Genomic DNA, 115,343 nt, shown 5'->3' with positions numbered 1-115,343 from the left:
CCCTGGCTTTCGGATTGTTCAGTTCGGCGGTGTTCGCCGCCGACGCGCCGTTGAAAATCGGCACCACGGCGGCCTTTGCGATTCCCCTCGAAGCCGCCGTCGCCGAAGCCGGCAAGCAAGGCCTGAAAGTCGAACTGGTGGAATTCACCGACTGGATCGCGCCCAACGTCAGCCTCGCGGCCGGCGATATCGACGTGAACTACTTCCAGCACATCCCGTTCCTGGAAAACGCCAAGGCCGCCGCCGGTTTTGACCTGGTGCCGTACGCACCGGGGATCATTAACAACGTCGGCCTGTATTCGAAGAAGTACAAGAGCATCAACGACCTGCCCCAAGGCGCCAGCGTGGCGATTGCCAACGACCCGATCAACAGCGGTCGCGGCCTGCAACTGCTGGCCAAGGCCGGGCTGATCACTCTCAAACCGGGCGTGGGCTACAAGGCCACCGAAGAGGACATCGTTTCCAATCCGAAGAAGATCAAGATCCTGCAGGTCGAGGCCGTGCAACTGGTACGCGCCTACGACGACGCAGACCTGGTGCAGGGCTACCCGGCGTATATCCGCCTGTCCAAGACCTTCGATGCCGAATCGGCACTGCTGTTCGATGGCCTCGACCACCCGGAATACGTGATCCAGTTCGTGATCCAGCCGAAAAGCAAAACCGACCCTCGAGTGATCAAGTTCGTCGACATCTACCAACATTCGCCGGTCGTGCGCGCCGCGTTGGATAAATCCCTCGGCAAGCTCTACCAGGTCGGCTGGGAAGATAAAAAATGACCGCCGCCAACGCCCAACTGCGCGACCTGGGCCTGCCGCCCAGGGACGCCGAGCAGACCGAGCTGCATCCTGACCTGAACCACGCCCACGTGCGTTTTATCAACCTGGGCAAGACCTACGACGGCACCGTGCATGCCTTGCAAGGCATCGACCTAGCGATCCAGCGCGGTGAAGTGTTCGGCATCATCGGCCGCAGCGGCGCCGGCAAGTCGTCGCTGATCCGCACCATCAACCGCCTGGAGCAACCCAGCAGCGGGCGCGTGCTGATCGATCAGGTCGACATCGGCGACTTCGATGAAGACCGTCTGGTGGAGCTGCGTCGGCGCATCGGCATGATCTTCCAGCACTTCAACCTGATGTCGGCCAAGACGGTGTGGCAGAACGTCGAGTTGCCGTTGAAAGTGGCGGGTGTGCCGAAGCTGCAACGCGAGCAGAAGGTGCGCGAGCTGCTGGAGCTGGTAGGTTTGCAGGACAAGCACAAGTCTTACCCGGCGCAGCTGTCCGGCGGGCAGAAACAGCGGGTGGGCATCGCCCGTTCGCTGGTGCATGACCCGCAGATCCTGCTGTGCGACGAGGCCACGTCGGCCCTGGATCCGGAAACCACCCAGTCGATCCTCGGCCTGCTGCGTGAGATCAACAAGCGCCTGGGTTTGACCATCGTATTGATCACCCACGAGATGGCGGTGATCCGCGAAATCTGCGACCGCGTGGTGGTGCTGGAACACGGGCGCATCGTTGAGCAAGGTCCGGTGTGGCAAGTGTTCGGCAACCCGCAGCATGACGTCAGCAAAACCCTGCTGGCACCGCTGCAACACGGGCTGCCGGACGAGTTGCAGAGCCGTTTGCAAGCCACACCGGCATCCGCCGACGGCGCCGTGGTGCTGCGCTTACAGTTCACCGGCAGCGACACCGATGAGCCGGACCTGGCCGCGCTGTTCAGCGCACTCGGCGGGCGCGTGCGTTTGCTGCAGGGCGGCGTGGAACGCATCCAGGGGCATGCCCTGGGGCAACTGCTGCTGGCCGTGAGTGGATCGACCCACGACGCTAGCGAGCTGCGCAACCGCGCCGGCAACTGGGCACAACAGGCAGAGGTGCTGGGCTATGTGGTTTGATCGTTTATTGCAGGGCGCCATCGACACCTTGTTAATGGTCGGCGTGTCGTCATTGATCGCGCTGCTGGTGGGCATTCCGCTGGCGGTGTTCCTGGTGACCAGCGACAAAGGCGGTATCTATCAAGCCCCGGCGCTTAACCGCGTGCTGGGGGCGTTCGTCAATCTGTTCCGCTCGATTCCATTCCTGATCCTGATGGTGGCGTTGATCCCGTTCACCCGGCTGATCGTCGGCACCACCTATGGCGTATGGGCCGCCGTCGTGCCGCTGACCATTGCCGCCACGCCGTTTTTTGCACGGATCGCCGAAGTGAGCCTGCGCGAAGTCGATCACGGTCTGATCGAGGCTGCGCAAGCCATGGGCTGCCGTCGCTGGCACATCATCTGGCATGTGCTGCTGCCGGAAGCGCTGCCGGGGATTGTCGGCGGGTTCACCATCACGCTCGTCACCATGATCAACTCGTCGGCCATGGCCGGCGCGATTGGCGCGGGCGGCTTGGGCGACATTGCCTACCGTTATGGTTATCAGCGCTTTGATACGCAGATCATGCTGACGGTGATCGTGTTGCTGGTGATGCTGGTGGCGGTGATTCAGTTGGGCGGTGATCGCCTGGCGCGGGTCCTGAACAAGCGTTGAGGTTATGGGCACTCATCCAGTTGGGCGACGCTGGAGTGGGGGACGAAAGTCACGGTTTTTTCCTTGGCCTGCCAAGGGCGCACGATGTAACTGCCGTCCGAGTCCGCCAGGACGCGCAGCTTGATGCTGCCCTCAGGTTTTTTGGCGTCCACCAGCGTGCCGGGAACCTTGGCGCCTTCTGACCAGGTCATGACGGTACACATCCGCCCTCCCGATGCGGAGGCTTGCAGCGGCAGGCCTCCCAATTTAGCGCCTGTCACCGGGAAAAGCCCCAGTGCGATCAGAAGTCCAAGGGCAGCCAAAGACGCCAATGCGACCGGATTCTTATGATCGTTCATATACGCCACAAGACACGCCCCCAGCCCTTGAATCAGAAAGAGCACCACTATTTCGGCAAACATGACCGGGGTAAACAGCACGACGCTGTCGGAGTATTCCCCGAACGCACGCGAGACCGGCACAGTGACCATGAGAACAACCAGCATCTGAATGACGCCGGCACTGGCACTTGCGATCCAGAACTCCACGGAAAGCTCGCGCCGCGGGATGTTTGCCGGCCGGGCGCGAATGATGATGCAGGTATACGCCAATACCGTCACCGCGATCGACACTACCCAGCACACAGTCTGGAACGGCCCGCTTTCGGCGTTCGCGGACAGGTACACCGCTGACAACCAGAACACCGCCAGCACCACGAGACTGGCCGCCCAATGCATCAATAACCGACGATGCTGAGCCGTCCTCTCAGGCGATTGCCGACTGAGATTGAGCTGATCGCTGAGCCGCGTGCCCTTAGCGTTCAGGCGCAGGAACAAGATGAACGTCGGCATCAGGATCGACGCCCCCATCATGCCGATGACAAATACCAACATGGCGAACATCGCCGGCAATGCGGTGAACGCGGCTGCCGACAAAATACTCAGCGGCACCTTTTCCACTTGGATGTATTGGTACAGGTACAGGCCGGCTACCGACAAAATGCCCACGGTCAAAGGCCATGCGCGTTCATTGAGCCATAACAGGCCGTTACTCAAGACATTGGCGTATCGGTCCATTTTGTTTTGCTGAGTGACTTCATCAGCCGGTGGTTGGGGAGTCTGATCCATGGGTATATGACGCCTCTTTCAATGAGAAGCGCATGGTACCCAGAATCCTGCGGTCAGGATGTCGGATGCTTACGCTGCGTACGCACTGAATTGCCCTACACAGCGCACACGTCTTTCAACTGAATCAGACGGTGCCCTGAGGTATAGTCCAACGATCTCAGCCTCAGTGCGCCCTGCTATGAAACTTGCTCCCGACGACCTCGACCAGATCACCTCAACCACCCTCAGCCACTACAACAAGGTGGCCGAGGACTTCCGTGAAGGCACGCGTGATCACGATGTGAGCCAGAACATCGATGCTTTGTTGAGGCAGATACAGGGCACGCCGCCCTTTACCGTGCTGGATTTCGGCTGCGGCCCAGGGCGGGATCTGCAGACCTTTACGCGCATGGGGCATATCGCCGTGGGGCTGGATGGCTCGCAGCGGTTTGCGCAGATGGCGCGGGAGGACAGTGGTTGCGAGGTGTTGCAGCAGGATTTCCTGAAACTGGACCTGCCCGCCGAACGTTTCGACGGGATCTTCGCCAATGCGGTGCTGTTTCATATTCCCAAGCAGGAATTGCCGCGTGTGCTGAAGCAATTGCAGGGAGCGTTGAAGCCTGGGGGCGTGTTGTTCAGCTCCAATCCTCGGGGAGAGAACCAGGAAGGCTGGAACGGGCCGCGGTATGGGTCTTATCACGACTTGGCGGCGTGGCAGGCGTTGTTGGCCGAAGCGGGTTTTGTGGAGTTGGAGCATTACTACCGGCCGCCAGGGTTGCCGAGGGATCAACAGCCTTGGTTGGCCAGTGTCTGGCGCAAACCCTGACTGCTTTTTGTGGCGAGGGAGCTTGCTCCCGCTGGGGCGCGAAGCGGCCCCAAGCTTTGGGGCTGCTACGCAGCCCAACGGGAGCAAGCTCCCTCGCCACAGGTTATTTCACCTGATACACCTGGTTTTTTTCACCCGCCAGTAGCGCCGTCACACTCCGAGCGGCATACCCTGCTTTTTCCTCATTGGAAAAATTCGCTACCAACCGCGTGCCATCGGCAAACGTGGTCTCCTGTACCAGCCGATCCGCTGTCAGCCAACGAAAACCGGTCATCGTCTGGGTCGCCAAGCGCTGATGCAGCGGTCGGAAAAACCGATCCTGGCGCTGGATCACCGGCAACCGCTGCTTAACCGTCGCAGCACTCAAGTGATACAGCGGCGGCACGTTGTAGAGCAGTTGGGTCAGCTCGTTTTCCACCCGCACATTGCTCAGCTTCAAGCTGTCGAACAACCAGTGATGAGTCGTGATCACCGAGCCATGGAACACCGCCTGATACAGCGGCAGGCGCATCGTCGGTTCGACATACACCGTGCGAAACGGCTCCTTCAATGGCACCGACTTGAAGAACACCGCCGGCTGCTCCGGCGGGAACCAGTTGCCGACGTAATAGGGCGATTGCTTGTCCTTGGTCATCGCGGGATCACCCCAGCCGATCACCGGCGTCTGCATGCCATGGGCAAACAGAATGCCCTGGGCCGTGATGGCGTTGCCGTCCTCGGAACCGGTGGGCAACTTGCGCGCGGTATTGATCCAGCGGGAGGCGTCGATATTGCCCTCCGCGTTTTGCGCCTGGGTCATCGGTGCGCTGTCGCGGTAGCTGTCGAACACCATGCTGGTGGCGTAGGCATCCAGGAACCAGGCGTTGAAGCCTGCCTGGGCTTGCACGGCCTGCACCCGCGCTTCCAGCAACGGCCGCACACAGCGCGGGTCGGTGTAGTGCCCGGACTGTTGAAAACCGGTCTTGAGCTTGCCGCCCTTCAACACAATCGCGCAGTTGCGATAGGCATTACTGCCAAGGTGGGCGGTGGTCCAATCGGGGTTTTCCGTGGCGGATAACGCGGTTTCATAGGAGTCGTAGGGCGCCATCAGGAAGCCCGCATCGACACCGGCGCGAATCGCCTCGGGGTGCCAGAGCCCGCCTTCCCAGCCTTCGCCCAGGGTCAGCAACACACGGGGCAGGCCGGCGTTGCTCAGCGATTGAATCACCGGGTTGCCCCAGGCTGCCGGGTTTTCACTAAGGGCGCCGGCAAAGTCCACGGCCAACTCGCCACGCAATTCACCGTAGCGCGCAGCGAGCCGTGTCATATCAGGCTCTGCTACCTGCCAACTCTGCCGGGCCTTCTTGTTGATCGCCGCGTTCAGCCCTCGCAGCAGCACCGTCTGCTCATAACGATTCAACGCCGTGGTCTGCGCCAGTACCTTGGCAGACTCCTTGTCCAGCAAGCCTTTGAGTTCATGCCTACGCAAGCGCTGGAGCAACAGCGGCCAATCCCGCACATCCTCCAGCGCCAACAGGTCATTGCCCCACAGGTAGACATGACTGGCGCCCAGCAACTTCTGCGCCTCGGGCGTCTGTCGCAGTTTGTCCGCCAAAGGCTCGTACCGCCCCTGCTCGACCAACCACTGGCGATAACGCTTGGCGCCGGCCAAGGGATCGCCATCGCCCAGGTGCAACCGCAACGTCATCGGAGCATCAGGGTCGAGCGAGGTGAATTCATGGGCCAAGGACAGGGCCTGGTCCGGTTGCCAACGCAGGCGATTGTTATAGGGGTTGGTGAGCAACCAGTTGAGCGTAAACGCGCCGTGGTCGACACCCCACAGCGGCAGGCTGAGATCCTGGGTGGTGTTGAAGTCGCCTTGCTCCAGCAGGAACGTCTTCCAGATGGCGTTATCGGCGGGTACGTAATGCCCTTCAGCCAAAGGCCACATCAGGCCTTTGCCCAAGGCACTGGCCGGTTGTTGAAGAATGGGAATTTCACCCGGCGCACGCGCACGGATGGACAACGCCAGGTCGCGCTGCTCAAGGGTAGCGCTCACACGGAAGGCGCCATCATCCCATTGCCAATCGGCCTGTTGATCGCTGTGGGCAAGCTGGCTGACGGCACGCGCCGCTACGCCGTTGGAAGCTTGTATCGTCGGTTGCCCGCTGGGGGTCACGCGGATCGCAAGGGTGGCCGGGTCGAGTTCGACCCGCCACAACGCGTTTTCCAGAACGGTGCCGGCAAAAACCATGGGTGACAGCAACACCGTGCAGATCAACCAACTGTGGCGCAGGAACTGGGGCATGTTCAGCTCTGTTCGTGTTTGGGCTCGCGGATCTTGTACCAAGCCACATACAGCGCAGGCAAAAACAAAAGTGTTAGCAAAGTCGCGATGATGATCCCGCCGATCATCGCGTAGGCCATTGGCCCCCAGAACACCTCACGCGCGATGGGGATCATGCCCAGGCTCGCCGCCGCTGCCGTCAGCAGGATCGGCCGGCGCCGATGCTCGGTGGCTTCCACCACCGCATCCCACGGCGTATAGCCCGCCACTTCGTACTCATGAATCTGCGTCACCAGAATCACCGAGTTGCGGATGATAATGCCGATCAGCGCCAGGATCCCCAGGATCGCCACAAAGCCCATCGGCGTGCCCGTGGGGATCAGCGCCAGCACCACGCCAATCAAACCGAGCGGCGCGACACTCGCCACCAGGAACATCTTCTGCACACTGTGCAGTTGGATCATCAGGAAGGTCGCCATGAGGAACAGCATCAACGGCACCACGCTGGCAATCGGGCCCTGGGCCTTGCCGCTTTCCTCCACGGTGCCGCCGGTGGCGACCTTGTAGCCCACCGGCAAGCCGGCGCTGAACTTATCGATCTCCGGCTTGAGCTGTTTCACCAGGTCCGTCGGCTGCATCTCATCACGCACCGACGCCTTGATGGTGATCGTCGGTTTACGGTCGCGGCGCCACACCAGCGGCTGCTCCAGCTCGTAGCGCACCGTGGCGAACGCCAGCAGCGGAATCGAGGTGCCGTTGGGTGTGACGATCTGCAGGTTCTGCAAGGTTTCCGGCGTGCCGCGCTCGGCATCTTCGGCACGGCCGACCACGTTGATCAGATAGATATCGTCATGCACCTGGGTCACCGAGGCACCGCTGACCACGCTGTTCATCAACTGCGCCACGTCTTCCGACGACAGTCCCAGCTGGCGCGCCTTGTCCTGGGCGATGTCGATGCGCAGCACTTTGCCCGGCTCGTTCCAGTCGTAGATGATCTCGCCCAGGTGAGTGTTCTTGTCGAGCAAGGTCGCCAGTTCGATGGCGTGTTTGCGTACTTGATCGGTGTCTTTTCCCGACACGCGATACTGAATCGGCCTACCTACCGGCGGGCCCATTTCCAGCGGCTGCACAAAACTGCCAATGCCGACGAAGTCATCGCGCAGGCGCTTTTGCAGGCGTGCGATCAACTCGCCGCGCTCTTCCAGGCCCTTGCTCACGATGACCAACTGCGCGTAGTAGGGGTTTTCCAGTTGCTGGTCCAGCGGCAGGTAGAAACGGATCGCGCCCTGGCCGATATAGGTGCTCCAACGCGCGATGTCCGGGTCGTCCTTGATGATCGCTTCCAGGCGGTCGACGGCCTTGCGGGTCTCGTTGATCGAGGCGTTTTGCGGCAGGTTCAGGTCAACCAGGATTTCCGGGCGGTCCGATGACGGGAAAAACTGGTTCTGCACAAACTGCATGGAGAACACCGACGCCACAAACAGCGCCACGGTGATGCCAATCGCCCACCAACGGTTACGCATTGCCCAGAGCATGCCGCCATTGAACGCCCGGCCAATTCGCCCCGGCTCGGCATCGTGGGGTTTCACCTTGGCGCTAAGGATATGCACGCCGATTACCGGCGCAAACAGCACCGCCACCACCCACGACACCAGCATCGCCACGGCAATCACCGCGAACAGGGTGAAGGTGTACTCGCCCGCCGAACTGGCGTTGAGGCCAATAGGGACAAACCCGGCGACTGTGACCAGGGTGCCGGTCAGCATCGGGAACGCCGTGGAGGTGTAAGCGTAGGTCGCCGCCTGCTCCTTGGTTTCGCCTTTTTCCAGGCGCGTGATCATCATTTCAACGGTGATCATCGCGTCGTCCACCAGCAGGCCAAGGGCGATAATCAGCGCGCCCAGGGACACCCGCTGCATGGTGATGCCGCTGTATTCCATGAACACGAACACCAACGCCAGCACCAACGGAATCGAGCATGCCACCACCAAGCCGGCGCGCATGCCCAAGCTGATGAAGCTCACCACCAACACGATAATCACCGCTTCGAACAACGCACTGGTAAAGCCGCCGACAGCCTCTTCCACCACTTCCGCCTGGTCGGACACCTTGTGCACGCCGACGCCCACCGGCAGGTCGGCGGTCAGTTCGTCCATGCGCCCGTGCAGGGCCTTGCCGAACGACTGGATATTGCCGCCCTTCTGCATGGCAATCGCCAAGCCGATGGCCGGCTTGCCGTTGAAGCGGAACATCGGTCGCGCCGGGTCCACATAGCCACGACTGATATCGGCAATGTCCGCCAGGCGATAAAAGCGGTCATTGAGGCGCAGATTCACATTGGCCAGGTCTTTCTCCGAAGCGAACTGCCCAGAAGTCCGCACCGAAATCCGCTCCGGCCCGGCCTCGATCACCCCGGCCGGCGTCACCGCATTCTGCGATTGCAGGCTCTGCACCACCTGGCGCTGGTCAATCCCCAGGGCGGCCAGTTTGCGCGTGGAGAAATTCAGGTAAATCACTTCGTCCTGCTGGCCGATCATCTCGACCTTGCCCAGCCCCGGCACCGAACGGATCTCGGCGCGCACCTGCTCCACGTAGTCACGCAGCTGGCGCATCGACAGGCCGTCGCCGGTAAAGGCATACACCGAGCCGAACACGTCACCGAACTCATCGTTGAACGACGGCCCCTGCAAACCCTGGGGGAAGGTGCCGCGGATGTCGTCGATCTTCTTGCGGACCTGGTACCAGATCTCCGGGATGGCCTTGGCGCTGGTGGTGTCCTTGAGGAACACGAACACCGTGGACTCGCCCGGCCGCGTGTAGCTTTTCACGTAGTCGAGGGAGTCGAGTTCTTCGAGTTTTTTCTCGATGCGGTCGGTGACCTGCTTGAGGGTTTCTTCCTGGGTCGCGCCTGGCCAGCGGGTCTGGATCACCATGGTCTTGATGGTGAACGAAGGGTCTTCCTCGCGGCCCAGGTTCATGTAGGAGAACACGCCCATCAGCAGCGCGACGAACATCAGGTACCAGACGAAGGACTGATGCTTGAGGGCCCAGTCGGATAAGTTGAAACTCCCTTTCATCGCGGGCTGTCCTCGTCGATTTTGACTTTTTGCCCAGGCTTCAGGCTGTTCACGCCAGCGGTGACGATACGCTCGCCGGGTTTGACGCCGCCATTGAGCAAGGCGCTGTTGGCGTCACGGCTGATCAGGCTGATGTCGCGCGGTTGCACGGTCTGGCTTTGCGTGTCGAGCAGCCAGATGCGGGTCTTGCCGTCGACCTCCTGCAAGGCACTCAGGGGCACTTCGATGCGTGGCGCAATGGCGGTGCTCAAGGTTACGCTGATCGCTGTGCCGAGGCGGAACGCAGGCGGTGTTTCCGCCAGGGTCAGCCGCGCGCGCCGGGTGCGCGTGGCGCTTTGGGCCTGGGGTTCGATCTCACGCACGATGGCGGTGGTGTTGACGCTCGGGTCCAATTGCCCGGCGACCAGGAACACCACGTCATGGGGCAGGCGCTCGGCCAGGCCGGCGGGCAGGTCGATCACCGCTTCCTTGATATCCGGGCGGGCCAGGGTCACCACCTGCTGACCGGCACTGACCACCTGGCCGGCTTCGGCATTCCACGCGGTGACAATGCCAGCGTGGTCGGTACGCAGTTCGGCGTAGTTGAGTTGGTCCTTGGCTTGGTTGACGGAGGCTTGTGCCTGGTCAAGAGAGGCCTGGGTGGTTTTAAGGTCGGTCTGGGCGATATCCAGCTGGGCCTGAGCGCCGACGCCACGGTTGAACAATTCCTGCTGACGGCGAGCATTGGCCTGGGCGTTGATGAATTGCGCCTGCACGCGAGCCAGATCGCCCTGGGCGGCGCGCAATTGATTCTGTTGGTCAGTGGGGTCGAGGACGGCAAGCAAGGCGCCCTTCTCCACCTCGGCGCCCACGTCCACGGCGCGGCGGGCAATGCGGCCGGGCACGCGGAAGCCCAGGTTGCTTTCATAACGGGCCTGGATGGTGCCGGCGAAACGGCCAAGGTTTTCCTGGTCCTCGGCTTTCACTTCCATGGACAGCACGGGGCGCACCGGTTCGGGTGGCGGCTCTTCCTTCGAACAGGCCACCAGCAACAGGCTGGCGGCGAGCAACACCGTCAGGCGCTTCATGGCTGGGCTCCTGGCTGGGCAATCTCGACAAGCATGCCGGGGTGCAGCAATTGTCCGCCGGCCACCACGACTTTTTCGCCGCCCTTGAGACCATCGCCAATGATGACTTTGCCGGTGAGGTAACGTGCCACAGTGACTTTGTGCAGTTGCGCCTTGCCGTCGCCGTCAATCAGCCACACGGCGGGTTCGCTGAGGTCCTTGGTCAACGCGGCCCAAGGCAATTCGATGCTGGCCTTGGCCGGGCCATTGGCGGTGGCGCTGACCACCGAGCCCAATTCCATGCCTTTGGGCAACGCTTGCAGGGCGATTTTCACCTGCACGGTGCCGGTGTTAGCGGCCACGGCAGGCGTGACTTCACGCACCTTGCCCACCGCCTTGATGCTCGGGTTATCCAAGAGGCTGACAGTAATCGGCGCCTCTGGCGGCGGCTCCACCAACAGCGACTCATAGACGTTGAACACCGCATCGCGCTCACCATCGCGGGCCAGGCTGAAAATCGGCACGGTGGCCTGCACCACCTGGCCGACTTCGGCCTGTCGCGCAGTGATCACGCCGGGGGCTTCGGCGATCAGCGAGGTGTAGCCGAGCTGTTCGCGGGCGTTGGCCAACTGGGCCTGAGCGGCGGCCAAGGCGCTTTGGCTGCTGCGCAACGCGGCCTGGGCGGAATCGTATTCGCTGCGGCTGGTGTAGCCCTTGGGCAGGAGCTTTTCCTGGCGCACGAAGGCGGCAGCGGTCTGTTTAACCCGCGCCTGCTCGGCCACGACCTGGGCCTGGGCGGAATCGACGTTGGTCTGCAAGTCCTTGGGATCGAGCTTGGCCAGCACTTGCTTGGCACTGACACGATCACCGACGTCCACCATGCGCTGGATGATCTTGCCGCCCACGCGGAAGGACAGGTCGGTTTGCACACGGGCCTGGATATCGCCCGTCAACGTGACCGCTGCGGCAAAGTCCGCCGGCTGCACAGTCTGCACAAATACCCGAGAATGCTGCTTGGGCTCAGCCTTTTCCTCGCCACAGCCGCTTAACAGCGCCAGTAGGCCAAGTCCGAAAATAAAGGTGCAAATGCGACCGCCCATGCAGGCTCCTTGTGCGTGATGCCGACGTGCCAGTGTGTATGCGACTGTGAGCTTAGTTCAGGGTTCCTTATCTGCATGGAGGCTCCCATACTCCAATGGTTCCCAAGCCGACTGAATGCCCATGCTCAAGACCCTCGCGGTAGCCAATTACCGCTCGATCAACAAATTAGTAGTGCCCCTGGACCGACTGAACCTGGTGACAGGGCCCAACGGCAGCGGCAAGTCCAACTTGTACCGCGCCCTGCGCCTGCTGGCGGAGACTGCCCAGGGTGGGGTGATCAATGCGCTGGCCCGTGAGGGTGGGCTGGATTCGACCTTCTGGGCGGGGCCCGAGACTATCAGCCGACGCATGCACAACGGCGAGGTGCCGATTGAGTCCACCGTGCGCCAAGGAGTGAAACGCCTGCGTCTGGGGTTTGCCGGGGAGGATTTCAGCTACGCCATTTCCTTGGGGCTGCCTGAACCGAGCGAGTCGTTTTTCTCCCTCGACCCCGAGGTCAAGAAGGAATGCATCTGGGCCGGGCCCATCTACCGCCCGGCCAGCCTGCTGGTGCAGCGTTCCGGGCCGATGGTGCGGGCACGTGAGGGCCGCGCCTGGGATGTGCTGGCCCAGCACACGCCGAACTACCACAGCCTGTTCGATCAGGTTGGCAGCCTGCGCGGTTCACCGGAGGTGTTGCTGCTGCGCGAAAGCATCCGTGGCTGGCGCTTTTACGATCACTTTCGCAGCGATGTGGACGCGCCGGTGCGTCAGCCTCAGCTGGGTACGCGCACGCCGGTGTTGCACCACGATGGGCGCGATCTGGCAGCGGCATTGCAGACGATTCGAGAAATTGGCGATCCCGAGGCATTGCAGCGCGCAGTCAGCGATGCGTTTCCCGGCGCGCGCCTGAATATCCAGCCATTGCAGGGCGGGCGCTTTGCGATTGAGTTTTATCAGGAAGGGTTGCTGCGACCGTTATCGGCGGCGGAGCTGTCCGACGGCACCTTGCGTTACCTGCTGCTGATCGCGGCGCTGCTCACACCTCGACCGCCGACCATGATGGTGCTGAACGAGCCGGAAACCAGCCTGCATCCGGACCTGCTGCCGGCGTTGGCGCGCTTGATCATCCAGGCGTCCCGGCAGTGCCAGGTGTGGGTGGTGTCGCATGCCAGCCGCTTGATTGCGGCGTTGCAGCAGGATGAGGGGTGCAATTTGATTGTGTTGGAGAAGGTGTTGGGGGAGACGCGGATCGTCGGGCAGGGAATATTGGATGCACCCGCTTGGCATTGGCCGGAATAGGCGTCGCCTGTACTGTCCTCTTCGCGAGCAAGCCCGCTCCCACATTTGTCCGTATTCCAAAGGTGGAACTCGGTCGAATGTGGGAGCGGGCTTGCTCGCGAAAGCGGTAGAACAGTCAGCGCTGAATCAGCCCTGCCACTTCCCGCCTTCAACAATCACACTCTCAGGCTTGGTGTCATCGCTCAGCTCTTTACGCACATATTGGTCGTACAGTTTGAGCAGGAATTTCTCCTCGCCCAACTTGGCCAACTCGGCATTCACCCAGTCACGCAGTTCGATATTGCCCTTCTTCACGGCCGGTGCGATCGGCGCTTCATCACCCAGTTTTTCTTCCAGCACACGGTAGCCCGGGTTCTGCTTGGCCCAGCTGAACAGCACCAGGTTGTCCTGGGCATAGGCATCACCACGGCCGGCGGACAACGCCTGCAGCGACTCGGAGTTTTTCTCGAACTTGAGCAGTTTCCAGTCCGGGTGGTTCTTGGTCAGCCAGATATCGGCGGTGGTGCCGGTGGTGACGATGGTGGTGCGGGTAGCCAGGTCATCCAGGCTTTTTACGGCGCTGTCGTTCGGCACCAGGGCCTGCACCGCGACTTTCAGGTTGGGGTTGGTGAAGTCCACCGCTTCCTTGCGTTCCGGGGTCACGGTCATGTTGGCGAGGATCAGGTCGACCTTGTCGCTTTGCAGGAACGGAATGCGGCTGGCGGGCTCGACAGCAACGAACTCGACCTTGTTTTCATCGCCCAACAGGTCCTTGGCGAATTGGCGGCCGATGTCGGTATCGAAGCCGACGTAACGGCCAGCTTCGTTGACGAAACCAAACGGCGGTTTGTCGGTGAATACGCCGACGATCAGCTTGTCGCGAGCCTTGATCTTGTCGATGTAACTGACAGCGGCAGGTTTTACAGGCTCTTCGGCCTTTTTATCGCAGCCGACCAGTAAAGCGACGGCAAACAGTGGCAGCAGTAACTTTTTCATATCAGCGCAAGTTCCTTAGGTTTTTTGGGCAGTGTTGAAACAAAGGAGAACTTCTCCAGGAACTGCTGCGCGCGTGCGGTTTGCGGGTTCGTAAAGAATGCCTCGGGGGTGTTGTGTTCGAGGATGCGACCGGCTTCCATAAACACCACGCGGTCGGCGACGGCGCGGGCGAAGGCCATTTCGTGGGTAACAATCAGCAGGGTCATGCCATCGCGGGCCAGGCCCTGGATCACTTCCAGCACTTCCTTGACCATTTCCGGGTCGAGGGCGGCGGTGACCTCATCAAAGAGCATGACCTGGGGGTTCATGCACAGTGAACGGACGATAGCGATGCGTTGCTGCTGGCCGCCGGAGAGCTGGCGCGGGAAGGCGTCGCGCTTGTCGGCCAGGCCCACGCGTTCCAGCAGCTTCTCGGCCTGTTCGCGGGCTTCGCGCGGGTCGCGCTTTTGCACTTTCAACGGGCCGAGCAGGATGTTGTCGAGCACGCTCATGTGCGGGAACAGGTGGTAGCTCTGGAACACCATGCCGATGTCCTGGCGCACTTGGCGCCAATCGGTTTGCTTGCCCAGCAGCTCGTTGCCGGCAAACCGCAGGCTGCCGCTGTGGGCCACTTCCAGGCCGTTGAGGCAACGCAGCAAGGTGCTTTTGCCGCAACCGCTGGGGCCGAGGATCACCACCACTTCGCCGCTTTGCACGCTCAAGTCGATGCCCTTGAGCACCTGCGCCTCGCCGAAAAACTTGTTGAAACCCTGGAACTCGATCAATGCGCTCATGCTTGGGCCCAGCGCCGTTCCAGCACCTTGGAGGCGGCCGACAACGGGTAGCAGATAAAGAAGAAAAACAGGAACAGCACGCCGTAGATCAATACCGACTCATAGGTGCGTTCGATGATTTGCTGGCCAACCTTGATCACGTCGATCACGCCGATCAGCACCGCCAGGGAACTGGTCTTGATGATGCGCGTGTAGACGTTGATGGTCGGCGGCGTCATGCGTTTCAGGGCCTGGGGCAGCAACACATAGCCGTAGAGTTGCGGGTCCGAGAGGCCAATCGACAACCCCGCTTCACGTTGCCCGCGTGGCAGCGAATGCAAGGCGCCACGCACCACTTCGCCGACTTCACTGGCGCCCCACAGCGACAGCACCAGCACAGCGCACCAGAAGCTTGGAATGCTCAGGCCGAAGAAAATCGGCAGGCCGAAAAACAGCAGGTACAGCCACACCAGCACCGGGATCGCGCGGAACAGCTCCAGATATACCCGCAGCACTGCGTTGAGCAGCCGGTTGTTCAAGGTGCGCAGCACGCCGTACAACACGCCGCCGACAGTGCTGAAGGCGATGCTCAAGAATGAAATCGACAAGGTTTGCGCAGCGCCCTTGCCCAATTGCGGCAACGACACCCACAACAACTCAAGACCCGAACTGGCCATGCTGGAGCCTCCTTTCCAGGCGGCTGAGCAACAGCGACAGCGGCAAGAACAGCAACACGCAGATCAGCGTCAGCACGGCGAGCATTTCGTAGGTTTTGTAGTAGAGGGCGATGTAGCTCTTGGTGGTGTAGAGAATCTCCGGCACCGCCACGGCAGAGACCACGGTGGTCTCCTTGAGCAGGAAGATGAAATTGGCAAACAACGCCGGCAGGCTGAGGATACCGGCCTGGGGCAGGATCACATGGCGCAACAGCTGCCAGTCGGACAGGCCGATGGACTTGCCCGACTCGATCTGCGCCAGCGGCACCGCTTCCACACCGGCACGCAGCACTTCGGTGAGGTAGGCACCGCCGAGGAAGGTCATGGTGATGATCGCCGCCCAGAACCCGGAAATATTGAAGCCCAGGGCCGGCAGCGCGAAGTACACGAAGAACAGCTGGATCAGCAGTGGCGTGTTACGTGCCAGCTCCACATACAACGCCACCAGGCGCGACAGGTACGGCGTGCGGAACACCAGCAGCGCCGCGTTGATCAGCGCCACCAGCAACGAGGTGGCAATGGCGATCAGGCCCACTTGAAGCGTCACGCCCACGGCTTTCAGAAACGCCGGGAGCGTGCTGAGGATAAAAGCGAAATCGAAGGTCATTTCCAGTCCATGACGCCGCAAGGGTAATGCAGCGAGCGCAATCCGATCCGGTGTGGGTAACGCCGGGTAGCGCGAACTTTAAAGGTATAAAAAAGAAAATTTAAATACCCAAATAGCATATTGATATCACCCAAAAAGATAACCACCGGGTTCGCGGGTTTGGCGGGTGGCAGCTATGGTTGGTGGGTCTGAGATTCGAGGGATTGAACCATGCAGGAAGTGAAACCGATGGATCCGCAAGAACTGGTGAAGTGGTTGATGGCGTTGCGCAGGGCGATCAGTAGTCAGGCGCTGTAAAAAACAATAGCCTCACCGTGGTGAGGCTTTTTCTCATAGGCTCAACCTTGGATGGATGGCCGCCGGTCAGCACCTCCCGCCATGGCTTTGGTGGCGCTGTTTTGCTGTTCTTCAGTCTCAAAGTTGACGTAGTTGTCCGGGAACTTGAAGTGGGAATCCACCAGGCCCCAGTACTCTTTATTCTGTGGCTTTGCCATGTCCCAGATACGTTCAGCGGAGGAGGCGGCGTCGTTGCGAGCCCGCTCCGGTCGCCCTTTGGCTTCTTGTATCACCCTGTCAACATGCCCACGTAGTGCATTGGGCCCGGTGGTTTCGATCGTGCTTTTATTCGGACGGCTGAAGTAACGATCGCCGGCGTATTCATTGCCGTTCATCGAACGGTATTTGTCCCCGATGTCATCAATCAGGCTCTTCAGCATCGCGCTCTGGGAGTGGCTGGAGAACAGTGCGTTGGCAAAATAGGGGGTGGCGTTGCCACTTGCCTCACTCTTGCCTGCAGCCATGCCGACCAGCATCAGGTCTGGGTGGGCATTTAAGGCGCCATCAAGCGGGCGCACACTTTCCAGGTCAATGTCCGTGTAGGTGCCGCCATAGTGATTGACGATTTCATATCGGGCGACGTCGGAAGCTGCGGCGTAACCGCCGTTGCGGCCCATGATTTCATGCTGATACACGTCCTTGTTTTGCAGGCGTATGTCGGCAGGATTGCTCAAGTCACGTATCTGCACGTTCTTCAGATCGTTGAAACGCTCCTGTAAAGCCGCCAGGGTCGTCGTGTCACGGGGAGGGTTACTGGCGTAGCGGTCCCAGGACTTTGTCGTCTGGTCAAGAATGGTGGCTTCTGCTTGATGAAACTTGTCATCGGTACGTGAAGCGTGACGCTCAAAAGCACTGAGCACTTGAGAGGCGTTCTGGGGCGTAACTTTTCCACCCTCTGGCAGCAATGCTTCCTTCAATGCTTTGTTACCTGAAGACAAAAGTTCTTTATTAAGTTCTGCAATAACTTGCTTCTGCTCGATTTGATTGCGAGGCCATTGCAGCGGGTTATTGATTGCTGTCTTAAGCTGACTGAACAACCCTCGAACGGGTCTTTCTGACTGGTAGTTTGGGTAAACACTTTCGGCTTTTGCCTGAGCCGATTTATTAGTTGCGTAAGCATCAAACTGAGTAGAGTCAACCCATAACATAATTTTATGGTTCGGGTTCATGGTGGCCCACTGGCGTAAATAAGTATCCTGGTTCAAACCCGGTTTGGAGCCCACCCAGACCATGTGGATATTATTGGGGACTGGCTTGAACTGATCTTCGGGGTATTTTGCTTTAAATCCTGCAGCAGATGGCGAATGAGTAGCTTCATTCACATGGCCAGCCATAGGGGTTCGTACATCGTAAGGAGAAATGGATTTCATCATAATGACACTGGCTTCCAAAAGTTGGTAGAACTCACGGGCGCCTCCATGCGATGACTCTTACAACACGCGCAAGCTTGGCCCTACTAAACCAACTAAGCAAAACGTAAAGTGTAAGACAATTTAAAGATACACTCAGACACAATCCATCAGGCCAGCCGATGAACTCAACGGTGACCCCCGACCAATAACTTATTTAACGCCTTTAATCTAAAATCTCTTCTTTATCAAAAAACCGGAATAAAAAAAACGCCGACGCAATGCAAGCCGTCGGCGTTCAAACCTTGAAGGGGGTTTTGAGTTACATCAGAACGCAGGCACGACCGCGCCGTTGTACTTCTTCTCGATGAAGGCTTTGACTTCCGGGCTGGTCAGGGCCTTGGACAGTTTCTGGATCGCGTCGCTGTCCTTGTTGTCCGGGCGAGCCACCAGGAAGTTCACGTACGGCGACTTGGCGTCTTCGATGATCAGCGCGTCTTTGGCTGGGTTCAGGCCCGCTTCCAGCGCGTAGTTGGTGTTGATGACGTCAAGGTCAACCTGGTCCAGCACGCGTGGCAGCAGCGCCGATTCCAGCTCCTTGAACTTCAGGTTTTTCGGGTTGCTGGCAATGTCTTTCGGCGTGGACAGGGCATTGGTCGGGTCTTTCAGCGTGATCAGGCCGTTCTTTTGCAGCAGCAACAGGGCACGGCCGCTGTTGGAGCCTTCGTTCGGGATGGCCACAGTGGCGCCATCCTTGAGTTCAGAGATGTTCTTGATCTTTTTCGAGTAGCCGCCGATGGGTTCAACGTGCACACCGACCACGGTCACCAGGTTGGTGCCCTTGCCCTTGTTGAAGTTTTCCAGATACGGCAGGGTCTGGAAGTAGTTGGCGTCCAGGCGCTTTTCGGCCACCTGCGTGTTGGGTTGAACGTAGTCGGTGAAGACTTTGATCTGCAGGTCCACGCCTTCTTTGGCCAGGGTCGGCTTGATCAGCTCGAGGATCTCGGCGTGGGGGATCGGGGTCGCGGCAACCACCAGTTTTTCGTTGGCTTGAGCGAAGCTTGCAGTCAGGGCAGCCGCCAGTGCGGTAAACAACAGAACCTTTTTCATGCAGTGTCCTTATCGGAATTCCGGGGCGTCTCTGACGACCGTTTTTTATGTGGTGTGCCAGCGAAGTGCTATCGCGGCGTGGAAGGGACAATACCTAGATTTTTTATTCCCGAACAATATCTTTTATTCACGTTGATATTCCATTTTGCTCATGTAGGAATTTAAGCAGGGTTTCCTGCTCGGCGGGGCTGGCGGTGTTGAAAATCCGCCGCACCTGCTCCAACGGTGAACCTGCGACCGGCAGGTTCAAATGCTCGGGCAAAATCTCATCGCCGCTGCTCACCAGCAACGCAAAGTGAATGACGTTTTCCAGCTCACGCGTATTACCCGGCCAGCTGTGGAGTTCCAGCACCCGCTGGGCGGCATCGCTGATCAGCGGCACCGGCAGGTCCAGGCGCTGGCTGTAGATACCCAGGAAATACTCGGCCAGGGACAGGATGTCACCCACGCGCTCGCGCAATGCGGGCAAGTCCAGCCGCCCTTCGCTCAAGTAATGGAACAAGCGCTCATGGAACTTGCCGGCCGCCACAGCCTGGGCCAAGTCGATGCTGGTGGCGGCGACCAAGCGCACATCCACCGGGCTGGGCTGATGGGCGCCGACGCGGGTGACTTCGTGGTTTTCCAGGGCGGCCAGCAGTTTTACCTGGATTGGCAACGGCAAATCGCCGATCTCATCCAGGTACAACGTGCCGCCATTCGCCGAACCGAACCAACCGGCCCGGCTGCTGGCGGCACCACTGTGGCTGCCAGCGGCGTAGCCGAACAATTCGGCATCGGCGTAGGTCGGGCTGATGGCACCGCAATTGACCGAGACAAACAAACCGGTACGGTCGCTGCCACGGTGAATGTGGCGCGCCAGCAGCTCTTTACCACTGCCGGTTTCGCCGCGAATCAACACGGGCAAGGCGCGTGGTGCGAGGCTTTCGAGGTCTTCGCGCAATTGGCGCGAACGGGGGTCGACAAACACCAGCGCCTTGGCGCGAATGCTCAACGGGCTTTTTTCGGCATCGGGGAAGGTCAGCAACGGCTGGCCGTAGGTTTCATGCAAACTCATGGCAGGCTCCCGCCCCCAATCCGCTTAAGGGACGGGGCGTTGAAAAGTGTTCAGGCAGTGCGCCGGGCGTGATGCTCAAGGCGGCTTTGCAGGCGGTACAGGTAAGCAAACCCCTGCTCCCAGCGTTGGTGACCGGACTTCACATTGATATGCCCGGCGCCAGAAAGAATCCCGGCTTCGGCGCCCCAGTGACGGGCCAGCTCAAGGGCCCGAGGCGCGCTGACGGCACTGTCGTTGTCGGAGCTGACCACCTGGCTCGGAAACGGCAGCAGGTCGGTGGGGATGGGCGCAAAATTACGCAAGGCGGGAGCACAGGCAGGACGCTCGACATCGGCCGGTGCCACCAGCAAGGCGCCGCGTACCTGGCGCAGGAACTGCACCGGCGCGGTGGCCGCCCAATGCGCCACGGTGATGCAGCCCAGGCTGTGGGCGATCAGGATCACCGGCGTGCTGTCGGCGGCGATGGCCTCGGCCAGCGCGGCGACCCAGTCTTCGCGACGTGGCGTCAGCCAGTCATCTTGCTCCACGCGGGCGCTGTTGGGCAGGCTGTTCTGCCAGTGACTTTGCCAATGATCTTCTGGCGATCCTTGCCAGCCCGGCACGATCAGATAACGAATCGACTCGCTGTGCATGGGTGTGCCCTCCTGCAGCGTTTAACGTTGCTGAACAGTATAGGGACGGGGGTTATATTCGTTAAGGAATAAGAAGATATTTATTAATAACCAAAATCACAAAAGGATTTTACGCAAAAAAAAGGCCGCACCCTGCCAAGGAGACGGCCAAAAAATTGTCGAGGCTTTTGCAATTAACGTGCGGTAATCACCGACAGCTTGGTAATCCCCGCGCGCTCGATAGACGCCATGGCTCGCGCCACTTCGCCGTAGTTCACGCCATCGTCAGCCTGCAGTTGCACCCGTACATCGGGGTCCTTGGCCTTGGCCGCCTGCAGGTTGAACTCCAGCAGGTCCGGCTGGATTTCGTCCTTGTTGATAAACAGTTTGCCGGCGCCATCGATACTCACCACAAGCGGGTCTTTCTGCTCCACCGGCGCGACCGCCTCGGTCTTGGGCAGGTTGATCGGGATCGCGTTGGTCAAGAGCGGCGCGGTGACGATAAACACCACCAGCAGCACCAGCATCACGTCCACCAACGGCGTCACGTTGATCTCGCTCAGCACCTCATCGCTGTCTTGCGTGGAAAAGGCCATCTCAGGACGCCTCCTTCACTTTCTGCGGGTTGCCGGCAGCGGTTTTGTTCAGGGCCGGGTGCAGCAACACGCGGAAGGAGTTCTTCTGGGCCAGGCTGTAGAAGTCGTGGGCAAAGTCGTCCAGGTCGGCAGCGGTCAGCTTCAGACGACGCAGGAAATAGTTGTAGACCAGCACCGCCGGCACCGCGACGGCGATACCCACACCGGTCGCGACCAGTGCCGCACCGATCGGGCCGGCCACGGTTTCGAGACTGGCGGAGCCCGCAGCGCTGATGCCCTTGAGCGCTTCCATGATGCCCCACACGGTGCCGAACAGGCCGATGAACGGCGAGGTGCTGCCGATACTGGCGACCACGGCCAGGCCGGTTTCCAGGGAGCGGCGTTCACGCACGATCTGTTGGCGCAGGGCCCGCTCGAGGCGGTCCTGGTGGTTGATCGCCTGGCTCAGGTCGGCCGCGTGCGGGGTTTCGCCCACCTGGATCGCGGCGTAACCAGCCTGGGCCACCCGAGCAGCGGCGCCCGGCTGGGTCTCCGCCAACTCGGCGGCCGAGTCGAGACTCGACGCCGCCCAGAACTGTTTGTGGAACTTGCGATCCTGCGCCTTGAGGCGACCGAACTGCACGCCTTTGAGCAGGGCCAGGCCCCAGGTGGCGACCGAAAAAACCACCAGCAGCCAGATCACCGCGCTTTCGATGGATTCAAGTGGAGATGCTAATGCCATGATGTTTTCCCTCTGTGCAGGTCGCGGCGTGTGCAACACACCGCAGCCGAATAGTTAGTGAATCTTGAAATCGATCGGTACGCTGACCCAGCCGTTCTGGGCCACATCGCCCTGCTTGGCCGGTACAAAGCTCCAGCGCTTCACCGCTGCCAGCGCGGCGTCGTCGAGTTGCTGGCGACCGCTGCTTTTCTGGATCTGGATCTCACCCGGCTTGCCACTGGCCAGTACCTGCACCCTGAGCAACACCGTGCCTTCCCAACCGCGCCGCTGAGCCAGTGACGGGTACTCCGGCGCCGGGTTCTTCAGGTACGCGGCGTTGGCCGAAGCGGGTGTAACCGGGGCCGGCGCCGGTGGTGCTGGCGGCGCAGGTGGTGCCGGTGTCGGTGGCGCGGGCGGCTGCTCGACAGGTTTCGGCGCGGGCTTGGGCTCAGGCTTTGGAACCGGCTTGGGCTTGGGTTTTGGAATCGGTTTTGGTGGCGCCGGCTTGGCGGCCAATTCATCCACGACCGGCGGCGGTGGCTCGACCACAGGCGGTGGTGGTGGCGGCGGCACGGGCGGTGGCGGTTCCACCACGGGAGGTGCGGGTTGGGAAAACTCGATCGTCATCGGCGGAATTTCCGGCGGCACGATCGGCAGCACCGGCGTCGGCTTCTGGCTTACCCAGTAGATCACCGCACCGTGCAGGGCCAGTACCAGCAAACCCAGCAGGATCCCTTCGCGACGGCTGGAGAAACGCTTCGGCGTTTTCTGCGTGCGCAACTGCCCCAACGGCGCGCGGTGCGGCCGGCCAAGGTCGACCAACTCACCACCCGGTGCCTGGCGCCATTGCGCCTCGTGTGCACTGGCGGCGGACTGGACATTGCCCATTGATTCACTCCCTACGGTTTTGAAACAAAAAAACCGACAGGCCTGCGTGGAAGGCCGTCGAGGGTTGAATCATCGGGGCCAGACGCTTATCTCTTAAAGTAATCTTTAAAGTTATACATAGATCTAAATTGAATAAATGAAATACTTGGAAACGGCAAAGCCCCGGCCTGCGGGGGCTGGCGCAAAGGCGTTGTTTTTGAATGCCTTTCAGGCATAAGAAATATTCAGTAAAGGCATTGATCAGGCAGGGCTGTTTGCACACAAATCAAGCAGTTGACGTTGTAGGCTTTGCCCAGCCGCACCCAAGCCACTGCGGCCATACAACGCCAGACGCACGCCTTGCACCCTGGGCAAGCCGCTGTCCGGGCCCAGCACGCTATGCCCTGCCTGTACGACGCGACGGGGCAACAAACTGATACCCAACCCCGCCGCCACCGCCGAACACACGCTCGCCAGGCTCGCGCTGGAGTACCCGATGCGCCAGCGCCAGCCGCCCACTTCCAGGTGTTGCAGCATTTCATTGCGGTACAGGCCGCCTACGGGAAATGCCACCAACGGCAAAGGGTCACGCCCCAGGGACGGCGTGCTGCGGCTGTCCACCCAGCACAAGGGCTCCGGCCATGAGGCCAGGCAGTCGTCGCTGTCGCCCATCTGCTTGACCAACAACACGTCGAACTCTCCGCTGCGGTACTGGCGCTGCAACTCGGGGCCCAGGCCGCTGGTGACTTCCAGGCGCACCCTTGGAAACGCCAGTACAAAGGCCGAGAGCAGCGGCATGAGGCGTTCGGAGGCAAAGTCCTCCGGCACACCCAGGCGCAACACGCCGTCGCTTTGCTGGCTGATCAACACGTCGGCGGCTTCTTCATGCAGCGCCAGGATGCGCCGCGCATAGGCCAGCAAGCGCTCGCCTTCCGCCGTAGCGACCACGCGGCGCTGATCGCGGTCGAGCAACTGACACGCCACCGCCTCTTCCAGGCGGCGGATCTGCTGGCTGACCGTGGATTGGGTCAGGTGCAGACGCTCGGCGGCGCGGGTGAAATTGCCGCAATCCACTACGGCGACAAAACTGCGCAACAACACAGGATCGAACATGGCAGTCACCATTGCGTTTGCCACTGGTTGGCATGGTTATATTTAATTTCAGAATACCCTGATGGCTGCCCATACTTCACCCTCCATCCTGCCCAGAGGGATCTCCATGAGCGACGTTCAACACCTGCAGCGCGCCATCCAACTCGCCCGGACCAACGTTGCCAACGGCGGCCGGCCGTTCGGCGCGGTATTGACGCAAAACGGCAACGTGCTGATTGAGGCGGTCAACGAGATCCACCTGAGCCAAGACCCCACCGCCCACGCCGAATTGTTAGCGATCCGCGCTGCCAGCCAGCAACTCGGTACACGCTTGGATGGCTGCGTGATCTACGCCAGCGGCCAACCCTGCCCGATGTGCCTGAGCGCCATGTATCTGTGCGGTGTGGAACGGGTGGTGTTTGCCGCCAGCAACGAAATGGCCGAGCCCTTTGGCCTGTCGACAGCGGCGATCGGGCAGCAGGTGGGCCTGCCAGTGAGCGAGCAGCGCCTGCCGATCCAGCATCTGCCGGATGCGGCCATGACCACGCTGTACCAGCACTGGAAAAACCTGCATGCCCCTGAATAAATCCCTCGCTGGCTGGGGCCTGCTGGTGGTCCTGGGCCTCAACCTGCGGCCGATCCTCAGCTCCATCAGCCCGTTGCTCGGTGAGATTCGCCTGGCTACCGGCTTGAGCTTCCAGAGCAGCGCCCTGCTCACCAGCCTGCCCGTGGTGTGCATGGGCCTGGTGGCGCTGGTGGGCGTGCGGGTTGAAGCGCAACTGGGTGAACGCCGTGGCATTGCCCTGGGCTTGATGATGATCCTGCTGGCGTGCCTGGCCCGCTGGCTGATGGGCCAGGGTTCGACGCTGCTGGTGACCGCGTTGTTCGGTGGCGCCGGTGTCGCATTGATCCAGGCGTTGGTGCCAGCGATGATCAAGCGCGAATTTCACCACCGCGTGCCGGTGGCGATGGGGGTTTACTCTGCCTCGCTAATGGCCGGTGGTGGGCTGGCGGCGCTGATCAGCCCAGTGGTGGCCACGCATTTTCAGCGGTGGGAAGCCGGGCTCGGTGTGTGGTTGCTGCCGGCCTTGGCCGCGCTGTTGTTGTGGGCCTGGTTGCCACTGGGCGCGGCAAAAAGCGCGAACGTCATCCCCGCCTTCAAGGGTCTGCGCAATCGCCGTGCGTGGCTGCTGGCGCTGTATTTCGGCCTGGTGAATTGCGGCTACATGAGCATGGTCGCGTGGCTGCCGGCCTACTACCAGCAACTGGGTTGGGGTGTGCTGCCCAGTGGCTCGCTGCTGGCCTTCATGACCATCTTCCAGGTGATCGCAGCACTGTTGATGCCGGTACTGGCGCAACGCGGGATCGACCGGCGGCCGTTGCTGTGGATCAGCCTGCTGGCCCAAACCATTGGCTATCTCGGCCTGTTGATGGCGCCGTTACAGTTTCCCCATCTGTGGGTGGCGCTGTGTGGCTTCGGCCTGGGCGCGTGTTTTGCCCTGAGCCTGCTGCTGACCCTCGACCACCACCGCGACCCGCGCCAAGCCGGGCAACTGGCGGCGTTCGTGCAGGGCGTGGGCTTTTTGATCAATGCGATTTCGCCGTGGCTGACCGGTTGGCTGCGTGAACTCACCGGCAGTTTTGTCAGTGCCTGGGTGGTGCTGACGGTGACAGCGGTGGCGATGCTGGTGGTGACCCGGGTATTCAGCCCCGCCACTTACCGCACGGCGCCCGCTCTATAGATATGCATTTAAGATCTAGATAAAACAATAATGCTTCATTGACGGAATAAGCCGTCACCTTAAAATCCCGGTTCCCCTAAAGGATGCCGGGCATACCATGGACCTTCGCCAACTGCGCTACTTCATCGCGCTCAACGAGCACCGCAGTTTCGTGCGCGCGGCGGATGCCATGGGCATCACGCAGCCGGCGTTCAGCCGCAGCATCCAGGGCCTGGAACAGGAGTTCGGCTGCGTGTTGGTGGACCGCGCGAATAAAGACCTGCGTCCCACCCCCGAAGGCCAGGTGGTGTTGCAACACGCATTGAGCCTGGTGCAAGGCGCGGCGTTGCTGAGCCATGAAGTCACGCGCATGACCAAACTCGATGCGGGCGAAGTGCGCTTGGGCAGCGACGCCGTGGCTGCCGTGAACCTGGTGCCCCAGGCGATGGCGCGCTTTGTCTCCACCTACCCCAAGGTGCGCACTGCCTTGCAGGTGGATAACTGGGAGAAACTCGGGCGCAGCCTGAACCGTGAAGAGATCGAGTTCTTTATCGCCGACGTGCGTCACTTCGAGGCTGACCCGAACTTCCAGACCCAGGCCCTGACGCCTCGGCGCAGCGTGTTTTTCTGCCGCGCCGGACACCCGCTGCTGGCCAAGGACAGCCTCTCCACCAACGACTTGTTCGGCTACCCGCTGGCCACGCCGCTGATTGCGCCCGGCATTCGCAAATTGCTGGCCAACCTCAGCGGACGTATCGACTTTGCACCCGCCATCGAGCTTGAACAGTTCGCGGCGCTGGCCACCATCGTGCGGCAATCCGACGCCATCGGCCTGGGTGCCGAGGAGGCTTTCGTCGAGGCATTCGCCAGTGGCCAATTGCAGGTCCTGCACTGGCGCAATCTGCCGCACGCGTTGGACAGCCTCAGCAACCGTTGCGGGGTGATCAGCCGCGCTGGGGTGCGTTTGTCGCCTGCGGCGAAGGCGCTGATCGAAACCCTGCTGGCGGTGGAAAACCCAGCCGGTTGGCCCGCGCAAACGTCCCGAAATCATTGAAGCGCACGCCCATCTCCGCCATCACCTTGTGCGCCACCTTGGCCGTCATCTGGCGGATGTAGAACGGTTCCTTCACCACAAAATGGTGGATGCCGTGGGTACTGCCGAAGTTAAAGCAGAACGCCTGCAGCGGCCACATCCACCAGGGGTTCAATACCTGGGTCTGCTGGATCACGTTGCCCAGTTCCACATCGCCGTAGTAGTGCATGTTGGAGCTGACAAAGTGCAGGCAAAAGGTGCGCAATACGTTAGGGCCGATGATCACCACGGCGGCGATATCGATCACTTGCATCATCTGCAAGGTGCCGGCAGACCACACGATGGGCGCACCGAACAGACTGGCGACGCCATTGGCAGCATGAAAACCGAGGAACACATACCACGCCCCCCAATGCAGCAGCGCCAGCGGCGCGTACACCAGCAGCGAGCGCTTGAGGATCGCCAGTTTATGCTTCCAGGTCTTGGCCCGCAGGATGCGGATGAAGGCCGACATCACGTTATCCCCAACCATCAACAACCGCGCAAAGCCCCAGGGCTCACCGTTGGTGATGGCGCGCTCTTCCATATCGGTCTCGGTGCCGGAGACCTTGTGATGGTTGAGGTGCAGGTGGCGGCGCACCCACGGGTTGATCGTACTCGGCCGCGCCAGCCACACCAGGCCCATCATCAGGTTGTGGGGCAGACGCTGCTTGCGAAAATACATGCTGTGGATCAGGTCGTGTTCCAACTCATGGGTCAGTGAAGCCAGGAACGCGTTCAGCAACAAGCACACCCACCAGGCCATATGGCCCGTGATATAGAGCGCCGCCGAGCCCAGCATGCCGAGCAGCGCAAACGCCAGGATGCCCGCGCCCAACGCATCCTGATGCAGCAACCAAGGGTGTTGCTGGCGCAGGCGCACGCCTTCGGCCAGCACCACTTCACGGATATGCGCCGAGCGCTGTTGTGCGTTCATCTGTTGGGGACTTGCAGAAGTACCGTCCAAGCTCCCATCCTCTTGTGTATTGATGCGCCCATCCTGCCCCAAGCGATCTGGCAGGACGCTAGCCCCGGACGCCAACCTGTTGACCGCAAGCGCCAATCGTCATGACCGAACCCACTTCCCTCGCCAGCTGGACCCGCGCCCTGCGCAAGCAGCTCGATGCCTTGGGCCTCGACAGCGCCGCGTTGTGCCAGCAAGCCGGGCTCGACCCGCAGCAGATGGACGATCCCAACGCCCGCTACCCGCTGTCGGCCACCACGCGTCTGTGGGAATTGGCGGTGCAGGCCAGTGGTGATCCGGCGATTGGGCTGCGGGTGTCGCGATTTGTCAGCCCCACCACCTTTCATGCGCTGGGGTATGCGCTGGTGGCCAGTGGCAGCTTGCGGGAAGTGTTCGAGCGCATCGTGCGTTATCACCAGGTGGTCAGTGATGCCCTGACGCTGGAGCTGAGTCGCGAGGAGGAGCGTTATCGCTTTCGCCTGCTGCAACCGCCGGACAGCCCGGCACCGGCGTTCGAGGCCATCGATGCGTTTGCGGCGATCTATGTGCGCACCTGCCGCAATCGCCTGGGCCGCGACTATGCGCCACTGGCCGTGTACTTGCGGCGCCCGGAGCCGCTCGATCCAAAGCCCTGGCACACGGTGTTTCGCGCGCCGGTGTTTTTTGGCGCTGAAGAGGACCGCCTGGAGTTCACCGCCCAGGATTTCGACAGCCACCTGGACGATGCCAACCCCGAACTGGCTGAACATAACGAAACCGTGCTCAAGCGCACCCTCGCCCAACTGCAACCGCTGACCTGGGAGCGCAAGGTACGCCGCGTGATCGAAGCGCAATTGCCCGACGGTGAGCCGAGCGCAGAGCGCGTTGCCCAGGCGCTGCACCTGAGCCTGCGCAGCTTGCAGCGGCACCTGGCGGATGAGGGGTGCAGGTTTGATGCGCTGCTCAATGAGTGCCGGGAGAACCTGGCGCTGTTGCACCTGCGTGACCCGCAGTGTTCATTGGCCGAGATCAGTCACTTGCTCGGCTTTGCCGACACCAGCAGTTTCAACCGCGCGTTCAAACGCTGGACGGGGATGACGCCGGGGCAGTTCAGGGATGGGTTACGGTAGCGAAGACACACAACCGAGTGTATCTTTTCCCGATCACGTAACAGTGCCCTCAACTCACAGTGAAGTTGATGATCTCCGTATTGTCTGAGCGTTCTCGATTATATTCTTGAAAACCCCGCGCACGGTAAGAGCCTGGGTCCAGATCAGCAAAAAATTCCCAAGATCCGAGGTCGTCAACGAGGGCATCGCCGAAGTCCGAGCCGTCGATTGGGATTCTAATGAAATGGACCCGCCAACCTGGAATGCCAGTACCTGAAAATTTAACTGGGCTTTGGTAGGTAACATCTGAAACCGGAGCAGTGACCCGAGGAGCAGGCTGCGCGTTTATTGATGACATGACGTTCACTCCATGAGTGTCAAAATTGACGGTTCAAGTGTGCAACGCCAATAACGCCCTATCTACTGTCAAACTTGACAGGTATCACCCCGTCAGCGCCCACGGTCACGCCGCAACAACTTCTTTACCCGCGCCACCAAGGTTTTGGCTTCAAACGGCTTGAGCAAGTAATCATCCTCGTGCAATTCCAACCCGCGCAGACGATCCTCGATCCCTTCCGGGGTCGTCAAGAACAACACCGGCGTCTCACCCTTCTTGCGAATCGCCTGCTGCAACTTCCAGGCATTCAGCCCCGGCAACATCACATCGAGGATCACCAAGTCATAGTCAGTGCTTTCCACAAACCGCTGGGCTGCCATGCCATTGGCTGCGACTTCCACCGCGAAGCCGGCCTCACTCAAGCCCTGGGCCATGAGTTGCGCTAATTTCGGCTGGTCTTCCACTAACAACACCTGCATGCCTACCTCTTGGTTCATTACAAACCTGTAATCGAATTGTTCGGCTTTTGACCGAGAGCGCTGGCTAAGGTAGCGGCCTGCTTTCTGGAGCCGTTCCCATGTACCGCAATGCCCTATTCTTGAGCTTCGCCATCAGCGCCAGCGTCCTGGCGGCACCCACCCTACCGCGCCACGCCGACCTCGATTTGCACACCGCACGCCAATTGGCAGACGCCGGCCTCGCGCAGTGCACGGCGGCACTTACCGTACTCGACCGGGGCGGCAATCTATTGCTGAGCCAGCGGGCCGACGGCGTAGGCCCGCACAACAGCATCGCCAGCCAACGCAAAGCGTACACGGCGTTGTCGACAAAAACCCCCACCCGGCTGTTTGCCGAACGCGCCCGCAACAACCCCGAGGCCGCCAACCTTAACAGCTTGCCCGAGTTGCTGTTGCTCGGCGGCGGCGTGCCGCTGTTCGCCGACACTGAACTGGTGGGCGCGCTGGGCATTGCCGGTGCCGGCGGTGCCGAGCAGGACGAAGCGTGCGCGGTAAAGGCGGCCAATCAACTTGGCCTGACAATCACCCCTTGAGGAAACTTCGATGAAAACCCTGACTATGACCCTTGCCGCCCTCGGCCTCAGCGGCCTGAGCAGCCTGGCCCTGTCGGCCGGAAACCCCTTGAGCGTGCACGTCTTGAACCTGGAAAACGGCCTGCCGTCTGCCGGCGTCAGCGTCACCCTGGAGCAACACGTAGGCGATCACTGGCAGTCGCTGGCCGAAGGTGTCACCAACCAGCAGGGGCGCATCGCCGAACTGTTTCCGGCCAACCAAGCCATGACACCGGGTGAATACCGTGTGGTATTCAAGACCGGTGACTACTACAAAAAGGCTAATCGCGAGACATTTTTCCCGGAAGTCCCGGTGATATTCGAGGTCAAGCAGGCCGACCAGCATTACCACATTCCACTGCTACTCAGCCCTTACGGGTTCTCCACGTATCGCGGCTCCTAGTTCAACCGTCGACGCCTGCGGCTTGCCGCAGGCGTTGCAGGTCGAGCACTTCAATCGCACCGTAACTCAAGCCGAGGATGCCCTGCTGCTCCAGCGCCTTGAGCAGACTGTTGATGGTCTGGCGCGAGAGGCCCAACATCGCCGCCAGGTCTTCCTGCGGCAAGTGCAGGACGCGGCGCGTCTGGGCTATTTCACCGTAGCCTTCGGCGATCATCAGCAACCGATGGGCCAGGCGCACCGACGTGGGCATCAGGCTTATCTGTTCGATATTGATCAACGACAGGCGCAATTTGTGGCTCATCAGCAGCGCCACATCCCGCCAGTACACAGGGTGTTTGTCGAGGATTTCGAGCATCAGCGCCTGCGGTATCTGCAACAGTGTGCACGGACCCATTGCCAGCGCATCGTGCGTGCGCGGCAAGCTGTCAAACAGGCATATCTCACCGAACCAGTAAGGTGATTCAACCAGGCTCAGTACCGCTTCCTTGCCTTGGGCATTGACCGCGCTGATCCGCACGGCACCTTCCAGCACCGCATACAAGCCGCAGGGCGGATCGCCGCGCTTGAACAGATACTCTCCCGCCGCGAGCTGTCTCACGCGGGAATTAGCCAGCAAGCTATGCTGAAAAGACGCGGGCAGGTGGCTGAACCAATGACCGGTGGCCAACCGCGAGCGCCATTGTTCCGCGTCCATGTGAACTCCTAAGATTGTCGCCCAACTGACAGTTCGCCACCGGCTGACAGGGCATGATCAAGCATCCTACAGGAGGAACAACAATGAAAAGCCTCGTCGATCACCTCAGTCAATACGCCGCCTACCACCGCGACCCGCGCAACATCGCCAGCCACTTTATCGGCATCCCGCTGATTGTTGTTGCGGTGGCCGTGCTGCTGTCCCGCCCGGAATGGGCTGTCGGTGGGCTGTGGATCTCACCGGCCGTTCTTCTCGCGCTGTTTTCGGCGTGGTTCTACTTGCGCCTGGAGTTGGTACTGGGCGTGCTGATGACGGTATTGATGGGCCTGTCGGTATGGGCCGGGCATGTGCTGGCGGCACAGAGCACACTGGTGTGGCTCAGCAGCGGCATTGGGATGTTTGTGGTGGGTTGGGTGATTCAGTTCGTCGGGCATTACTACGAAGGCAAGAAGCCGGCGTTTGTGGATGACGTGTCGGGGCTGATCGTGGGGCCGTTGTTTGTGGTGGCGGAGTTGGCGTTTCTGCTGGGGCTGCGGCATGCGCTCAAGCAGCAGATTGAAGACCGGTCAGGGCCCATGGCACGCCGCGATCTAAAGCTTAGTAAGGTCTGAATGTGGGAGCGAGCAAGCCCGCTCCCACAGTTTGATCCCATTCCACATTTAGCGTGGTGGCGGGTTCTTAGGCTTTTTGCCAAACCTTGGGCTTGAAGAACAGCGTCTCGCCGCGTGCAAGATTGGTCAGGCTGTCGTGGTCTTTCACCACTTCAGCCTCGATCAGCTCGCTCTGGCCTTCGACCTTCAAGGTCACACGCGTGGTCGCGCCCAGCGGGCGAATATCACGCACTTCAGCCGCGTGATGGTCTTCCAGCTCATGCCGTGACAGCGACACTTCGTGGGGACGGAACAGCACGTGTTTGTCTTCGCCCAGGTGCAGGCGGTTCGAGTCACCCAGGAAGTGATAGACGAAATCGCTGGCCGGGTTCTCGTACACGTCACCCGGTGAACCGATCTGCTCGATCACGCCCTTGTTCATCACCACGATGCGGTCGGCGACTTCCATGGCCTCTTCCTGGTCGTGGGTCACGAACACCGAAGTCAGGTTGATGTCTTCGTGCAGGCGCGCCAGCCAGCGGCGCAGTTCTTTACGCACCTTGGCGTCGAGGGCGCCGAAGGGTTCGTCCAGCAGCAGCACTTTGGGTTCCACCGCCAGGGCGCGGGCCAGGGCGATACGTTGGCGCTGGCCACCGGACAGTTGTTCCGGGTAGCGATCCGACAGCCAATCCAGCTGCACCATATTCAGCAGCTCATGCACCTTGACCGCGATCTGGCTTTCGCTCGGGCGCTGGTTCTTCGGTTTCATGCGCAGGCCGAACGCCACGTTGTCGAACACGGTCATGTGGCGGAACAACGCATAGTGCTGGAACACGAAGCCGACGTTGCGATCACGTACGTCGTGGCCGGACACGTCTTCACCGTGGAACACGATGCTGCCGTCATCCGGGGTTTCCAGGCCGGCGATGATGCGCAGCAAGGTGGTCTTGCCGCAGCCGGACGGGCCCAGCAACGCCACCAGCTCGCCACTCTGGATGTCCAGGTTGATGCTGTTCAGGGCCTTGAAGGCGTTGAAGTTCTTGCTGACATTACGGACTTCGATCGACATGACTTATTCCTCAGCCGCACCGGCGCGCAGGCGGTTTATACGGTTCTCGCTCCACTGCTTGAGCAGCAGGATGAAGAGCGCCAGGATCAGCAACAGACTCGCTACCGCAAACGCGGCAACGTGGTTGTATTCGTTGTAGAGAATCTCGACGTGCAGCGGCAAGGTGTTGGTCACGCCGCGAATGTGGCCGGACACCACCGACACCGCGCCGAACTCACCCATGGCCCGCGCGGTACACAGCACCACGCCGTAGATCAGGCCCCATTTGATGTTCGGCACGGTCACATGCCAGAACATCTGCCAGCCATTCGCACCGAGCAGGCGCGCGGCTTCTTCTTCCTGGGTGCCCTGCTCCTGCATCAGCGGGATCAGTTCACGGGCCACGAAGGGCACGGTGACGAAGATAGTTGCCAGCACAATGCCGGGCAAGGCGAATACGATCTGGATGTCATGGTCCTGCAGCCACGGGCCAAAGAAGCCCTGGGCGCCGAACATCAGCACATAGACCAGACCGGCGATCACCGGCGACACCGAGAAGGGCAAATCGATGAGCGTCACCAGGATGCTTTTGCCACGGAACGAGTATTTGCTCACGCACCAGGCGGCGCTGACGCCGAATACCAGGTTGAGCGGCACCGAAATTGCCACGGCGATCACCGTGAGCTTCAGCGCCGACAACGCGTCGGGCTCAAGGATCGCGGTAAAAAACGCGCCGAGGCCATTCTTCAAACCTTGTGTCACCACGATCAGCAGTGGCAACAGCAAAAACAGCGCAAACACCAGCCAGCCAAGGCCGATCAGGATACGTCGCGATGCAGCACTGCCACGACGGGCGGCGTTGGCCGAGGACGCGGCGGAAATAGACGATTGGGACATGTTCCGCGCCTCCTTATGGACGTTCGATGCGCCGCTGCAGCAAGTTGATCAGCAGCAGCAGGACAAAGGAAACCACCAGCATCAACACGCCGATGGACGTGGCGCCGCGGTAGTCGTATTGGTCGAGCTTGACCATGATCAGCAGCGGCAGGATCTCGGTTTTCATCGGCATGTTGCCAGCGATGAAGATCACCGAACCGTACTCACCGACGCCACGGGCGAACGCCAGGGCGAAACCGGTCAACCAGGCGGGCAGCAACGCGGGCACCAGGATATGACGGAACACCTGCAACGGCTTGGCGCCCAGGCAGGCGGCGGCTTCTTCGACTTCCCGGGGGATATCGGCCAATACCGGCTGCACCGTGCGCACCACAAACGGCAGCGTGACGAAGGTCAGCGCCAGGGTGATACCCAACGGGGTGTAGGCGATCTTGAAGCCCAGGTCGGCGGCGAACTGGCCAACCAGGCCGTTAGGCGTGTACAGCGCGGTCAGCGCGATACCGGCGACAGCGGTGGGCAAGGCGAAAGGCAGGTCGATCATCGCATCGATGACCTTGCGGCCGGGGAAGGTGTAGCGCACCAGCACCCAGGCCAGCAGCGTACCGATCACGCCGTTGATCAACGCGGCGTACAGCGCGGTGCTGAAGCTCAGTTGCAACGCCGCCAGCACGCGTGGTGCGGAGATGATGTTCCAGAACTGATCCCAGGTGAGTTGAGCGGCGTGTACAAACATCGCCGCGAGGGGGATGAGTACGATCAGGCTGAGGTACACCACGGTGTAGCCCAGCGTCAGCCCGAAGCCGGGTATGACGGGGGAGATACGACGCGACATAAGAGTCCTTGGTTAAGGGAACTGACACACAAAACCCGCAGGTGAATGCGGGCTCCGTGGGCGGGTTGTTGCTCGGCTTACTGCGCGGTGTAAATCTGGTCGAACACGCCACCGTCGTTAAAGAATTTCGGTTGGGCAGTTTTCCAGCCGCCGAAGTCTTTGTCGATAGTCACCAGGTCCAGTTTCGGGAACTGCTGGGCGTATTTGGCGGCCACTTTCGCATCGCGTGGGCGGTAGAAGTTCTTCGCCGCAATCTCCTGGCCAGCCGGGCTGTACAGGTGTTTCAAGTATTCAGTGGCGATTTCGGTGTTGCCCTTTTTCTCGGCGTTCTTGTCGACCACGGCCACTGGCGGCTCCGCGAGAATCGACAGGGAAGGCACGACGATATCGAACTTGTCGGCGCCGCCGTCTTCCTTCAACGCCAGGAACGCTTCGTTTTCCCAGGCCAGCAACACGTCACCCTGACCGTTGTTGACGAAAGTGATGGTTGAACCGCGAGCACCGGTGTCCAGCACAGGTACGTGCTTGAACAGTTCTTTCACGTATTCCTGGGCCTTGGCTTCGCTGCCACCGGTTTTCAGGCCGTAGGCCCAGGCGGCGAGGAAGTTCCAGCGCGCGCCGCCGGACGTTTTCGGGTTCGGGGTGATCACGGACACGTCTTTCTTGATCAGGTCGCCCCAATCCTTGATGCCTTTAGGGTTGCCCTTGCGCACCAGGAACACGATGGTCGAGGTGTACGGGGTGCTGGCGTCCGGCAGGCGGGTCTGCCAGTTTTCCGGCAGGGTCTTGCCCAGCTTGGCGATTTCGTCGATGTCACCGGCCAGGGCCAGGGTGACCACGTCGGCGCGCAGGCCGTCGATCACCGCGCGGCCTTGCTTGCCCGACCCCCCGTGGGATTGCTGGATCTTGACGTTGTCGCCGGGGTGGGACTGTTTCCAGAAGTTGGTGAACTCAGCGTTGTAGTCCTGGTACAGCTCACGGGTCGGGTCGTACGAGACGTTGAGCAACTCGTAGTCCTTGGCAACGGCGGAACCTGCAAACACGGCGCTGGCCAGGGCGGCCAGGGCATAACGGCGAATCGACGACATAGAAGCTCCTGAAATTCTGGGGTGTTGGCTTTTTCTTATTAAGTGCGGGTCTATCGCCGTTACTGCTTAGCTCGGTTTGTTACCCGGGTTCTGCAAACGGAATTTTTCTTTGCGTTCGATCTGTACCACTTGCGCGTTGTGCACAGTGATTTCCACCGCGCCAAACCGCAGATCGCGCAGGGCGCTCTGGATCTCACGCAAAATGGCTGCTTCGTCCTGGCCGTCGACGCTACGTAGAGATGCGCTCATGGTCTCGCTCCTGAAATGAATAGTGCCTCGCAGTGGCGGCACTGCTTGCGGCGTGAGAGCGATAGTAGATAAGCGCGGATATTCTTAAAAATACTATTTAAGAATGTTTATATAACCAGAAAGAATTTTCTGGTGGGGCGTGGGGTTGCGTGCAGATTTTTTGAGATGCCGCTGAAATTAAGCCTTGAAAAGATCCAAATGTGGGAGCGGGCTTGCTCGCGAATGCGGTGGGTCAGCCAGCACAGGTGGCGACTGGTACACCGCATTCGCGAGCAAGCCCGCTCCCACATTCTGGCCACATTTCAATTCTGGATTGGAGGGGCTCGGTTCCAGTCGATTTCACTCGCCGGCATCGGCCGGCCAAACCAATACCCCTGCCCCATATCGCAATCCTGCTCCAACAGAAACTGCGCCTGTTCAACCTGCTCGATCCCCTCGGCATGCACCTGCATGCCCATGCTTTTAGCGAGGGCGATCACCACGCGCACGATGGCCGCGTCATCTTCGTCCCAGGGCAGTCCGGCAACAAAGCCCTGGTCGATCTTGAGCTTCTGCACCGGCAGCCGCTTGAGGCGCAGCAGTGACGAATAACCCGTACCAAAATCATCGATCGCCAGGCGCAGCCCCAACTCCCGCAGACGGTGCATCTGCTCCAGCGCGACCTCCGGGTCTTCCATCACCGCGCTCTCGGTGACCTCCAACTCCAGGAAGGCCGGATCCAGGCCCGTGTCATGCAGCACCTGGGCGACCTGTTCATACAGCTCACGCCGCGCAAACAGACGGCTGGACACATTGATGGCGATAAAACTCAGCGGGGCGCCATCAGCCAGCCATTGGCACATCTGCCGACACGCCTGGTCCATCACCCAGGCATCGATTTCGGCAATCAACCCGGTGCGCTCGGCGATCGGGATAAATTCGCCCGGCGGCACAAGGCCGCGTTCCGGGTGCTGCCAGCGCACCAGCGCTTCGACGCCGATCAGACAGCTACTGTGCAGGTCGTGCACGGGTTGGTAATAGACGCAGAGCTCCTGCTGTTCGAGGGCGCGGCGCAGCTCGCTGGCGACTTCCACGCGATTCTGCGCGTGGGCGGTCAGCTCCTCGGTGTACAAGGCGTAGCCTTCGCGCCCGGCGCTCTTGGCCTTGAACAGCGCAGAATCGGCGTTACGCAGCAACTGCTCGGCGCTCAGCGCGTCGTTGGGGAACAGGCTGATGCCAATGCTCGCGCTGATAAACAGCTGGTGGCCATCAAAGATAAAGGGCTGTTTCATCGCGTCCAGCATGCGCTGCGCCAGGCCCGCCGCCTGGGCCACCTGTGGACAACTTTCCGCCAGCACCGCGAACTCATCTCCCCCCAGTCGGGCCAGGGTCACGCCAGGGCCAAACAGCGCCTTGAGGCGTTCGCCCACCAGCTTGAGCAACTGGTCACCGACGTTATGGCCCAGGCTGTCGTTGATGATCTTGAAGTGGTCCAGGTCCAGCAACAGCAGGGCGCAACCGCGCTTGTGGATCTGCGCCGAGGCCAGCGCCTGCTCGGCGCGGTCGGTGAACAGCAAGCGGTTGGGCAGGTCGGTCAGCGGATCGTGGTGCGCGAGGTGGGCCAGTTCGTGCTCGGAGTCCTTGATGGCGCTGATGTCGGAAAACACCGCGACGTAATGGCTGACCTGCCCTTGGTCATCGTGAATGACCCGAATCGTCTGCCACTGTGGATAAATCTCACCGCTTTTACGGCGGTTCCAGATTTCACCGCTCCATTCGCCGGTGCGCTCCAGGCTCTGGAACATCTGTTGATAGAAATTCGACGAATGGCGACCGGACTTGAACAGGCTGGGCTGATGCCCCATGACATCTTCGCGGCTGTAGCCGGTGATCTCCATGAACGCCCGGTTGACGTGCACGATCAGCCCCTGTGCGTCGGTGACCAACACGCCTTCGCGGGTGCAATCGAACACGGCGGCGGCCTGGCGCAGGCGTTCACGGTTTTCTTTCAGGGGCTGTTGCAGCTGGTTGGCCCGGGCAAACCGGGCGCAGATCAGGTAAATCGCCAAGGCGCTGAGGGCCACCCACACGTAGCCGCGCACCTGCAGCCAGTGGTTCAACTCACTCGGGTTATCGAGAAACTCGATCAATACGCGCTGAGTGACGCCGATCCACAGAACGGAAACCAGCAGGTATACCAGCCCCGCACGCAGGGCACCTCGGTATGAAAACAGCATATGGTCAGTAATCCTTACCAAAAAAACAGAATCGCCCTACAAAGGCTGCGGATTATAGAATAAGAAACATCCAGTCACTCCTATCTGAAAGGGCGGCTGGTTTTCTCTGTAGGCTTAGTGATAATGCGTGAGCTGTTCTTTTCTTTATCTGAGGGCCATACAGCCTATGTGGTACAACGGTTTTCTTGACCTGTCAGCCTGGCAACTGGTGGCGGTCACTCTGTTGATGACCCACGTGACCATCGTTGCGGTCACAGTCTATCTGCATCGCTATTCCGCCCATCGCTCCCTGGAGCTCAATGCCGGGCTGAAACACTTCTTCCGCTTCTGGCTGTGGCTGACCACGGCGCAGAACACCCGCGAGTGGACTGCCATCCACCGCAAGCACCACGCCAAGTGCGAAACCGTCGACGACCCGCACAGCCCGGTCATCAAGGGCCTGTCCACCGTGATGCGCAAAGGCGCCGAGCTGTACCGCGCCGAGGCCGAAAACCCCGAGACTTTGCGCATCTACGGCAAGAACTGCCCGGAAGACTGGATCGAACGTAAAATCTACACGCCCTACCCGCTGCTGGGCGTGGCGATCATGGGCGTGATCGACCTGCTGCTGTTCGGCACCATCGGCATTACCATCTGGGCGATCCAGATGATGTGGATTCCGTTCTGGGCCGCCGGCGTGATCAACGGGCTGGGCCATGCCGTGGGTTATCGCAATTTCGAATGCCGTGACGCGGCGACCAACCTGGTGCCGTGGGGCATCATCGTCGGCGGCGAAGAGCTGCATAACAACCATCACACCTACCCCAACTCCGCCAAGCTGTCGGTGAAGAAGTGGGAATTCGACATGGGCTGGGCATGGATCAAAGTCTTCAGCTTCCTGCGCCTGGCCAAGGTGCAACGCGTCGCGCCCATCGCCCACCGCGTGGAAGGCAAGGGCCACCTGGACATGGACACCGCCATGGCGATTCTCAACAACCGCTTCCAGATCATGGCCCAGTACCGCAAGTTGGTGATCGGCCCACTGGTCAAGCAGGAGCTGGAAAAGGTCGATCACTCCGTTCGCCACCAATTCCACCGCGCCAAGCGCCTCCTGTCGCGAGAAACCAGTTTGCTGGATGACCGCCACCATGTGCGTATCCAGAGCATGCTGGAACACAGCCAGGCGCTGAAAGTGATTTACGAAAAGCGCTTGGCGCTGCAGCAGATCTGGCTCAAGACCAGTTCCAATGGCCACGATATGCTGGCGGCCATCAAGGAATGGGTACATGAGGCCGAGGCCAGCGGCATCCAGTCCCTGCGGGATTTTGCTCACCAATTGAAGACTTATTCGCTGCGTCCTGCGGCGGTCTGATGGTGCGGTGGGAGAGCTTGCTCTCCCACCTATCAGCTTTTTGGCGTCATTTACCGGGCACCGGCAATCGGTCCTGTTGACGGAACTTCACTGCAATTACCCTCTCTCAATGAACACTTCGCCATCATGGTGGCCCCTTGTAGCGACCGCTGTTCCAGCCTGCGGCGCGCCCAGAGAGAGTTGTGCCGATGGTTCACGAAAATCCCTACTTGCCCGATCCGCCCACCGCTGAACATCCGCGCCCGGCTGCCGCTGCAACCCTGTTGGCACTGGTGCATGCCCAGGGTGAAGTCGAACGGTTGAGCGAACGTGAGCAACTGCTGAGTTCGATGCTGGTAAGCGTGAACGCCGTGCTGTGGGCCATCGACTGGGAAACCCGCCGCGTGCTGTACGTGAGTCCGGCCTATGAACGCGTTTTTGGCCGTTCCGCCGGCCTGCTGCTGGCTGATCATCGGGAGTGGCGCAACAGCATTCACCCCGAAGACCTCGACTACGCCGAACACAGCCTGGCCCGCGTGCTGGAACAAGGCGCCGTGGAGGATCGCGAGTACCGCATCATCACCGCCGACGGGCAGATCCGCTGGTTGAGCGACAAGTGCTACATCAACCAGCAGGTCGAACCCGGCGAACCGTTGATCGTGGTGGGCATGGCCGAGGACATTACCGAAAAGAAACAGATGGAGCTGGAGCTTCATCGCCTGGCCACCACCGATGTGCTGACCCAGAGCAGCAATCGCCGGCATTTCTTCGAATGCGCCAACCAGGCCTTTGACACGGCCTGTGCCCAAGGGGCGCCGCTGGCCTTCCTGCTGCTGGACATCGATGACTTCAAGGACGTCAACGACACCTACGGCCACCTGGAAGGCGACCAAGTATTGCGCCGTATCGCCGAGAGCGGTCGCGGGGTATTGCGCCGTGGCGACCTGTTCGGGCGCATTGGCGGCGAAGAATTCGCCGCCGTACTGCCCGGCTGCGCACCGGAGATGGCCTTGCAAGTGGCTGAGCGGCTGGGCAAAGAGATCCAGGCGCTGGGTTTCAGCTATGAGGGCCAGGCGTTCAATGTGACCATCAGCCAGGGTCTGGCCAGCCTCACGGAACAAGACTCGACCCTGGACAGCCTGTTCGCCCGCGCCGATGCGGCGATGTACGAGGCCAAGCGCCTGGGCAAAAATCGCGTCGTTGCGGGCTGACGCTACGCCTTGCGGATCCGCGTCAGCTCCGACAAGCCGACCTTGAGCAATCGCGCAGTCTTGCCCCTGGCCAGCTCTTCCAAGCCTTCATGTTCCGTCAAACGCGCCATCTGCGCCGCCAGGTTCACCACCAATGCATCCCTGGCATACACACCGCCCTCCAACGAATAAATCGCCGCGATCAATTGGCGCAGTTCCAGCGGCAAACGCCAACGCGTGCGCAGTGCCGAACCGTAGGCGGCACCAAAGGTGTAGAGCGATTCACCAATTGCTTCGTCATACAATGCACCACCGCCCTGGCGCCAGTCTTCCAGGCAGCGCAACAACGCCAGGTCACCGAGCCGATGGAGGATACCGGCGCTGTAACAGCGTTCGTGGTCCAACTCCAACATGCGTGCCAGACGCCGGGCGTAGTCGGCGGTGTCCTGGGACAATCGCCAATGGCGCTCGGCATAGGCCAACAGGGCCGGGTCACCCAGCACCACGTTGTGCTTGAGCGCCAGACCAAGAATCAAGTTCATGCTTTGCCCCGGCACCAGCTTTTGCAAGGCAGCAGGCAGGGTTTGCACGGGGTTGCCGTGATGGCCGGCGCTGTTGGCGGCGGCGATCAGCACAGCGGTGATTTGCGGGTCCATGCGCACCTGGTCTTCCAGGCGCTTTAGGTCCAGGCCATCGGGCCCGAGGCTGTGTTGCACGGCGGCTTTCACATCGACGCTCAAGGGTGCGCCATCGGACGCTTCGCGGCGGCGCTCAAGGAACACCGGCAAGGTTATGCCCGGTGACAGCGGCGCAATCTCGCAGTACACCGTTTCGCCTTCATTGAGCAGCAGGTCTTGCAGGCGCTGGGTCAGGCCTTCCATATTCAAGGGTTTGGTCAAGTACGCCGTGGGTGCCAGGGGCAAGGCTTCGCGCACGCTGGCGCTGTCGTTGCGACTGCTCAGCAGAATGAACGGCAACGCGGGCGAGCGGCGCTTCTGGCGCACGCTGCGCAGCAGACTCAAGCCATCGATGCCCGGCAGCTCCCAATCGGCCAGGATCAGGTCGTAGGCTTTCTCTCGCAGCAACGTCGCCGCCTGTTGACCATCGGCACACACATCCAGCCGCGCGTCGCAGCGCACATTCAACAACACTTGCTTGAGCAGGTCCCGTGACCAGGGGTCCGCCTCGGCAATCAACACGCGGGGTACAGCGGGTAAATCAACAGCAGTCATCCAGCACGCTCCATCGGCAATGCTGCAACCTTAGACAATGCAGACGCCTGCGTACAATGAACAGGGCCTGAATGTGCGGCAATGGGCATAAAAAAACCCGCCGAAGCGGGTTTTCCTGTCGATCAGGTCAGCCTCCGCTTACAGCTCGGAGAAGCACTCTTCGATGATCGCCAGGCCTTTGTCCAACTGCTCGTCCGGCGAGGTCAGCGGGACCAGCACGCGCAACACGTTGCCGTAGGTGCCGCAGCTCAACAGGATCAGGCCCTTGTCACGCGCCTTGGCCACCACGGCGGCAACGGCAGCGGCGTTTGGCTTGTGGCTGTCGCCACCTTCGAACAGCTCGACCGCGATCATTGCGCCCAAAGCGCGCACTTCGCCGATCACCGGGTACTTGGCCTGGATAGCCTTCAGACCAGTCACCAGACGCTCGCCGACAGCCTTGCAGCGGTCCAGCAGGTGCTCTTCTTCGAACACTTCCATCACGGCCAGGGCCGCGGCGCAAGCGATCGGGCTACCGGCGTAGGTGCCGCCCAGGCCGCCTGGCGCGATGGCGTCCATGTACTCGGCCTTGCCGCACACACCGGCCAGCGGGAAGCCGCCAGCGATAGACTTGGCGAAGGTGGTCAGGTCGGCGGCAACGCCCATCTGCTCCATCGCGAAGAAGGTGCCCGTACGACCGGCACCAGTTTGCACTTCGTCAGCAATCAGTAGGATGCCGTGCTTGTCGCACAGTTCACGCAGGCGCTTCATGAAGGATTTAGGCGCGACGTAGAAACCGCCTTCGCCCTGCACCGGCTCGATGATGATGGCCGCGATATCACGCGGCTCGGCATCGTTCTTGAAGATGCGTTCGATGCTGGCGATGGAATCGTCGTCGCTCACGCCATGCAGTTCGTTCGGGAACAGCGCGCGGAACACGCCGCCTGGCATCAGGCCCATGCCAGCGGAATAAGGCACGACTTTACCGGTCAGGCCCAGGGTCATCATGGTGCGGCCGTGGTAGGCGCCGGTGAACGCGATCACGCCAGCACGGCCGGTGGCGGCGCGGGCGATTTTCACGGCGTTTTCGACAGCTTCGGAACCGGTGGTGACCAGCAGGGTTTTCTTGGCGAAATCACCTGGGACCTTGGCGTTGATTTTTTCGCACAGTTCCACGTAAGGCTCGTAGGCCAGTACCTGGAAGCAGGTGTGCGTCAGCTTGTTCAGTTGCTCGGTCACGGCCGCGATGATTTTCGGGTGCACGTGACCGGTGTTCAGCACGGCGATACCGCCGGCGAAGTCGATGAACTCGCGACCTTCAACGTCGGTCACGGTGGCGTTCTTCGCGGATTCGGCGAAGATCGGGTGAATCTGGCCAACACCGCGCGGGACAGCGGCTTCGCGGCGTTTCATCAGGGATGCGTTGGTCTTGCTCATAAAGTCCTCATTCGCCACTCATCGGGTGGCGTGGTCCAAGGAATACGTGGCGGGGAGGCAACTGCGGCAGCATGCGATGATCGACTGCCACAGCGTTCCCGGCCACTACGAATAACGGGGTGAAACACGCAAAGGGTCAGCGCTCTCGTGCCCTCTGCGTTTACTGCAATGCCTTGCCGGACGGATTAGATGCCCAGGCAGAGGTATTTGATTTCCAGGTAATCCTCGATCCCGTACTTGGAGCCTTCACGACCCAGGCCCGAGGCCTTGATGCCGCCGAACGGCGCCACTTCGTTGGAGATCAACCCGGTGTTGACGCCGACCATGCCGTATTCCAGGGCTTCAGCCACACGGAACACACGGCCCAGGTCACGGGCATAGAAGTAGGAGGCCAGGCCGAACTCGGTGTCGTTGGACATCGCGATCACTTCGGCTTCGTCCTTGAAACGGAACAGCGGCGCCAGCGGGCCGAAGGTTTCTTCCTTGGCGACGGCAGCGTCCTTCGGCACGTCGACCAGGATAGTCGGCTCGAAGAAGTTGCCTTCCATCACCTTGCCACCGGCCAACAGCTTGGCGCCTTTGCTCAGGGCATCAGCAATGTGTTCCTGTACCTTGGCCACAGCTTTTTCGTCGATCAGAGGGCCAGTGGTCGTGCCGTCTTCCAGACCGTTACCGATCTTCAACTTGGCCACGGCCACTTTGAGTTTTCCGGCAAAAGCGTCGTACACAGAATCCTGAATGTACAGGCGGTTGGCACAGACGCAGGTCTGACCGTTGTTGCGGTACTTGGAAATGATCGCGCCTTCGACGGCCTTATCCAGGTCCGCGTCGTCGAACACGATGAACGGCGCGTTGCCACCCAGCTCCAGGGAGACTTTCTTGATGTCCTTGGCGCATTCGGCCATCAGTTGGCGACCGATTTCGGTCGAGCCGGTGAAGGACAATTTACGCACGATCGGGTTGCTGGTCAGCTCGCCGCCAATGTCGCCGGCGCTGCCGGTCACCACGCTCAGCACGCCTTTTGGGATACCGGCACGGTGCGCCAGCTCAACCAGGGCCAGGGCCGAGAACGGAGTTTGCGAAGCCGGCTTGATCACCATGGTGCAACCGGCGGCCAGGGCCGGGCCGGCTTTGCGGGTGATCATCGCGGCCGGGAAGTTCCACGGGGTGATCGCAGCGGTCACGCCAATCGGCTGCTTGATCACGATCAGGCGCTTGTCGGGCTGGTGACCAGGGATTACGTCGCCATAGATGCGCTTGGCCTCTTCGGCGAACCACTCGATAAAGGAAGCGGCGTAGACGATTTCGCCCTTGGCTTCGGCCAGCGGCTTGCCTTGCTCGAGGGTCATCAGGCGACCAAGGTCGTCCTGGTTTTCGATCAGCAGTTCGAACCAGCGGCGCAGCTTGTTGGCGCGCTCCTTGGCGGTCAGTGCACGCCAGGCCGGCAGCGCCTTGTCGGCGGCTTCGATGGCGCGGCGGGTTTCAGCGGCGCCCATCTTTGGCACGGTGCCGAGAATCTCGCCCGTGGCAGGGTTGTTGACCTTGATCGTTTGACCGTTGTCCGCATCGACCCAAGCGCCATCGATAAAGGCTTGCTGGCGGAACAACTGGGCATCTTTAAGCTGCATGTCGGCTTTCCTTAACAGCACCGCGCGCACGCGGAGCGAATTAGAGTTGTTGAAAGGCGCCTTGTGGGCTGCCGTCAGGGAAATCAGCCCCAGCGCGCAAAAGGAGTGAAAGCGCACGCGGGAGACAGAGCGTTTGAAATCTCAAACGAATCCTAGGATCAATGGGGGTACAGGGCAATAGTCTGTTCGAAAAAAAGAACGAAAACGACGCTTCTATCGGATTTATCTGATCAGCGTAGATGGCTCGGGTTCCCGCGCCCTGATCGGTGGTGCCCGGCTTAGGGCCTCTGTACGGCAAATTCCTACACGTGAACGCCCAAAGACCAGCATGGACGCCCAAGGTCGACATGGGTATGATGTCGCCCGCACAAGCATCCGTAGCTCAGCTGGATAGAGTACTGCCCTCCGAAGGCAGGGGTCGTGGGTTCGAATCCCGCCGGGTGCACCAGATATGATGAGAAAGCCCCAGGTCGAAAGGCCTGGGGCTTTTTTGTGAGCGACGACTCAGTGTTTCTGCAACGCCTCCAAGCGCGCTGGCAAGTCCACTTCAGGAAAGCGCTGATGCAAGGCCAACAATTTCTCATCTGCCGCTCTGGTCTCCCCAACGTCACGCAGGTTGATGATTTCCTGCAACCCCTCCTCCAACGAAGGTAACGCCACCGGCGCGCGCTTACTCAGCTTGGCGCTCGACTCATCCGCCATCGAGCCCATGACTTGCGCACGTTCGGCATTGTGCGCGATGGCCAGTCGGGCCACGGGTGCCGGCGCGGACATTGGCGGCGCAGCGGCAGGCGCGGCTTGCTCATGCAGCGCCGAGAAGGTCGCCGTGGAGATTTCGGGTTGCGGCACGGGCGAGCGCATCACCACGCCGATCATCAGGGCCAAGCCTGCAACCGTGGCGAATGCCATTTGCCAGCGTGGCCGTTGGCAGGCTTGCAACCAGCGTTGCCACAGGTTCGGTTGCGGTGCCGGGGCTTCGCGGCGGGCGGTGTTGAGGATGAAGGCGTCGAGGGACGCGGGCGGCTCGCCGGTGCTGTGTTGACGCATGTGCTGGAGCAGCATGTCGTCGGGGTCCGGGGTGTGTCGGGAGTCGGTCATGCGGGTATCTCCTCGGCCAGCAGGCGGCGCAGTTTCTGCTGGGCGTAACGCAGGCGGCTTTTGACGGTTTCCAGCGGGGTGCCGGTGAGGGCGGCGATTTGCGGGACTTCGAGGTCGCCGTGCAGGCGCAGCAGGAAGACTTCACGCTGGTCTTCGGGCAGGTCTTGCAGCGCAGCGTCGAGCCGCGCCTGGTCGCGACTCAGGCTCAGCTGCTGCTCGGGGCCGGCGCTGTCGTCGGCCTGGGCGTGCAGTTGCTCGTCGTAACTGTCGTGCAGCGGGTTGTGGATGCCGTGCTTGCGCCAGTAATCGATCAGGCGGTTGCGGGCGATCTGGAACAACCATGTACGAAAACTCGCCCGGCCTTGTGGCTGGGTGGCGCTGCGGATCAGGCTGAGCCAGGTCTCCTGGTAGATTTCCTCGGCCAGTTCGGTCTTGTTGCTCAAGGACACGAGGAATCGGTACAGGCCCTGGCGGTGCCGGGCGTACAGGGCTTCGAACGCGGCACTGTCGCCGGTTCGGTAGCGGGCCAGCAGTGATTCGTCGCTGGGTAGGACGTCTGGAGCGGGCATATCGACGGCTAACTCCCTTTATTCACGGTTTGGCCACAGGTTTAAGGCTCTGCGCCAATTCCACCAGTTGCACAAACTCATTACGCAGCCCGAAGGGGTCGTCGCCTCGGGCCGAGCGGGCCAGTGCGGCAGTGTCCTGCAGGCTCATGCTGCCAGTGTAGCGGCCATCGCCCTTGAGCTGTTGGGCGAAAGCGGCCACTGCGGCGGCGAAACGCAGGTCATCGCTGGCCTTGCTCGACACAGTGCTGATGGGCCGCTCGATCAACTGGCTGTCACCACCCGCCGCCGGCTTGTAGCGCACACGCAGCATCGCCAGCTCAGTGGATTTATCCTCGGCGGCCGGCGCAGCAGCGTAGCGCAAAGGCTCCAGCCAACCTTTCTCGCCCTTGGGCACAATTTCGTACAGCGCAGTGACCGTATGCCCGGCCCCGATTTCACCCGCGTCGACCTTGTCGTTGTTGAAGTCCTCACGCTTCAACGCGCGGTTTTCATAACCCAGCAGGCGATATTCGCTGACGCGCGCCGGGTTGAATTCCACCTGCAATTTCACATCCCGAGCCACGACCGCCAGGGTCGAGCTGAGTTGATCGACTAACACTTTGCGGGCTTCACGCAGGTTGTCGATATAGGCGTAGTTCCCATCACCCGCGTCGGCCAGTTGCTCCATCAGGTGTTCGTTGTAGTTATCCACACCAAAGCCGAGGGTGGTCAGGGAAACGCCACTTTTGCGCTGCTCTACCGCCATTTGCTTGAGGCTGTCGAAGTCGCTGATGCCCACGTTGAAGTCACCGTCGGTGGCTAACAGGATGCGGTTGATGCCCTTGTCGATAAAGCCTTCGCGGGCCATCTGGTAGGCCAGTTCAATGCCGGATGCGCCCGCCGTTGAACCGCCGGCAGTGAGTTGGTCGATGGCGTTGCGGATCTTCTCTTTGTCACGACCCGAAGTAGGCTTGAGCACTACGCGGGACTCCCCGGCGTAGACCACCAAAGAAACACGGTCTTGATCGCGTAACTGGTCCACCAGCAATTTCAGCGTACTTTTCACCAGTGGCAAGCCTTCGCGGCGGTCCATGGAGCCGGACACGTCCACCAGGAACACCAGGTTGGCCGGCGCCAGTTGCGCCACGGCGCGGTCGGAGGCCTTGATGCCGATGCGCAGCAACTGGGTGTGAGGGTTCCACGGTGTGGCGGCCACTTCGGTGGTTACGCCAAAGGGCGAGCCGTCGGTGGGCAGCGCGTAGTGGTAGGGGAAGTAGTTGACCATTTCCTCCAGTCGTACAGCGCCTTCAGGCGGCAGGCTGCCTTGGTTGAGGAAGCGTCTTACGTTGGCGTAGCTGCCGGTGTCAACGTCCACGCTGAAGGTTGAAACCGGCGTTTCAGCCACGCGATGCACCGGGTTGTCCGGCAGGTTTTCGTACTGTTCGCGGGGTTCGCTGCGGTAGTCCATCGCCACGGACTCCTGCATCACCCTTCGTGCGCTCATGGGCGCAGGCATCGGCATGCGTTTAACCAGAGCGCCTTGCACTGGAGCGCTTTGCAGCTCGAAGACTGGTGCCGCTTCGTCAGGCTTGGCCACATCGTGGGAAGAGGACAGCCCACAACCGGCCAGCGTCACCAGCAAGGTAACGGCAAAGCCCTGGGCAGCAGGACGCAGGAAGAGCAGAGGACGGGACATGGGCTGAACCTCGTGAATGAATGATCCGTTCACAAGGTCAGACGCAAGGCGCTGGCTGTTCGGGTTAAACCGTTCGGCGGGGCAGAAACACCTGCCCCGCCGAACCGTTCAATCAGTCAGTGCCGTATTTCGGGTTACGCGGACCGTACAGGATCCCCGCACGCTGGCCCGGCGACAGCAGGCGCGCACTGGTGATGCCGGCAATCGGATGCGCCGCGTCGGTAGAACTGTTGATCACTTGCTTGACCGCCGCCGTGATCAGCATGCCGACGAGACCGCCGCCGTTGTTGTTGCCTTCCTCGCTGGACGCATGCGCCGAGCCGGTCCACAGGGTGGTGCCGGTGCGCAGGTCGACCAGTTTGGCCGAGGCCGTCACGGAGGTGTCGCTGGAGATCAGCATGTACTTGGTGCCGTAATTGGTCACGGTGATGTACAGCGCCGAATCCGCACCAAAGATGTCATGCAGCTTCGCCGGTGGCACCGCCTGGATATCGTTGGCGGTGGTCAGCCCGTTCTGGCGGAAGGTTTCGTCCACCAGGGCAATCGGCAACACGTAGTAGCCGGCTTCGGCCAACGGGTAGGTCACTTGCGAGACCATGCTGTAGGACGCCTGCACTTCCGGCGATTCATTGATCGGCGGCAGAACCAGGATCGACTTCGGTCGTGCCTGTTTATAGGCCGTGTAATCAATGGTCTTGGGAGCTGCGCAACCGCCGAGCAAGGCCAGGGCCAGCAAGGCGCCAGTGAGTTTCAACAGGCTCATTTAGTGGCGACTCCGGTCTTGGCGTTTTTCAGCAAAAAGTCCATGTACGAGGCGGACTCAGGGAACAGTGCCTTCTCGGTGCGAAATTCCTGCACCATCTGGTCATCCTTGCCCATGCTCAGGTACAGCATGCCCAGGTGGGCGTGGTAACCCGGCGGGGCCTTGCGGCCACTGGCGTTGATCTTCTGCAGATCCCGCTCCAGCGCCTCGACCTGCGCCTCCTTGGGCTCGCCCTTGAAGTACTCGTAAACCTGCGGCTGATAACTTTCCCATTGGTACAGCGGCTGGGGCGCCGTCTGGCACCCGGCGACCGTCGCCACTGCTGTCAGCATCAGCGCCAACTTGACTGCCTTGCTCATCCTTGTACTGCTCCTTGAGGTGCTGCTGATCAGTTGCGTGGGTTCCAGGCGCCGGCGTTGATGCCGTCGACGAGGCGATTGATGGCTTCACGCATGGCCAGGTCGAGGACCTTGCCATTGAGGGTGGAGTCGTAGCTGGCGGTGCCGCCGAAGCCAATCACTTCACGGTTGGACAGCGCGTACTCACCGGCGCCCTGGGTGGAATACACCACTTCGGAGGTGCTGATGTTGACGATGTTCAACGCGACTTTGGCGTAGGCCACTTGGGTCTTGCCACGGCCGAGGATGCCGAACAGCTGGCGGTCGCCGGTTTCTTTGCGACCGAACTCGGTCACGTCGCCCGTCACCACGTAGTCAGCGCCTTTAAGCTTCTGCACGGTGCCTTTGATCGCGGCTTCCTGGGAGATCTCGCCCATGTTGTCGCGGTCCAGCACGCTGAAGCGGTTGGTCTGCTGCAGGTGAGTGATCAGGATGGTCTTGGCCTGGCCGCCGAGACGGTCAACGCCGTCGGAGAAGATGCCGCGCATGTAGCTGGAACGGTTGTCGAACTTGCCCACGGCAATCGGTACACGCACGCCGGAATAGGCGACGTTGGCGCTGGCAACTTGTTCCACCGGCATGGCGCGGTTGCTCTCCGTGGCGCAACCGGCCACGGTCAGCAGCGCTGCGGCGGTGAGGCCGGACAGCAGGATTTTGGACAGTGTTTTCACAGGATGCTCCTAAGTGGGAAAACGGGTGCGGCAGCTAACGCTAGCGAGACGGAATGCCACGCAGGTCGTCAACAATAAATCGGCTCAACAAACCGGTGTAGAAGGTCTCGACGCTGGAGTTGCCAGAGTTGGTCAGCACCCCGGCCATCGTTTTCATGTTCTGCCAGTCGCCCTTGTACCCGCCAGGCATCAGCCCTTGGCGAGCCTGAGAGAAATGCAGCACCTCGGCGCCGGCTTTCTTGATCTTGACCTGGTAGTTGAAGTCGACACTGGCGAGGATGGTCTTGTCATCGACGATGGCCGTCATGAAACCGCCTTGGGTGTCTTGTATGCGCCGGGTATAGATGACGTTCACATCCAGCAGGTAATCGGCCTTGTCCTTGCTGCTGGCGTAGCGCTTGGACTTGAGCAGGCGGTCGACCAGATCGACACCGAGTTGCTGGCGCACTTTGTCATCCGGCAGGAAGCGTTCGTTCTTGCCCACCACCTCTACGTCGAAGGTGTCGAGCCAGTAGGTCGCAGTCTTGGGAATGGTCACAGGCGCCGGGGAGATGTAGTAATCCGGCTTGGAAGCACAGCCCGCCATGAGGCAGACCGTGAGAAATACGGCAAACACACGCATGTATGAAGTCGTCCCTGAAAAGTGTCGAGCCTTAAACAATCGCGGCATTTTACGGAGTTGAAAGGCGTTCTCAAGTTGTTTTGACGCCCGCGTGGCGCCGCTTTACTGGCACTCACCTCCAAACGCCCAGTCAAAATGCGCTAAGGCATTGTCAGGAAAACAAAAAGAATGATGGCTATTGGCCTTCATTCAGCAAATAATATTGTGTGCTCAAGTTATGCCCCCAAGGGACGAGACAGTGGCTTGGCTCATTCATTTATAGGGATATTGCGTGTTGAAAACCCTTCTCCGAGCGACGGCGCTCGTCGCCGCGTTATCGATGACCGGTTGTGTGTCATATACCGTCACCGGCCCAATCGGCGCACCGCTTCATCCGGCTTCCACCAGCAGCCCACGCAGTGCGCAAGTCGCCGATGTGACGGTGACTGCCACCGACGTCAACGAGGCCAACAAAACGGCCATCAGCCGCTCCCTCACAGCCCAGATCAATCAGTACGTGCGCACGGCGGGCTACTTCAAACAGGTCACCGAGTATCCGGTACGCCTGGGCGAGCACGACGTCACCCTCAAATTCAACATGACCTCCCTCAAAGGTCATCGCGCCCCGCACCCGGCGTACGTACCCGGCGCACTGCTGACGCTGACCATCTGGATCTGGGTCAACGGGCCGATCTACGTAGACAGCTTTGACGTCGCCGGTGACCTAGTCATCGTTGATCGCAATGGCAAAGAACTGGCGTCGGCCAAGGAGTCGATCAAGTTCGAACACAATGTCGGGCTGTACAGCGGCCAATATTGGGCGCCTTCGATGGGCGGCCAGCAACTGACCAAACTGGTCACACAACTACTCGACACCGCTACCGCCAACCTGGCGAAACCTTAGTTTCAGGAGCAACACATGAAAGGATTGATCAAACACTGCCTGGTACTCGCGGCGGTCTTGTTGACTGGCTGCGTGTCCTACTCACAACACGAACTGCCAGCAGTGCAGACCTGGCCTCCGACTGCAAATGCGCCCGCGCAAAAACCGACGGCGTACGTGCGCACCACGGCGCAAAACCACGTCAACGGCGGCCCGGGCAACGCGGCGGTCGGTGCCCCGGTCGTGCTGTGGGAAAAGGCGGTGGCCGACACCTTCCAACAGTCCAATCGCTTTTCGCGGGTCAGCACCGACAAGGTCGACTCGGACCTCTATGTGGATGCCACGCTGCACAACAATGAAGAGTACAGCCCGGTTTCGGCGTTTATCACCGGCTTCACGTTCTGCATCATCCCGACCACTGCGAAGAACGTCTTTACCCTTGAAACCGTATTCAAGGACAAGGACGGCAAGGAGTTGGGCCGGGTCAAAAAGAGTGAGTCGGTACGCACTTGGGTGCACTTGGTGTTGATCGTGGGCCTGCCGTTCCAGACTGACACGAGGGAAGTGGTCGAGGCGTTGACGCGCAGTACGCTGGATGAGGCGGTACAGCGTAAGTTGCTGTAAAGGCTGTGTCACTGCTGTGATGAGTGGGTTTCAAAAGCCGGAGACTGCTACGCAGTCAGCGGGAGCAAGCTCCCTCGCCACAGCAAGCTCCCTGGCAACAGCAAGCCCGCTCACTTTGATCGGTGTGAAACGCAGCCCTGCTCACGTGTTGATCACAATCGTCTTGGCGAACATGTCGCCCAGGCGCGTCCTGGATTCCATGAAGATCCACACCCAATCGATCACCACCAGCGCGCCGGAATTACGCGTGAATGACTGGGAAATGCTGCAGCCTTTACGGGTCTTGCGGTCGACGGTGGCAATGCTCAGCAGGCGCTTGCCCAGGCTCTGGCCGTTGGGGAGCGCATCAGCGAGCAGGAAGTAGGCGAAGGCCGCAAAAAACGCGCAAAGAAAACCCGCCTTGGGCGTCACCGCAGGAACGTAGACAGACAGCGCCCCGGCGGCGAATTTGACGACGAAAAAGATCAGCACCGCGAGGGCGCAATCGATGAGGCGCGCGGCCAGGCGGCGTCCGATGCTGGCCAGGATGGTCGGGCGTTTAGCGGTGTTGCTTGCGTCCATGCGGTGTTGCTCCAGCTTTAAGACGGAAAATTGGTGTCGACAAAGTTTCTGGCAAAGTCTTCGGCGATTATCGGCACACCGGCCTGGGCGAATTTTTCCGAATTTGTGCGCCACACTGCTCTGATTTTTTCCTCCAACGAAGTCGGAAAATCCATCTGAGTGGCGACAACATCAGACCAACTGCCCTGCGTCCCATACAGTTCGTGCAACTTGGGTTCGAGTGCCGTCAAATCGGCGCGTTGCTGATCGGACAGCGCACCAATGGCCGACAGGACGTAGCATTCAAGAAGGCGGAGGAAGGGCTTTCCTTCATATCGATTCATCATCAAAAACGCTCAACGAAGTTTGAAAAACCAAAAGGACCAAACTGACTGCCTATCCAAGCCCAGCCAGCTTCAAGGCGTTTGCGGCTGCTTTGAATCAGCGCAGATTTGCTCCCACCCTTTTTCAATCACACCCGTGTACTTGCCGCACGATGCCCCTTTTAACTGAGCCTCCATAAAATCGTGTTCCGGCTCGACCCACAGCAGGCCAACCAGATAGGCCGCAACCGCCGCAAGCATCAGCAGCGCCACTGTCCGAGTCAACATAAACCGGAGCGTGGCTGCGGCAGTGCGAGACCGTTCAAACACAAACGCAAACAACAGGCCAATGCCGCACCACACAAAAGCGCCTGCCGCCACGCCCAGCACTGACGCGCTGCGATCGAGGTAAAGCCAGGCCAATATGAATACGCTGGCGCTGCCGCACATCACCAGCAGGCACAACCACTGCACAACCCGACACGCCCCACTCGAAAGGCTCATGGGAACGTCGTCCCGATACGCGCCCGGTCATTTGAGAACCAGATGCCCGTCACCTTGCCCACCACGTCCTCAACCGCGACCTGGCCCATGAAGCGGCTGTCGTTGCTGCTCCAGCGGTTGTCGCCCAGCAAAAAGAGGTGCCCTGGCTCGACCGTGACCGGTGCCATTTCAAGGGATTCGGGCCCTTTTACGCGGTCGGCCGGTGCGTGAAACAACCCGAGGTTTTCGCCGTTGTGGATCAGTTCACCGTTCACCAAGGCTAATGTATCCCCAGCAACACCCGCCACGCGCTTGACCGCTTCAGTGCCATTCCAGCGGTACACCACGATATCCCCCACCTTGGGCGGACCCGCGCGCAGGTCGGTCAGGATGTAGTCGCCAATGGACAGCGTCGGCACCATCGACCCGGATGGGATGTAGTAATTTTTGAACCCCAGCACGGGTACCCGCAATACATCGAGCATCAGTACCGCGATCACCATCACCCCGACGTAAAGGACATGGAAACGCTTGCGTGGCACATTGGGCGGTCCGTTGTAGCGACGAGCCAGCACGGCGGACAGGATGGCTGAGCCCAGTTTGACGGTGATCAAGAAGGCAAATAGCCCGTACAGCCCAATAGGGGTAGCGACCAGCCCCAGCGCCCCCAACAACGCGAAACCGCCATACAGCAACACGGCGACCCAGATACCCCACTTGATACGGCCGACATACACCAGGCCCCAGCCGGCCACCAGGCAGGACATGAGGAAGGCCAGGAGCGAGTATTTTACGGATTTCATTGATCATCCTTGAAGAGGTAAAAAGCATCTATAAAACAAGTAAATCCGACGTTCAACGAACATTAGACAACCACAAGACAAAACCTAGAATAAAGCCAACTCCAGCCATTTTCAGATAAAGCGGCATATTCTCTCTTATAAGTAAGGCCACGTCCTCGCCACCACTCACCCAATACCCGGCAACCTGAAAGGACACACACATAAATAATAGGCCGAACGCACAGGCGCAAGGAAGATAGACAGCGACCCACCAAGGTTCATTTTTTCGCATTACCGTCTCTTTTCTTCGAGAACAAGGAACAGACTAATTAAAATAAATAAGTCCATCCTCTTTACACTTTACCCACCTTACAGACCGCGCTTTTCTTCATATTCATTAATCAACTGCAAGCCATATTGGAAATTTCAACCCAAGACGAGTTCAGCTTTACAAATCCACTCATCAGCAATCCCGTCACCTTAATCAGCAAACCCAACGAAATCCGACTCTTCAATAAGATCAATTATTCTCGAATAATCCACGTCTAATTGCTCTACGCTACGAGCCCACAAACTCCAACAATCCGACTAAAAAAGGGGACGGATTTATTTAGTATGGCTTGACGATCAGTCAAGCAATTCCTGTAATCACCCTTATATAGTTCAGCAGAGGTGATATGCTTGATGAGCTCACGGATTTCAAGTGTGTTTTCCACTATCACTTTCCGACTAATTCATCTGCGGGGATCGCCGCCTTTTTTATCATTTTTTCAAAATCAGATCTTCGGCTTTCCTATGCACAACAGCTCAACTCAGCAAACCATATAAAAAATAAGAAAACTTATCACATAATTTTCTAACACTCATGTCCGAAGAGTCTACCTCTACCACAGCCCAGTTGTCGCTCACATCGAAGCCGAAACACCGTCCCTGCATGTCATCTCCGAAAAATCGAATATCCCGTAGCGCTATCGCTGTACCTGCATCAAAAATTTCATCAGCCTCTAAAAAGCCGCCATAAAGCATGATGCCCGCATCGTCAATCTCCCCAGTTCCGAACGTTCTTAAGAATGCCAAATAATCTTCGGGGACATCCTGAAAAGCTGCTTGGATCGCACGTAAAACAGCTTCCTCCACAACAACGAGCCCATCTAAAAAATGCTCATCTTTTTTCTTGCGCATCAGGGCTTCAAAGTTCTCCATTACCACCTCTCTATTTTTTGTCTGAGAAAATTTCTCGCGCTACGCTTCCGGCGCGGTGGATGCCACCTTGGTGTTGATCCGGGGAAATAGAGGTCAGACCACCATTGACATTTGAAAGTCATCTCTTTGGGCGACCAGCGAATCCTCTAACGGTTCGCTTACCCAAAGCTTGTGCTATCTGCGACGAATACTTTCCCGTTCCGAACACGTAATGTCTATTTGTAGCACCTCTGATTTGGTCGATTACTTCTTGCTGAAGCTCATCCTTGAAGAGACGACGATACGCCTCAGTTCTCTGATCGACATTACTACCCAATTCTTTATAACAATCATGAGGCGTTATAAGGGCTGAAGGTTCCAGCTATGCATTTGCACGGTAGCTCATCCAACGATACTCAGCGGGATGATCCACCATTCCCGCTCTGACGGATTCATTTCTATATACCGATAACAGGCCATCAAATAGCTTTCGTGCTGCACGATACAAGAAAGATAACGACCTTCCCACAGAGTACCTGTGCGTTGATAAGTACGATTTATATTTTGGACATAACGCTGACCAAGCCCTTTCATTAACGAACCAGCACTAAGATGGGTAGTTGGAGTCAGTAATACATGCATGTGATTCGTCATGAGACACCACGCGTGAATTTTGCAATCATGAGTTTCCGACAAAAGCTATAAGAGGTGGATCTAAAAAAATTTAATCATCTTCTGAATAGAAACAAACCGAACGATTATTTCCGCGCTGAATAATGTGCAGCGGAAGACCTGGTACCAACAACCGAGGACAACGAGCCATAACAACCCCTTGATTTCTGAAAGAGATCAGCTTAGTCGCCTGCAACAAAAGCAAAGAAAAAATAATGATTTCAATTAAATAAATAAAATTTTTAAAGAGCACAAGTCGTTATAAATAGCGAAAACCATTATATACGTTAATGAAACATCACAAAAAAAGTTAAACCCTTGTATGGATTTCGCTGAAAACGTGGTCTGACCCCGATCCCCCTGTGATGGGAATTTTAACCGTATAAGTAGCGACTAACCCGTCGCCACAACTCGGGGTAGCCGGAAGCTAAAGACCTGCAAACCCTAAAGGAGCACCATTCCGAGACATCCTATCCATGACTTCAGCATGTCGCTGATTTATAGATAGCATTTTATCAGGACACGCGTAAAACTATAATTCTATATCTGCTGCACTCATGGGGTTCTTGTCCCAGTACTAACAATGCTATCGAAACCATTGGACCGAATGAAAGCTTTAGCCTGAGCCTCAACCTTTTGCACCATTCAACTCCTCAATGCTGGCAACGACAACACTTCATCGTACTTTGGCCAGTCTTCCCTCGCGCGTTTGAGCACACCTCGCATCAACTCGTCCAACTCAGGCACTGGTTGCTCGGGCGGCAATTGGTCAAAGGGCGCGGCCAGCAGCGGATGATCAATCTTCTGCGGATTGGCTAAACCTTCCCACTGGCGCAGGCGCAGAATATAGAGAATTTCCACTGGCACGCGCTCCAAGTGCCAGTCCCGATTGAAGTCGTAGGAATTCTTCTGGCTCTCTTTGCCGGTTTGCCAAGTGTGGCGGTCACACGCGGCCAACAGGCAGGGCATCAGATCGTCGGGGCTTGGAGTGCGCCACTTGGTCAACAAGGCTTCGTAGATGGGTTCGTCGTAAGCATAAGCAGGCCATTGATGCGAGACATCGCCCACCCAATCGGCAAACATGCGCAGCATAAAGGCTTGGGCGCGGCGGTGTTGCTCTTCGTACTCAATCACTAATTGATGCCCACGGTTGAGAGCCGCATGGGTGAGATAGCCCTGATGGATGACGGCATCCTTCCAGCCTAGGACCGCCATGGCGGCCATCATATTGGTGGCGGTTTGGATGCTGTAGTTTTGGCGGCGTCGATCATTGCCTGCCGCTTTGGCAATAATGTCGAACTGGCCCGCCCAGAAGAACAACTGCCAAATTCCTACTTGGTAATAGCGCAGCCAATGGGCCAATTCCAGAAGCCATTGCGGATTATCTGGTGCGTTTGCCAATACCTTGTGGGCTCGTGTGACGGCCATCCATTCGGAGCTACTACGCGTAACGTTGTCACTATTCGGTACAGGCATTGATGGCTTCGCAAATGCATCGCCGCGCTCAACATATTCACGGATGCCATTCAACTCGTATTCATCTGAGACGTGTGGCCCCTTGACTATGCGCCCCAGCACACTTTTGTAGGAGGGCCATTCCGAGTTTACGCCCGAACGCTCGCACTGAATTACTTCTTGGTCCATGGTTCCACCTTAAATTCTGCTATACCTGTTTTACTGGAAGCGGGAACACCGACTTTGACTGTTACACCTTGAACCTTGGCTTTTCCTGAATCCAACGCCGCTTGCAAAGCATCGCGTAAAGCAGGATCAGAGTCGGCACATGGTACTTTTGGCATATTGTCGTAGGCCTTCAACACGGCCTGCAAAGGTATCAGAATTAAAGGGGACAGATTTATTAATAGCCTACCGATCAGCGTCACATTTAAATAAATCCGCTCCCTTTATCTTTACACAAACTAACTCATACTATAATAACTATAAAGATCCGAATCCGGCCAAAACTCATCATATGTGGTCAATATACTTCGAAGGGCCTCACTACGAGGATCTTCTGAAGGGTTCATTTTTAAAATTACAAATTCTTTTATTTCAGGCCACTGCAACTCACGCATGCAAAATGCCACAGCTTCAAATGGCGAGTTCCTAGATGTTAAAATCAGTTTAAATCTATCTATAAACCACTCTCTATAGTCCGGATGTTTTTTTACAAACTCTAAAATATTTAACAATGACATCTCATAGGAAATTTCCAGCTCTTCACTAAAAGCGGCCATAGCCACATCACAAAGAATATCAAACTGTTTAATAATGTCATTCATTTTGGCACCCAAGCAACTTTTCTTGGATTACCAAGATCTGGCACCCAGACTTTTTCTATGTATTTACCAGTCACATCAAGTCCTTTTTGAGAGAACGCATTTTCTGCTGCGATCTGTGCAGCGCGACCGGAAGGTTCATAATGCTCAGAAGTACTATCTATATATTTAACTTCCCCGCGCACAATTTTCACCTCACCAGCTGCAATAACGGGCTTACTATTCGCAAGGTCAATGTGGAAAATAGGGGTCAGACCACCAATATAAGTTTTAGCAGTAATCGTGTTCTGCCCCCTATTTTCCCCTGCTGCTTTTTAATAGTTACCAAGCCCGCGACATTTCCACAAAATGGCATAGGGCAGCTCGTCATCCAATATGTCTGTCGAGCGAAAATAGTAGACCACTGACGCGTTCTCGAGGCTTTTGTGAACAAAGGCACCATCGGACATTATGCGGTAAGAGGCATGTTCCATAACGTCCCCCACGGCCTTCAACGCTTGCTTGATTTGACCATAGGTCGTGCCTGCCGTCTTTGGTATCAATTCCGCAGGGGGACTACTGACAGCCATGTCATCACGTTCAACTTCTCTGAAATAGGCTCGACGAAACGCTGCCTCGCTGGTTGCCCAGTAAAAAGAAACTAATCGGAGTTTGTCCTGACCATCCTCGTTAACGGTGTCGGCCAAGCAAAATTGATTATCGCAAGTTCCATAAACACCCTCATCGATGAGTGAAAGTGCCGCTCCGGATGTATCAAGGACATCACCTGCTTTTTGCTCAAGCAACAACGACCAAGGAATCATCACCACACCCTCCAGAATTATTGCGGCCATTTGAATATTTTGCCTTCGACCCTGCCAGCCTTGAGTGCATTTTCAGCTGCCGTTTTATGCGGTCCCTCTGGCATATTTTTGACCGAATTTACGATCTCGGTTTGCCAGGCCTGCAGTTTTGAAGCCGGCACCGATGAAGGATAACGTCCCCCTTCCGCTCGATACTTAGCGTCCCAAACAATCAGTGAACGAATCGACGGATCATACGTAATGAAATCTGCACCGGGTAGCGATGCTTTTCCGGGACCGGAGACGCCTATCTGGCCGGACTCCAATGTCTGGTGCCATCCACGCGCTTCGCCGATTGCGCCGTTCAGTTCTGAGAAAGGACTACGCCCATAGTTAACGTTGGCGAGGGTGACAACATCGGCATCAACCATTGGTTTTGGGGTCGCCGGTATAACATTTCTTTCGACCAGAACACTCGTTTCCCAGTCACCCTGCCCCCCAAAAGCATTCTCATTCTTGGCTACCACACCTTTAGTAGACCCGGCGACCGACTGTCCTTTAAACACGCTCGGCAAACCGGCAGCCGATGCGTTCAAAGCCCCAAGGAAAATGTTCTTGGCGCCGTCGCTTGAGTCACCGTTATAGGCCTGCACGCCACCATAAGTGATCTGCAATACGCCGCTCTCAGCGGTCACCAACCGTACAGCCAACCCCACGCCCCCGCCCAGCACATACAAAGCAGGCGTGCCAATTGCAGCCTCCCCTTCGTAGTGCTGGTTAATGAGCATTTTCTGTTGCGCGTCGCGGTAAAGCTGTTCGTTTTCGCTAGGAAAGCGGTTCATCTGCGCCAACAAATCGCCGGGATAGAGCCGTTCTAGCGAAGCGTCTTTATTGAAGCTCCCAGCCGCGTACGCCACATCGTTGCTTTGTCGCAGAGGACCGGGCCGCATAAGCGCGTAGATGCGGCGATCAGCCTCACCCTGTCCATACGCCGCAACGAGTGCGTTTGCGTAATCCGTGAGGTACGCCTGTGCTGCGGCTTTATCGGCAGCCGACATCGAGTCTGAATTGCGGCGCAGGCGCTCAACCAAGGCATCTGAAATCTGATCTTGCTGATCGAGCGCGATAAGCGTCTTTGCGTCCTCGATGGTGTACTTTTTGTGCTTGATCGCGTCGCGAGCCTTTTGTAGCAAAGACTCGTTAGCCGGGCTCAACAGGTTATTTTCAACCGCGTTTTTCCCAACCTGCGCCGCTGCCACCGCATCCAGCGCGCCCTTGCCGGTCAGCGATCCAGAAAGGCCACCCGCCAAGGTCGAAAGACTGGCGATTGTCTGTTTTTGCTCTTGGGTCAGGCTTTCATTACTGACGACGCCATACAGATGCTCCTTGATCAGCCTGGCGGTTTCTTCCGCCGCCACAGCACCGGCTGCGCCAGCAAGTGCTGAGTTACCGCCAGCCTTGGCGAGCACAGCACCCAGTACCGCATGGGCCATCAGATTGGCTGTGGGGTCGCCCTTGGTCCTGTCCCTGATTGTTTCTGCCAGATACGGCGCCGCCGCCCCCGCCAACGCGCCCCCGACGCTACCGCCCATGGCCGCTTGCACCACAGCCGTTACCGCCTGGCTGGCCTTCTGGAAGCTGCTCCCTACGCCATAATCCTGCTGGGCACGTTGGTTGATCTGATCCCGCGTCGGGTTAGCAACCCCTTCCTGCACGAGCTTTTCTCGGGTCGCTTTGTTGACGTCGCTATTAGGGTCGTCAGCGGCCTTGATCCTCGCCGCAGCAATCGCGTCGCCAATCCCCTTGGTCAACTCCATCGAGCTTTTGACCAAGTCCATGCGCTCTTGCATGGCCTTTTCATCAGGCTTGTCGAGGCGCTGGTTAGCATTCGCTGTGTCGCGGTTCAAACCGACGAGGTCGTTAGCGCCCTCGGGGTTGCGCACTAGGATCGCGCCTTCGCTGACAGCGCTGCGCGTATAGCTGTGATCCGAATCATTAAGCGCCATGCCATACAGGGCACCTGGAGTCAGCGTGCCCACGCCGCCACTGTATGAACCGGAGACGCTCACGCCCGCCGATTTGCTCTCAATCTCGCTTTTGTTCTTGATGTCGCTGACCAGCAGTCGATCTGTCAGCAACAGGTTTCTATCGGCGGTGGCTTCACTCGCAATCACTGCACCTTGCAAGGTGGTGTTCTTGGCCACGTCGATGGTGTAGCCACCTTTGCCGGCATAGAAACCGCTCTGGTCGGTGACAGCCTGGTAGTCGCTGTTCATCTTCGACGCCGCCAGGTTGGCGGACGCTGCCACGGTTGAGCCGTAGCAGAACGGTGGAACGCAGATGCTCGCACCAAAGCCCGCGCTGTCCTGCTTGCTCTTGGATGTATCGGTGTCCTGGCGCGACAGGATGTTGAGGTTGCCGCCGATGTCGGCATCGATACGATCAGCCCGTACCTGTGCCCCGATCAGGCTGGTGTCCTGGCCGCTGCGCAGTACCAGCGAGCCGCTGTCCAACGTGGTGTTGACCTGGGTAACCGAGCCACCCGAACCCAAGTTTTTGGCGGTTTGTGCGCCAAGGTCGAGGGTGAAGCCATTTTGCTCGCCGATGTTGAAGCTGGCGCCGATGGCAGTGCGATTGCGTGAGCCATCGTTTTTGCGGTCGGTGGTGTTCTGCGCGCTTTGCATCAGGATGTTGTTTTTCGCGGACAGCAACGTGCTGTCGGCTTTCAACGTACTGCCGGTAATCGTCAGGTCACCCAACGTGCCCGGCGCGTCGCCCGCAGCAATGATCGACAGTTTGCCCCCGACGTTGAGGTTGCTCTGGTGAACGGTCTGCGCCGCGTATTCGCTGCTGCTCTTGGTACGCGTGTTAGCCAGTTCGGTGCCGATCTTGATCAGCGAACCGTTGCCGGCGGAGCCACCGGTTTTGTTCTTGAAGCCGGTGCTCTGCTTATTGAGCTCGCCGCCCTGGTTATTGAGGTTGTAGAGCGACAGCGCCGCCTGGGCGATTTTTACCGCTTTGAGGCGCGGGTCGTCGGCACTGCGAGCGGCCTCTGCGGCGTCGCGAATGCTGTTGGCGGTATCGACGACAGAGCCCGCGACAACACGGCCTACTGCCAGACTTTTCGAACTGTCCTTACTGGTCTGACTGGCAGTCTCCACACCCGAGGTGACGGTGACATTGGCACCACTCAACTCCATGTTCTTGGTGCTCACCAGATCACTGGCCACCACCGTCAACTCACGCCCCGCCGTCAACGACACATTGCCCGCACTCGAGCCAACGGTACTGCCGGTCAAGGTCATCTCATTGGCCGTGCCGTTGTGCTTGGAGCTGTTGATGTACAGCTTCTGGTTGCCGGTCATGTCATCCAGACCGAGCTTGTTGCCGGTCAGCACACCGGTCAGGTCGCGATTTTTTTCCTTGTGCATGTCGGTGCGGGCGAAGGTGTTTTGCGCCGCGTCGATGGTCACGTCGCGACCGGCTTGCACGGCGAGGTCGCCGGTGCTGACCAGGTTGGAACCGGTGACGGTAGCGTCGCGCTTGGCGGCAACAGTGACGGTTTCGCCGGAGACCATGCTGCCCATCGCGGTGGTGCGTTTTTCGTCGACTTTGTCCTGGACCTTGCTTGACTTGAGCCCGCCCCAGCTGCTTTTGCTTTCCTTGCGCTCATGGCGGGCGCTGTCGGAATTGCTCACGGTCAGGATGTTCACGTCCTGGCCCGCGACCAATTGCGTCGCGCCTTTCTCGGCGGTGACCGCGCTGCCAGCCAGCAGCAGGTCTGCACCGGCTACGACGGTGCTGTGAGTACCTGCACTGACAAGACTGCCGACGTTGTTCACCACGTCAGTTTCGTCGAGGCGGAATTTCTTGCCCTGGGACGTTTTCTTGGTCTTGCTGTAGAAGCTGTAGTCCTGGTCTTCGGCGGTACGCAGGCTGAGGTTTTTACCGGACACCAGGTAAGCCTCGCTACCGGCATTCACCTGGCTGGCCACCAGTTGCAGGTCTTGCCCGGCACTCAGAGTGGCGTCGCCACCGGCCTTGATCACACTGGAGACTTGCTGGACGTGGTCCTCGATGCGGGTGACTTTTTTCGAATTGAACGAAGAGTGTTGCTCGTTGGCCGCCGCGATGGCGTTGAGGTCGCGGGTGGCGACAAGGTTCACATCGCGCTTGGCTTCCACCTGGCTGGCGACGGCGCTGATGTCGCGACCGGCGATCACGTGCAGGTCGCGGCCCGCCTCCACGACGGAGCCGTGTTGAACGATGTTCTTGAAGTTCGAGCGGGTGCCGACAGCGCCGCTGTCTAGTGTTTGCGCCACGGTGATATTCACGTCGCCAGCAGCTTGTGCCGTGGTATCTGCAGCACTTTTAAGCACACCACCCACGTTGTTGAAGTTGGCACCGGCTTTCAACGCCAGCGCGCCAGCGGATTCGATGCGCGCGGCATTGTCGACAAAGTCGCTGCGTTCTGTGCGATAGGCACTCGCGCTTTCGTGAGTGGTCACGCTGCGCTCATTGATCAGGTCGGCACCGGCGACGAGGTTGACGTCGCCACCGGCAATCACGCCACCGGCACGGTTGCTCAGGTTGTTGCCGCTGAGCAGGTCCAGGCGCCCGCCCGCTTGCATCAGACCGCTGTTGGCGAGGTTGCCGCCGACGTTTGCCAACAGGCTGCCGGTGGCGCGCAGGGTGCCGGCGTTATTGAGGTTGCTGCCAGTGATCAGGTTGACGTCGCTGCCGGAAATCAACGCGCCATTCGGCGCCAGGCGGTTGCTAGCCTGGGCAAGGTAAAGCACGGGCACCAGCACCTGTTGCCCGGCCACGGTAGCGTTTTCCAGCCACACGATATCGTGGGTCAGCGCCGCGACCTGTTCGGCGGTGAGGCTCACGCCGACCGACAGGTTCAACGCGCTTTTGCTGCCGATGGCGTTGTCCATCAGGTGCTTGAACAGGTCGGCATCGCTGGTCTGGCCGTCGATGAAACGCTGGCCGGTACGCGCGAGCACGGCTTGCTGGATCAGACGCTGCTCGTAGAAACCATCACCGAGGCGACGCTGCGCCGTGTCGGGGTCGTAGCCGAGCTTGGTGAGCATGTAGTCCGAGCTCAGGAACTGACGCATGTCGGTGAGCAACGGGTTGGTTTCGATCAGGTATTTGTGCGGGTTAGCCGCGAACTGGCTGGTCGGCAGGCCATTCACGCCCTTGCCATCGTTGAGGTGAAACAGCCCGTTCTCACCCGTCGGCAGGTTGAAGCCCGGCAGGCCCAGTGGGTTGACCTGTTGCTGGGAAACGTCCGGCGGCAGTTGGGGGTTGAGGCTGATCTCGGTCGAGAAACCCGGCGCGTTGGTGTTGGCGCCGCTGCCGACATAGGTGTAGCCACGCTTCACGACGCGGTTGTCGATGCCTTCCTGGGCGTTTACGGCTACTTCGCCACCCGCCTGGATGACGGCGGCGTAGCTTTGGTCCGGCACCAACAGTTGGGTAGTTTTGCGCAGGTCGGGTTTTTCGCCTTCCATTTTGCCGATGAACGCGGCCATGGCGGCCTCAACCCCGTCCATGTTCTTGCCCGCTGAATAGCGCGCAGTGAATGCCGCCGCCTCGCGGTACCAGCCTGCCGGCTTGCGCTCGCGCTCAGAGGTAAAGACACGATCGTATTGAGTGTCATGGGTCACCAGGCCGACGTTGGTCAGTTGGTCGACACGCACCGTCATGCCGCCGCCGGCAGCGATGCTACTGCTGCTGTTGAGCAACGTGCCGCCGGTGAGCAGCATGTTGGCGCCGGAGGTGATGCTGGCGCCGGCCGTGGCGTCGGTGACGATGAAATGGTCACGCTGGGTGATCTGGAACGGCCGGTTCTGCTTGCCACCTTCACAGTCTCCGCCGGTCACGCCATCGATACAGGCGACGGGTGTAATGGAAGCGCTGTAGATGCCCGACTCGGTGGTGAGCACGGTGCGGATGTTATCGATCGTGCTGGCCGCCAGGGCCAGGTTGCGTTCACTTTCGATAGTGCCCGAGCTGTTGATGATGCTGGAAGCCAGCCCGCCCTGCCCGTCGCGATCAACGCGTAGGTTGCCCATGGCGTAGATGTTGGCAGCGAGGTTTTTCAGACGATCGACCTGCAGGTTCATATCGCCGCCGCTGAAGATCAGGCCATGGTCATTGAGCAGGTTGCCCACGGACAGGTCGAGGCTGCCTTGGCTGGCGACGATGCCGCCAACGGTCCAGTCCAGGCCTTTACCGACCAGTGCACGGGTGCCGAGCAGCTTGCCGGTGGCGGTCTGATTCAGGCTGTCGACATTGACGGTCAGGCGTCCGGCCTGGATTGCGGTGCTGTTTGTCCAGTTGGTTTTGTCGAGGGTCAAGTCGCCATTGGTCGCCAGGCTGCCACCGACGTCGTCGAGGCTGATGCCGCCCAGATCGAGCACGCCAGTGCCCACGTGCAGCACCTTGCCGCCGGTGTTCTGGAAGGTGCCGGCGGCGAGGCTCAACTGGTCGTTGGCGGTTTCCAGGCTGCCGCTGTTGTTCAGCAAGCCGCCGATGGCGTAGCGGGTTTTACCTGCCTGGCCCAATGCACGCATCTGGCCGCTGTTGGTCAGGCTGGCGGTGTCGACATCCAGGGTCGTGGCGCTCTCGATCAAGCCACGGTTGGTCAGGGCGCCTTGCAGCTTCAGGTCAATCTGGTTGGCCGCGATCTCGCCGCCGTTATCCACATTCAAGCCGCTGAGGCGAATGCGATCACGGGCCAACAGCGTGCCGCTGCCGTTGTTGAAATCGGTGGCATCGATCACCGCATCGCCGGCTTTGGCAGCGATGCGCCCGCCGTTGTTGGCGAGGGTGCCGGCGGTGATCGTCACACCAGCCTTTTCACTGTGGATCAGCCCGTTGCCACCGTTTTGCAGCAGGCCGGTGGTGGTAAGCGCCAGGCCATCGTTGGCGGCCAGCGTCCCGCTGCTCTGGTTATCGACACTGTTGGCGAACAGGGTCAGCAGGCCCTGGCTGGCAAGCTTGCCGCCCTGGTTATCCACATGGGCAGCGCGTTGAACGAGCAACGGGCCGACGCTCGCCAGCTTGCCGTTGCGGTTGATCAGGTCGCCGAGCAAATCCAGGTTGATGGAGCTTGCGCCCGTGAGGTTACCGGCGCTGTTGTCCAGTCGGTTGCCGTATAGGGTGAATGCACCCGTGCTATCGATAATGCCGCCCTGGCTGTTGTCCAGCAGGCCGCTGACGTTGAGGGTTTGTGCGCCGTCGCTGAGCAGTTGGCCCTTGTTGCGGTTGTCGACGCTGGCGGCGGTGATGTTCAGCGCCTGCTTGGCACTCATCGTGGCGCCCTGGTTATCCAGTGTTTGTGCGGCGGTGGCGGTGAGGGTGCGATTGGCGATCACCCGGCCGGTGTTGGTGATGTTCTGGCTGTCGAGCGTGACATCGCCACCGGCATTGCGCGTGTTATCGGCGTTGACGCCGGCTTCGATGATGCCGCTGTTGGTCAACCGGCCGTTGCTGGCCAGGGTGATGCTGTCGCGGGCAGCCAGGGTCTTGCGGTTTTTCAGCTCGCCCTTGGTCTGCGCCTTGAGCGTGGTGCCGGCGTAGATCGCACCCTTGGTCTCAAGGCTGGCCGCCTTGATGTCCACCGCGCCGCTGGCGGCGGCCTGGGCCATGCTCAAGTGGCCGTTGGCATCCAGTTGGATATCGCCACCACTGGCCGCCAACGTACCGTCGAGCTTTACGCCCACACCGGCTTCGGTGCCCACCAGCTTGATGGCGCCCGCGTACATGCCGCCGAGCGCCGAGGAGTCGATAGCCAGTTCCGGCTTGGCGCTGCCGTCATCGGCGCGTGCAGTGGTTTTCAGGCTTTGCGCATCGACGTCGTTACGACCGGCAATCACGGTGAGTTCGCGTGCGTTGATCTGCGCGTTGATCTTGGCCGAACGGGTGATGATCTCGAAACGGTCGACGTTGCTGGCGTTCAGGCCTTTGCCGTCGATGGTTACGGCACCGCCATCCACCTGGTAATGATCCAGGCGACCGACTTTGTCGATCACCGGTTTGCCGGTAGTCAGCGTGACGTTGGGGGTGTTGATAAACCCGCAACCGTTGCAACTGATGCCATAAGGGTTGGCCACGATGACCTTGGCCGACTGCCCCGCCACTTCGGTATAGCCACGCAACCGGCTGGGGCTGCCGCCGTTGACCTCGTTGAGGATGACGTTCGCCGCGCCGCCCTTGAGGTTGGGGTTACCGATAATGATCCCGCCCAGCTGCGTGCTCTGGAGCGCACCCGTGGCGTTGTTGAGGATCACGCCATTGGGGCCAACGTTGTAGTCCTTGAACTGGTTATGGGACAAGCCGCTGCCATTGGGCGTGGCGATGTTCACCACCGGTACGCCGTTGCCGGCCTGGCCGACCGTGGTGCCCGGGCCGCTGACCACGATGCCGTCGGCATTGGCCAGCAATGGCTGCCAGAACAGCGCGTTGGCCAGGACCAGCGCAAGTCCACGTTGAGTCAGGCTTTTCAGGGCAGCAGCAGGGCGAACATCCATATTCTTAAATCTCAAGGCAGCGGCGTTGAATTACAGGAACAAATCCAGGCGGAAATAGATCGGCGCTTCGCGCTCGGTCACCACCCCAGGTCGTTCCAGGGAATGGGCAAACGTCACGCTGGTGCTGACGTATTTGCCGCGGGCGAACAGCTCGACGGAATTGCTCGATACCCGCCCGTGCTCGTCATCGTTGTAGCGATCGTTGCGAATCACGCCCTGGTCATAACCGACGCTGGCGCCGTATTCGGCGAAGGCCGGACGCATCCAGTCCAGGGTGACCGGTCGCGCCCAGCGCACTTCGTTGCGCCAGTAGCCACCGCTGTCGCCGTTCAGTTGCTGGTCCTTGAAACCGCGCACCGAGTAGGAGCCCCCCAGGCTCATGCGTTGCGGTGAATACAGGACGTCTTCACTGCGTTGCCCGGTGGCAAGACTGGAAAAACTCAACGACTCGCCCCACAACGTAAAGGGCTGCAGGTAGCTCATGGTGGCGGTGTATTTGCGATAGCGCGGCGTCGCCGTGAGGTTGCCCTGGGCGTCTCGCTCTTGCCGATTGCTTTGCGCGTCAAACGCGCCGATACCGTTTTGCATGCCCACATCCAGGTTGACGAAGGCATTGCCGATACGCCGCCCGTGGGTGAGGCCGACCTGGAACTCGCTGAGGCGGTTGCTGCTGGTCGGCAGGCGTGCGTCGAGCACGTAGTTGTTGGTGCGCAGGTGCGTCAGGCCGACGTTGACCGAGGTCTTGCTCACATCGTCACGATGGATCACGCGTTCGGCGCGCAGTTGGTGGTTCTGGCTGTCGCCGTTCTGCTTGAACTTGAAGTCATCGACCCTGCCGAAGGTGCGGTATTCACTCTCGCTGTAGCTGTAGCTGAAGTTCCACCAGCCCCACGGCAGGTTGTAATAGAACATGCTGCTTTTCGAGGTTTTCTGGTGGTCGCTCATGGCATCGTGGCCACCGCGCAGAATCAGCTGATCGGCCAGGCCTAACGGGCTGTCCCATTCCAGGCCCGCGCCCCATTGCTGTTCGCCGGTACTTTTCTGGCCGTCGTTGTTGCGTGACAGGCTGGCGCGCCAGGGCTTTTGTGGCGTGTTCTTGACCCGTACTTCACTGCCGCCGATTTGGCTGCCAGGGGTTAGTTCCATCTGCGCCTGCTTGGAGGGCAACCGGCTGAGTTGGTCCACCAGTTGTTCGACTTCGCGCAGGTTGAGTGCTTCGCCTACCTTGCCAGGAAACGCCATGGCCAATTCGCGATCGGTCACACTGCTGCCCTCGGCGCCCTTCAAGCCTTCGAGTTTGCCTTCGACCACCAGCACTTGCAGATGACCGCTGGAGAGGTCCTGTTGCGGCAAGTACGCGCGACTGGTGACCCGGCCCTTGGCGATGTAATAGTCGGTGATGACCTTGAGCAACTCATTAAGCTGCGCCACGCCCAGGCACTGGCCGATGTAGGGTTTGAGTAGGCGTGTGCGGTCAGTTGCGGAAAGGCTGTCAGCGCCCTTGAGTTCAATGTCCTGAATGGGAAAGCAACGGGTATCCGCCGGCAGCGCCGGGGCTGGGGGCTTGGCGTCTTTGCCGGGCAGGTCCTGAAGTTCTTCCAAGCGCCGGCGCTGCTCTTCGAGGAGACGGTTCTGGCGGTCGCGGATCAGGTCTTGATCCCCTGGCGTAGGAGCGGCCGTGGCGCTGTTCAGGCTCAAATAGGCGAGCAGGAAAGTGCACAGCAGATACCGAGTCCGTGGCAGTAACGAAGACATGTTCGATCCATCGAAAATCAAGGGCCGGCAAACTAACATCGAACTTGCGCCAACTCAAAAAGAACAGTTAGTTGGACACTTGTACTAGCTAATCATGCAAGCTGTTGATTAATAACAACAAAAAATAATCAAAAAGATACATGGCCTGTCACTGGAAATATTATTCCGACAAGCGGCAGCACTATTGATCGCGATTCGTCGGATAACTTATAAATTGCCATTAGTTGGCCATCAAGTTATTACCGAGATAGGTTAGTACCGGAAAAAGCAGAAAAGTTCGCGAAGGTTTTGTGAATTGGATCCCATTTGTCGGGATTAAACCGGATCGTTCCCACGTTGCATGGGAACGATCTTCCAGCACCGTCTCAGCTGGCGTCTTTGCTCTGGTCCTTGCCGGGCACCAGGGTCAGCCCGGGTTTTTCCACATCACGGGAAACATGGGATTTGACCTGCGCCACACCGCCTTCCTCATCGTTGTGGATCACCAGCACCCCAGGCCGACGCAGTTGCTCCAAGTCACCTTCGCCCAGACTGAAGCTCTCGCTCAGGTTCTTGTCGGTGAGCGCCTTGGCCTCGGCGCGACGCTGGGCAAACTTGCGCCCTTTACGTTGCTGGTAGCGCGCCCAGGTGACCAGGATCACGGCGTTGAACAACGCAATCCACAGGTACACCTGCAAGGTATTGAGTGCAGCAAAGATCGGCGCCTGGATACGCGGCCCACCGTGGGTCTCCAGCATCGAGTTGATCCCACGGGCCAGCAGCCAGATCAAACCGGCCCAGGCCATCAGGGTCAGCAGCACATCGATGATCCACATCACCTTACGTTGGCGGGTTCTCACCAGTTTCATGATCACGCCTCCTCTTCAGTAGGTTTGATGCCGCGATCCGGGCTGACCCAGCGCGCCCGCTTCTGGTGCTGGTTGAACAGCACCTTGGGGAAGCTGACCAGGGTGGTGAACAGGCTGACCAGCCAGAACACCATCGGGTACCACACGGTCCAGAACAGGGTCTTCCACAGATCCTTCTCGTAGCGGCGGTCGATCATGATGCTCACCGCGAACTGCAACAGGCACACCATGGCCAGTACCAGGCCGGTAAACGCGGGCGGAACCAGGGAGTCCACCGTGATCGCCGGTGGCAACACCATGAACTTGCCCAGCACGTAGAAGATCACCGACAACAGGAAGGTAAACGCCCAACCGGTGGACAGGCAGTATTCGAACAACAGCGGCCACAGGTAGCGATGACGCCATTGCCAGATACCCCGGATATTCTTGAACAGCACCTCAGCGCCACCCTGGGCCCAACGCAAGCGTTGCTTCCACAGGCCGCCGACCGTCTCGGGCATCAGGATCCAGCACAGAGCACGGGGCTCGTAGAAGATGCTCCAGTGATCGAGTTGCAGCTTCCAACTGACATCGATGTCCTCGGTGATCATGTCGGTACTCCAGTAATCGATGCGGTCCAGCGCCTTTTTACGGAACGCGACCACCACCCCCGACACCGTGAAGATCCGACCAAACACCCGTTGCGTGCGCTTGATCAAGCCGATGATCGAAGAGAACTCACCGACCTGCACGCGGCCGATCAGGGTCGAGCGTGTGCGGATACGCGGGTTGCCGGTCACCGCCCCCAGGCGCGGGTTATCCAGCATCGGCGCCACCATATAGGCCGCCGCGTTTTTATCCAGCAACGCATCGCCATCGATGCACACCAGGTATTCACTGCGTGCCGCCACGGCGCCCATGCGCAAGGCCACTGCCTTGCCCTGGTTCTGCGCCAGGTGCAGCACGCGCAGACGCGGGTGCTCCAGTGCCAACGCATCGAGCACTGCGGCGGTGTTGTCTGTCGAGCCGTCGTTGACCGCGATCACTTCGATGTTCGGATACACCTGACCCAGTGCGGCATGCATGGTGTCGGCGGCGTTATCCCCTTCGTTGTAGCAAGGGATGATGATCGAGATCAGTGGGCTGCCGGCCAGCTCGGGGGCCGGGGTATCTTCTTTCCAGGGCCAGTGGCGCTCCCAGTGCAGCCAGAAATACAGGCCGCCTGCGATCCACAGCGCCGACATGAACAGCGGGTAGAAAAACACAAAGTCCATCAGGAACTGCCCGGTGACCAGGAAGATCAGGCCCAGGGGCACACCCAATACCAATGCCAGCACGAATAAAGCCAGGATTCTATCGAACATGGTCAAGGGTTCCATTGGTTGGAAAGGGCCGGACGCACAGTCTTCAGGTCCGGGGAGTTTTCCAGGAAGTTGTCCGGGTAGTAGCCAAAACTCGTGACCCCCTGGCGCTTGAGTACACCCATCCATTCAGCCATCTGCGCGCTGTCGATATCCGGCGCGGCCTTGGTGCGCCAGTCTTTGGCTTGCAGTTCGAACACCGTGCGCCCCATGGCACCGGGGCGTGCCTTGACCGTGGCGACCAGCTTCTCCAGCCAGACATTGGAGTTGCTGTACTCCTGGCCTTCCATCAACGGCATGGCCATGGGCGCGGTCCAGTCGTAGGTCTGCAGGAAATCATCCAGGTTCTGCGCAAACCAGGCTTCGCTGCCGGGGTTAAGCATCGGCTCGGCGAAGATATTGCGCGCGGTCAGTATTTGCGGCCCACCGATGGCGCGAACCTTGGCGGTCAGTTCCTTGGTGAAGTCGATCAGGTAGCGGATCTTGAAGCGCGTCCAGCGTTGCATCACGGCAGGGTCGGCACGCAGCGCCTCGATCGTGCCCGGCAGGCCCGCAGCGGCATAGGCCTTGAGCGCGGCGGGGCTGGCATCTTCGAAATCGTTGAACACCGCATCGTCGTGGTACAGCACGCCGTCGATGGCATTGTTGCGCGCCAGGTCCTCATAGATCTCACCGATGATCTTGCGCACCTGCGGGTCGAACGGCGACAGGCGTTTGTACTGGTCTGGGTCGAGGCCGACCTGGCCGGTTTCCGGGTCCCAACGCGTTACGCGTGGCAGCTTGGGATCAAGGGCGAAACTGAGCACCGGCATCCACGCATACACGCTGGCATGGGCACGGGTGTGCAATTGCCAGGAGACGCGGTTGAACAGGTCGGCGCGTACCGGCAAGTGGCGGTTGGGGAAGTACACCGAATGCACCAGGCCGTCACCCTTGGGGTCGGCGAAGGCTTGCAGGAACACGGTGCCCGCGCCCATGTCCACCACCCGTTGCACAAGCTGGTCGAGGTTGCGTGCCTGTTGAGCCGGGTCCGGGTCGTAGACGTTATCCAGGTCCACATGCAACACGCGCATCGGCGCCTTGGTTTGTACCGCGACCATGCTGTTGGCGAAATGCTCGCCATCCGGATCGGAGGCCACCAGGAAGCGTGGGCTGTTCATCAGGTCACTGGAGCTGTCGAGGCCATCTTCCAGCGTCAGGGCCATCTGGTAACCCTGCTCGCCAATGATCGCCAGCGAGGTGCCTTTGGCGGCACCGTAAGGCCATACCCACACCCGTGGTTTCTTGCCGGTGACGCTTTGGATCTTGTTGGAGATTGCGACCACATCGGCACGCATCCGCGCATCGAATTGCGCCTGGCTTTCATAACGCCCGGTGGCCGGATCAAAACGCAGCGAGGTCGCTGCCGGCTCCAGGTTGCCCTGGGGGTTGGCCAGGATGCCCTTGTGGTTGTTGTCGGTGTGCGCGGCAATTTCCACCAGGCCCGACTGGGACACTTCGCGGATCTGCTGCCAGGTCAGGAACTCGCCACGCGGCCGTGGCTGGCCGGCGAAGTCCACCGGTTGGTTCATCGGCGTGTCGATCCAGTAGCCCACCGGCGCCAGCAGGGCCGGCCAGCGATAGGCACGCAGGATCGGCATTACGCGGGTATAGAAGCTGGAATAGCCATCGTCGAAACTGAGCATGATCGCTTTGGGCGGCAACTCAGGCCCACCGTTGCGGGCCGCCAGGATCTGGTCGACGCTGACCGCCTTGTAGCCGTTCTCGCGCAGCCAGGCCAACTGCTCGATCAAACGCTCGGTGCGCACCGCCACCACCGCCTGATCGGGGTCGCGATCCTCGACGTCGTGGTAGGCAATGCCCAGGAAATGGTTTTTCGGCCACGGCGCTTCGTTGGCCGGTGTCGGCCGCTCGGCGGGTGGAGTGAAAGGCGCGGGTTGCTGGGCACAGGCACTGGCCAGCATTACGCCCAGAATCAACAAGCAACGGCTGAGGACGGTCATGGTCAGGCTCTTTTAGAAACGGTAAGTGAGGTCGACGAGCAGACGCAGATCGCGTTCGCGATCACCGTCGTAAGGTCGGCTGATCAGGCTCAGGTTGGCGCCGGCTTCCAGCACATCGTTCCAGCGATAGCGTTGGCCGTAGCCCACCAGACCAATGCCACCGGTGGAATAATCCTGCTGGCTATACGTACCCGCACCGACCTGGAACTGCTGACTCCACTGGGTCTCGTAGCGGTGATAGAGCACATGGTTGATATTGAGCACAGGCAACACGGTGAAGTCTGACTTCGGGTTGAAGTAGACCGTGTCTTCCTTGCTGTTGCGGCTGGCGCCGACTTCCAGGCCCAGGTCCACTTGCACTTTCGGCGAGCTGTAGAGGCCTTCGCGGCCGCTGAGCAACGCTTCGAAGCGGTCGTTGCCGTCACTGAAATGGGAGGGGCTGAGGGTCAGTTTCCACTCGCGGCTTTCGTTGCCGCGCCAGCGGATGAAACCGCTGCCGCCGTTGGCCGTGATCCCGTCATTCAATGCCCGTAATGGCGTGGTGGACAGCAGGTAGCCGAGGCTACCGCCGTACTGCCAGTTATCGTTGATGTCGCGGGCAATCGACACGGCGGCGCCTTGTTTGGAGCCATCGCCGTAGGAGTGGTTGGAGACCTCGGCTTCAATGGTCATGTCGCGGGTCCGGCGCTCTACGCCGACCACTTGCCAACGGTGATGGCCAGTGCCCTCTTCAAAGTCGGCAGTGGCATAGCCGGCACCGGCGAACACGCGCCAATCCTCATCGATGGGCGGCGTGTAGATGCGGCTTTCAATGCCCCAGTCGCGACTACCCGAGACGGCACCGGCATCGCCGTTGTTGCCGCCGCCGAAGCTTTTGCCGGTGTAGGCCTCGACCCGCAGCTCGGCCATGTCGTGTACATCGCGCAGGCGTTGCAAGCGCTGCACCTGGCGGTTGTCCGGGTTACGGGCCACTACGTCGTCGGTGAGGATGTCGAGTTGACGCCATTCCTGAAGGTCCAACGCCGTGAAGCCTTGGGACATCTCCAGACCGATGTCACGCGGACTTTGCGCTTCGGTTTCCTTGAGTGAACGCTCGGCGCGGCGTGGCCAGTCGCGGGCGCGGTACATCTCGGCTTGCGCCAGGCGCAGACCGATGCTGCCAGGCGCCTTGCCGACCAGATCTTCAAGCGCCTTCTCACTGGACGGCAGATCGGAACCATAGGTGCCGGCCTGGGCGGCCAATTGTTGGGCGTCCATCCATTCATCGTTAGGGTTGCCGATCGGCAGCCCCTTGAGTTCAACACGCGGTTTCTGGTTGTCGGCCAGGTTCTTGGCAACCGCCCGCGCTTCATCCACCTGGTCGTTTTCGAGCAAGGCGTAGAACAAAGCGGTGCTGTCTTCAACGCGATCGCCCACGTCCGCGTCGGGCGCGCTCAGCGCTTGGCGATACAACGGCGCAGCCTTTTCCGGCAGGCGCTGGTCGAGGTAGGACGCGGCCACCCAACGCACTGCATAGGTGGGCAACTGCACACCTTCGGCCTGGAGGGTTTCGTATTCGCGGATCACCTCGGCGGTGCGTGCCCGAGCCTTGAGCGCACCCAGGCGGTCGATGCGCCAGCGCACCACGTCGTCTTTGGCCGTGGGGTCCGGGGTCCAGCGGGTGAGGAGCTGGTCATAACCCTGCAACGCGCGATCGGCGATGACATAGCGTTCTTTCTCGGTACGCGTGGCGAACTCGGCCATGCGCACGCGCTCGGCGGCCAGGTCACCTTCCAGGCGACGTTGGGTCACCGGATCGACAAGGCCGGGACGCTGGGCGGACAGGCGCAGTGCAGGCTCGGGCAGACGCGCCTTTTGCAAGGCAACGACGTATTCGCGGGCTACTTCCGGCTTGTCGCCTGCGCGGACAAACGCCTGGTCGAATTCGTGCAGCGCGTCGTACTGCAAGCCCGCGCGGGTCAGTGCATAGCCCAGGGCCATGCGTCGATTCGGATCATCCGGTTTGGCAGCCACCAGCGCGCGAGCGCGTTGCACCGCTTCGCTGGCTTTGCCGCCGTCAGCCTGGGTAAGGGCCAGGCCCAGTTGCAGGTCGACATTGTTCGGCTCACGCAACAGCGCCTTGCGATAGACCGCCTCGGCCTGTGCCCACTGCTTTTGGTTGCGATAAGTCCGCGCGACCGTGGCCAGCGCCTGGGCGGTCAGGTTGCGGTTCTGACCCTGTGCCTCGTACACCTTGAGCACCTCCGCATCCTGGCCGGCCCAACCGGCGATCACCAGGTGATCACTGATCTGGCCTGGCGTCTGGCGCTCGGCAGGCAATTGGCGCAGTTGAGTCAGGGCGGGGGTGAAGTTGCCGTTGCGCGCCTGGATGATCAGGGCGTCATAAGCCGGGTCGGCCATGGCAAAGGTGGGCATCAGCAACTGGCTGCACAAGGTTACCCCGATGAGCAGCCGTAACCGGCCTGAGGCACTGAGTGGGAGGTTTCGCAGCATATCGTGAGCTTCCTTACACACGGAAAGCTGTAACGATAGGTGGTCCTGAGCAATTTGCATCAGGGCGTCGGCGTCTCGTGACCCGACCTAGCTTTCCTGTATGAACTATCTCCGACGCGCCTATGAAAAAGGACAACTCATAACAATTGTTCAGAATTGCCCGGCAAATCTGAAATACCAATGGGGGAGCGGGCTTGCCTGCGATGAAGGGTGGCTAATCGACATGAACGTCGACCTTTTGACCCCTATCGCGGGCAACCCCGCTCCCCCATTAATTATTTCTGGGCGATGGCGAAACCGTTACTGCGCGCCGCTGACCGCACCGACCTTGGCCATCACAAAACCGATGAATTGCTCGACGGTCATTTTCTGGCCATTGAAGGTCACTTCATTGTTGGCATAGTGCAGCTTGGACACGACGTCGCTGCCGACCAGGGTTGCCAGTTGCGTACCCACGGCCATACCGCTGACCATCTCGCTGGCCATCTGGGATTGCTGCTCGATGGCTTTAGGATCGGTCACACCACCGACCTGCGCTTGCAGGGCGGCAACGTCAGCGATCATTGGCTTGGACAGGGTCAGATTGGCGTCCAGCAACGAGACCATTTGCTTGCCCAACTCAACCGGAGGCAGTTCCATGGAGGTTGGCTTGGCCAGGTCCAGCACCAGGTTGAATTTGCTTTCGCCGTGGGTGGTTTTCAGCGACAGGTTTTCCAGCGCCAGATGCGGCTTGGCGGCCAGCAACTGATTGACGTTGGCTTCTGCCAGGGTCTGCTCGGCTTCAGTCAGTTGCAGCTCAGGCACCGGTTGGCCGGCGGCGGCAGCGGCTTGCACCGGCTGCATCTTGTCCTGATACAGCTTGGTCAGCACCAGGCCAGACGGTACGTCGATGTTCTTCAAGCTCAGGGCCATGGCGGCAGAGCCCACGGGTTTGCCCTGGTAGCCAATCTCGTCGATCTTGTAGTCGACACGGCCGGACATGTTGTTGTCCGTGATTTCGCTGGTGTCTTTCTGCTCGAAGCCCTTGAGGGTCAGCACGGCTTTCTGCGGGCCGAAGGTGAGCTTGGTATCGCTCAGTTCTACGGTGTTCTGCCCGGTGTAGAAGCCGAAGGTGGATTTTTCCAGGTTGCTGGCCACGGTCAGGCCGGCGAGCTCGGCGTTGAATGGCGCGCCATTGGCATCGACTACGTCCAGCTTGAGGCTATTCATGTAGCCATCCACCTTGACCTTCTTGCCTTCGGCGGTGCTGTCGAAATCCAGGTTCAGACCGGAGAAGCTTACCGAGGAAGTCTCGTCCTTGAACTCCAGCGGCAGCAATTCGAGGTTGCCGGTGACCGAACGGCTGTAGCCGATATTGGCCACGCCTTTGAGCGGCGACACGTCTTTGGCGGCGGCGAACCATTTTTCGGTGGTGGCGTTTTTTTCCAGCTCATAGTGACTGGTGGCCATGACCGGCAGCCACTTCAGCGACACCAGGCGCGAGAACGGCAACGGGCCGTGTTCGATATGGTCGACAAACAGCAGCTCGGGGTTCGGGTTCTGCTCGCCGAAGAACGAGCCCTGGCCCTTGAGGCGATAGTGCGCGGTGCTGCTGAACAGGCCACGGTCCAGGGACACCAGCTCCAGGGCAACGGTGCCGTCGACGCCGGCCATGGAACGTTGCAGTTCCTTGTTGGCGTCCTGCACCGCCGTTTGCAGCACCGGTTCCAGCTGCTTACCGGTGTACCAGGCACCGCCTGCACTGACGACGCCGACGGCGACAACGAAACCCAAAAGAACTACGGCTGGCTTATTCATGAAGTGACCTGATCAAATCCTGTGAGAAGTGGGCTGTCTTCCTTGAACCCCGAGGGGGATTGGCTCAAGCCCGCCGAAAACGGGGGAAGATTAGCACTGGCGGCCGCGAACGGCCCAGCTTTTCAGAGGGATCAGATCAGCACTAGTTCAGGAATACTCCAGCTCAATTTCATCCAACTGGTGGTCGAAACTCTTCAGGCGTGCCGTCCAGGTGTACACCAGCACCTCAAACTCGCGGTGTATCACGGCATTGCCGGGGGTGTCGGCCTTGGGGTCGCAGAAATCCAGTTGGTAGCGCTCGCGGGCCATTTGCGTGGCCACGTCGGACAATTCCCGCGCGTTATTCAGCCAGTGCCTACCGTCCGCGACTTGCTGATCGAGTGCCACGCACTGTTTCTTCAGGACTTCGAGGCTTTTTTCCAGGGGCGTGCCGGTCAGGTCGCCCATGACTTCCTGGAAGGTGCGACCCGGTTGCCAGTAGCTGCCCCAGAAGTAGCGGTCGAACACGGTCTCGACCCTGCGCAACGCGACCTTGGTGTCCCAGATCGCCACGCGGGTCTTGCCTTGTTCGAGGAGTTTTTTCTTCACCCGCTGGTTCTGGTAGGAGGCCCAGGCCACGACGCCGATGGACAGGGTGCCGATCACCAGGCAGGCGCTGTCGAGAAACACCATCGCCTTATCGAGTTGGTGAGCCAGCATGACGCCGTAGAAATAAGCAGCCGATAACAGCACCAGTGCGAAGAGCACGCACCAGAAAGCGGGAGCATAAGGGTTTTTCATTATTGGAATCCCCATGAGCAAACGCGAGCAGTGTCAGGCGAATCGTCACGGCGATCCGCCTGTCAAAGCATAGCTATTTGCTCAGGGTTTGCTGGCCGGCGCAGGTTGCGTTCGTCCGCTTTCCCAACCGCCGCCCAGGGCCAGGAACAGATCGATCTGGCTCATGGCAACCTGTGTGTTGGCGGCGGCCAGTTGGGCGCGCATGCTGGTGTGGGTGCCGGTGGCTTGCAGATCGGCCAGGAACGAAGCGCGGCCCGCCTGGTAGAAGCGGTGTGTTTGGTCGGCGGCTTCTTCCGACGAAGCTTCGGCTTCGGCCAGCGCATCGCGCCGTTGCAGCAACGCGGTGTATTGCGCCAGCCCGGTCTGGGTCTCACGAATGGCGTTGAGCACCACCCCATCGAAGTGCGCCAGGGCACCCTGGGTCGCGGCTTCGGCTTCATGGATACGGGCTCGGGCGCCGTTGGTCGGCACCGTCCAACTGATCAGCGGGCCAAAGCCCCAGCGGTTGGTGGCGGGCTCGCCAAGGTTGTCGAGGATACCCACCGTACCGACCGTGGCGCCGATGCTGATGTCTGGGTACAACGCGCCGGTGGCCACGCCGATCCGCGCCGTAGCAGCGGCCAGTTGGCGCTCGGCCTGGCGCACATCGGGACGGCGCTTGAGCAAGGCGGCGCCATCCCCCACCGGCAACAATTGGGCGATATGCGGTAACTCGGCGCAGCTGCTGGTGCCGGCGGGCAATTGGTCCACCGGTTTGGCCAGCAACATCGACAAGCGAAACAGCCCGGCCTGGCGCGCGGCGTCATAACGCGGCATATCGGCGCGCAAGGACTTGAATTGGGTTTGCGAACGGGTGACCTGGGTTTCGTCGCCACGGCCGGCGTCACGCAGGCGCTGGGTCAGGCGTGTGCCTTCGGCTTGCAGGTCGAGCGAATGCTGGGCGATGGCCTTTTCTTCATTGGCGGCGCACACCTGGGTGTAGGAACGCACCACGTCGGCCACCAGGGTGATACGCGCGATATCCGCCGCAGCTTGCGCGGCGTCGGCACTGGCCTGGGCGCTTTCGATGCCGCGTTGCAGGGTGCCGAACAGGTCGAACTGATAGGAGGTGCTGATACCGACACTGCCGATATTGGCGACCGGCACCTTGTCCGCAAGCAAAAATGCCTCGCCCGATTCCTGCAGGCGTTGGGCCTCGGCCTTGGCGCCGGCACTCCAGCCGCCAGCGGATTCGGCCTGCTGCACCTGGTACCGCGAGCGTTGCAGGTTGGCGGCGGCGACGCGCAGATCCGTGTTGGAGGCCATCGCCTGACGCACCAGCTCATCCAGGCGCGGGTCCTTGTACAACCGCCACCAATCCACCGGCACCGGCGCCGACACCACGTTGTTGCCCTCACCCGCGATCGTCCCTTGCAGGTCGCCACGATTGACCGCGGCTTTATCCGGCAGCGAGTAATCCGGGCCCACCGCCTGGCAGGCCGACAGCAGCAAACCCAGCGCGGCGGTGGCCAACAGCTGCTTCATGGCTGGTCTCCGTCTTTGACCTTATCGCCGATGATCGAGACGGTGGCCGTACGCCCGGCGATCATGCGGAAGTCCGCCGGCACATCATCAAAGGCGATGCGCACCGGAATCCGCTGGGCCAGGCGTACCCAGCTGAACGCCGGGTTGACGTTGGGCAGCAGGTTGGAGCCGCTGCTGCGGTCGCGGTCTTCGATACCGGCAACGATGCTTTGCACATGGCCGCGCAGGCGGGCGTTGTCACCAATCACACGGATGTCCACCGCCATGCCGACGTGGATGCCGTCGAGCTTGGTCTCTTCGAAATAACCATCGATATGGAAGGAGTTGCTGTCCACCACCGACAACACCGGGCGCCCGGCGGTGACGAATTCCTGGGTACGCGGCGCCCGGTCGTTGACGTAACCGTCCACGGGGCTGCGGATCACGGAGCGGTCAAGGTTGAGCTGGGCGGAATCCACCGTCACTTGGGCTTCGGCCAGGGCCGATTGGGCACGGGCCACGCGGGACTGGCTTTCTTCCAGTTGCTCGCTGGGCACCAGGTTGCCGAGACCGCGGTTACGTTTGTACTCGCGCTGGGCCTGGGCCAGGGTTTCCTGGCGGTCGGCCACCGCAGCCTGGGCTTGGCGCAACGCCAGCTTGAAGCGGTCCTGGTCGACGGCAAAGAGCACTTGGCCCTTGGTCACCAACTGGTTGTCGCGTACGTCCACGCGCTGGATCAGCCCGGACACGTCCGGCGCGATCTGCACGATGTCGGCACGAATGTGGCCGTCACGGGTCCACGGGGCAAACATGTAGTACATGACCATGCGCCACACCACGACGACCGCAAACGTCACGATCAACAGCGTGAGGACTACACGGCCGATGGTCAAAAAAGGTTTTTTCATGTCATCAGGTATCGACTGAGTGAGTCCACCGCGCCCAGCAACAGCGCGTAGAGCCCCACATTGAATAATGCCCGGTGCCAGACCAGGCGATAGAAGTGGAGACGGGTCAACAACCCGTGCACCACCAGGAACAGCACGTACGTAATGCCCATCAGCACCAGCAGCGTGGGCAGGAACACCCCGCTGATATCCAGATCACCGATCATAAAGGCGCTCCATCAGGTAGCGGCGCTTCCATCTCGGTGCCGCCAATAAATTCCACGCCCGGCAGCAGCGACAGGCGCAAGCCCGCCAGCGCATGCAGCAGATGCAGGCGGGTGTCGTCTTCGTCTTGCAGGCCCTGACCGTTGAGGGCGCGGCGCGTGCGGTCCAGGGTCATCAGCAGACCGCTCGGCGCGGGCAAGCGTTCACCGGCCTTGAGGCACGCCTTGAAGTAACCGCCCACACCTTCGACGACTTGGTTGAGCAGCACCCGTGGCACGCCGAGGATGCGCGGCGAATAGGCGAGCAGATCAAGCAGGTTCAGCGCCACGCGCAAATCGCGCAGGGCGGTGCCGGTGTCCTGATTGATCAAGGCCAGGCGCGGCAGATGCTGCATCAGGCGGTCGAGCATCTGCGCGGCCATGTGCCGGTGTTCGGCCAGGGTCGCGGGCTCGGTGAGGCTGACGATGTCGCGCCAGCTGAAACGGGTCAGGCGCTTGGCCGCGAGTTCTGCGCCGAAGGGCCGCGCGATCAGCGTCCACACAAAGGCAAACAGCAGGCCCACCGGCCCCGCCAGGTTGACGTTGGCGAAGTTGAGGAAGTCGGCGTCATAGGCGCCCTGGATGCTGATGAACGACGAGGTGTTCACCAGCGTCAGCAACATACCCAGGTAAAAACGCGGCTGCACGGTGAGCGTGCCAATGCAGATAAACGGCACGGCGAACGCCAGCACCAGCATCGGGAAATCATGCAGGTTGGGCAGCACCAAAAACAGGTAGAGACTGGCGAACAGCACTGACATGGCGGTCCAGAAAAAGAACCGGTAGATCTGCGGCGCCGGGTCGTCCATCGAGGCAAAGAAACTGCAGGCGACGGCGGCCAGGATCACCGCGCTGCCGCCGTCGGTCCAACCGAGCAGGATCCACAGCACCGAGGCAACGATGATCGCGGTGACCGTCGAAAAGGCCGAGTAGAACATCAGGCCACGGTCGAGGAACGGCGTGAGCCGGCCCAGGCGCCAATGGCGGTAGACGGCGCGCCAGGTATCCTGGCTTTCGCACTGGATGGCGGCTTGCAGGCTGCGGCAGTCTTGCCACAGGTCGATCCACTCTGCGAGGCGGTAGAGCGCGTTGGAGAACAGCAGCGTGTGCCGGTCGTCCAGCGCTTCGCCCTGGGGTTGAGCGGCGTCGACCTTGTCGCGCAGCACGCGCCAGCGTTCCAGGGGCGCTTGCTCGGTGGTGCTTTCCAGCCAGGCGTTGGCCTCTTCCAACAAAGGCTTGAGCTGATCAAGAAACTCCGGTGCGCGATGCTCGATGGCGTACACGGCATCATCCAGCGCATCGATGACCGGCAACAGGTGAATCATGCGCCCGCGCAGTTCCTTGGTGTTGCGCACCGTCTGCGGCCGCGCGCCTTCATGGGGCAACTGGCCGATCATCAATTCAAGGGTGTTGAAAGTGGCCACCATGCCGCCGCGCAGGGTGCTGATTTCTTCAGGCTCAACGTTGCGCGTCAGAAAGCGTTGGCTATAGACCTGAGCGTCGGCAAACCACTTGGCCACCGAGCCATCGAACACCGGCATCAGGCGGCGCGGCCAGAACATCGCGCCGACCACCGCTGCCACTGCGATACCCAGGAAGATTTCTTCGGTGCGCGCCTCGGCCACATCCCACACCGCCAGCGGATTATCCACCACCGGCAAGGCGATCAGCGGCAAGGTGTACCCGGCCAGCATCAGCGCGTAGTTGTTGGCGGTGCGCAGGTGCATGGACAGAAACAACAGCGTGCCCGTCCACAAGGCAATCACCACCACCAGCATGTAAGGTGACTGTACAAACATCGGCACAAAAATCACCGCCGCCGCCGCGCCCATGAACGTGCCGATGGCGCGGTACAACGCTTTGGAACTGGTAGGGCCGACAAACGGGCTGGAAACGATATACACCGTGGCCATCGCCCAGTACGGACGCGGCATTTGCATGAGCATGGCGATGTACAACGCGATCATCGAGGCCGCAAAGGTACGCACCCCGTAGAACCAATCACGGGCGGGCGGGAAACCGGTAAAAAATCCGTTCAAAGCGAGGCCGCCTCGAAGGCGCGCAGCACACGCAGCGCGGCTTCCATATCGCTGTGGGGAATATCGGCCAGCACTTCCTTACGCAGGCGCACCAGTTGCACTTCCACCGCTTGCACCAGCTCGCGGCCGCGCTCGGTCAGGCTCAACGCCTTTGCGCGACGGTCATGCACGTCTTCGGTGCGGCACACATAACCGTCGGTGCACAGGCGGTCGAGCAAGCGCACCAGCGACGGGCTTTCCATTCCCGACGCCTGGGCGACCTTGACCTGATGCACACCATCGCCCAAGCGGCCGATCATCAACAACGGCACGGCGCAGGCTTCGGAGATGCCATAGCTCACCAGCGTGGTCTGGCAGATTTTGCGCCAGTTACGGGCACCCACCACCATGCTGCTGCTGAGGTTCATCTGGATTTGTTCGAGGGATTGAGGCACTGGATAGTTCGCATACAGTTAGTTTGCTAACTATCAATATGGTGGATGGATCCAAATGCGTCAAGTTTTGAAACAATTTAGCGGATGGGTGGTGGGCGGTAGGGGTAAGTAAAGCGGGTTTGGGCGCGGGTGCCGGATTTTGATGAGAAGCGACGAGGGTGCAATCGGCCGAAATGTTCTAAACCGTTAGTCGCCTCCTGCCTGACCTCACTTCTATTGGTAATTACGATGTATATACTTTGTACATACCATTTCGAGGCCTCAACTGTGACCAAATTAGCCGTCTTCACTATGAAACTGGAATCAGAGTTGCGCGACCAATTCATGGCAGAGTGCGAAGCCTCGCATCGCCCGGCGTCGCAAATCGTGCGCGAAATGATGCGTCAGTTTGTGCAGTCTCAACAGGAGACACGGGAATATGACGAATTCTTACAACGCAAAGTAGATGCCTCACGCGCGTCCATTCGGGCAGGCCGAGAGATTTCCAACGAAGACCTGGAGGCCGAATTTGCAGCGAGGCGCGCTCAAGTAGATAACCTGGAGTGAGGGTTACCTGGACGCCCGAGGCCGGGCAGGATCGTCGAGAAATCTGGGATTTTCTATTCGATAAAAACCCGCAGGCCGCTGCCGACATGGACCGGCGTTTTAGTATCGCAGCAGCTGGCTTGGCCCAAAACCCGGAAATTGGCCCCTCAGGTCGAATCTCTGGAACGCGCGAGGTCATTCCCCATCCGAGTTACCGGCTCGTTTATCAACTTGAGCCAAACGTGGTGAGGATTGTGGCTCTGGTGCATACCGCTCGCCAGTGGCCTCCAGAAAGTGGCGCACCCCATTGATGCCTCAAGCGAACGGCGGCTGAGCACTTTCATCCTCGTTTACCCGTCCCGCCTCCTCCTCGATAAACTCAAACACCTCCTCCGCCACGCTGTACTGAAACTGCTTGCGCCGATGTTTCGAAACCTTGCCCTCGTTGTCCAGGCACATCATCACCAGCTTCGACAGATCACTGCCGCGCACGTCATAACGCTGGTTCACGGCCTTGATCACGCGGTCGTAGCGGTCGAGGAATTCGGTTTCTTCACGCAGTTCCACCTCCAATGCGCGTCGAGCCATTTGCAGGGTGAATTCGACACAGCGGGTGGCGTCCCAGTAGCGGTAAATCGACGGGTGGCCGATGAACTCGAAGGCCATTTCATCGCCATCCAGCCAAGTCACGCTCCAGAATTCCCGCCTGGGTTGGGAGAACGCCTTGAGCGCCTCCAGATAGCCCGCCTCTTCGTGCTTCATCGCAACGGAAACAGGCAACAACAGCCCGTTCTCCAGCGCGCCGTAGTGGCAGAGTGTTTGGTGGATCAGGAAGCGAGACAGGCGCCCATTACCGTCCATGAACGGATGCAGGAACACAAAGCCGAAAGCCGTGACGGCAGCCGCCACCAATGGATCAACCTCTCTCACAGGCTGGTTGGCGAACGCCATCAATTCTTCCATCAGGTCCTGACAGAGCGCCGCAGCAGGCGGCACATAGCTGACACCCGCTGCACCACGCAGGCCGTTGTGCAGGTGGTTTTGTTCATGGCGGAATGCGACGGCTTTGTCGAACGGGTTGGAGACGGTGCTGTTTTGCAGCTCGACCAAGTAGTCCTCTGTCAGCAGCCGCCCTTCGTGAGCCTGGCGTAAAAGCTGGACAAAGCGTCGGGATTTTTCTTCACTGGGTTGTTCTTTTTCGATAGCAAATGAATCGCGAGTTTCGTGGAGATAGGCCCACTGGATCGCGCGGTCCATCATTTCTGGAGGCAGGGTTGCCATGAAAGATCTGGCGTGACCCAACACATCAAGCGCCAACAACGCCTCTAACTCAGGCGTTCTCTCCACCGTCGCGCAGTAATGCAGAGAGCCCAGGCCATTAAAATCAATTCGCCAACGACTGTTGCGGATGCTTGGGCCAGTCACATAGCGCTCGGGATCAAACAAGGCAACAACACGCCCCCGAACAGGTAGTGCGTAATCAAGCGCTCGCCCGGTAAATCCTTCCCACAAATAGCAGGCTTTACGGATAAAGGCGCCATGGGGGGACTCCGCCAAACCGGCCAAAAATGGCTCCGGACCAAGACGTTCAAAAACCTGGGCAAGTATGGCGAGATTCACACCCTCATGCTTGAGTGCGAACAGCACGTGCTCAAACAGGGCATGTTGCGCAGGTGCGACGGCATGCGGAACCGCCAGGCAGTTGCCGATCAAGGTGATTCTGGTCACGGGTTTAATCATCGCGACGCGCTGAGGCGGGATGACCTTTAAATCCAGCGATTCGCAGAGATAGGCATATCCGACTGTCGCCAAGGTGAGCTTCCCCAGAAAAAATTCACTTGAGCGATTAAAGCCCAGTTTTTTTTACCTCTCACCATTTTTTTTTACATTATCGTGTTTCAGCAAAGTTTTTTTTACACCCCTCGCCCACCCCGCAACATCAAATTCAGCTCATCCACCACCTCAGCCCAATCCGCATCCTCCAGAATCTCCTCGCGTAAAAACGCCTTCTGGCTGTCCGTCCAGAAAAACGCATCCGCCAGTTTCAGCTCCGGCTTGAGCGGCGAGTGAACCGCCGCAAACTTCTCGATACTCACCGGGTCATCCGGCAAACCCAGCTGTTTGAACAATGACGGCAAGCTATGCACGGGCGATTCCATGGCGGGCTCCTGATAGAAAAGTATCAACCCAGTCTAGCGGCAGCCCTCGGGTTGTGCCGACGGTACGTTGCACAGCACGAACAACCGCGCACGCGCGCCGCCGCCATCCTGGCGACTGAGTTCGCGCCAGCCTTCGGGCAGCGGGGCGAAATCGTCGGGGGCTTCGTTGCTGCTGATCAGCCACACGCGACGGGTCTCGGCGGGGAGTGCCGACAGGTGGTCGAGGTAGATGCGCCCGCCGTCCTGGTCCACCAACGTGCCAAAGCCGTAGGCATTCGGCCGGGTGGGCGTGCCGTCGGGTTTGGGCGGTGTGTAGAGCTGCAACTGGGCGTCGGTCTGGTCGTAATACACGTAGCTGAGGTACCACATCATGTCGCTGAGGACGATGCGGTCGTCTTCCTGGTAATTGCGGTTGACGAACTCCACCGGCACGTTGAATTGGTCGTGCTCATCCACGGTGAAATTGTTTTTCAACCCCACCAGTTCCACGCCGACAAACAGCACGAACAGCGCCGCCCCCAGCAATGAAAACCGCGATGGCAGACGATCGATGGCCATGGCCAGCAGGATCGGCAAACCCAGGGCATACACCGTCAGGTAACGTTCGATAAACACCGGGGAAATAAATGACACCCCGTAGACCAACAGCAGTGGCAACAGGAAAAACAGCGCCAACAGGCTGGCCGGCCGATAACGCTCACGGTCACACCAAGCGGTGGCAACGACGACAGCCACCAGCAGCAACGGGAACAGCCAGAACAGCGGCGACCAGAAACCGACACCTTCATCTTGAAGCACAAACTGCCAGATCATCGACGGCAGGGAGAACAGGCTGACCGGCTCTTCCCAGCCAATATCACCACCCACCTTGAGCTGTTCCACATGCTGCACCAGGTCCAGCAGGTTCGGCAGCCACGGCAGGTACAGCAACACAATCGTGGCGTTGGCCACCCACCAGGCCGGGCGTGTGATAAGCCGCTGGTCACGCGGCATCGTGCCAGCCAACACACCCAGATAGGCCCAGTGCACCAACACGCACAGTGCAGTGAAATAATGGGTGTAGAAACCGGCCGTCATCAAGACGACATACACCGCCAGATACCGCGTGCGCTCGGGTTGGCGCACCCAGTACACCAGCGCCAGCGTGGCGCCCAGCAGCCACACGCCCAGCAGCGAATACATGCGCACTTCCTGGCTGTAGCGCACCGCCGTCGGCAACAGCGCGAGCAGGATCCCCGCCAGCACCGCCGCACGGCGGGTGGACAGTTGCCGCGTGAGCCAAACGCCCAGGCCCACGGCGATGACACCGGGAATGGCACTCATGCCGCGAATCGACCAGATGCTGTCGCCGAACAGTTCGATCCAGCCGCGCAGCAGGAAAAAATACAGCGGCGGGTGCACGTCGTGCGCGGCGTGGAACCACAGGTCGCCCAGGGCATATTCGCTGAGCAGCAGGCTAGAGCCCTCGTCGCCCCAAATCGCCGCCGACGTCAGGTTGTAAAACCGCAGGGCCATGGCCAGCGCCAGGATCGGCACCCACCAGAGACGACTGATCCAGCCGGCACCTTCCCAACTGAGGCGACTGAGTGCGGGTAACGTCCCGACCTTTTCGTTTTGCTCTACCACAGACCGACGCACCTCGATTCCCCTGATTGCCCAAGCGCAAACATCGCCACTCTAGGACAAAAGATCCAGGCTGGCTGCTGGAATCAGACAAATCAGCAATTTGTGCAGGGCTTCTCCGAAGCAACCGTAGGAACACGCTATTATTGCCCCCCTCCAAGGACTCAGGATCAAGGACACGTCATGCGCATCGGTTTTCTGTCACCTCTGGCACTGGCACTGCTTGCCGGCATCACCCAACAGGCCCAGGCCAGCTCTGACGACTCGTGTTACCCCGATTGGCGCGTCTCGCGTGACAGCCTCGATTCCTGCAGCAACGTGCCCTTCCTGAGCCCCAGCAACGACAGTCGCGTCAACCTGCGCCTGCTGCTGGCGGACAAAAAGGCCGAACCGCTCACGCCCAACGCCCTGAGCGAAGATGATCTGTCCCAGGGCTTCGGCCTGGTGCCCTTCCCGGTCTATCGCCTGGCGCCTATTCCCGCGACAAACGATGAGCCCGACAACAAGCCGGACAACTCGCGCACCGCCGAACTCGACACGCTGCTCAAGCCCCTGGGCATTCAGCGCGACGAGTACGAGAGCGCAGGCGAAGCGTTCCTGACTGGCGAGGGCAGCCGTTGCCGCAGCAACGATGATGACAGCGCCACGGCCTTTATCAGCCAGGTGATCAAGGCCGACATGCCGGCAGCCGAGCGTGAGTTGCTGGTAAAGGCGCGCTTGCAACTGCTCAAGGCCTGTTCGTGGGAAGGCCAGGTGGTGGACGCCCAGCAGATCCAGTCCCACGACGGCCAACTGTTCCGTACCTACCTGCAAGCCGCCGCCGACTTCTACAGCGGTCGCTTCGGAGACGCCGAACGAGGTTTTGCCGCCGCCAGCATCAGCCAGGTGCCTTGGCTGAAGGAAACCGCGCTGTACATGACCGCACGTACCTCCTTGAACCAGGCGCAGGCTGAAGCCTTTGACGAGTACGGCATGCCGCAGCTCGAGCATGTAGATAAGTCCGCCCTGAGTGATGCCGAAGAAGGCTTCCTCGGTTACCTGAAATCTTATCCACAGGGCGACTACCTGGCCTCCGCCCGTGGCCTGTTGCGTCGCGTCTATTGGTTGGCCGGTGACAACACCAAACTCGCCGAGGCCTTCGGCTGGGCGATGACCGAAGCGACTGACGCGCAGCGCAATGTGTCGGTGGATGATCTGGTGGAGGAAGCCGACCTCAAGCTGTTGATGGTCAATAGCGAAACCGTCAGCACGCCGATGATCCAGTTTGTCAGTGACCTGATGGTGATGCGCGGTGGCAACCAGCCCGCCCTCTCTCGCGCCGACCTGGAAAAGCAGAAAGCGGCGTTCGCCGGCGCGCCGCAGCTGTATGACTACTTGCTCGCGGTGTCTGCGCTGTATACCGAGCATCAGCCGGATGCCGCGCTGAAACAATTGCCCCAGAGCGTGCCGTCGAGCCTGAATTACTTCGCCTTCAGCCAGCAGACCCTGCGCGCCCTGGCCCTGGAAGCCAAGCTAGACTGGAAAGGCGCCGAAGCGCTCTGGCTGCAACTGCTACCACTGGCGAAACTGCCGTTGCAACGCGACCAGCTTGAGCTGGCGTTGGCCATGAATTACGAGCGCAGCGGCCAGTTGGCCAAGGTGTTTGCCAGCGATTCACCGATCAGCGCCAAGCCGGTGCGCTACATCCTGCTGCGCAACGTCGCCGGTCCTGAATTGCTGCGCCAGCAGATCGCCGGGGCCAGCGACCCGCTGGAGCGCCAGACCGCGCAATTCGTGTTGCTCTACAAAGACCTGCTGCGCGGCCAGTACGCCACGTTCGCCGACGACCTCAAGCAACTGCCAGCCTCCGCCCCGGAAGACAAACTGGGCACCAGCCTGGGCTACGTCTACAGCGCCAGCCAGACCTTGAAACTGTTCCAGTGGAACGGCGACAAAGCCGAGTCCGGCTACGCCTGCCCGAGCATCACGCAAATCGCCGCGACCTTGCAAGCCGATGCCAAGAACCCACAGGGCCTGAACTGCCTGGGTGAGTTCATCCTGCGCAATGGCCTGGACGGCATGCCGCTGGAGCAGGCACGCGCCGCCGGCAGCCTGGGCAGCAGTGCATCGGACTTCAAGGGTGAAACCTTCTCGCGCCTGGATGGCTACAAACAGGTGATCGGCAACGCCAAGGCGCCGAAAAATGACAAGGCCTACGCACTGTTCCGCGCCATCAATTGCTACGGGCCTTCGGGCTACAACAGTTGCGGCGGCGTCGACGTGGAGCCGGCTGTGCGCAAAGCCTGGTTCCGCCAGCTGAAAACCAGCTACGCCGACACCCAGTGGGGCAAATCGCTGCAGTACTACTGGTGAGGCACCTGTGGCTCGGCTTGCTGTTGCTGGCGAGTCCGGCCTTCGGCGCCGTCGACGCCCGCGACTATGACGCTTTCTGGCTGTGGAGCGGCATCACCCCACAGCCGGTGCTCAAGCAGGCGAAAACCCTGTACATCCTCCAAGGCCAGATCAACTCCACGCGCCGCGCGCCAGGGCGCGGCGTGCAGATGATCGCCCAAGGCATCAGCGTGCCACGCCTGACCCAGGGCGACATCTGGATCGTCTACCGCGCCCACACCCTGCACTGGCCCGAGCCGGTCTACCGCCAACTGTTCGGCCAGGTACAACGCTGGCGCGATGCAGGTAATCCGGTGGTCGGCATTCAGATCGACTTCGACGCCCGCACCCAGTACCTGCACGAATACGCCGACTTCCTGCGCGACCTGCGCCAGCGCCTGCCCGCCGACCTGCGCCTGAGCATCACGGGCCTGATGGACTGGAGCAGCAATGCCGACCCCACCGCCATCGCCCAGCTCAAGGGCGTGGTGGATGAAGTGGTGGTGCAGACGTACCAGGGGCGCCACAGCATCCCGGATTACGCGGCGTATTTGCCACGAATGAATCGGTTGGGGTTGCCGTTCAAGATCGGCTTGATTCAAGGCGGGACGTGGGAGGAACCGAAGTATTTGCAAACGAGCGAGTGGTTTCGAGGGTATGTGGTGTTTTTGCAAAACCCTTGAAACGCCGTTCTCTTATCCGGCGCCCCAGACTGTCACAAGCAACCCCCATCCCAGTAGCCCGACACCTACTCCCAGCCATTCGGCGCGCGTCAGGCGTGCGTTTCCCTCTCCCTCGGGATCCTGCTCCAAGTGATTGATCGCGCACTGCAGCTGCAACGCCAACGCCACCTGCAACACGGCGATGCATGCAACGACAGCCAGTGCGACAAACGGTGACAACAGCCACAGCACGGTGAACGGCAAGCACCCTCCCAGAAAGATCGCCGCCGCCAGGCAGCGAGGCCACCAGTAAAAGGCCGACTCGCCCTGCTCCAGTTCTCGCATCACGCTGAGGATCAGCGAACAGAAGTAGCACGCCGGAAACATCACCCGAACCCAGGGCCACAGCGTCTTGCCGCTGGCTTGCTGATACAGCGTCCATTGCTGGTAGAGCCAGTAGGCAAAGTAGCCGCCCAGGGTCAGCAGCACCAAGACGAGGAGTTTGCGCGGGGCGACCACCAGGAATACCGGTTCGCGAACCGGCATCCAGCTCAGGCGGGAACGTGGTGTGGCATAGGGATCTTCAGCGACAGACATAGGCCGTATCTCGCGAGGGTGGCCAGCCAAAAGCTAACGCTCGCGAGACGTTTAAAGTTCACACCCGACTCAATCAGGACGTGTCCTACAACCGACTGCCTACCAGTCGTAGGTCAGGCTCGACACCACCGTACGCCCTTCGCCGTAGTAGCAATCCAGGTCACTGGTGCACTGCGACACATAGGTCTTGTTGGTGAGGTTCTGCACGTTCATCGCCAGTTTCACGCCCTTGAGTTTCAGCGGCGAGCGGCTCAGGTCGTAGCTCAGGCTGGCGTCGTAGACGCTGTAGGAAGGCACGCTAAAGGCGCCTTCGTAGTAGTCACCCAGGCTCTGGCGAGCGTAACGCACGCCCAAGCCTGCGCCGAGACCGGCTAGCGGTGTGTCGCCGATTACGCTGTAGTTGACCCACATCGACGCGGTCAGCGGTGAGATACCGGCGGGATGGCGACCTTCGCGGCCGTCGTTGTCCTTGGTGTATTTGATGTCGTTGCGCGAAGCCGACGCGACGATATCCCAGGCATCGCTGAGGACGGCCTTGGCTTCCACTTCCACGCCGCGTGAACGCATGGCGCCGCTTTGAGTACTGAAGGTGGTATCGACCGGGTTGGTGGTGAGCACGTTTTCCTGATCCAGTTGATAGACCGAGACCTGCACGAAACTCTTCTGCCCAGGCGGTTGGTACTTCACGCCGACTTCATATTGGTTGCCGGTGGACGGCTCGAAGGGCTTCTGATTGGCGTCAGTGCCGGCCAGCGGCAGGAAGGATTCCGTGTAGCTGACAAACGGCGCCAGGCCGTTATCGAACAGGTACACCAGGCCCGCACGGCCCGTGAAGGCCTGGTCTTTGCTGGCGAACCGGGTGTCGGCCAAGGGCTCTTTGTTGACGACGTTGGCCCAGTCGTAGCGCCCGCCCAGTACCAATGCCCATTTGTCCCACTTGATCTGGTCCTGCACGTAAAGGCCGGTCTGGGTGATGGTGCGGTCCCAGCGGTACGGTTGGCCGAAATTCAGGCGCTGGCCGTAGACCGGCTTGAACAGGTCGATGATCGGCGGATTGCGGTCGTACAAGCCGTGGAACTGCGAGTTGGAATGGTAGTAGTCCAGACCGAAGATCATCGTATGAGAGAAGGCACCGGTATCAAATTCCGCCTGGGCGATGCTGTCCACGCCAAACACTTTGTTGTTCTGCGCCCAGTCCACACCGAAGCGTTGCAGGTAGCGTTGATCCTGTACGCCAGTGGTTGGGTTGGCGACGAAACGGTAGCCGTGCAACGGCGCAGTGTAGCGGTCGTCGACCTCGGCGTAACGCGCGTTTTGCTTGAGCGTCCAGGTGTCGTTCAAGCGATGGGAAATCTCGTAGCCCAGCGCGTATTGCTCGCGGTTGTACTGGTTGACGCCGGGCTCGCCGATAAACAGGTCGCGCTTGATCTTGCCGTTGGGGTTGGCCCACAGCGTGCCGGACGCCGGCAACCCCTGGGCTTCGGGCACGCCTTTGTCTTTCTGGTACTGGGCGAACACCGTCACGCGGGTGTCGTCGTCGGGCAGCCAGGTAAAGCTGGGGGCGATGAACTGGCGTTTGTTTTCGACGTAATTGATTTCGTCCTGGCCGTCATTGGCCAAGCCGGTCAGGCGATACAGAAACTGCCCTTGCTCATCCAGGGGACCGCTCAGGTCGATGGCCGCGCTTTTGTGCTCGTAGGTGCCCGCTTCCAGCACCACTTGGTGGATGGGCGTTTCGCTGGGGCGCTTGCTGACCATGTTGACGATGCCGCCGGGCTGGTTCTGCCCGTACAGCACCGAGGCCGGGCCCTTGAGCACTTCGATGCGTTCCAGGGAATACGGCTCGATCTGCAACGCGCCGCCGGTGCTGCCACCGCCGTAGGGCAAGTGCAGGCCATCGAGGTACAGGGGCGTCGGTGAGAAGCCGCGCGAGGTCGGTTCATCGAACAGCTTCACGCGGTCGGCGAAACCACCCGCACTCATGCCAGGGGTGTAGAGCAACGCCTGGGTGACGCTTTGCGCGCCGCGCGCCTTGATCTCGGCGGCGGTGATCACGTTGATGGTCTGGGGGATTTCCACCAGTGCCGAATCGGTCTTGCTGCCGGACGCACTGCGGGTGGCGACAATCCCGTCCACCGGGCCCCAGGCACTTTCCTGGGCTGGCTGGCCGCTGATCTGGGTGGCGCCCAGTTGCAAAGGTCCGCCATTGGAAACCGCCTGCAACGACCAACCACCCTGGGATTGCATCGCCATTAGGCCGCTGCCCGCCAGCAGCCGCTCCAGACCCGACCCGACCCCATAGCGCCCTTGCAGGCCCGCACTGCGCTTGCCTTCGGTCAGCGTCGCGTCGACCGACAGCAAAATGCCCGACGCACTGGCAAAGCGATTCAGTGCCTGGTCGAGGCTGCCGGCCGGGATGTTGTAGCTACGCTGCGCCTCGGTACTTTCTTCGGCATGGACCAGCGTCGGCACCATCGGCACCGTCGCCAACAGGCTGACAAACACGCCACGGCGCAGGGCGCGGGCCAAGGGTTGGATTGGGTGGTGCGGCATTGCAGGACTCCCCGTGAGATCGCTTCTTGATTGGCTTTCAAGAGGTATCCCGAGCGGGATGCAAAAACCGACAAGCGCAGGTGAAAAAATTTTCAGGCCCGTGCCTTGATCGTCACCCAGTAGCGCGTGACCGCCTGCACCTGGACCGGCAACGATCGCTCCAGCGCGGCGAGGATGGCGTCGGTATCGTTCAGCGGAAACACGCCCGTCAGCAGCAGACCGGCCACCGCCTGATCACAGCGCAGCAGCCCCGGACGGTAACGACTCAGTTGCGCCACGAATTCGCCCAACGGCTGGCGCTCGGCGATCAGGCGGTGCTCGGTCCAACTGCTGGCATTGGCGCTCACCGCCGCCTGCGACGCGCTTTGGCGTTGGTTGAACCACAGGCTTTCACCGGCGTTCATCTGCACGGCTACGCCCTGTATCGGGGTCACTCGCAAGCGACCTTCGTACAGGTCGACACGGCTGCCATCGGCCAGTTCGCGCACGTTAAAGCGGGTGCCCAGCGCCTGCACATCGCCCACTGGGGTTTGGACGATCAACGGGCGGACGGGGTCGTGGCCGCTGGTCAACAGGATCTCGCCGCGGATCAGGCGGATACGCCGCTCACTGGCGCTGAAACGCAGGTCGACCGCGCTGTCGCTGTTGAGGTCCAGGCGCGTGCCATCGCTGAGGGTGACGTGGCGAATCTCGCCGGTGCGGGTGCGGTATTGCGCGAAGGCGGCTTGCCAGGGTTCGCTGCGTTGCACCAAGTAGCCGCTACCACCAGCCACCAACAGCAGGCCGAGCAGCTTGAGCGCAGCGCGGCGCTGCGTATCCGGGGTGTCGCGCAACACCGCGCGGGCGCTGTCGGCAGGCACGCTGCCGAGGGTGTGCTGCAGCTGCTGCAAACGCTGCCAGGCACGACGATGCTCCGGGTCGGCAGCCTGCCAACGGGCAAAGGCCAGGCGTTGTTCGCCTTGCAGGTCGCCGCCCCATTGCAGCATCAGCCATTCGCTGGCCTGCTCGACAATCGCCGGGGCGATGGGTGCGTCGTGTCTCATTCGGCGTAGGCCACTTGGTAGCAGGCGACGATGGCGCGGGTCATGTACTTCTGCACCGAGCTAATGGAGACATCCAAGCGCTCAGCGACCTGTGCATAACTCAGGCCTTCGAACTGCGACAGCAAAAACGCCTGGCGCACGTTGTCGGGCATGCGGTCGAGCATGGCGTCGATCTGCATCAGGGTTTCGAGGATCAGCGCGCGGGTTTCCAGGGAAGGCGATTCCGGCTCGGGCAGGTGCGCGATGCTTTCCAGGTAGGCGCGCTCGATGCGCAGGCGGCGCCACTGGTCGATCACCAGGTTGCGAGCGATCTGCGCCAGGTAGCTGCGGCTTTCCTTGTCACCGGGGAAACGTCCGGACACCAGCAGGCGCAGGAAGGTGTCCTGCGCCACGTCAGCCGCATGCTCGCGATCGCCCAGGCGCTTGCGCAGCCAGCCTTGCAGCCAGCCGTGATGGTCGCGGTACAGGAGGTGAAGCTGTTGCTGGCCGTCAGTCGCGCTGTCCATGAAAAAGCTCAGATACACTATTGAGAGCAATTATCATTACAGTTTATTTAGCGACTGACAAAAACTCTTTGTACTTAGCGTCCGGCGGTTTGCAGCGGGTACACCGATTCCCAGCCGCCGCCCAACGCTTTGTACAGGCCAACCATCGCCAGCGACACGCCCGTCGAGCTTTCCACCCACTGCTCTTGCGTGGCCAGCAGCGCGCTTTGCACGGTGAGTACGTTGACGAAATCCACCACGCCTTCAACGTACTGCTGCTGCGCGGTGCGCAGGGCAATCTGGTTCTGGCGCACGGCTTCGGCAAGGCTGTCGCGGCGCAGTTGGCTGGCGTTGTAGCGGGTCAGTTGGTCATCGATTTCATGCCAGGCGCGCAGCACGGTTTGCTGGTACGCCAGCGCCGCTTCCTGTTGCTGGGCTTCACGCAGGTTCAACATGCCTTGCAGGCGCCCGCCATTGAACAGCGGCAAGCTGAACTGCGGGCCGAAGGCAAAGGCGCGGGATCCCCAGGAACCAAAATCCGACAGTTGCATGGCCTGGGAGCCGAGGCTGCCAGACAAGGTAATGCGCGGGTAGAAATCGCCCTTGGCCACACCGATGCTCGCAGTGGCGGCGTGCAAACGCGCCTCGGCCTGGCGAATATCCGGACGGCGTTCGGCCAGCTCCGACGGCAAGCCAATCGCGATCTGGCGCTGGGTTTGCGGCACCGCGGCGTCCTTGGACAACTGCGCGTGCAGGGCTTGTGGCGGCTCGCCCATCAACAGGCTGAGCGCGTTGATGAGCTGGTCCTGGCGCTGTTGCAGATCCGGCAGGCGCGCCTCGATGGCGGCGACTTGAGCGGCGGCTTCGGCTACGTCCAGGTCCGTCGCCACACCGTCCGCCAAGCGCAACTGCGACAGCTTGAGGCTGTGGCGGGCAACATCGAGGTTCTGCTCGGTGACGGCGCGGGTGTTTTGCACGCCGCGCAGTTGGATGTAGTCCTGGGCGGTCTCTGCCAACACTGACAACAGCACCGCGCGACGATCGTTTTCGGCCACTTGCAGGGTGGCGTCAGCGGCTTCGGTTTCGCGTTTGACGCGGCCCCAGAAGTCCAGCTCCCAGGAAGCGGAGAAGCCCATGTCCCACTGATTGAACGCCGAACGGCCATTGTTGCCGGACGGGTCGCTCAAGCCTTTGCCGCTGTTGCGTTCGCGCTGGTAGTCACCCGTGGCATTGACGTTCGGATAACGCTCGGCGGTGGTCACCTGGCGTACCGCGCGGCTTTGTTGCAGGCGACTGCTCGCCAATTTCAGGTCGAGGTTATCGGTGAGCGCGCGGCGTGTAAGCGCCGAGAGCTGTTCATCGTGGAACACGTCCCACCAGCGTTCCTGCAACGGATCGCTGACCGCACGGCTGGCGGCCTGGCGGCCCTGGGGCGCGCTCCACTGGGTCACTTGCGGGCTCTGGGGCGTTTGGAAGTCCGGACCGACCGTGCAGGCGCTCAGGCTGATGAGGCTCAAGGTGAGCCAGGCCACTCGTTTCATTGCTGGGCCACCTCGCGCTGCTGCGCGGCCGGCGAGGTGTCGACGCTGGCTTCCACCGACATGCCGACCCGCAGACGCTCGATATGCGCCTGGTTGGGTTCGAGGACGATCTTCACCGGAATGCGCTGCACCACCTTGGTGAAGTTACCGGTGGCGTTGTCCGGCTTGACCGAGGCAAACGTTACGCCCGTCGCGGGCGCGAGGCTCTCCAGATGACCGTTGAGCAATTCACCGTCGAGGCTGTCGACACGCACCTGTACGGCTTGGCCGGCATGCATATGGGAAAGCTGGGTTTCCTGGAAGTTGGCGACCACGTAAGCCTCTTCCAGCGGCACGACCGCGAGGATCTTGCTGCCCGGCGTCACATAGGCGCCCACCCGCACTGCACGCTCGCCGACCATGCCATCCACCGGCGCGACGATGCGCGTGTACGACAGTTGAAAACTGGCCAGTTCCAGCGCGGCTTGGGCGCGTTTGAGCCCACCTCCGGCGGCATCACGCTGGGCGGTGAGGATTTCCACTTGCTTGCGTTCCGCCGCCAGCACGGCCGTGGCATTGGCCAATCGCGCGGTGGCCTGGTCGATGCGGGTCTTGGCTTGCTGGGCATTCTGCACGGTGCCGGCGCCGACTCCGGCGAGGTGGTTGTAGCGATTGAGTTCGTGTTCGGCGAAGGCCATTTCGGCGCGATCCGCCGCGACGGTGGCCTGGGCCTGGGCGATGACCGAACTTTGCCGCTCCAGGGTCGCCGTGGCGTTTTTCAGTTGGGCCTGGGCGACCAAGGTATCGGCGTCGGCCGCCTGGGCGGCAGCGCGGAAATCGCGGTCGTCGATCAGCGCCAGCAGTTGCCCGGCCTTGACGCGCTGGTTGTCTTCCACCAGCACCTCCTTGATAAACCCGGCCACGCGCGGCGCGACCAGGGTGAAGTCAGCGGCGACGAAGGCGTCGTTGGTGGTCTGGCGCTTGCTGCCCAGCACGCCCGGCGCGACCAGGTACACCAACACGCCGACGGCAAATACGGCGATGACGGAGACGGCAATTTTGTCTTTGCGTTTCATGAACAGTCCTTTCTATCAAGTCGGTGCGCGGGGCGGAAAGATCCGCGTGGGCATCCAGAAAATCAGCAGGATCAACGCCACCGCGACCGCGGCCATGACGTAGTACAGATCCGAAGAAGTCAGCACCACGGCCTGCTCGTGCAGGCGGTGCGCCAGGCCCGGCGCGTCACCGTCGGCCAGGGGCGAATTGCCCAGGCGGTCGACCAACATGGTCGAGTGAAAGTGCAGGCGTTGGGTGGTCAAGGTGTCGAGTACGCCGGTAGCTATCACGGCGGCCAGGCCCTTGATGGTGTTGAACCAGGCGGACGCGAACGGCCCGTCCATGGGCTGGATGCTGCCGGTGGAAAGCATCAGCAGCGGCAACACGGCCATCGGTTGCCCGAAAATCTGCAACAGATACAGGCCATAGAAATCGTCGCGAATCCACTCCGAGGTCAGGTGCGCACTGCCCACGCAGCACAGCACCAACATGCCCAGTCCGATCCCCAGCACCCAACGGCAGTCGACCCAGCGCAGGTTGCACAGCGCCGCAACCAGCGGCAGCGCGATCAACTGTGGGATCGCCATCAGCAGCATCACCGGCGCGGTTTGCAGCGGACGGTAACCCTGGACCTGGGCGAGGAAGCTCGACGGGATGATGATCACCGAGGTCAGCACCATCAGCACGCCCGCCAGCACAATCAGGGCGAATGACAGGTTGCGCAGGCCAAGCATCTGCAGCTTGAAAAACGGTATGGGTTGCGACCATTCATTCACCATGAACAGCGCCAGCATTACGCTGCCGCCACTCAACAGGAAGGTGATCAGGCCCGACTCGAACCAGTCCAGGCGGTTGCCTTGCAGGATGCCGATGACCAGCATGCAGATCGCCGGGAAGCCCAGCAGCACGCCACGCCAGTTGAACTGCTGGAAGCGCTCCAGGCGCAGCGGATCCTGCGGCAGGCCGTAGGCCACGGCAACCATGGCCAGCAGGCACGGCGCGACGATTTGCCAGAACGCCCACTGCCAGCCGACGTACTCGGTCCACAGCGCCGCCAGGGGCGTGCCGAGGCTCGGGCCGAAAGTGGCCGTGAGCGCGTAGCCGGCCAAGCCGTACAGCTTGACGTTGGCCGGCAGGAAACGCAGGGCCACGGTCATCAGCATCGGCGGCAACGCGCCGCCGGCCAGGCCTTGCACGGTACGCAGCAGCAACAGGCTTTCGTAGTTCGGCGCAAACGGGCACAGGATGCCGAGCACGGTGAACAGGCCGATGGCGCACAGCGTGAAGCGACGTAGCGAAAAGGTCACCGAACACCAGGGCGCAAACGCCATGGCCGCCACGGAAGTCGCGGTGTAGGCCGCAACCAGCCAGGTGCCTTCGTCAAAACCGATGTACAGCGCACCGCGGATATCCGCGAGGGCCACTTTGGTGACCATCTCGTTGAGGCCGGAAACCAGCACCGCCAGCAACACGCCGATCAGCCCGATGATGATGCGCGGGCCGAATACGGGTGGAGTCATGGCAGTGGGTGTGGCTGCGGCCGCAAGGGTGGGGGCAGCGAGGGAGGTCATGAACAGGTAACTCGAAATGTTAAATACCTGAGCAGTTTAATCAGGCACACACATGACAAAAAGTTACTTGTTGGAAGGATATAAGTGCGTCAGGCGCAATGATCAGACTGGCTGCGCTTCAAGCCAGGTGGCGTGGCAACTCTCGCGCATGGTCTCGCGCAGCCATTTGTGGGCAGGGTCTTTGTCGAATCGCGGGTGCCAGGATTGGGCCAAGACCAGCGTCGGCAGGGAGATCGGCAACGCGAACGAGCGCAGAGGCAGTTTCAGGCGATTGGCGCTCAACAGCGCTTCCTTGGGTACCGGCAGCAGCAGGTCGGAATCGGGCAGCATGAACATCGCGCCGTGAAAGCCAGGCGCGATCATCGCCACGCGGCGCTCCAGGCCCTGGGCATTCAGCGCGGTGTCGATCGGCCCACGGGCAATGCCGCGCCGCGAGATGCTGATATGGGAATAGCTGGCGAAGCGTGCAGCGGTAATTTCTTCATCGAACAACGGGTGGTCTTCCCGCGCCAAACCGACGAAGGTGGTGGAGAACAGGTTCTGCACCTTCACTTCGGGGGTGACCGGCATTGTGTTGCTCACACGCAAATCCAATCGGCCTTCACGCAGGGCTTCGTCGTCGGTGTCGCCTTCGGGCACGAAGCACAGCTCGCACAGCGGTGCCATGCGCTCCATGGTGTCGAACAGGCGACCGCCATACACACCGATGAAAAAGTCATTGGCGCGCACGCTGAAGCGACGGCGCAAGGTACTCAAATCCACTTGGTCCGCCGAACGGAACAGCAGCGCCGCCTGCTCCACCACGTTGCGTACCTGGCCTTGCAGTTGCAGTGCCTTGGGCGTCGGCACCAGGCCGCGACCGGCGCGCACCAGGATCGGGTCACCCACCGCTTCGCGGATCCGCGTAAGGGTGCGGCTCATGGCCGCCGGGCTGAGGTTCATGCGGCGCGCAGCGCCGACCACGCTGCCTTCGTCGAGCAAAGCGTCGAGGGCGACCAGCAGGTTCATGTCCGGTAGTTGCATGCCAAGCACTCGTGATCAACGGGGCGTGAATTGAGCGCAATCGTAGCAGGCTTTACAGGTAGCGCCTCAGGTTGCGGGGCAGGTATTTCGCGTAGGTGGATTTGGGGTGAGCCTGGCACTTGCGCACGATATCCGGCAAGGCGTTTTCCAGCTCGTCGGCTCTGACCAGGCCTTCGTTGTAGTCACTTTTACCGCTTAACGCCGGGAACATCACTGCTACACGGGTGATGGCAAAACTCTTCATTTGTACGAGCGGGCGGGAGGGATGGTCGCGGCGGAATGCACTGAATTCTTCGTTCAGTGCGCTGCAGGATTGATAGGTCGTTTCCATGAACGAAAGCTGGGAGCTTTTCGTTCTGGGCGCTTCAGGCGTAAAAATCATCTCGTTCAACGCGTTGATCACCGCTGGCTGGTCGGCATTCACTGTCCAGGGTTTGAAACGCCATTGCTTGGCCGCCTCCACGGCGGCTGCGCCGAACTCAGGCTTGGTGGCGCTAAGCGCTTTTACATCGCTGACCGAACCGTCGCTGTGGATGTTCAAGTTAATGCGTGCGTGCCCCGGGAGGCTGATCAAGTACGAGGGGTAGGTGGGCTTGGGCATGGACACCGCTTCGGGGACGAACTCGGCCAACACCGAGGTCGATAACAACAAAGCCGCTGCCAAGACAAAAAAACGCATAGTCGTAAATCCCTTTACTAAACCGGTTCGACGCCATCGCGGCGCCGAATTCGGGCGGGATTATCAAAGCCGGACAGGGCAAAGAGCAACCATTCCTATTTAAAAACGACGATTCTTACGATTGCGCGTAATCAACGCTGCATGCCCCAGCGCTTCACTGTCAGACGCTCGAAGGTATCAAACACCAGGTTTTCCACCAACAAACCGATCAGGATCACCACCGCCAGCCCGGCAAACACCTTATCGGTGTACAGCTCGTTGCGGTTCTGGAAGATGTACCAGCCCAGGCCGCCCTTGCCGCTGGTGGCGCCGAAGACCAGCTCGGCGGCGATCAGCGTGCGCCAGGCAAATGCCCAGCCGATCTTGAGCCCCGCCAGGATCGACGGCAGCGCCGCCGGAATCAGGATGAACAGCACAAACCGCATGCCCTTGAGGCCATAGTTGCGCCCGGCCATGCGCAGGGTTTCGGACACGCCAAGGAACCCCGAGTAAGTATTGAGTGCCAGCGCCCACAACACCGAATGCACCAGCACGAAAATCAGGCTGTTCTGCCCCAGGCCGAACCACAGCAGCGCCAGCGGCAACAAGGCGATGGCGGGCAGCGGGTTGAACATTGAGGTCAGCGTACTCAGCAGGTCGCGGCCCAGTTGGGTCGACACCGCCAAGGTGGTCAGGGCGAACGCCAGCACGATGCCGATCAGGTAACCCTTGATCAGTACCACCAGCGAAATGCTCACCTTGCTCAGCAGTTCGCCGCTAAGCAGGCCGTCATAAAGTGCAGCCGATGTCTGCAGGAAGCTCGGCAACAGCAGATCATTGTTCTGATATCGCGCAACCGCTTCCCACAGGACCGCAAGCACGATCAGGATCAAGCCCTTGCGCAGCCAGCCTTGTTGCCACAGGCGTTGACGCAGGGGCAGCTCGCGCTCCACGGGAACGCTGAGCAGTGGTTCGAGCGTGATTTCATATTCCTGGCGCATGGATGTTCCCCTTAATACGCGATGCGGATGTCAGCGAAACCCAGCTCGCGCTCGGCCTCGGGCGCTTCATCGAACAGCAAGCGATGAATGCGTCGCGCCGACGCCTGGAACTCCACGCCACCGAGGCTGTGCAGGTCGTATTGATGGCTGTGGATTTCCGCGCGCACGCGACCCGGATGAGGCGACAGCAACAGGATACGGTTGCCCACCACCAGCGCTTCTTCAATGGAGTGAGTCACGAACAACAAGGTGAAGCGCACTTCTTCCCAAAGCAGCAGCAGTTCTTCCTGCATCTTGCGCCGGGTCAGGGCGTCGAGGGCGGCGAAGGGCTCATCCATCAACAGGATTTTCGGCTGCATGGCCAAGGCACGGGCGATGGCGACACGGGCCTTCATTCCGCCGGAAAGCGTGTGGGGATAGGCATCGGCAAACGCCGTGAGGCCAACTTTGTCGAGGTAGTGCAGCGCGCGCTCTTCGGCTTCGGCGCGCTTCAAGGTTTTCGAGGCCACCAGTGGAAACATCACGTTCTGCTTGACGGTTTTCCACGGCGGCAACTGGTCGAACTCCTGAAACACCACGATGCGGTCCGGGCCCGGTTGCTCGACCTTTTGCCCCAGCAGACGGATCTCACCTTCGCAGGGCTTGATAAACCCGGCGATGGACTTGAGCAAGGTGGATTTGCCACAGCCCGACGGACCGAGCAGCACATAGCGGTCGGCGGGATCGATTTCGAAACTCACCTGATGGGTGGCCCGCACCACGCGCTCGGGGGTGCGGTATTCCAGGCTGACGTTATCCACCGCCAGTAACGGCAAGGCGGTGTTCAGGTTGCTGGCCGTGTGGCCTTGCAAGGGCGCGTTCATTTCAACTTCCTTGCAGGGGCTTGGCATCCTGGAAGAAGTAGTCCTTCCACGATTCAGGCTTGTTCTTGATGGCACCGACGCGGTAGAGGAATTCCGCCAGCGGATAAGTATTCTTGGGCGTGACGCTGAATTCGAACTGCGGGTTGTCGATGATTTTCAGCAGCTCGGCACGGTCGATCTTGGCCTTGGTCACGCGGATATAGGTGTCGGCCGCAGCCCCTTTGTCGTTCTGGGCAAACTGCGCGGCTTCGGTCAACGCCTCGATGAATGCCTTGTAGGTTTTCGGATTGTCATTGCGGAATTTCTCAGTGGCGAACAGCACCGTCGGTGAGTTCGGGCCGAGCAAGTCATAGGTGTTCAGCACCACATGCACGTTCGGGTTAGCCAGGGCCTGGTCCTGGAACGGCGGGTTGGAAAAATGCCCGGTCAGCTCGGTGCCGCCAGCGATCAGGGCGGCGGTTGCATCCGGGTGCGGGACGGCAACGGTGTATTTGTCGAGTCGATTGAATTCCTTGTCGCCCCACTGTTTGGCGGCGGCGTATTGCAGGAAGCGCGACTGCACAGAAACGCCGACCGCAGGCACCGCAATGCGGTCCTTCTCAGTGAAATCGGCGATGGTCTTGACCTTGGGATTGTTGCTTACCAGGTAGTACGGGAAGTTACCCAGGGACGCGACGGCCTTGACGTTCTGCTTGCCGTGGGTGCGGTCCCAGATGGTCAGCAGCGGGCCGACGCCGGCACCGGCAATATCGATGGAACCGGAGAGCAGCGCGTCATTGACGGCGGCGCCGCCGGACAGCTGAGTCCAGTCGACCTTGATGTCAATGCCTTCCTGCTTGCCGTATTTTTCGATCAGGTTCTGGTCGCGCACCACGTTGAGCAACAGGTACACGATGCCGAACTGTTCGGCGATACGGATCTCGCCTTCGGCCTGCGCGGCTGTCGGTGCAACAAGGCTGCCAGCCAGCAGGCTGACACCCAGGCCGACAGTCGCGGCCAGCCGTGCGAAGGGTATTTTCCTGGACATGGTCATGCTCCGAATCAGAAAGGCGCGTCGCCCTGGATGGTGGTGCGAAACAGCTTGCGGCGCAGATGACTAGGGCAACCGGCAGCCAGGTGAATCAGCGAGCGGTTGTCCCAGAACACCAGGTCGTGGGGCTGCCATTGGTGGCGGTAGATGTTTTGCGGCAACACGCTGTGGGCGTAAAGCTGGGCCAGCAGGTCGCGACTTTCGTCTTCCGGCAGACCGACAATGCGTGTGGTGAAACCCTCACTGACGAACAGCGCTTTGCGGCCGTTCTCCGGGTGGGTACGCACGATGGGGTGCACCACCTCCGCAACCTGGGCAAGCTGCTCGGGGGTCAGTGTGGGGCGCCAGTTGCCTTCGAATTTGGTTTCGCTGTAACGCGCGGTGTAGGAATGCGCGGCGTTGCGGCCCTCCACGGCTTTGCGCAGGTGCTCGGGCAGTTGGTCCCAAGCCTTGTGCATATCGGCGAACAAGGTGTCGCCACCTTCAGAGGGCAGCTCTTGGGCGTGAAGCATCGAGCCCAGGCTCGGCAGTTCTTTATAGGACAGATCCGAATGCCAGAATTTGCCGGCGTCTCCCAGGCCGATGGATTGACCGTTTTCGATGATGTTGGAAACGATCAGGATTTCCGGGTGGTTGGCCAGCAGGAATTGCTTGAGCACGTGGATCTGCAGCACACCGAAGCGGCGACTAAAGGTGATTTGCTGCTCAGGGGTGATGCGCTGGTCGCGGAACACCACGACATGATGGTCCAGGTGCGCACGGTGGATGCGCGCGAAATCCTGGTCGTTGACTGGTTGCGACAAGTCCAGGCCAATGATCTCGGCGCCAACACTGCCGGGCAATGGACTAATCTCGAAGCTTTGGGCGGCAGCGGTCGCTGTTGGAACAGTAGAGGTGGCGGACATGAGGTCACTCCCGGTCAGACAGGAGAGTGACTTTATAGATATAAGAACGGCTATTTAAATACCGTTAATGAATATCGATATGCGGGAATGTTCCTGCCCGCCCCCATGTCGAATTGGCTAAGGGGGAATAAACCACGGCGGCGAAGTGTTCAGTCCATAGCACTTGATGCGGCCATTATCGGCGCTTGAAGCAGGCTGGATGAACCTGGCTGTGTAAGGTGTCATTAATGCTGGCTGTGGGCGCCGGGAGCGCCTTGTTGAAACGCTTACAAGCCGAAACTGTGCCCGTTTGACAAGCTTGCGGCCAGTCTCTAGTGTGCATTGGATCCAATTAGCCACCCCCATTCTAATAAGGAGGATAGCGTAACCGTGACGCAGAAGCCGACCCCTTTGAACAGCATCAAGATCAGCGGACCTATTCCCGCCCATCTCGCGCGTTCCGTGATTGAAGAAACCTTGCGCAACGCCATCCTGGATGGCCGGTTGCCCTGCGGTACTGCCATGCGCCAACAGGAGTTGGCCAGCCTGTTCGGGGTCAGCCGCATGCCGGTGCGTGAAGCCTTGCGCCAGCTGGAGGCCCAGTCACTGCTGCATGTAGTGACGCACAAGGGCGCCGTTGTTGCACCGTTGATCGAAGACAATTCAGCCGAGACCTATGAACTGCGGATGTTGCTGGAGTCTGAAGCGCTGCGCCTGTCGATTCCCTTGCTCACCGAAGCCGATATCGTGGAAGCGGAGGCCTTCATTTGTGCCCTCGAACAGGAAAAGAACTACGCCGAAATTGGACGCCTCAATCGCCTGTTTCACATGGCGCTCTATGGCAAAGCGCCGAACCAGCGGCTGCTGAAATTGGTCGAGCACGGGTTGAACGAGGAAGAGCGTTTCCTGCGCTACAACCTTGAGGCTATGGGGCTGGGCGAGACGTCCCAGGAGGATCACCGTGAATTGCTGAATTTGGTGGCGCAGAAGAAAACCCAGGAAAGCATCCTGACGCTGCGCAATCACTTGATGCGAGGCATGGAAGTGATCACGGCGTATCTCAATGGCTTGGATGCTCACGGCAAGAAAGTCACGCAGTAACGTTTTGAACGCTCCTGTCCGACCACCAGTAGTGCCGGGCACTAACTCAAGTTAGTGCCCCACAAAAGAAACTTCCCACCGCGACACCAGCAACCAACTTACAACATATATTATTTAGAAAAACTTCTAACATATTTATATGCTCGCCAACTTATCTAATACGTTTATCATCTTTTATTACTAAAGCACTCCGTTCGGCGTGGCAGCGCTCACCTTGGGCGTTCCCGCGCGTCGGCAGCTGACTTGTACCTGCACACTTTCTAGCCACAACACACTCATCGCTGTTTTTTCCACAGCAGACGCAACAATTTATAGGCATCAACCATGCATCAACCGTTACTTGAAACAGCAACACTGCAGTTATGCAACCATCCGTTATTTTCAGAAATAACTTCCTTGCGCAAGTTGCAACTTTTTATGGAAAGTCATGTGTTTGCAGTCTGGGATTTCATGACGCTCGCCAAGCGCCTGCAACAGGACCTGACCTGTACTCGCCTGCCCTGGCTGCCACCTGCAGACCCGCAGGCAGCGCGGCTGATTAACGAGATCGTGCTGAGTGAAGAGTCAGACGAACACCCCGTGCAAGGCTATTGCAGCCATTTCGAACTGTATTTGGAGTCCATGGTGGAAGTGGGCGCCAGTACCTCGTCCATCAGCCACTTCGTTGCGCTGCAACGTCAAGGCCTTGGAGCCACGGCCGCCTTGCAAGAGGTCGAGGTGCTGCCCGGCGTGAGCCGCTTCGTCAACGACACAATGCACCTTGCGTTGAATGCGCCCACCCATTGTGTAGCGGCCACATTCTTGTACGGTCGCGAGCATGTGATCCCAGGAATGTTCGAGCGCATCCTGCAATCTGATGAGTTCATCCACCGCCAGGCGCCTACCTTGTACGCGTACCTCAAGCGCCACGTCGAACTGGACGCCAAGGATCACGGGCCAGCGGCGGTGCGGTTGCTCGATCACCTCGCCAGCGCTGACCCGACATATCCGCAACAGGCCAACGACGCCGCACTCGCGGCCGTGCAAAGCCGAATCGTGTTCTGGGATGAGCTTCGGGCCTCGCTGCAAGAGGTGCACCCATGAACACCAGCGACTACCAACCCATTGCCCACGAGTGGGAGCGCCGCGCAACCATCCGCACACGACCGCGCCGGTTGCTGGAGAGCGATGACAAGCTGATCTATCCCCTGTGCCGCCAGCCCTTGGTACTCACTGCGACCTTTCTTGAACACTGTTCGCAGTGGCGCGATTTTGTACTGGTGCAGAGCTTCTACAAATTCATCAACGACGTGGTGATATTCGAGACCGAGATCGTCGACGAGACTGCACGCAGCATCGCCAAGAATCGCTTCTCGGTGCACTTCCCGCTGATCTGCCGCGTTGATGCAATGACCGTCGTGGTGGACGAGGACTACCACGCATTGGTTGCGCTGGATTTCCTGCAGCAAACCGTGGCCATGACCGGTATACAACCGTTGGAACTGCCCAGGGAAATCGAATTGAGCCGTGCGCTGCCCGCGGCACAGGCACAGGCGCCAGCTCACCTGCGCGATGCCGTCGCGCTGATTGGTGTGGCCATTGCCGAAAACACTGTGACCCACGACGTGGCCGCGTTCTCCAAAGACACCAGCGTCAAAGCCTCCATCCGCGGCTTGATGGCCGATCACCTGTTCGATGAAGGCCGCCACGCGCAGTTCTGGGTTCGGCTTGTACGCTTGTATTGGCAGGCCGCGAGCGCGGAAGACCGCAATAGCATTGCCAAGGTGCTACCGACTCTCCTGGCCCAGTACCTGACGAACGACCTGCAAAAACACTTCGACCTGTACTTGATCGAACATCTCGACATCGGCGCCCGCCTGCGCGGCGCATTACAGGATGAAGTCGCTGCGCTGGCTTTCCCCATCACCCGCCAGCATCCATTGATGGGCAATATCCTTGGCTTCCTGCAGCAAAGCGGTTTGCTGCAAACACCGATTGTGGCGCAAACGATGAACGATTACTTGCCAGTGTCCGGGAGGATGACATGAGGCGACTGACCATCCGCTTTGCCGGCGACACCAGCGCCTTGCGCGCAGTCAGGCAGGAACTGGAAAAGTATGGGCATATCTCGAGCGATAAAGACATTGACCTGTGTATCGACGACGGCAGTCAGTCGCTACGGGACCAGACCGATCACGCTACAGTATTAAGCCTGCGCCTGGGTGTCGGACCAGTAACCGACTTCGGGCTACCCGCCCTGCAACTGCGCGCCTATGGGCCTGACCGGCAGTTAATGGCAGTACTGAACATCGCCGACGAGCCCACAGGTAATGGCCAGCGGCTCCATCGGCAGGTAACCCAAGCGTTGGTGGAATGGGTCGCGCTGCACATCAGTGGCTTCTCACGGGATCCTGGACATTTCACGTTGAGCGGCGTCGCCAACGACTGGCCTGAACAAGGCCTGGAAGTGCTTGAGGCGCTGGCATTCGTCCACCGGTTCAACCATACAGCAGACCCAGCAGTGATTGAGGAAGCCCGGTTGTCATTGATCAATCGGTTGCAGGCGAGCTTTCACGCTTTCGCACATCGTTCTGCACTGAACATAGGCGCCAGCGAGGTGACTTACCGTCAGCTTCATGCTCACGCCTCGGCGATCCAGCAGCGGTTACGCCCCTTGCTGGGGACTGCGCAGCCGTCAGCAGTGGTCGGTGTGTGCCTGGCAAAATCTGTCGAACTGTATGCCAGCATTCTTGCGGTGTTGGGTTGTGGCGCGGTGTACCTACCGCTGGATCCTGATCACCCTGCCCACCGCCATCAGACCCTGCTCGAAAGCGCAGGCGCTCGGGTATTGCTCGACGCCGGCCGGCATCCATTACGCGGCAGTTTGGCTTCATTGGATGTCAGCAGCAGCGACTACCGGAACGCCCGGATCACACGCCCATTGGCGCACTTTCAGCCTCATGTCGATGCCCCCTGCATGATGCTCTTTACATCAGGCACCACGGGCCAACCCAAAGGCGTGTTGCTCAGCCAAGCCAACCTGGCACACTTCACCGCCTGGTTCAGGTCCTGTATGAGCCTGGATGAACAGAGCCGCGTCCTGCAGTTCTCGCCATTGAGCTTCGATTCATCGCTGATCGATATTTTCCCCGCGCTGATCGCGGGCGCCACGCTGATTATCCCCAGTGCAGAGCAACGACAAGACCCTCTACAGCTGCTGGATTTGCTTCATCGGCAGCGCATCACCCATGCCTTTCTTCCGCCAGCGCTACTGAGCATCCTGCCGCCTGATCGGCCGCTTGGCCTGATGCACCTGCTGACGGGTGGAGATATGTGCGAGCCGCATGTAATCGAACGCCTGTCAGCGCAGTGCCAGTTCCATAACCTCTACGGGCCTACGGAGGCCACGGTGCTGGTCACCCATCGGATGCTGCATCCCAGTGACAGCAATCGCAACGTCGGCCTCCCCATCGCCAACAGCCAGGTGCTGATCCTCGATGAACACCTGCAACCAGTGGATGAAGAGGTGCTGGGTGAGCTGTATATCATCGGGCCAGGAGTAAGCCTGGGGTATGTGAACGCCCCATCAAAGGCTGCCAGTTCTTTCGTGGAGTTGGCGGTACCCGGATGCCCGCCCCTGAGGGCCTACCGTAGCGGCGACCTGGCACAGTGGACTGCCGCTGGAATCGCATTGGGAGGGCGGTGTGATGATCAGGTGAAAATCCGTGGTTTCCGGGTCGAACCCCGGGAGATTGAACAGTGCTTGCGCAACAGCCGGATGTATCGCCAGGTAGCGGTGGTGATCGACCGTGACCGCAGGATCCGTGGCTTTGTAGCCCAACCTGAATCAGGCGCCACCCTGACGGCCCTGCAGCAACACGCGCGACAGTGGCTGCCTGACTACATGCAGCCCAGCTTCTGGGAGGTATTGCCTCGTATGCCGTGTACCAGCAACGGTAAAGTCGACCGCGACGCGTTGCTGGCGCTGCCTCTCCAACCCACGGTGCCGACTTCACACAGCGCTGCACAAACTCCGCTGCAACTTCAGCTGGCCCATTTGTGGATTGAGCTGCTGGCGTTGCCCGTAGGTGAATTGTCTATCGACGAAAGCTTCTTCGACCTCGGTGGCCATTCGATTTTGTTGTCGACTCTTTTACTGCGTTTTCGCGAACAGTTCGGGCGTAACTTCTCGTTGAACCACTTCATTGAGGCTCCGACGATTCGTACGCTCGCAACATGGGTGGAAAACGGCGAACGACCCGAAGCCCCCTCCAACCAAGCGATCTGCGACGCTCAACAAGAGTGGCCACTCACTACGCTGCCCGATGCTTGCATGGGCGATCCGCACAAAGTGATCGTTACAGGGGCCAACAGCTTTGTGGGTGTCCATATCGTCGAAGCATTGCTGGCCACTGGAGCAACTGAAGTGGCGTGCCTGGTACGCGATGAACCCGGACAATCGGCAATGGCGCGATTCACCCAAGCATTGCGCGAATATCGCCTGGAACACCTGGACCTGAGCAGGGTGAACGTACTTGCTGCCGACGTCAGCCTGCCTCGATTGGGTTTGGCCAACGATACCTATGAGACCCTCGCCAAAAATTTTGGTGTGTTGGTACACAACGCGGCTCAGGTCAACCACGTGAGGGACTACGCGTCACTGACCAAGGACAACGTTGACCCCATACTCGAATGCCTGCGCCTGTGCGAGACGCACTGCAAGAAAGTCTTCAACTTCATCTCGACGCTGTCAGCTTCGAGCAGCGTCGACGCCCAAGGCTATGTCCTCGAAGCGCCCGCCGCGACCACACTGCCGCTGTACATCAAGAATGGCTACAACCTGTCCAAATGGGTCGCCGAGCGGCAATTGGGACGGGCAGTGGAGCGCGGAGCCTGGGTGAACATCCATCGCCCCGGCAACATCAGTTTCAACAGCCTCACGGGCGTCTGCCAGCCGCAGAAAAACCGTCTGATGCTGATGCTCAAGGGATCACTGCAGCTGGGTCTGCTACCGCGACTGACGTTGAACTTCGACCTGATGCCAGTGGACTTCCTTGCTCGCTTCATCGCGTTCCATTGCGGCCGTTTTCAAGCCGATAGGCGTGTCTTCAACCTGCACAACCCACAGCCGTTGAGCTGGGCGCACTACTTGGATGCCTTCAGCCGCGCGGGACACTGTTTCAAGCGGGTAAGCGTGGCGCAATGGCAACAGTCGCTACGAACGGTCAGCCAGGACAACGCACTGTTTGGCGTGCTTGGCTTTTATCTCGATCGTCTAGACGAAGACATCAGCGATACCTCCATGATTCGCCACGACAACGCGCAACGGGGCGTCCAGCAGATGGGAGCCCACTATCCCGAAAAAGACCCGGACCTCTTGAGCAAGGGTTGCAACTACCTCAAAGCCATCGGCTTTCTTTGAACGCCTCAGGACGACTTTATGAAAGCACTGCAACCCGATACGTTAATTCGCAACCCGAACGGTCCACCGATAGTGGCATGTGCCGTGGTCGACTGTCCTGCCCCTCGCCTGTGGGACATGGTGGGACAATTTGCCGGCTTCGATGTGTTCATTCCCGACCTGTCGCATATCGAAATGATGGGCGCAGGCGTGGGCGCCTTGCGCACAAAGTTTTTCCGCGATGGCAACTGTGTGGTGGAGCAACTCAATAGCCGGGACGAGCACGCCATGCAGATGACCTGGACCACGATCTACAACACCCTCGGTGTGGCCAGGTTATGGGCAGCGATCCATGTGGAGGCCCTTGGAGCGGAGCGTTCCAAGGTGATATGGACAATTATTGCCGAGCCCGTCGACAGGGCAGACACAGAGTTTGGGCAATTTGTGCAGGGCTTCGCCGATAACGCCCTGGAAAATGTCCGCCGGATACTTGGCTGAACGGCAGGGGCGAGATAAATCGCTCCTGCCGGATCAATCAGCGGGTCAGATCTTGAAACTGTCGACCAATTGCTTCAAGCGATTCGCCTGCTGCGACAGTGCATCGCAATCTTTCAGGGTTTCGTTGAGATTGGCCACGCCCTGCTGGTTCAGCAGGTTGATCTGGTTGATGTCCACGTTAAGGGTTTCCACCACGGCCGTCTGTTCTTCAGTGGCTGCTGCGACGGACTGGTTCATGCCGTCGATCTCGACAATCCGCTGCGTCACGCTAACCAGGCGCTCACCGGCCTGATTAGCGACCTCAACACTTTCTTCGCTGGAGGTTTGGCTGGCGTTCATGGTGGTGACCGCTTCACGCGAGCCCACTTGCAGCGACGTGATCATTTTGTGGATCTCTTCGGCTGACTCCTGAGTGCGGTGAGCCAGGTTACGCACCTCGTCAGCGACCACTGCAAAGCCTCGACCGGCCTCACCGGCGCGTGCCGCTTCAATGGCTGCGTTGAGTGCCAGCAAGTTGGTTTGCTGGGAGATGCCTTTGATCACATCAAGGATGTGACCGATGTTGTCGGTGCTGGCGTTGAGGGTCTCGATCTGGGTACAGGACAGGCTGATCTTTTGCGACAGCTCTGACATAGCAAGGATGGTTTGCTCCACCACTTTGCGCCCATCATCGGCTTGCTCACTGGCGCCGCTGGCATGCTGTGAAGCATCGGCGGCGTTGCGTGCGATTTCCTGGGTGGCTGCGCCCAGTTCGTTGATCGCGGCAGCCACGCTGTTGGTACGCGCGCTTTGCTCGTCGGAACCAATAATCGAGGCATTGGACGAGGCCATTACGCGTTGGGACAAATCGTGGACCTGACGGGTTGCGGAAGACACTTCCGAGATCGAAGCGTGGATGCGTTCTACGAACTGATTGAAGGCACTGCCGACTTCGCCGAACTCGTCCTTGCTAGTCACAGCGAGGCGGCGGGTCAGGTCACCTTCGCCCTGGGCAATGTCCTGCATCGCTACGCCCATGGTGGTGAGCGGGCGCAGCAAGACTTGAATCAGCAAGCTCAGGAGTACGGCAATCGCGACCACGGCGATCAACATGGCAATCAGCGCAGAAGTGCGGAACTTGCCAAGCGGTGCGTAGGCTTTGTCTTTATCAATCGACAGGCCGATGTACCAATCTGCGCCAGGCAAGCCACTGATCGGGGTAAATGACAAAATGCGATCCTGCCCATTGAGGACGACGTCCTGACTGACCTTCTCGATGCGTACCTGGGTGCCGGGATAGATGTCCTTGAGGTTTTTCATCACCTGGTCCTGATCAGGACTGACGATGACTTGGCCGTCGCTACTGACCAGGAACGCATGGCCGATACCGCCGAAGTCCACCGAGTTGATGATCTTCACAAGGGTCTGCAGGCTCAGGTCGCCACCGACCACGCCGAGCAATTCACCATTCTTTTTCACCGGCATGGCGATAGTCACGATCTGCCCGCCCACTGCTGCCATGTAGGGCGGAGTGAGCATGGGTTTGTCCGCAGCCACTGCCTGCTTGTACCAGGGACGCTGACGGGGGTCGTAGCCGTCAGGCATTTTTGCGTCCGGACGCTGGGTGAACACACCGTTGGTCTGGCCAACGTAGGTGAATTGGAAGTTTGAGGTAAATGCCGGTTGATCGACCAAGCCAGGTAGATCAGCTCCACTGCCTTGGTGAGCGACGTTTTGCGTGAGACTTTCAAGCACCAGTATTCGACCACTTAGCCAGTTCTGCACACTGCTGGCGGTGAGCTCACCGGATTGTTGGATGGACGACTCCAGGTTCTGCTTGATGGTGCTGCGTTGCAGGTAGTCGTTGTAGAGAGTGAATAACGCGAAGGCCAGAACCACGACGCCTGACGCGGCCAACAGAATTTTATGACTGAACTTGAGATTCATTTCATCGACTTCTTTTGCCAAAGGGGGGTGAGCGTGCCGAGTGGAACATTCCATGTAGCGGTATAGGCGGCTTCTCGGGCCGCTCTATTTCGGTGCACGCATGGCTCGTCAGGCTTTCGGCCAAGGTTTGGCAAATCTTAGGTATTTGTGAGGCATTTCCTGTTTTTATGTAGGAAACCGACCAGCGGTACACCTATGCGATGGGGTTACCAAACGTGGAAATTTTTGGCCCTAAACGACAAAACCCCTGTCTGCGTTAGCAGACAGGGGTTTCGGAATTCAATCTTGACGATGACCTACTCTCACATGGGGAAACCCCACACTACCATCGGCGATGCATCGTTTCACTGCTGAGTTCGGGATGGGATCAGGTGGTTCCAATGCTCTATGGTCGTCAAGAAATTCTGTGTACCAGTCCGTTGAGTGAGCAACGTACCGGTGAAATTCATGAGCTTCTACATAAACAAAACCCCTGTCAGCGTTAGCAGACAGGGGTTCTGGAATTTAATCTTGACGATGACCTACTCTCACATGGGGAAACCCCACACTACCATCGGCGATGCATCGTTTCACTGCTGAGTTCGGGATGGGATCAGGTGGTTCCAATGCTCTATGGTCGTCAAGAAATTCGGGTACTGAGTCGTGGCATGTGCCTCGCTTCAGCAAATTGGGTATGTGACAGCTTTCGGTGTTTTGTGAGATTCGAACTTTCGGTTCTATCGTCTTCACACACCGCAATCTGGCCTTTCGACTCAAATTGCTTGGGTGTTAT

At 60.0% G+C, this 115,343-nt stretch carries 102 protein-coding genes, 1 tRNA gene and 2 rRNA genes (1 of these 105 running past the window's edge); 26 read left to right on the top strand and 79 right to left on the bottom strand.

What is annotated here, in order from left to right; genetic code table 11:
* The 3 genes in view from HX823_RS06455 to HX823_RS06445 are tightly spaced (each overlapping or abutting the next) and all read left to right on the top strand, a layout consistent with a single transcriptional unit that may run on beyond the window.
* A protein-coding gene (locus HX823_RS06455; RefSeq protein WP_016974992.1) for a MetQ/NlpA family ABC transporter substrate-binding protein crosses the window boundary here: on the top strand, positions 1-776 show its 3' portion. It extends 40 nt beyond the left edge of the window; only the last 776 of its 816 coding nucleotides appear in the window; the start codon falls outside the window, past its left edge; it ends in the stop codon at positions 774-776.
* On the top strand, positions 773-1,888 hold the full coding sequence (locus HX823_RS06450; RefSeq protein ID WP_038843593.1) for a methionine ABC transporter ATP-binding protein: 1,116 nt from the start codon (positions 773-775) through the stop codon (positions 1,886-1,888). The genes HX823_RS06455 and HX823_RS06450 overlap by 4 nt, the downstream gene beginning before the upstream one ends.
* Positions 1,878-2,522 carry a methionine ABC transporter permease gene (locus tag HX823_RS06445; RefSeq protein ID WP_038843591.1) on the top strand — a complete coding sequence of 215 codons (645 nt, stop codon included), beginning with the start codon at positions 1,878-1,880 and terminating at the stop codon, positions 2,520-2,522. The genes HX823_RS06450 and HX823_RS06445 overlap by 11 nt, the downstream gene beginning before the upstream one ends.
* Positions 2,523-2,524: 2 nt before the next feature.
* Here the strand turns inward: HX823_RS06445 and HX823_RS06440 are convergent, their stop codons facing one another.
* Complete coding sequence (locus tag HX823_RS06440; RefSeq protein WP_177074428.1) at positions 2,525-3,628, bottom strand: hypothetical protein; 1,104 nt, start codon at positions 3,626-3,628, stop codon at positions 2,525-2,527.
* A gap of 178 nt (positions 3,629-3,806) precedes the next feature.
* On the opposite strand from HX823_RS06440, the gene HX823_RS06435 reads away from it, so the two are divergent.
* Positions 3,807-4,433: a bifunctional 2-polyprenyl-6-hydroxyphenol methylase/3-demethylubiquinol 3-O-methyltransferase UbiG gene (locus tag HX823_RS06435; RefSeq protein ID WP_177074427.1), complete on the top strand. Its 627-nt coding sequence runs from the start codon at positions 3,807-3,809 to the stop codon at positions 4,431-4,433.
* A gap of 103 nt (positions 4,434-4,536) precedes the next feature.
* Here the strand turns inward: HX823_RS06435 and HX823_RS06430 are convergent, their stop codons facing one another.
* The 4 genes from HX823_RS06430 to HX823_RS06415 are packed head-to-tail and all read right to left on the bottom strand — an operon-like array spanning position 4,537 to position 11,922.
* A complete protein-coding gene (locus HX823_RS06430; RefSeq protein WP_177074426.1) occupies positions 4,537-6,720 on the bottom strand; it encodes a glycoside hydrolase in 2,184 nt (727 codons plus the stop codon).
* A 2-nt stretch (positions 6,721-6,722) separates the two neighbouring features.
* Entirely contained in the window at positions 6,723-9,776 is a 3,054-nt protein-coding gene (locus HX823_RS06425) for an efflux RND transporter permease subunit (RefSeq protein WP_038850331.1), read from the bottom strand.
* On the bottom strand, positions 9,773-10,843 hold the full coding sequence (locus HX823_RS06420) for an efflux RND transporter periplasmic adaptor subunit (protein WP_133076556.1): 1,071 nt from the start codon (positions 10,841-10,843) through the stop codon (positions 9,773-9,775). The genes HX823_RS06425 and HX823_RS06420 overlap by 4 nt, the downstream gene beginning before the upstream one ends.
* Positions 10,840-11,922, bottom strand: a complete 1,083-nt coding sequence (locus HX823_RS06415; RefSeq protein ID WP_177074425.1) for an efflux RND transporter periplasmic adaptor subunit — start codon at positions 11,920-11,922, stop codon at positions 10,840-10,842. Before HX823_RS06415 ends, HX823_RS06420 begins: the two co-directional genes overlap by 4 nt.
* Before the next feature lie 121 nt (positions 11,923-12,043).
* Here HX823_RS06415 and HX823_RS06410 point away from each other — a divergent pair, with 121 nt between their 5' ends.
* Positions 12,044-13,204, top strand: a complete 1,161-nt coding sequence (locus HX823_RS06410; protein ID WP_177074424.1) for an AAA family ATPase — start codon at positions 12,044-12,046, stop codon at positions 13,202-13,204.
* Positions 13,205-13,330: 126 nt separating this feature from the next.
* Here the strand turns inward: HX823_RS06410 and HX823_RS06405 are convergent, their stop codons facing one another.
* The 12 genes from HX823_RS06405 to HX823_RS06350 form a co-directional block, all read right to left on the bottom strand.
* A complete protein-coding gene (locus tag HX823_RS06405; RefSeq protein WP_016975002.1) occupies positions 13,331-14,179 on the bottom strand; it encodes a transporter substrate-binding domain-containing protein in 849 nt (282 codons plus the stop codon).
* Positions 14,176-14,952 carry an amino acid ABC transporter ATP-binding protein gene (locus tag HX823_RS06400; protein WP_038850327.1) on the bottom strand — a complete coding sequence of 259 codons (777 nt, stop codon included), beginning with the start codon at positions 14,950-14,952 and terminating at the stop codon, positions 14,176-14,178. The genes HX823_RS06405 and HX823_RS06400 overlap by 4 nt, the downstream gene beginning before the upstream one ends.
* Positions 14,949-15,608 carry an amino acid ABC transporter permease gene (locus HX823_RS06395; protein WP_177074423.1) on the bottom strand — a complete coding sequence of 220 codons (660 nt, stop codon included), beginning with the start codon at positions 15,606-15,608 and terminating at the stop codon, positions 14,949-14,951. Before HX823_RS06395 ends, HX823_RS06400 begins: the two co-directional genes overlap by 4 nt.
* A complete protein-coding gene (locus HX823_RS06390; protein ID WP_003187615.1) occupies positions 15,589-16,254 on the bottom strand; it encodes an amino acid ABC transporter permease in 666 nt (221 codons plus the stop codon). The genes HX823_RS06395 and HX823_RS06390 overlap by 20 nt, the downstream gene beginning before the upstream one ends.
* Positions 16,255-16,592: 338 nt before the next feature.
* Complete coding sequence (locus tag HX823_RS06385; RefSeq protein ID WP_177074422.1) at positions 16,593-17,963, bottom strand: TcdA/TcdB catalytic glycosyltransferase domain-containing protein; 1,371 nt, start codon at positions 17,961-17,963, stop codon at positions 16,593-16,595.
* A gap of 303 nt (positions 17,964-18,266) precedes the next feature.
* The gene (locus HX823_RS06380; protein ID WP_033898862.1) at positions 18,267-19,049 is read right to left on the bottom strand and encodes a MetQ/NlpA family ABC transporter substrate-binding protein; all 783 of its coding nucleotides are present in this window, start codon (positions 19,047-19,049) and stop codon (positions 18,267-18,269) included.
* Positions 19,050-19,176: 127 nt separating this feature from the next.
* Positions 19,177-20,103: a sigma 54-interacting transcriptional regulator gene (locus HX823_RS06375; RefSeq protein ID WP_177074421.1), complete on the bottom strand. Its 927-nt coding sequence runs from the start codon at positions 20,101-20,103 to the stop codon at positions 19,177-19,179.
* Between the two features lie 50 nt (positions 20,104-20,153).
* Complete coding sequence (locus HX823_RS06370) at positions 20,154-20,735, bottom strand: alpha/beta hydrolase (RefSeq protein WP_038850323.1); 582 nt, start codon at positions 20,733-20,735, stop codon at positions 20,154-20,156.
* A gap of 173 nt (positions 20,736-20,908) precedes the next feature.
* The gene (locus HX823_RS06365) at positions 20,909-21,310 is read right to left on the bottom strand and encodes a biopolymer transporter ExbD (protein WP_010565408.1); all 402 of its coding nucleotides are present in this window, start codon (positions 21,308-21,310) and stop codon (positions 20,909-20,911) included.
* Position 21,311: 1 nt separating this feature from the next.
* Positions 21,312-22,034 (bottom strand): MotA/TolQ/ExbB proton channel family protein, encoded by a 723-nt coding sequence (locus HX823_RS06360; protein ID WP_105698363.1) that lies wholly within the window; start codon positions 22,032-22,034, stop codon positions 21,312-21,314.
* Positions 22,035-22,085: 51 nt separating this feature from the next.
* Positions 22,086-22,898 (bottom strand): energy transducer TonB, encoded by an 813-nt coding sequence (locus HX823_RS06355; RefSeq protein WP_177074420.1) that lies wholly within the window; start codon positions 22,896-22,898, stop codon positions 22,086-22,088.
* Positions 22,899-23,138: 240 nt separating this feature from the next.
* On the bottom strand, positions 23,139-23,990 hold the full coding sequence (locus HX823_RS06350) for a LysR family transcriptional regulator (protein WP_033898878.1): 852 nt from the start codon (positions 23,988-23,990) through the stop codon (positions 23,139-23,141).
* Positions 23,991-24,096: 106 nt separating this feature from the next.
* On the opposite strand from HX823_RS06350, the gene HX823_RS06345 reads away from it, so the two are divergent.
* The 3 genes from HX823_RS06345 to HX823_RS06335 all read left to right on the top strand — a co-directional run bounded on the left by HX823_RS06345 (position 24,097) and on the right by HX823_RS06335 (position 26,744).
* A complete protein-coding gene (locus HX823_RS06345; protein ID WP_177074419.1) occupies positions 24,097-24,555 on the top strand; it encodes a nucleoside deaminase in 459 nt (152 codons plus the stop codon).
* A complete protein-coding gene (locus HX823_RS06340; protein WP_177074418.1) occupies positions 24,542-25,711 on the top strand; it encodes a CynX/NimT family MFS transporter in 1,170 nt (389 codons plus the stop codon). Before HX823_RS06345 ends, HX823_RS06340 begins: the two co-directional genes overlap by 14 nt.
* 97 nt (positions 25,712-25,808) lie before the next feature.
* Positions 25,809-26,744: a LysR family transcriptional regulator gene (locus tag HX823_RS06335; protein WP_080642450.1), complete on the top strand. Its 936-nt coding sequence runs from the start codon at positions 25,809-25,811 to the stop codon at positions 26,742-26,744.
* Here the strand turns inward: HX823_RS06335 and HX823_RS06330 are convergent.
* The gene (locus HX823_RS06330; RefSeq protein WP_177074417.1) at positions 26,635-27,729 is read right to left on the bottom strand and encodes a fatty acid desaturase; all 1,095 of its coding nucleotides are present in this window, start codon (positions 27,727-27,729) and stop codon (positions 26,635-26,637) included. The genes HX823_RS06335 and HX823_RS06330 overlap by 110 nt on opposite strands.
* 101 nt (positions 27,730-27,830) lie before the next feature.
* On the opposite strand from HX823_RS06330, the gene HX823_RS06325 reads away from it, so the two are divergent.
* Positions 27,831-28,835 (top strand): AraC family transcriptional regulator, encoded by a 1,005-nt coding sequence (locus tag HX823_RS06325; RefSeq protein ID WP_177074416.1) that lies wholly within the window; start codon positions 27,831-27,833, stop codon positions 28,833-28,835.
* Between the two features lie 429 nt (positions 28,836-29,264).
* On the opposite strand, the gene HX823_RS06320 is transcribed toward HX823_RS06325, so the two are convergent.
* Complete coding sequence (locus tag HX823_RS06320; RefSeq protein WP_038850315.1) at positions 29,265-29,630, bottom strand: response regulator; 366 nt, start codon at positions 29,628-29,630, stop codon at positions 29,265-29,267.
* 98 nt (positions 29,631-29,728) lie between these two features.
* Between HX823_RS06320 and HX823_RS06315 the strand changes: the two genes are divergently transcribed.
* The gene (locus HX823_RS06315; RefSeq protein ID WP_177074415.1) at positions 29,729-30,202 is read left to right on the top strand and encodes a heme-binding protein; all 474 of its coding nucleotides are present in this window, start codon (positions 29,729-29,731) and stop codon (positions 30,200-30,202) included.
* 10 nt (positions 30,203-30,212) lie between these two features.
* Complete coding sequence (uraH, locus tag HX823_RS06310; RefSeq protein WP_177074414.1) at positions 30,213-30,623, top strand: hydroxyisourate hydrolase; 411 nt, start codon at positions 30,213-30,215, stop codon at positions 30,621-30,623.
* 1 nt (position 30,624) lies between these two features.
* Here uraH and HX823_RS06305 read toward each other — a convergent pair whose 3' ends face one another.
* Positions 30,625-31,317, bottom strand: coding sequence for a Crp/Fnr family transcriptional regulator (locus HX823_RS06305; protein ID WP_177074413.1), 693 nt, complete (start codon positions 31,315-31,317; stop codon positions 30,625-30,627).
* Positions 31,318-31,400: 83 nt separating this feature from the next.
* Here HX823_RS06305 and HX823_RS06300 point away from each other — a divergent pair, with 83 nt between their 5' ends.
* Entirely contained in the window at positions 31,401-31,928 is a 528-nt protein-coding gene (locus tag HX823_RS06300; protein WP_177074412.1) for a DUF962 domain-containing protein, read from the top strand.
* A gap of 67 nt (positions 31,929-31,995) precedes the next feature.
* Here the strand turns inward: HX823_RS06300 and HX823_RS06295 are convergent, their stop codons facing one another.
* The 6 genes from HX823_RS06295 to dibA form a co-directional block, all read right to left on the bottom strand.
* On the bottom strand, positions 31,996-32,976 hold the full coding sequence (locus tag HX823_RS06295) for a sulfate/molybdate ABC transporter ATP-binding protein (protein WP_038850310.1): 981 nt from the start codon (positions 32,974-32,976) through the stop codon (positions 31,996-31,998).
* Positions 32,977-32,979: 3 nt separating this feature from the next.
* Positions 32,980-33,852 carry a sulfate ABC transporter permease subunit CysW gene (cysW, locus tag HX823_RS06290; protein WP_038850309.1) on the bottom strand — a complete coding sequence of 291 codons (873 nt, stop codon included), beginning with the start codon at positions 33,850-33,852 and terminating at the stop codon, positions 32,980-32,982.
* A 13-nt stretch (positions 33,853-33,865) separates the two neighbouring features.
* Positions 33,866-34,684, bottom strand: a complete 819-nt coding sequence (gene cysT / locus HX823_RS06285; RefSeq protein ID WP_016975029.1) for a sulfate ABC transporter permease subunit CysT — start codon at positions 34,682-34,684, stop codon at positions 33,866-33,868.
* Between the two features lie 77 nt (positions 34,685-34,761).
* Entirely contained in the window at positions 34,762-35,772 is a 1,011-nt protein-coding gene (locus HX823_RS06280; RefSeq protein WP_028615255.1) for a sulfate ABC transporter substrate-binding protein, read from the bottom strand.
* 66 nt (positions 35,773-35,838) lie between these two features.
* Positions 35,839-36,021, bottom strand: coding sequence for a sulfur starvation response protein OscA (gene oscA, locus HX823_RS06275; protein ID WP_003170956.1), 183 nt, complete (start codon positions 36,019-36,021; stop codon positions 35,839-35,841).
* Positions 36,022-36,323: 302 nt separating this feature from the next.
* Positions 36,324-38,237 carry a phosphodiesterase DibA gene (dibA, locus tag HX823_RS06270; RefSeq protein WP_177074411.1) on the bottom strand — a complete coding sequence of 638 codons (1,914 nt, stop codon included), beginning with the start codon at positions 38,235-38,237 and terminating at the stop codon, positions 36,324-36,326.
* Between the two features lie 166 nt (positions 38,238-38,403).
* Here dibA and desA point away from each other — a divergent pair, with 166 nt between their 5' ends.
* Positions 38,404-39,588, top strand: a complete 1,185-nt coding sequence (gene desA / locus HX823_RS06265) for a delta-9 fatty acid desaturase DesA (protein ID WP_033898911.1) — start codon at positions 38,404-38,406, stop codon at positions 39,586-39,588.
* A gap of 188 nt (positions 39,589-39,776) precedes the next feature.
* Complete coding sequence (locus tag HX823_RS06260) at positions 39,777-40,778, top strand: sensor domain-containing diguanylate cyclase (protein ID WP_038846773.1); 1,002 nt, start codon at positions 39,777-39,779, stop codon at positions 40,776-40,778.
* Positions 40,779-40,780: 2 nt separating this feature from the next.
* Here HX823_RS06260 and HX823_RS06255 read toward each other — a convergent pair whose 3' ends face one another.
* The 3 genes from HX823_RS06255 to gabD all read right to left on the bottom strand — a co-directional run bounded on the left by HX823_RS06255 (position 40,781) and on the right by gabD (position 45,033).
* Positions 40,781-41,989: an HDOD domain-containing protein gene (locus HX823_RS06255; protein ID WP_177074410.1), complete on the bottom strand. Its 1,209-nt coding sequence runs from the start codon at positions 41,987-41,989 to the stop codon at positions 40,781-40,783.
* A gap of 138 nt (positions 41,990-42,127) precedes the next feature.
* Positions 42,128-43,405 (bottom strand): 4-aminobutyrate--2-oxoglutarate transaminase, encoded by a 1,278-nt coding sequence (gabT, locus tag HX823_RS06250; RefSeq protein WP_033898922.1) that lies wholly within the window; start codon positions 43,403-43,405, stop codon positions 42,128-42,130.
* A 185-nt stretch (positions 43,406-43,590) separates the two neighbouring features.
* Positions 43,591-45,033: an NADP-dependent succinate-semialdehyde dehydrogenase gene (gene gabD / locus HX823_RS06245; RefSeq protein WP_177074409.1), complete on the bottom strand. Its 1,443-nt coding sequence runs from the start codon at positions 45,031-45,033 to the stop codon at positions 43,591-43,593.
* Positions 45,034-45,404: 371 nt separating this feature from the next.
* On the opposite strand from gabD, the gene HX823_RS06240 reads away from it, so the two are divergent.
* Positions 45,405-45,481: transfer RNA gene (locus HX823_RS06240), tRNA-Arg, on the top strand.
* A gap of 56 nt (positions 45,482-45,537) precedes the next feature.
* Here HX823_RS06240 and HX823_RS06235 read toward each other — a convergent pair.
* From HX823_RS06235 to HX823_RS06205, 7 genes are all read right to left on the bottom strand, one after another.
* Positions 45,538-46,131, bottom strand: a complete 594-nt coding sequence (locus HX823_RS06235; RefSeq protein WP_177074408.1) for a hypothetical protein — start codon at positions 46,129-46,131, stop codon at positions 45,538-45,540.
* Complete coding sequence (locus tag HX823_RS06230) at positions 46,128-46,700, bottom strand: RNA polymerase sigma factor (RefSeq protein ID WP_016976659.1); 573 nt, start codon at positions 46,698-46,700, stop codon at positions 46,128-46,130. The genes HX823_RS06235 and HX823_RS06230 overlap by 4 nt, the downstream gene beginning before the upstream one ends.
* A 22-nt stretch (positions 46,701-46,722) precedes the next feature.
* Positions 46,723-48,375: a VWA domain-containing protein gene (locus tag HX823_RS06225; RefSeq protein WP_177074407.1), complete on the bottom strand. Its 1,653-nt coding sequence runs from the start codon at positions 48,373-48,375 to the stop codon at positions 46,723-46,725.
* A gap of 112 nt (positions 48,376-48,487) precedes the next feature.
* On the bottom strand, positions 48,488-49,138 hold the full coding sequence (locus HX823_RS06220; protein ID WP_012721604.1) for a DUF799 domain-containing protein: 651 nt from the start codon (positions 49,136-49,138) through the stop codon (positions 48,488-48,490).
* The gene (locus tag HX823_RS06215; protein ID WP_025855472.1) at positions 49,135-49,497 is read right to left on the bottom strand and encodes a DUF4810 domain-containing protein; all 363 of its coding nucleotides are present in this window, start codon (positions 49,495-49,497) and stop codon (positions 49,135-49,137) included. Before HX823_RS06215 ends, HX823_RS06220 begins: the two co-directional genes overlap by 4 nt.
* Before the next feature lie 29 nt (positions 49,498-49,526).
* Positions 49,527-50,207: a CsgG/HfaB family protein gene (locus tag HX823_RS06210; protein ID WP_010214228.1), complete on the bottom strand. Its 681-nt coding sequence runs from the start codon at positions 50,205-50,207 to the stop codon at positions 49,527-49,529.
* A 40-nt stretch (positions 50,208-50,247) separates the two neighbouring features.
* On the bottom strand, positions 50,248-50,829 hold the full coding sequence (locus HX823_RS06205; RefSeq protein WP_038842462.1) for a hypothetical protein: 582 nt from the start codon (positions 50,827-50,829) through the stop codon (positions 50,248-50,250).
* Between the two features lie 271 nt (positions 50,830-51,100).
* Here HX823_RS06205 and HX823_RS06200 point away from each other — a divergent pair, with 271 nt between their 5' ends.
* A complete protein-coding gene (locus tag HX823_RS06200; RefSeq protein ID WP_038842460.1) occupies positions 51,101-51,712 on the top strand; it encodes a hypothetical protein in 612 nt (203 codons plus the stop codon).
* Between the two features lie 15 nt (positions 51,713-51,727).
* Complete coding sequence (locus tag HX823_RS06195; protein ID WP_177074406.1) at positions 51,728-52,315, top strand: hypothetical protein; 588 nt, start codon at positions 51,728-51,730, stop codon at positions 52,313-52,315.
* Between the two features lie 141 nt (positions 52,316-52,456).
* Here the strand turns inward: HX823_RS06195 and HX823_RS06190 are convergent, their stop codons facing one another.
* The 24 genes from HX823_RS06190 to HX823_RS06075 all read right to left on the bottom strand — a co-directional run bounded on the left by HX823_RS06190 (position 52,457) and on the right by HX823_RS06075 (position 84,016).
* Positions 52,457-52,876 carry an RDD family protein gene (locus HX823_RS06190; protein WP_177074405.1) on the bottom strand — a complete coding sequence of 140 codons (420 nt, stop codon included), beginning with the start codon at positions 52,874-52,876 and terminating at the stop codon, positions 52,457-52,459.
* A 17-nt stretch (positions 52,877-52,893) separates the two neighbouring features.
* Complete coding sequence (locus tag HX823_RS06185; protein ID WP_177074404.1) at positions 52,894-53,202, bottom strand: hypothetical protein; 309 nt, start codon at positions 53,200-53,202, stop codon at positions 52,894-52,896.
* A 69-nt stretch (positions 53,203-53,271) separates the two neighbouring features.
* Positions 53,272-53,682 (bottom strand): hypothetical protein, encoded by a 411-nt coding sequence (locus HX823_RS06180; RefSeq protein WP_218169651.1) that lies wholly within the window; start codon positions 53,680-53,682, stop codon positions 53,272-53,274.
* On the bottom strand, positions 53,679-54,464 hold the full coding sequence (gene lepB, locus HX823_RS06175) for a signal peptidase I (RefSeq protein ID WP_177074403.1): 786 nt from the start codon (positions 54,462-54,464) through the stop codon (positions 53,679-53,681). The genes HX823_RS06180 and lepB overlap by 4 nt, the downstream gene beginning before the upstream one ends.
* Before the next feature lie 786 nt (positions 54,465-55,250).
* On the bottom strand, positions 55,251-55,646 hold the full coding sequence (locus tag HX823_RS06170) for an SMI1/KNR4 family protein (protein WP_177074402.1): 396 nt from the start codon (positions 55,644-55,646) through the stop codon (positions 55,251-55,253).
* A 381-nt stretch (positions 55,647-56,027) separates the two neighbouring features.
* Entirely contained in the window at positions 56,028-56,267 is a 240-nt protein-coding gene (locus HX823_RS31910) for a transposase (protein WP_256349998.1), read from the bottom strand.
* A gap of 675 nt (positions 56,268-56,942) precedes the next feature.
* A complete protein-coding gene (locus HX823_RS06160; protein WP_033900135.1) occupies positions 56,943-57,617 on the bottom strand; it encodes a hypothetical protein in 675 nt (224 codons plus the stop codon).
* Between the two features lie 308 nt (positions 57,618-57,925).
* A complete protein-coding gene (locus tag HX823_RS06155; protein WP_082461618.1) occupies positions 57,926-58,180 on the bottom strand; it encodes a hypothetical protein in 255 nt (84 codons plus the stop codon).
* Between the two features lie 36 nt (positions 58,181-58,216).
* Entirely contained in the window at positions 58,217-58,579 is a 363-nt protein-coding gene (locus tag HX823_RS06150; protein WP_177074401.1) for a hypothetical protein, read from the bottom strand.
* Entirely contained in the window at positions 58,576-58,770 is a 195-nt protein-coding gene (locus HX823_RS06145; protein ID WP_177074400.1) for a hypothetical protein, read from the bottom strand. The genes HX823_RS06150 and HX823_RS06145 overlap by 4 nt, the downstream gene beginning before the upstream one ends.
* A 120-nt stretch (positions 58,771-58,890) precedes the next feature.
* Complete coding sequence (locus tag HX823_RS06140) at positions 58,891-59,409, bottom strand: hypothetical protein (RefSeq protein ID WP_237142536.1); 519 nt, start codon at positions 59,407-59,409, stop codon at positions 58,891-58,893.
* Complete coding sequence (locus tag HX823_RS06135) at positions 59,397-67,901, bottom strand: hemagglutinin repeat-containing protein (RefSeq protein ID WP_256349996.1); 8,505 nt, start codon at positions 67,899-67,901, stop codon at positions 59,397-59,399. The genes HX823_RS06140 and HX823_RS06135 overlap by 13 nt, the downstream gene beginning before the upstream one ends.
* Positions 67,902-67,931: 30 nt before the next feature.
* Positions 67,932-69,656, bottom strand: coding sequence for a ShlB/FhaC/HecB family hemolysin secretion/activation protein (locus HX823_RS06130; RefSeq protein ID WP_038842446.1), 1,725 nt, complete (start codon positions 69,654-69,656; stop codon positions 67,932-67,934).
* Between the two features lie 365 nt (positions 69,657-70,021).
* Positions 70,022-70,504, bottom strand: a complete 483-nt coding sequence (gene pgaD, locus HX823_RS06125) for a poly-beta-1,6-N-acetyl-D-glucosamine biosynthesis protein PgaD (protein WP_038842444.1) — start codon at positions 70,502-70,504, stop codon at positions 70,022-70,024.
* A gap of 2 nt (positions 70,505-70,506) precedes the next feature.
* Positions 70,507-71,847, bottom strand: coding sequence for a poly-beta-1,6-N-acetyl-D-glucosamine synthase (gene pgaC, locus HX823_RS06120; RefSeq protein WP_038842442.1), 1,341 nt, complete (start codon positions 71,845-71,847; stop codon positions 70,507-70,509).
* Positions 71,848-71,849: 2 nt separating this feature from the next.
* Positions 71,850-73,847: a poly-beta-1,6-N-acetyl-D-glucosamine N-deacetylase PgaB gene (gene pgaB / locus HX823_RS06115; protein WP_177074399.1), complete on the bottom strand. Its 1,998-nt coding sequence runs from the start codon at positions 73,845-73,847 to the stop codon at positions 71,850-71,852.
* A gap of 12 nt (positions 73,848-73,859) precedes the next feature.
* A complete protein-coding gene (gene pgaA / locus HX823_RS06110; protein ID WP_177074398.1) occupies positions 73,860-76,340 on the bottom strand; it encodes a poly-beta-1,6 N-acetyl-D-glucosamine export porin PgaA in 2,481 nt (826 codons plus the stop codon).
* 300 nt (positions 76,341-76,640) lie between these two features.
* Positions 76,641-78,137, bottom strand: a complete 1,497-nt coding sequence (locus tag HX823_RS06105; protein WP_038842436.1) for a YdgA family protein — start codon at positions 78,135-78,137, stop codon at positions 76,641-76,643.
* Positions 78,138-78,284: 147 nt separating this feature from the next.
* Positions 78,285-78,917, bottom strand: coding sequence for a hypothetical protein (locus HX823_RS06100; protein ID WP_033900124.1), 633 nt, complete (start codon positions 78,915-78,917; stop codon positions 78,285-78,287).
* Between the two features lie 81 nt (positions 78,918-78,998).
* Entirely contained in the window at positions 78,999-80,441 is a 1,443-nt protein-coding gene (locus HX823_RS06095) for an efflux transporter outer membrane subunit (RefSeq protein WP_177074397.1), read from the bottom strand.
* A complete protein-coding gene (locus tag HX823_RS06090; RefSeq protein WP_038842430.1) occupies positions 80,438-81,328 on the bottom strand; it encodes an efflux RND transporter periplasmic adaptor subunit in 891 nt (296 codons plus the stop codon). The genes HX823_RS06095 and HX823_RS06090 overlap by 4 nt, the downstream gene beginning before the upstream one ends.
* Complete coding sequence (locus HX823_RS06085) at positions 81,325-81,534, bottom strand: DUF1656 domain-containing protein (RefSeq protein WP_010214247.1); 210 nt, start codon at positions 81,532-81,534, stop codon at positions 81,325-81,327. Before HX823_RS06085 ends, HX823_RS06090 begins: the two co-directional genes overlap by 4 nt.
* Positions 81,531-83,609 carry an FUSC family protein gene (locus tag HX823_RS06080; protein ID WP_038842427.1) on the bottom strand — a complete coding sequence of 693 codons (2,079 nt, stop codon included), beginning with the start codon at positions 83,607-83,609 and terminating at the stop codon, positions 81,531-81,533. The genes HX823_RS06085 and HX823_RS06080 overlap by 4 nt, the downstream gene beginning before the upstream one ends.
* On the bottom strand, positions 83,606-84,016 hold the full coding sequence (locus HX823_RS06075) for a MarR family winged helix-turn-helix transcriptional regulator (protein ID WP_033900120.1): 411 nt from the start codon (positions 84,014-84,016) through the stop codon (positions 83,606-83,608). The genes HX823_RS06080 and HX823_RS06075 overlap by 4 nt, the downstream gene beginning before the upstream one ends.
* Positions 84,017-84,310: 294 nt before the next feature.
* On the opposite strand from HX823_RS06075, the gene HX823_RS06070 reads away from it, so the two are divergent.
* Positions 84,311-84,589, top strand: a complete 279-nt coding sequence (locus HX823_RS06070) for a hypothetical protein (RefSeq protein ID WP_033900182.1) — start codon at positions 84,311-84,313, stop codon at positions 84,587-84,589.
* The gene (locus tag HX823_RS06065) at positions 84,586-84,879 is read left to right on the top strand and encodes a type II toxin-antitoxin system RelE/ParE family toxin (RefSeq protein ID WP_177074396.1); all 294 of its coding nucleotides are present in this window, start codon (positions 84,586-84,588) and stop codon (positions 84,877-84,879) included. The genes HX823_RS06070 and HX823_RS06065 overlap by 4 nt, the downstream gene beginning before the upstream one ends.
* Positions 84,880-84,883: 4 nt before the next feature.
* Here the strand turns inward: HX823_RS06065 and HX823_RS06060 are convergent, their stop codons facing one another.
* The 3 genes from HX823_RS06060 to HX823_RS06050 all read right to left on the bottom strand — a co-directional run bounded on the left by HX823_RS06060 (position 84,884) and on the right by HX823_RS06050 (position 88,365).
* Positions 84,884-86,380 (bottom strand): Fic family protein, encoded by a 1,497-nt coding sequence (locus tag HX823_RS06060; protein ID WP_177074395.1) that lies wholly within the window; start codon positions 86,378-86,380, stop codon positions 84,884-84,886.
* Positions 86,381-86,481: 101 nt separating this feature from the next.
* The gene (locus tag HX823_RS06055; protein ID WP_038842421.1) at positions 86,482-86,727 is read right to left on the bottom strand and encodes a DUF2789 domain-containing protein; all 246 of its coding nucleotides are present in this window, start codon (positions 86,725-86,727) and stop codon (positions 86,482-86,484) included.
* A 33-nt stretch (positions 86,728-86,760) separates the two neighbouring features.
* Positions 86,761-88,365: a glycosyltransferase family 39 protein gene (locus HX823_RS06050; protein WP_177074394.1), complete on the bottom strand. Its 1,605-nt coding sequence runs from the start codon at positions 88,363-88,365 to the stop codon at positions 86,761-86,763.
* Between the two features lie 168 nt (positions 88,366-88,533).
* Here HX823_RS06050 and HX823_RS06045 point away from each other — a divergent pair, with 168 nt between their 5' ends.
* Positions 88,534-90,702, top strand: a complete 2,169-nt coding sequence (locus HX823_RS06045; RefSeq protein ID WP_177074393.1) for an outer membrane assembly lipoprotein YfiO — start codon at positions 88,534-88,536, stop codon at positions 90,700-90,702.
* Positions 90,699-91,403, top strand: a complete 705-nt coding sequence (locus HX823_RS06040) for a DUF3142 domain-containing protein (RefSeq protein WP_177074392.1) — start codon at positions 90,699-90,701, stop codon at positions 91,401-91,403. Before HX823_RS06045 ends, HX823_RS06040 begins: the two co-directional genes overlap by 4 nt.
* Before the next feature lie 12 nt (positions 91,404-91,415).
* Here HX823_RS06040 and HX823_RS06035 read toward each other — a convergent pair whose 3' ends face one another.
* The 13 genes from HX823_RS06035 to HX823_RS05975 all read right to left on the bottom strand — a co-directional run bounded on the left by HX823_RS06035 (position 91,416) and on the right by HX823_RS05975 (position 105,687).
* Positions 91,416-91,979 (bottom strand): hypothetical protein, encoded by a 564-nt coding sequence (locus tag HX823_RS06035; protein ID WP_177074391.1) that lies wholly within the window; start codon positions 91,977-91,979, stop codon positions 91,416-91,418.
* A 99-nt stretch (positions 91,980-92,078) separates the two neighbouring features.
* Positions 92,079-94,532 carry a TonB-dependent siderophore receptor gene (locus HX823_RS06030; RefSeq protein WP_177074390.1) on the bottom strand — a complete coding sequence of 818 codons (2,454 nt, stop codon included), beginning with the start codon at positions 94,530-94,532 and terminating at the stop codon, positions 92,079-92,081.
* A 92-nt stretch (positions 94,533-94,624) separates the two neighbouring features.
* A complete protein-coding gene (locus HX823_RS06025; protein WP_177074389.1) occupies positions 94,625-95,575 on the bottom strand; it encodes a FecR domain-containing protein in 951 nt (316 codons plus the stop codon).
* Positions 95,572-96,081 (bottom strand): sigma-70 family RNA polymerase sigma factor, encoded by a 510-nt coding sequence (locus HX823_RS06020; RefSeq protein WP_038842405.1) that lies wholly within the window; start codon positions 96,079-96,081, stop codon positions 95,572-95,574. The genes HX823_RS06025 and HX823_RS06020 overlap by 4 nt, the downstream gene beginning before the upstream one ends.
* A 74-nt stretch (positions 96,082-96,155) precedes the next feature.
* Positions 96,156-97,601, bottom strand: a complete 1,446-nt coding sequence (locus tag HX823_RS06015; RefSeq protein WP_177074388.1) for an efflux transporter outer membrane subunit — start codon at positions 97,599-97,601, stop codon at positions 96,156-96,158.
* Positions 97,598-98,656 (bottom strand): HlyD family secretion protein, encoded by a 1,059-nt coding sequence (locus tag HX823_RS06010; RefSeq protein ID WP_177074387.1) that lies wholly within the window; start codon positions 98,654-98,656, stop codon positions 97,598-97,600. The genes HX823_RS06015 and HX823_RS06010 overlap by 4 nt, the downstream gene beginning before the upstream one ends.
* Before the next feature lie 15 nt (positions 98,657-98,671).
* Positions 98,672-100,207 carry an MFS transporter gene (locus HX823_RS06005; RefSeq protein WP_177074386.1) on the bottom strand — a complete coding sequence of 512 codons (1,536 nt, stop codon included), beginning with the start codon at positions 100,205-100,207 and terminating at the stop codon, positions 98,672-98,674.
* A gap of 102 nt (positions 100,208-100,309) precedes the next feature.
* The gene (locus HX823_RS06000; protein WP_033900092.1) at positions 100,310-101,230 is read right to left on the bottom strand and encodes a LysR family transcriptional regulator; all 921 of its coding nucleotides are present in this window, start codon (positions 101,228-101,230) and stop codon (positions 100,310-100,312) included.
* Between the two features lie 52 nt (positions 101,231-101,282).
* Entirely contained in the window at positions 101,283-101,909 is a 627-nt protein-coding gene (locus HX823_RS05995) for an energy transducer TonB (protein ID WP_177074385.1), read from the bottom strand.
* Between the two features lie 131 nt (positions 101,910-102,040).
* Positions 102,041-102,889, bottom strand: coding sequence for an ABC transporter permease (locus HX823_RS05990; protein WP_038842392.1), 849 nt, complete (start codon positions 102,887-102,889; stop codon positions 102,041-102,043).
* A gap of 11 nt (positions 102,890-102,900) precedes the next feature.
* On the bottom strand, positions 102,901-103,752 hold the full coding sequence (locus HX823_RS05985; protein WP_177074384.1) for an ABC transporter ATP-binding protein: 852 nt from the start codon (positions 103,750-103,752) through the stop codon (positions 102,901-102,903).
* 1 nt (position 103,753) lies between these two features.
* Positions 103,754-104,779 carry an ABC transporter substrate-binding protein gene (locus HX823_RS05980; protein ID WP_038842389.1) on the bottom strand — a complete coding sequence of 342 codons (1,026 nt, stop codon included), beginning with the start codon at positions 104,777-104,779 and terminating at the stop codon, positions 103,754-103,756.
* 14 nt (positions 104,780-104,793) lie between these two features.
* The gene (locus tag HX823_RS05975) at positions 104,794-105,687 is read right to left on the bottom strand and encodes a TauD/TfdA family dioxygenase (RefSeq protein WP_177074383.1); all 894 of its coding nucleotides are present in this window, start codon (positions 105,685-105,687) and stop codon (positions 104,794-104,796) included.
* A gap of 369 nt (positions 105,688-106,056) precedes the next feature.
* Here HX823_RS05975 and HX823_RS05970 point away from each other — a divergent pair, with 369 nt between their 5' ends.
* The 5 genes from HX823_RS05970 to HX823_RS05950 all read left to right on the top strand — a co-directional run bounded on the left by HX823_RS05970 (position 106,057) and on the right by HX823_RS05950 (position 112,645).
* Positions 106,057-106,767: a GntR family transcriptional regulator gene (locus tag HX823_RS05970; RefSeq protein WP_038842384.1), complete on the top strand. Its 711-nt coding sequence runs from the start codon at positions 106,057-106,059 to the stop codon at positions 106,765-106,767.
* Positions 106,768-107,091: 324 nt separating this feature from the next.
* On the top strand, positions 107,092-107,850 hold the full coding sequence (locus HX823_RS05965; protein WP_038842382.1) for a DUF3050 domain-containing protein: 759 nt from the start codon (positions 107,092-107,094) through the stop codon (positions 107,848-107,850).
* Positions 107,847-108,794 (top strand): diiron oxygenase, encoded by a 948-nt coding sequence (locus tag HX823_RS05960; RefSeq protein WP_177074382.1) that lies wholly within the window; start codon positions 107,847-107,849, stop codon positions 108,792-108,794. Before HX823_RS05965 ends, HX823_RS05960 begins: the two co-directional genes overlap by 4 nt.
* The gene (locus HX823_RS05955; RefSeq protein ID WP_177074381.1) at positions 108,791-112,168 is read left to right on the top strand and encodes an amino acid adenylation domain-containing protein; all 3,378 of its coding nucleotides are present in this window, start codon (positions 108,791-108,793) and stop codon (positions 112,166-112,168) included. Before HX823_RS05960 ends, HX823_RS05955 begins: the two co-directional genes overlap by 4 nt.
* Before the next feature lie 18 nt (positions 112,169-112,186).
* The gene (locus HX823_RS05950) at positions 112,187-112,645 is read left to right on the top strand and encodes an SRPBCC family protein (RefSeq protein ID WP_038842372.1); all 459 of its coding nucleotides are present in this window, start codon (positions 112,187-112,189) and stop codon (positions 112,643-112,645) included.
* A gap of 45 nt (positions 112,646-112,690) precedes the next feature.
* Here HX823_RS05950 and HX823_RS05945 read toward each other — a convergent pair whose 3' ends face one another.
* The 3 genes from HX823_RS05945 to rrf (HX823_RS05935) all read right to left on the bottom strand — a co-directional run bounded on the left by HX823_RS05945 (position 112,691) and on the right by rrf (HX823_RS05935) (position 115,195).
* Positions 112,691-114,571, bottom strand: coding sequence for a methyl-accepting chemotaxis protein (locus HX823_RS05945; RefSeq protein WP_038842368.1), 1,881 nt, complete (start codon positions 114,569-114,571; stop codon positions 112,691-112,693).
* A gap of 283 nt (positions 114,572-114,854) precedes the next feature.
* Positions 114,855-114,970: ribosomal RNA gene (rrf, locus tag HX823_RS05940) — 5S ribosomal RNA — on the bottom strand.
* A 109-nt stretch (positions 114,971-115,079) separates the two neighbouring features.
* Positions 115,080-115,195: ribosomal RNA gene (gene rrf, locus HX823_RS05935) — 5S ribosomal RNA — on the bottom strand.
* Between the last annotated feature and the right edge of the window lie 148 nt (positions 115,196-115,343).

It is taken from the genome of Pseudomonas sp. P7759, assembly GCF_013386445.1.
GTDB classification, from domain to species: Bacteria; Pseudomonadota; Gammaproteobacteria; order Pseudomonadales; family Pseudomonadaceae; genus Aquipseudomonas; species Aquipseudomonas azotoformans_A.
The sequence above is the reverse complement of the archived record's forward strand: the minus strand, read 5'-3'. Positions and strand labels throughout refer to the sequence as shown.

Excerpts from the sequence above, each read along its gene's own strand:
- HX823_RS06450 (WP_038843593.1), top strand. The coding sequence starts at position 773 with ATGACCGCCGCCAACGCCCAACTGCGCGACCTGGGCCTGCCGCCCAGG.
- HX823_RS06445 (WP_038843591.1), top strand. The coding sequence starts at position 1,878 with ATGTGGTTTGATCGTTTATTGCAGGGCGCCATCGACACCTTGTTAATG.
- HX823_RS06440 (WP_177074428.1), bottom strand. The coding sequence starts at position 3,628 with ATGGATCAGACTCCCCAACCACCGGCTGATGAAGTCACTCAGCAAAAC.
- HX823_RS06435 (WP_177074427.1), top strand. The coding sequence starts at position 3,807 with ATGAAACTTGCTCCCGACGACCTCGACCAGATCACCTCAACCACCCTC.
- HX823_RS06430 (WP_177074426.1), bottom strand. The coding sequence starts at position 6,720 with ATGCCCCAGTTCCTGCGCCACAGTTGGTTGATCTGCACGGTGTTGCTG.
- HX823_RS06425 (WP_038850331.1), bottom strand. The coding sequence starts at position 9,776 with ATGAAAGGGAGTTTCAACTTATCCGACTGGGCCCTCAAGCATCAGTCC.
- HX823_RS06420 (WP_133076556.1), bottom strand. The coding sequence starts at position 10,843 with ATGAAGCGCCTGACGGTGTTGCTCGCCGCCAGCCTGTTGCTGGTGGCC.
- HX823_RS06415 (WP_177074425.1), bottom strand. The coding sequence starts at position 11,922 with ATGGGCGGTCGCATTTGCACCTTTATTTTCGGACTTGGCCTACTGGCG.
- HX823_RS06410 (WP_177074424.1), top strand. The coding sequence starts at position 12,044 with ATGCTCAAGACCCTCGCGGTAGCCAATTACCGCTCGATCAACAAATTA.
- HX823_RS06405 (WP_016975002.1), bottom strand. The coding sequence starts at position 14,179 with ATGAAAAAGTTACTGCTGCCACTGTTTGCCGTCGCTTTACTGGTCGGC.
- HX823_RS06400 (WP_038850327.1), bottom strand. The coding sequence starts at position 14,952 with ATGAGCGCATTGATCGAGTTCCAGGGTTTCAACAAGTTTTTCGGCGAG.
- HX823_RS06395 (WP_177074423.1), bottom strand. The coding sequence starts at position 15,608 with ATGGCCAGTTCGGGTCTTGAGTTGTTGTGGGTGTCGTTGCCGCAATTG.
- HX823_RS06390 (WP_003187615.1), bottom strand. The coding sequence starts at position 16,254 with ATGACCTTCGATTTCGCTTTTATCCTCAGCACGCTCCCGGCGTTTCTG.
- HX823_RS06385 (WP_177074422.1), bottom strand. The coding sequence starts at position 17,963 with ATGATGAAATCCATTTCTCCTTACGATGTACGAACCCCTATGGCTGGC.
- HX823_RS06380 (WP_033898862.1), bottom strand. The coding sequence starts at position 19,049 with ATGAAAAAGGTTCTGTTGTTTACCGCACTGGCGGCTGCCCTGACTGCA.
- HX823_RS06375 (WP_177074421.1), bottom strand. The coding sequence starts at position 20,103 with ATGAGTTTGCATGAAACCTACGGCCAGCCGTTGCTGACCTTCCCCGAT.
- HX823_RS06370 (WP_038850323.1), bottom strand. The coding sequence starts at position 20,735 with ATGCACAGCGAGTCGATTCGTTATCTGATCGTGCCGGGCTGGCAAGGA.
- HX823_RS06365 (WP_010565408.1), bottom strand. The coding sequence starts at position 21,310 with ATGGCCTTTTCCACGCAAGACAGCGATGAGGTGCTGAGCGAGATCAAC.
- HX823_RS06355 (WP_177074420.1), bottom strand. The coding sequence starts at position 22,898 with ATGGGCAATGTCCAGTCCGCCGCCAGTGCACACGAGGCGCAATGGCGC.
- HX823_RS06350 (WP_033898878.1), bottom strand. The coding sequence starts at position 23,990 with ATGTTCGATCCTGTGTTGTTGCGCAGTTTTGTCGCCGTAGTGGATTGC.
- HX823_RS06345 (WP_177074419.1), top strand. The coding sequence starts at position 24,097 with ATGAGCGACGTTCAACACCTGCAGCGCGCCATCCAACTCGCCCGGACC.
- HX823_RS06340 (WP_177074418.1), top strand. The coding sequence starts at position 24,542 with ATGCCCCTGAATAAATCCCTCGCTGGCTGGGGCCTGCTGGTGGTCCTG.
- HX823_RS06335 (WP_080642450.1), top strand. The coding sequence starts at position 25,809 with ATGGACCTTCGCCAACTGCGCTACTTCATCGCGCTCAACGAGCACCGC.
- HX823_RS06325 (WP_177074416.1), top strand. The coding sequence starts at position 27,831 with ATGACCGAACCCACTTCCCTCGCCAGCTGGACCCGCGCCCTGCGCAAG.
- HX823_RS06320 (WP_038850315.1), bottom strand. The coding sequence starts at position 29,630 with ATGCAGGTGTTGTTAGTGGAAGACCAGCCGAAATTAGCGCAACTCATG.
- HX823_RS06315 (WP_177074415.1), top strand. The coding sequence starts at position 29,729 with ATGTACCGCAATGCCCTATTCTTGAGCTTCGCCATCAGCGCCAGCGTC.
- uraH (WP_177074414.1), top strand. The coding sequence starts at position 30,213 with ATGAAAACCCTGACTATGACCCTTGCCGCCCTCGGCCTCAGCGGCCTG.
- HX823_RS06305 (WP_177074413.1), bottom strand. The coding sequence starts at position 31,317 with ATGGACGCGGAACAATGGCGCTCGCGGTTGGCCACCGGTCATTGGTTC.
- HX823_RS06300 (WP_177074412.1), top strand. The coding sequence starts at position 31,401 with ATGAAAAGCCTCGTCGATCACCTCAGTCAATACGCCGCCTACCACCGC.
- HX823_RS06295 (WP_038850310.1), bottom strand. The coding sequence starts at position 32,976 with ATGTCGATCGAAGTCCGTAATGTCAGCAAGAACTTCAACGCCTTCAAG.
- cysW (WP_038850309.1), bottom strand. The coding sequence starts at position 33,852 with ATGTCCCAATCGTCTATTTCCGCCGCGTCCTCGGCCAACGCCGCCCGT.
- cysT (WP_016975029.1), bottom strand. The coding sequence starts at position 34,684 with ATGTCGCGTCGTATCTCCCCCGTCATACCCGGCTTCGGGCTGACGCTG.
- HX823_RS06280 (WP_028615255.1), bottom strand. The coding sequence starts at position 35,772 with ATGTCGTCGATTCGCCGTTATGCCCTGGCCGCCCTGGCCAGCGCCGTG.
- oscA (WP_003170956.1), bottom strand. The coding sequence starts at position 36,021 with ATGAGCGCATCTCTACGTAGCGTCGACGGCCAGGACGAAGCAGCCATT.
- dibA (WP_177074411.1), bottom strand. The coding sequence starts at position 38,237 with ATGCTGTTTTCATACCGAGGTGCCCTGCGTGCGGGGCTGGTATACCTG.
- desA (WP_033898911.1), top strand. The coding sequence starts at position 38,404 with ATGTGGTACAACGGTTTTCTTGACCTGTCAGCCTGGCAACTGGTGGCG.
- HX823_RS06260 (WP_038846773.1), top strand. The coding sequence starts at position 39,777 with ATGGTTCACGAAAATCCCTACTTGCCCGATCCGCCCACCGCTGAACAT.
- HX823_RS06255 (WP_177074410.1), bottom strand. The coding sequence starts at position 41,989 with ATGACTGCTGTTGATTTACCCGCTGTACCCCGCGTGTTGATTGCCGAG.
- gabT (WP_033898922.1), bottom strand. The coding sequence starts at position 43,405 with ATGAGCAAGACCAACGCATCCCTGATGAAACGCCGCGAAGCCGCTGTC.
- gabD (WP_177074409.1), bottom strand. The coding sequence starts at position 45,033 with ATGCAGCTTAAAGATGCCCAGTTGTTCCGCCAGCAAGCCTTTATCGAT.
- HX823_RS06235 (WP_177074408.1), bottom strand. The coding sequence starts at position 46,131 with ATGACCGACTCCCGACACACCCCGGACCCCGACGACATGCTGCTCCAG.
- HX823_RS06230 (WP_016976659.1), bottom strand. The coding sequence starts at position 46,700 with ATGCCCGCTCCAGACGTCCTACCCAGCGACGAATCACTGCTGGCCCGC.
- HX823_RS06225 (WP_177074407.1), bottom strand. The coding sequence starts at position 48,375 with ATGTCCCGTCCTCTGCTCTTCCTGCGTCCTGCTGCCCAGGGCTTTGCC.
- HX823_RS06220 (WP_012721604.1), bottom strand. The coding sequence starts at position 49,138 with ATGAGCCTGTTGAAACTCACTGGCGCCTTGCTGGCCCTGGCCTTGCTC.
- HX823_RS06215 (WP_025855472.1), bottom strand. The coding sequence starts at position 49,497 with ATGAGCAAGGCAGTCAAGTTGGCGCTGATGCTGACAGCAGTGGCGACG.
- HX823_RS06205 (WP_038842462.1), bottom strand. The coding sequence starts at position 50,829 with ATGCGTGTGTTTGCCGTATTTCTCACGGTCTGCCTCATGGCGGGCTGT.
- HX823_RS06195 (WP_177074406.1), top strand. The coding sequence starts at position 51,728 with ATGAAAGGATTGATCAAACACTGCCTGGTACTCGCGGCGGTCTTGTTG.
- HX823_RS06190 (WP_177074405.1), bottom strand. The coding sequence starts at position 52,876 with ATGGACGCAAGCAACACCGCTAAACGCCCGACCATCCTGGCCAGCATC.
- HX823_RS06185 (WP_177074404.1), bottom strand. The coding sequence starts at position 53,202 with ATGATGAATCGATATGAAGGAAAGCCCTTCCTCCGCCTTCTTGAATGC.
- HX823_RS06180 (WP_218169651.1), bottom strand. The coding sequence starts at position 53,682 with ATGAGCCTTTCGAGTGGGGCGTGTCGGGTTGTGCAGTGGTTGTGCCTG.
- lepB (WP_177074403.1), bottom strand. The coding sequence starts at position 54,464 with ATGAAATCCGTAAAATACTCGCTCCTGGCCTTCCTCATGTCCTGCCTG.
- HX823_RS06170 (WP_177074402.1), bottom strand. The coding sequence starts at position 55,646 with ATGGAGAACTTTGAAGCCCTGATGCGCAAGAAAAAAGATGAGCATTTT.
- HX823_RS31910 (WP_256349998.1), bottom strand. The coding sequence starts at position 56,267 with ATGCATGTATTACTGACTCCAACTACCCATCTTAGTGCTGGTTCGTTA.
- HX823_RS06150 (WP_177074401.1), bottom strand. The coding sequence starts at position 58,579 with ATGAATGACATTATTAAACAGTTTGATATTCTTTGTGATGTGGCTATG.
- HX823_RS06140 (WP_237142536.1), bottom strand. The coding sequence starts at position 59,409 with ATGGCCGCAATAATTCTGGAGGGTGTGGTGATGATTCCTTGGTCGTTG.
- HX823_RS06135 (WP_256349996.1), bottom strand. The coding sequence starts at position 67,901 with ATGGATGTTCGCCCTGCTGCTGCCCTGAAAAGCCTGACTCAACGTGGA.
- HX823_RS06130 (WP_038842446.1), bottom strand. The coding sequence starts at position 69,656 with ATGTCTTCGTTACTGCCACGGACTCGGTATCTGCTGTGCACTTTCCTG.
- pgaD (WP_038842444.1), bottom strand. The coding sequence starts at position 70,504 with ATGAAACTGGTGAGAACCCGCCAACGTAAGGTGATGTGGATCATCGAT.
- pgaC (WP_038842442.1), bottom strand. The coding sequence starts at position 71,847 with ATGTTCGATAGAATCCTGGCTTTATTCGTGCTGGCATTGGTATTGGGT.
- pgaB (WP_177074399.1), bottom strand. The coding sequence starts at position 73,847 with ATGACCGTCCTCAGCCGTTGCTTGTTGATTCTGGGCGTAATGCTGGCC.
- pgaA (WP_177074398.1), bottom strand. The coding sequence starts at position 76,340 with ATGCTGCGAAACCTCCCACTCAGTGCCTCAGGCCGGTTACGGCTGCTC.
- HX823_RS06105 (WP_038842436.1), bottom strand. The coding sequence starts at position 78,137 with ATGAATAAGCCAGCCGTAGTTCTTTTGGGTTTCGTTGTCGCCGTCGGC.
- HX823_RS06100 (WP_033900124.1), bottom strand. The coding sequence starts at position 78,917 with ATGAAAAACCCTTATGCTCCCGCTTTCTGGTGCGTGCTCTTCGCACTG.
- HX823_RS06095 (WP_177074397.1), bottom strand. The coding sequence starts at position 80,441 with ATGAAGCAGCTGTTGGCCACCGCCGCGCTGGGTTTGCTGCTGTCGGCC.
- HX823_RS06090 (WP_038842430.1), bottom strand. The coding sequence starts at position 81,328 with ATGAAAAAACCTTTTTTGACCATCGGCCGTGTAGTCCTCACGCTGTTG.
- HX823_RS06085 (WP_010214247.1), bottom strand. The coding sequence starts at position 81,534 with ATGATCGGTGATCTGGATATCAGCGGGGTGTTCCTGCCCACGCTGCTG.
- HX823_RS06075 (WP_033900120.1), bottom strand. The coding sequence starts at position 84,016 with ATGAACCTCAGCAGCAGCATGGTGGTGGGTGCCCGTAACTGGCGCAAA.
- HX823_RS06055 (WP_038842421.1), bottom strand. The coding sequence starts at position 86,727 with ATGGAATCGCCCGTGCATAGCTTGCCGTCATTGTTCAAACAGCTGGGT.
- HX823_RS06045 (WP_177074393.1), top strand. The coding sequence starts at position 88,534 with ATGCGCATCGGTTTTCTGTCACCTCTGGCACTGGCACTGCTTGCCGGC.
- HX823_RS06035 (WP_177074391.1), bottom strand. The coding sequence starts at position 91,979 with ATGTCTGTCGCTGAAGATCCCTATGCCACACCACGTTCCCGCCTGAGC.
- HX823_RS06030 (WP_177074390.1), bottom strand. The coding sequence starts at position 94,532 with ATGCCGCACCACCCAATCCAACCCTTGGCCCGCGCCCTGCGCCGTGGC.
- HX823_RS06025 (WP_177074389.1), bottom strand. The coding sequence starts at position 95,575 with ATGAGACACGACGCACCCATCGCCCCGGCGATTGTCGAGCAGGCCAGC.
- HX823_RS06020 (WP_038842405.1), bottom strand. The coding sequence starts at position 96,081 with ATGGACAGCGCGACTGACGGCCAGCAACAGCTTCACCTCCTGTACCGC.
- HX823_RS06015 (WP_177074388.1), bottom strand. The coding sequence starts at position 97,601 with ATGAAACGAGTGGCCTGGCTCACCTTGAGCCTCATCAGCCTGAGCGCC.
- HX823_RS06010 (WP_177074387.1), bottom strand. The coding sequence starts at position 98,656 with ATGAAACGCAAAGACAAAATTGCCGTCTCCGTCATCGCCGTATTTGCC.
- HX823_RS06005 (WP_177074386.1), bottom strand. The coding sequence starts at position 100,207 with ATGACCTCCCTCGCTGCCCCCACCCTTGCGGCCGCAGCCACACCCACT.
- HX823_RS06000 (WP_033900092.1), bottom strand. The coding sequence starts at position 101,230 with ATGCAACTACCGGACATGAACCTGCTGGTCGCCCTCGACGCTTTGCTC.
- HX823_RS05995 (WP_177074385.1), bottom strand. The coding sequence starts at position 101,909 with ATGCGTTTTTTTGTCTTGGCAGCGGCTTTGTTGTTATCGACCTCGGTG.
- HX823_RS05990 (WP_038842392.1), bottom strand. The coding sequence starts at position 102,889 with ATGCGCCAGGAATATGAAATCACGCTCGAACCACTGCTCAGCGTTCCC.
- HX823_RS05985 (WP_177074384.1), bottom strand. The coding sequence starts at position 103,752 with ATGAACGCGCCCTTGCAAGGCCACACGGCCAGCAACCTGAACACCGCC.
- HX823_RS05980 (WP_038842389.1), bottom strand. The coding sequence starts at position 104,779 with ATGTCCAGGAAAATACCCTTCGCACGGCTGGCCGCGACTGTCGGCCTG.
- HX823_RS05975 (WP_177074383.1), bottom strand. The coding sequence starts at position 105,687 with ATGTCCGCCACCTCTACTGTTCCAACAGCGACCGCTGCCGCCCAAAGC.
- HX823_RS05965 (WP_038842382.1), top strand. The coding sequence starts at position 107,092 with ATGCATCAACCGTTACTTGAAACAGCAACACTGCAGTTATGCAACCAT.
- HX823_RS05960 (WP_177074382.1), top strand. The coding sequence starts at position 107,847 with ATGAACACCAGCGACTACCAACCCATTGCCCACGAGTGGGAGCGCCGC.
- HX823_RS05955 (WP_177074381.1), top strand. The coding sequence starts at position 108,791 with ATGAGGCGACTGACCATCCGCTTTGCCGGCGACACCAGCGCCTTGCGC.
- HX823_RS05950 (WP_038842372.1), top strand. The coding sequence starts at position 112,187 with ATGAAAGCACTGCAACCCGATACGTTAATTCGCAACCCGAACGGTCCA.
- HX823_RS05945 (WP_038842368.1), bottom strand. The coding sequence starts at position 114,571 with ATGAATCTCAAGTTCAGTCATAAAATTCTGTTGGCCGCGTCAGGCGTC.